General features: G+C 52.1%; 111 protein-coding genes, 8 tRNA genes and 13 pseudogenes (2 of these 132 cut by a window edge). 52 read left to right on the top strand and 80 right to left on the bottom strand.

The window, feature by feature from the left end; genetic code table 11:
- Nucleotides 1-1,040, bottom strand: partial view of an aspartate--tRNA ligase gene (aspS, locus tag ACLJRU_RS06385; protein WP_001258626.1) — the 5' portion only. 733 nt of this gene lie to the left of the window's left edge; only the first 1,040 of its 1,773 coding nucleotides appear in the window; the start codon lies at nucleotides 1,038-1,040; its stop codon lies beyond the left edge, outside the window.
- Between the two features lie 324 nt (nucleotides 1,041-1,364).
- Here aspS and ACLJRU_RS06380 point away from each other — a divergent pair.
- The 5 genes and pseudogenes from ACLJRU_RS06380 to cmoB all read left to right on the top strand — a co-directional run bounded on the left by ACLJRU_RS06380 (nucleotide 1,365) and on the right by cmoB (nucleotide 4,948).
- A pseudogene (locus ACLJRU_RS06380) lies at nucleotides 1,365-1,933 on the top strand (hydrolase).
- On the top strand, nucleotides 1,930-2,748 hold the full coding sequence (locus ACLJRU_RS06375; RefSeq protein ID WP_000639226.1) for a DUF72 domain-containing protein: 819 nt from the start codon (nucleotides 1,930-1,932) through the stop codon (nucleotides 2,746-2,748). The pseudogene ACLJRU_RS06380 and the gene ACLJRU_RS06375 overlap by 4 nt, the downstream one beginning before the upstream one ends.
- A gap of 52 nt (nucleotides 2,749-2,800) precedes the next feature.
- Nucleotides 2,801-3,196 carry an MAPEG family protein gene (locus ACLJRU_RS06370; protein WP_000252975.1) on the top strand — a complete coding sequence of 132 codons (396 nt, stop codon included), beginning with the start codon at nucleotides 2,801-2,803 and terminating at the stop codon, nucleotides 3,194-3,196.
- A 40-nt stretch (nucleotides 3,197-3,236) separates the two neighbouring features.
- Nucleotides 3,237-3,980 (top strand): carboxy-S-adenosyl-L-methionine synthase CmoA, encoded by a 744-nt coding sequence (cmoA, locus tag ACLJRU_RS06365; protein ID WP_000019615.1) that lies wholly within the window; start codon nucleotides 3,237-3,239, stop codon nucleotides 3,978-3,980.
- Complete coding sequence (gene cmoB, locus ACLJRU_RS06360; protein ID WP_000569034.1) at nucleotides 3,977-4,948, top strand: tRNA 5-methoxyuridine(34)/uridine 5-oxyacetic acid(34) synthase CmoB; 972 nt, start codon at nucleotides 3,977-3,979, stop codon at nucleotides 4,946-4,948. The genes cmoA and cmoB overlap by 4 nt, the downstream gene beginning before the upstream one ends.
- Nucleotides 4,949-5,183: 235 nt before the next feature.
- Here the strand turns inward: cmoB and cutC are convergent, their stop codons facing one another.
- Nucleotides 5,184-5,930, bottom strand: a complete 747-nt coding sequence (gene cutC / locus ACLJRU_RS06355; protein ID WP_001185768.1) for a copper homeostasis protein CutC — start codon at nucleotides 5,928-5,930, stop codon at nucleotides 5,184-5,186.
- 19 nt (nucleotides 5,931-5,949) lie between these two features.
- The gene (locus ACLJRU_RS06350) at nucleotides 5,950-6,519 is read right to left on the bottom strand and encodes a VOC family protein (protein ID WP_000024796.1); all 570 of its coding nucleotides are present in this window, start codon (nucleotides 6,517-6,519) and stop codon (nucleotides 5,950-5,952) included.
- A 236-nt stretch (nucleotides 6,520-6,755) separates the two neighbouring features.
- Here ACLJRU_RS06350 and argS point away from each other — a divergent pair, with 236 nt between their 5' ends.
- On the top strand, nucleotides 6,756-8,489 hold the full coding sequence (argS, locus tag ACLJRU_RS06345) for an arginine--tRNA ligase (RefSeq protein ID WP_023235018.1): 1,734 nt from the start codon (nucleotides 6,756-6,758) through the stop codon (nucleotides 8,487-8,489).
- A 188-nt stretch (nucleotides 8,490-8,677) separates the two neighbouring features.
- Complete coding sequence (gene mrdA / locus ACLJRU_RS06340) at nucleotides 8,678-10,549, top strand: penicillin-binding protein 2 (protein WP_001540255.1); 1,872 nt, start codon at nucleotides 8,678-8,680, stop codon at nucleotides 10,547-10,549.
- A gap of 101 nt (nucleotides 10,550-10,650) precedes the next feature.
- On the opposite strand, the gene ACLJRU_RS06335 is transcribed toward mrdA, so the two are convergent.
- The 15 genes from ACLJRU_RS06335 to flhD form a co-directional block, all read right to left on the bottom strand.
- Nucleotides 10,651-11,742, bottom strand: a complete 1,092-nt coding sequence (locus ACLJRU_RS06335) for a glycoside hydrolase family 105 protein (protein ID WP_000989902.1) — start codon at nucleotides 11,740-11,742, stop codon at nucleotides 10,651-10,653.
- Nucleotides 11,743-11,978: 236 nt separating this feature from the next.
- Complete coding sequence (flhe, locus tag ACLJRU_RS06330) at nucleotides 11,979-12,371, bottom strand: flagellar protein FlhE (protein ID WP_023235019.1); 393 nt, start codon at nucleotides 12,369-12,371, stop codon at nucleotides 11,979-11,981.
- A complete protein-coding gene (gene flhA, locus ACLJRU_RS06325; RefSeq protein ID WP_000002392.1) occupies nucleotides 12,371-14,449 on the bottom strand; it encodes a flagellar biosynthesis protein FlhA in 2,079 nt (692 codons plus the stop codon). Before flhA ends, flhe begins: the two co-directional genes overlap by 1 nt.
- Complete coding sequence (gene flhB / locus ACLJRU_RS06320) at nucleotides 14,442-15,593, bottom strand: flagellar biosynthesis protein FlhB (RefSeq protein WP_000797082.1); 1,152 nt, start codon at nucleotides 15,591-15,593, stop codon at nucleotides 14,442-14,444. The genes flhA and flhB overlap by 8 nt, the downstream gene beginning before the upstream one ends.
- Nucleotides 15,594-15,786: 193 nt before the next feature.
- Nucleotides 15,787-16,431 carry a protein phosphatase CheZ gene (gene cheZ / locus ACLJRU_RS06315; protein WP_000983585.1) on the bottom strand — a complete coding sequence of 215 codons (645 nt, stop codon included), beginning with the start codon at nucleotides 16,429-16,431 and terminating at the stop codon, nucleotides 15,787-15,789.
- Nucleotides 16,432-16,441: 10 nt separating this feature from the next.
- Nucleotides 16,442-16,831, bottom strand: a complete 390-nt coding sequence (gene cheY, locus ACLJRU_RS06310; protein ID WP_000763861.1) for a chemotaxis response regulator CheY — start codon at nucleotides 16,829-16,831, stop codon at nucleotides 16,442-16,444.
- 17 nt (nucleotides 16,832-16,848) lie between these two features.
- Complete coding sequence (cheB, locus tag ACLJRU_RS06305) at nucleotides 16,849-17,898, bottom strand: protein-glutamate methylesterase/protein glutamine deamidase (RefSeq protein WP_000036389.1); 1,050 nt, start codon at nucleotides 17,896-17,898, stop codon at nucleotides 16,849-16,851.
- A complete protein-coding gene (gene cheR, locus ACLJRU_RS06300; RefSeq protein WP_000204362.1) occupies nucleotides 17,895-18,761 on the bottom strand; it encodes a protein-glutamate O-methyltransferase CheR in 867 nt (288 codons plus the stop codon). The genes cheB and cheR overlap by 4 nt, the downstream gene beginning before the upstream one ends.
- A 153-nt stretch (nucleotides 18,762-18,914) precedes the next feature.
- Nucleotides 18,915-20,576, bottom strand: coding sequence for a methyl-accepting chemotaxis protein II (gene tar, locus ACLJRU_RS06295; protein ID WP_000483265.1), 1,662 nt, complete (start codon nucleotides 20,574-20,576; stop codon nucleotides 18,915-18,917).
- A 236-nt stretch (nucleotides 20,577-20,812) separates the two neighbouring features.
- A complete protein-coding gene (gene cheW / locus ACLJRU_RS06290; protein WP_000147295.1) occupies nucleotides 20,813-21,316 on the bottom strand; it encodes a chemotaxis protein CheW in 504 nt (167 codons plus the stop codon).
- Nucleotides 21,317-21,336: 20 nt separating this feature from the next.
- Nucleotides 21,337-23,352 (bottom strand): chemotaxis protein CheA, encoded by a 2,016-nt coding sequence (gene cheA / locus ACLJRU_RS06285; RefSeq protein ID WP_000061303.1) that lies wholly within the window; start codon nucleotides 23,350-23,352, stop codon nucleotides 21,337-21,339.
- Nucleotides 23,353-23,356: 4 nt separating this feature from the next.
- The gene (gene motB, locus ACLJRU_RS06280) at nucleotides 23,357-24,286 is read right to left on the bottom strand and encodes a flagellar motor protein MotB (protein ID WP_000795653.1); all 930 of its coding nucleotides are present in this window, start codon (nucleotides 24,284-24,286) and stop codon (nucleotides 23,357-23,359) included.
- Nucleotides 24,283-25,170, bottom strand: coding sequence for a flagellar motor stator protein MotA (motA, locus tag ACLJRU_RS06275; protein ID WP_000906312.1), 888 nt, complete (start codon nucleotides 25,168-25,170; stop codon nucleotides 24,283-24,285). The genes motB and motA overlap by 4 nt, the downstream gene beginning before the upstream one ends.
- Before the next feature lie 124 nt (nucleotides 25,171-25,294).
- The gene (gene flhC / locus ACLJRU_RS06270; protein ID WP_000605987.1) at nucleotides 25,295-25,879 is read right to left on the bottom strand and encodes a flagellar transcriptional regulator FlhC; all 585 of its coding nucleotides are present in this window, start codon (nucleotides 25,877-25,879) and stop codon (nucleotides 25,295-25,297) included.
- Nucleotides 25,876-26,217, bottom strand: a complete 342-nt coding sequence (flhD, locus tag ACLJRU_RS06265; RefSeq protein ID WP_001518146.1) for a flagellar transcriptional regulator FlhD — start codon at nucleotides 26,215-26,217, stop codon at nucleotides 25,876-25,878. The genes flhC and flhD overlap by 4 nt, the downstream gene beginning before the upstream one ends.
- A gap of 681 nt (nucleotides 26,218-26,898) precedes the next feature.
- Between flhD and ACLJRU_RS06260 the strand changes: the two genes are divergently transcribed.
- Together ACLJRU_RS06260 and uspC are read left to right on the top strand one after the other, a co-directional pair.
- The gene (locus tag ACLJRU_RS06260) at nucleotides 26,899-27,015 is read left to right on the top strand and encodes a hypothetical protein (protein ID WP_001540260.1); all 117 of its coding nucleotides are present in this window, start codon (nucleotides 26,899-26,901) and stop codon (nucleotides 27,013-27,015) included.
- A complete protein-coding gene (gene uspC / locus ACLJRU_RS06255; protein ID WP_000122606.1) occupies nucleotides 27,012-27,440 on the top strand; it encodes a universal stress protein UspC in 429 nt (142 codons plus the stop codon). Before ACLJRU_RS06260 ends, uspC begins: the two co-directional genes overlap by 4 nt.
- A gap of 17 nt (nucleotides 27,441-27,457) precedes the next feature.
- On the opposite strand, the gene otsA is transcribed toward uspC, so the two are convergent.
- The 4 genes and pseudogenes from otsA to ACLJRU_RS06235 form a co-directional block, all read right to left on the bottom strand.
- Nucleotides 27,458-28,879 (bottom strand): alpha,alpha-trehalose-phosphate synthase, encoded by a 1,422-nt coding sequence (otsA, locus tag ACLJRU_RS06250; protein ID WP_000089037.1) that lies wholly within the window; start codon nucleotides 28,877-28,879, stop codon nucleotides 27,458-27,460.
- Entirely contained in the window at nucleotides 28,854-29,657 is an 804-nt protein-coding gene (gene otsB, locus ACLJRU_RS06245) for a trehalose-phosphatase (protein WP_000840114.1), read from the bottom strand. The genes otsA and otsB overlap by 26 nt, the downstream gene beginning before the upstream one ends.
- Before the next feature lie 222 nt (nucleotides 29,658-29,879).
- Nucleotides 29,880-30,061 (bottom strand): annotated as a pseudogene (gene araH / locus ACLJRU_RS06240) (L-arabinose ABC transporter permease AraH); the annotation flags it as partial.
- Nucleotides 30,062-30,172: 111 nt separating this feature from the next.
- Entirely contained in the window at nucleotides 30,173-30,730 is a 558-nt protein-coding gene (locus ACLJRU_RS06235) for a DJ-1/PfpI family protein (protein ID WP_000754804.1), read from the bottom strand.
- 550 nt (nucleotides 30,731-31,280) lie between these two features.
- Between ACLJRU_RS06235 and ACLJRU_RS06230 the strand changes: the two genes are divergently transcribed.
- A complete protein-coding gene (locus tag ACLJRU_RS06230) occupies nucleotides 31,281-31,784 on the top strand; it encodes a non-heme ferritin-like protein (protein WP_000741707.1) in 504 nt (167 codons plus the stop codon).
- A gap of 178 nt (nucleotides 31,785-31,962) precedes the next feature.
- Here the strand turns inward: ACLJRU_RS06230 and ACLJRU_RS06225 are convergent, their stop codons facing one another.
- Nucleotides 31,963-32,601 (bottom strand): RpiB/LacA/LacB family sugar-phosphate isomerase, encoded by a 639-nt coding sequence (locus ACLJRU_RS06225; RefSeq protein ID WP_000684809.1) that lies wholly within the window; start codon nucleotides 32,599-32,601, stop codon nucleotides 31,963-31,965.
- 255 nt (nucleotides 32,602-32,856) lie between these two features.
- Between ACLJRU_RS06225 and ACLJRU_RS06220 the strand changes: the two genes are divergently transcribed.
- Nucleotides 32,857-33,192 carry a YecR-like lipofamily protein gene (locus ACLJRU_RS06220; RefSeq protein WP_000803229.1) on the top strand — a complete coding sequence of 112 codons (336 nt, stop codon included), beginning with the start codon at nucleotides 32,857-32,859 and terminating at the stop codon, nucleotides 33,190-33,192.
- 239 nt (nucleotides 33,193-33,431) lie between these two features.
- Nucleotides 33,432-33,929 carry a non-heme ferritin gene (gene ftnA, locus ACLJRU_RS06215; protein ID WP_000920619.1) on the top strand — a complete coding sequence of 166 codons (498 nt, stop codon included), beginning with the start codon at nucleotides 33,432-33,434 and terminating at the stop codon, nucleotides 33,927-33,929.
- Nucleotides 33,930-33,974: 45 nt separating this feature from the next.
- Here the strand turns inward: ftnA and ACLJRU_RS06210 are convergent, their stop codons facing one another.
- Nucleotides 33,975-34,214: a YecH family metal-binding protein gene (locus tag ACLJRU_RS06210; protein ID WP_000377238.1), complete on the bottom strand. Its 240-nt coding sequence runs from the start codon at nucleotides 34,212-34,214 to the stop codon at nucleotides 33,975-33,977.
- 226 nt (nucleotides 34,215-34,440) lie between these two features.
- Between ACLJRU_RS06210 and tyrP the strand changes: the two genes are divergently transcribed.
- Nucleotides 34,441-35,652 (top strand): tyrosine transporter TyrP, encoded by a 1,212-nt coding sequence (gene tyrP / locus ACLJRU_RS06205; protein ID WP_011264317.1) that lies wholly within the window; start codon nucleotides 34,441-34,443, stop codon nucleotides 35,650-35,652.
- 74 nt (nucleotides 35,653-35,726) lie between these two features.
- Here the strand turns inward: tyrP and ACLJRU_RS06200 are convergent, their stop codons facing one another.
- From ACLJRU_RS06200 to uvrY, 10 genes and pseudogenes are all read right to left on the bottom strand, one after another.
- Complete coding sequence (locus ACLJRU_RS06200; protein ID WP_000781521.1) at nucleotides 35,727-36,392, bottom strand: YecA family protein; 666 nt, start codon at nucleotides 36,390-36,392, stop codon at nucleotides 35,727-35,729.
- Between the two features lie 238 nt (nucleotides 36,393-36,630).
- Nucleotides 36,631-36,956, bottom strand: a pseudogene (locus ACLJRU_RS06195) (glucose-6-phosphate dehydrogenase).
- Nucleotides 36,957-37,168: 212 nt separating this feature from the next.
- Nucleotides 37,169-38,608 carry an SH3 domain-containing C40 family peptidase gene (locus ACLJRU_RS06190; protein WP_001540265.1) on the bottom strand — a complete coding sequence of 480 codons (1,440 nt, stop codon included), beginning with the start codon at nucleotides 38,606-38,608 and terminating at the stop codon, nucleotides 37,169-37,171.
- Between the two features lie 213 nt (nucleotides 38,609-38,821).
- Complete coding sequence (locus tag ACLJRU_RS06185; RefSeq protein WP_001540267.1) at nucleotides 38,822-39,154, bottom strand: hypothetical protein; 333 nt, start codon at nucleotides 39,152-39,154, stop codon at nucleotides 38,822-38,824.
- Between the two features lie 250 nt (nucleotides 39,155-39,404).
- Nucleotides 39,405-39,491, bottom strand: a tRNA-Leu gene (locus ACLJRU_RS06180).
- An 11-nt stretch (nucleotides 39,492-39,502) separates the two neighbouring features.
- Nucleotides 39,503-39,576, bottom strand: a tRNA-Cys gene (locus ACLJRU_RS06175).
- A gap of 52 nt (nucleotides 39,577-39,628) precedes the next feature.
- Nucleotides 39,629-39,704, bottom strand: a tRNA-Gly gene (locus ACLJRU_RS06170).
- A gap of 151 nt (nucleotides 39,705-39,855) precedes the next feature.
- Nucleotides 39,856-40,404 (bottom strand): CDP-diacylglycerol--glycerol-3-phosphate 3-phosphatidyltransferase, encoded by a 549-nt coding sequence (pgsA, locus tag ACLJRU_RS06165; protein ID WP_001160192.1) that lies wholly within the window; start codon nucleotides 40,402-40,404, stop codon nucleotides 39,856-39,858.
- Between the two features lie 56 nt (nucleotides 40,405-40,460).
- Nucleotides 40,461-42,293: an excinuclease ABC subunit UvrC gene (gene uvrC, locus ACLJRU_RS06160; RefSeq protein WP_023235022.1), complete on the bottom strand. Its 1,833-nt coding sequence runs from the start codon at nucleotides 42,291-42,293 to the stop codon at nucleotides 40,461-40,463.
- Nucleotides 42,290-42,946, bottom strand: coding sequence for a UvrY/SirA/GacA family response regulator transcription factor (gene uvrY / locus ACLJRU_RS06155; protein ID WP_000611323.1), 657 nt, complete (start codon nucleotides 42,944-42,946; stop codon nucleotides 42,290-42,292). The genes uvrC and uvrY overlap by 4 nt, the downstream gene beginning before the upstream one ends.
- Nucleotides 42,947-43,257: 311 nt before the next feature.
- Between uvrY and ACLJRU_RS06150 the strand changes: the two genes are divergently transcribed.
- Together ACLJRU_RS06150 and ACLJRU_RS06145 are read left to right on the top strand one after the other, a co-directional pair.
- Nucleotides 43,258-43,413, top strand: coding sequence for a hypothetical protein (locus ACLJRU_RS06150; protein WP_000546183.1), 156 nt, complete (start codon nucleotides 43,258-43,260; stop codon nucleotides 43,411-43,413).
- Nucleotides 43,410-43,634, top strand: coding sequence for a DUF2594 family protein (locus ACLJRU_RS06145; RefSeq protein ID WP_000106483.1), 225 nt, complete (start codon nucleotides 43,410-43,412; stop codon nucleotides 43,632-43,634). The genes ACLJRU_RS06150 and ACLJRU_RS06145 overlap by 4 nt, the downstream gene beginning before the upstream one ends.
- A 66-nt stretch (nucleotides 43,635-43,700) precedes the next feature.
- On the opposite strand, the gene sdiA is transcribed toward ACLJRU_RS06145, so the two are convergent.
- The 9 genes from sdiA to ACLJRU_RS06100 all read right to left on the bottom strand — a co-directional run bounded on the left by sdiA (nucleotide 43,701) and on the right by ACLJRU_RS06100 (nucleotide 52,496).
- Complete coding sequence (gene sdiA / locus ACLJRU_RS06140; RefSeq protein WP_001157164.1) at nucleotides 43,701-44,423, bottom strand: transcriptional regulator SdiA; 723 nt, start codon at nucleotides 44,421-44,423, stop codon at nucleotides 43,701-43,703.
- A 232-nt stretch (nucleotides 44,424-44,655) separates the two neighbouring features.
- Nucleotides 44,656-45,408, bottom strand: coding sequence for an L-cystine ABC transporter ATP-binding protein TcyN (gene tcyN / locus ACLJRU_RS06135; protein WP_001273033.1), 753 nt, complete (start codon nucleotides 45,406-45,408; stop codon nucleotides 44,656-44,658).
- The gene (tcyL, locus tag ACLJRU_RS06130) at nucleotides 45,405-46,073 is read right to left on the bottom strand and encodes a cystine ABC transporter permease (RefSeq protein ID WP_023235024.1); all 669 of its coding nucleotides are present in this window, start codon (nucleotides 46,071-46,073) and stop codon (nucleotides 45,405-45,407) included. The genes tcyN and tcyL overlap by 4 nt, the downstream gene beginning before the upstream one ends.
- A 20-nt stretch (nucleotides 46,074-46,093) precedes the next feature.
- Nucleotides 46,094-47,080 carry a D-cysteine desulfhydrase gene (gene dcyD, locus ACLJRU_RS06125; protein ID WP_001540272.1) on the bottom strand — a complete coding sequence of 329 codons (987 nt, stop codon included), beginning with the start codon at nucleotides 47,078-47,080 and terminating at the stop codon, nucleotides 46,094-46,096.
- Between the two features lie 153 nt (nucleotides 47,081-47,233).
- On the bottom strand, nucleotides 47,234-48,034 hold the full coding sequence (gene tcyJ, locus ACLJRU_RS06120; RefSeq protein WP_000761637.1) for a cystine ABC transporter substrate-binding protein: 801 nt from the start codon (nucleotides 48,032-48,034) through the stop codon (nucleotides 47,234-47,236).
- A gap of 146 nt (nucleotides 48,035-48,180) precedes the next feature.
- A complete protein-coding gene (gene fliZ, locus ACLJRU_RS06115; RefSeq protein WP_000218080.1) occupies nucleotides 48,181-48,732 on the bottom strand; it encodes a flagella biosynthesis regulatory protein FliZ in 552 nt (183 codons plus the stop codon).
- Nucleotides 48,733-48,790: 58 nt separating this feature from the next.
- Nucleotides 48,791-49,510 (bottom strand): RNA polymerase sigma factor FliA, encoded by a 720-nt coding sequence (locus ACLJRU_RS06110; protein ID WP_001087453.1) that lies wholly within the window; start codon nucleotides 49,508-49,510, stop codon nucleotides 48,791-48,793.
- Nucleotides 49,511-49,706: 196 nt separating this feature from the next.
- Nucleotides 49,707-50,912, bottom strand: a complete 1,206-nt coding sequence (gene fliB, locus ACLJRU_RS06105) for a flagellin lysine-N-methylase (RefSeq protein ID WP_001540275.1) — start codon at nucleotides 50,910-50,912, stop codon at nucleotides 49,707-49,709.
- Nucleotides 50,913-50,990: 78 nt separating this feature from the next.
- Nucleotides 50,991-52,496 (bottom strand): FliC/FljB family flagellin, encoded by a 1,506-nt coding sequence (locus ACLJRU_RS06100; RefSeq protein ID WP_023235025.1) that lies wholly within the window; start codon nucleotides 52,494-52,496, stop codon nucleotides 50,991-50,993.
- Between the two features lie 256 nt (nucleotides 52,497-52,752).
- Between ACLJRU_RS06100 and fliD the strand changes: the two genes are divergently transcribed.
- The 4 genes from fliD (at nucleotide 52,753) to amyA (ending at nucleotide 56,502) form a co-directional block, all read left to right on the top strand.
- Nucleotides 52,753-54,156 (top strand): flagellar filament capping protein FliD, encoded by a 1,404-nt coding sequence (gene fliD, locus ACLJRU_RS06095; RefSeq protein WP_001540276.1) that lies wholly within the window; start codon nucleotides 52,753-52,755, stop codon nucleotides 54,154-54,156.
- A 14-nt stretch (nucleotides 54,157-54,170) separates the two neighbouring features.
- Nucleotides 54,171-54,578, top strand: coding sequence for a flagellar export chaperone FliS (fliS, locus tag ACLJRU_RS06090; protein ID WP_000287764.1), 408 nt, complete (start codon nucleotides 54,171-54,173; stop codon nucleotides 54,576-54,578).
- Entirely contained in the window at nucleotides 54,578-54,946 is a 369-nt protein-coding gene (gene fliT, locus ACLJRU_RS06085; RefSeq protein WP_000204899.1) for a flagella biosynthesis regulatory protein FliT, read from the top strand. The genes fliS and fliT overlap by 1 nt, the downstream gene beginning before the upstream one ends.
- A gap of 71 nt (nucleotides 54,947-55,017) precedes the next feature.
- Nucleotides 55,018-56,502, top strand: a complete 1,485-nt coding sequence (amyA, locus tag ACLJRU_RS06080) for an alpha-amylase (RefSeq protein ID WP_001540277.1) — start codon at nucleotides 55,018-55,020, stop codon at nucleotides 56,500-56,502.
- Nucleotides 56,503-56,541: 39 nt separating this feature from the next.
- Here amyA and yedD read toward each other — a convergent pair whose 3' ends face one another.
- Nucleotides 56,542-56,955, bottom strand: a complete 414-nt coding sequence (gene yedD, locus ACLJRU_RS06075; RefSeq protein WP_000754694.1) for a lipoprotein YedD — start codon at nucleotides 56,953-56,955, stop codon at nucleotides 56,542-56,544.
- 185 nt (nucleotides 56,956-57,140) lie between these two features.
- Between yedD and yedE the strand changes: the two genes are divergently transcribed.
- The 3 genes from yedE to ACLJRU_RS06060 all read left to right on the top strand — a co-directional run bounded on the left by yedE (nucleotide 57,141) and on the right by ACLJRU_RS06060 (nucleotide 59,227).
- The gene (yedE, locus tag ACLJRU_RS06070) at nucleotides 57,141-58,346 is read left to right on the top strand and encodes a selenium metabolism membrane protein YedE/FdhT (protein ID WP_023235026.1); all 1,206 of its coding nucleotides are present in this window, start codon (nucleotides 57,141-57,143) and stop codon (nucleotides 58,344-58,346) included.
- Nucleotides 58,343-58,576 carry a sulfurtransferase-like selenium metabolism protein YedF gene (gene yedF, locus ACLJRU_RS06065; protein ID WP_000790504.1) on the top strand — a complete coding sequence of 78 codons (234 nt, stop codon included), beginning with the start codon at nucleotides 58,343-58,345 and terminating at the stop codon, nucleotides 58,574-58,576. Before yedE ends, yedF begins: the two co-directional genes overlap by 4 nt.
- Nucleotides 58,577-58,840: 264 nt before the next feature.
- Nucleotides 58,841-59,227: a hypothetical protein gene (locus ACLJRU_RS06060; protein WP_001629111.1), complete on the top strand. Its 387-nt coding sequence runs from the start codon at nucleotides 58,841-58,843 to the stop codon at nucleotides 59,225-59,227.
- Nucleotides 59,228-59,347: 120 nt separating this feature from the next.
- Here the strand turns inward: ACLJRU_RS06060 and fliE are convergent, their stop codons facing one another.
- On the bottom strand, nucleotides 59,348-59,662 hold the full coding sequence (fliE, locus tag ACLJRU_RS06055; RefSeq protein WP_000719042.1) for a flagellar hook-basal body complex protein FliE: 315 nt from the start codon (nucleotides 59,660-59,662) through the stop codon (nucleotides 59,348-59,350).
- A 216-nt stretch (nucleotides 59,663-59,878) separates the two neighbouring features.
- Here fliE and fliF point away from each other — a divergent pair, with 216 nt between their 5' ends.
- From fliF to rcsA, 14 genes are all read left to right on the top strand, one after another.
- Nucleotides 59,879-61,561, top strand: coding sequence for a flagellar basal-body MS-ring/collar protein FliF (gene fliF / locus ACLJRU_RS06050; protein ID WP_001540280.1), 1,683 nt, complete (start codon nucleotides 59,879-59,881; stop codon nucleotides 61,559-61,561).
- Entirely contained in the window at nucleotides 61,554-62,549 is a 996-nt protein-coding gene (fliG, locus tag ACLJRU_RS06045; RefSeq protein WP_000067735.1) for a flagellar motor switch protein FliG, read from the top strand. Before fliF ends, fliG begins: the two co-directional genes overlap by 8 nt.
- Entirely contained in the window at nucleotides 62,542-63,249 is a 708-nt protein-coding gene (gene fliH / locus ACLJRU_RS06040) for a flagellar assembly protein FliH (protein ID WP_000064163.1), read from the top strand. Before fliG ends, fliH begins: the two co-directional genes overlap by 8 nt.
- Entirely contained in the window at nucleotides 63,249-64,619 is a 1,371-nt protein-coding gene (gene fliI / locus ACLJRU_RS06035; RefSeq protein ID WP_038394006.1) for a flagellar protein export ATPase FliI, read from the top strand. The genes fliH and fliI overlap by 1 nt, the downstream gene beginning before the upstream one ends.
- A 21-nt stretch (nucleotides 64,620-64,640) precedes the next feature.
- Entirely contained in the window at nucleotides 64,641-65,084 is a 444-nt protein-coding gene (gene fliJ / locus ACLJRU_RS06030) for a flagellar export protein FliJ (protein ID WP_000046981.1), read from the top strand.
- Complete coding sequence (fliK, locus tag ACLJRU_RS06025; protein WP_000631674.1) at nucleotides 65,081-66,298, top strand: flagellar hook length control protein FliK; 1,218 nt, start codon at nucleotides 65,081-65,083, stop codon at nucleotides 66,296-66,298. Before fliJ ends, fliK begins: the two co-directional genes overlap by 4 nt.
- Nucleotides 66,299-66,402: 104 nt before the next feature.
- The gene (gene fliL / locus ACLJRU_RS06020) at nucleotides 66,403-66,870 is read left to right on the top strand and encodes a flagellar basal body-associated protein FliL (protein WP_000132169.1); all 468 of its coding nucleotides are present in this window, start codon (nucleotides 66,403-66,405) and stop codon (nucleotides 66,868-66,870) included.
- 4 nt (nucleotides 66,871-66,874) lie between these two features.
- Nucleotides 66,875-67,879: a flagellar motor switch protein FliM gene (gene fliM / locus ACLJRU_RS06015; protein ID WP_000502811.1), complete on the top strand. Its 1,005-nt coding sequence runs from the start codon at nucleotides 66,875-66,877 to the stop codon at nucleotides 67,877-67,879.
- Complete coding sequence (fliN, locus tag ACLJRU_RS06010; RefSeq protein WP_001282111.1) at nucleotides 67,876-68,289, top strand: flagellar motor switch protein FliN; 414 nt, start codon at nucleotides 67,876-67,878, stop codon at nucleotides 68,287-68,289. The genes fliM and fliN overlap by 4 nt, the downstream gene beginning before the upstream one ends.
- A complete protein-coding gene (gene fliO / locus ACLJRU_RS06005) occupies nucleotides 68,289-68,666 on the top strand; it encodes a flagellar biosynthetic protein FliO (RefSeq protein WP_000978278.1) in 378 nt (125 codons plus the stop codon). The genes fliN and fliO overlap by 1 nt, the downstream gene beginning before the upstream one ends.
- Nucleotides 68,666-69,403 carry a flagellar type III secretion system pore protein FliP gene (fliP, locus tag ACLJRU_RS06000; protein ID WP_001253411.1) on the top strand — a complete coding sequence of 246 codons (738 nt, stop codon included), beginning with the start codon at nucleotides 68,666-68,668 and terminating at the stop codon, nucleotides 69,401-69,403. The genes fliO and fliP overlap by 1 nt, the downstream gene beginning before the upstream one ends.
- Before the next feature lie 9 nt (nucleotides 69,404-69,412).
- Complete coding sequence (gene fliQ / locus ACLJRU_RS05995) at nucleotides 69,413-69,682, top strand: flagellar biosynthesis protein FliQ (RefSeq protein ID WP_000187355.1); 270 nt, start codon at nucleotides 69,413-69,415, stop codon at nucleotides 69,680-69,682.
- An 8-nt stretch (nucleotides 69,683-69,690) separates the two neighbouring features.
- Entirely contained in the window at nucleotides 69,691-70,485 is a 795-nt protein-coding gene (gene fliR / locus ACLJRU_RS05990) for a flagellar biosynthetic protein FliR (protein ID WP_000616953.1), read from the top strand.
- Between the two features lie 281 nt (nucleotides 70,486-70,766).
- Nucleotides 70,767-71,390 carry a transcriptional regulator RcsA gene (gene rcsA / locus ACLJRU_RS05985; protein WP_000103974.1) on the top strand — a complete coding sequence of 208 codons (624 nt, stop codon included), beginning with the start codon at nucleotides 70,767-70,769 and terminating at the stop codon, nucleotides 71,388-71,390.
- A 38-nt stretch (nucleotides 71,391-71,428) separates the two neighbouring features.
- On the opposite strand, the gene dsrB is transcribed toward rcsA, so the two are convergent.
- Nucleotides 71,429-71,623 (bottom strand): protein DsrB, encoded by a 195-nt coding sequence (gene dsrB / locus ACLJRU_RS05980; RefSeq protein WP_000867218.1) that lies wholly within the window; start codon nucleotides 71,621-71,623, stop codon nucleotides 71,429-71,431.
- A gap of 128 nt (nucleotides 71,624-71,751) precedes the next feature.
- Here dsrB and yodD point away from each other — a divergent pair, with 128 nt between their 5' ends.
- Complete coding sequence (gene yodD, locus ACLJRU_RS05975; RefSeq protein ID WP_000844798.1) at nucleotides 71,752-71,979, top strand: YodD family peroxide/acid resistance protein; 228 nt, start codon at nucleotides 71,752-71,754, stop codon at nucleotides 71,977-71,979.
- Between the two features lie 309 nt (nucleotides 71,980-72,288).
- Nucleotides 72,289-73,104, top strand: a pseudogene (locus tag ACLJRU_RS05970) (mannosyl-3-phosphoglycerate phosphatase-related protein).
- Here the strand turns inward: ACLJRU_RS05970 and dgcQ are convergent.
- The 3 genes and pseudogenes from dgcQ to ACLJRU_RS05955 form a co-directional block, all read right to left on the bottom strand.
- Nucleotides 73,083-74,795, bottom strand: coding sequence for a cellulose biosynthesis regulator diguanylate cyclase DgcQ (dgcQ, locus tag ACLJRU_RS05965; RefSeq protein ID WP_023235029.1), 1,713 nt, complete (start codon nucleotides 74,793-74,795; stop codon nucleotides 73,083-73,085). The pseudogene ACLJRU_RS05970 and the gene dgcQ sit on opposite strands and share 22 nt — an antisense overlap.
- A 164-nt stretch (nucleotides 74,796-74,959) precedes the next feature.
- Nucleotides 74,960-75,145 carry a YodC family protein gene (locus ACLJRU_RS05960; RefSeq protein WP_023235030.1) on the bottom strand — a complete coding sequence of 62 codons (186 nt, stop codon included), beginning with the start codon at nucleotides 75,143-75,145 and terminating at the stop codon, nucleotides 74,960-74,962.
- A 76-nt stretch (nucleotides 75,146-75,221) separates the two neighbouring features.
- Nucleotides 75,222-76,139: pseudogene (locus ACLJRU_RS05955) on the bottom strand (DUF808 domain-containing protein).
- A 169-nt stretch (nucleotides 76,140-76,308) separates the two neighbouring features.
- Here ACLJRU_RS05955 and yedA point away from each other — a divergent pair.
- Entirely contained in the window at nucleotides 76,309-77,229 is a 921-nt protein-coding gene (yedA, locus tag ACLJRU_RS05950) for a drug/metabolite exporter YedA (protein WP_001212264.1), read from the top strand.
- Here the strand turns inward: yedA and ACLJRU_RS05945 are convergent.
- From ACLJRU_RS05945 to drpB, 4 genes are all read right to left on the bottom strand, one after another.
- Nucleotides 77,218-77,688 carry a very short patch repair endonuclease gene (locus ACLJRU_RS05945; RefSeq protein ID WP_000785978.1) on the bottom strand — a complete coding sequence of 157 codons (471 nt, stop codon included), beginning with the start codon at nucleotides 77,686-77,688 and terminating at the stop codon, nucleotides 77,218-77,220. The two genes, yedA and ACLJRU_RS05945, sit on opposite strands and share 12 nt — an antisense overlap.
- Complete coding sequence (locus tag ACLJRU_RS05940) at nucleotides 77,669-79,099, bottom strand: DNA cytosine methyltransferase (protein WP_001157303.1); 1,431 nt, start codon at nucleotides 79,097-79,099, stop codon at nucleotides 77,669-77,671. Before ACLJRU_RS05940 ends, ACLJRU_RS05945 begins: the two co-directional genes overlap by 20 nt.
- A 73-nt stretch (nucleotides 79,100-79,172) precedes the next feature.
- On the bottom strand, nucleotides 79,173-79,868 hold the full coding sequence (locus ACLJRU_RS05935; RefSeq protein ID WP_001540289.1) for a phosphohydrolase: 696 nt from the start codon (nucleotides 79,866-79,868) through the stop codon (nucleotides 79,173-79,175).
- 79 nt (nucleotides 79,869-79,947) lie between these two features.
- Nucleotides 79,948-80,259, bottom strand: a complete 312-nt coding sequence (gene drpB, locus ACLJRU_RS05930) for a cell division protein DrpB (RefSeq protein ID WP_000107439.1) — start codon at nucleotides 80,257-80,259, stop codon at nucleotides 79,948-79,950.
- Between the two features lie 649 nt (nucleotides 80,260-80,908).
- On the opposite strand from drpB, the gene ompS1 reads away from it, so the two are divergent.
- Complete coding sequence (ompS1, locus tag ACLJRU_RS05925) at nucleotides 80,909-82,102, top strand: porin OmpS1 (RefSeq protein WP_001080661.1); 1,194 nt, start codon at nucleotides 80,909-80,911, stop codon at nucleotides 82,100-82,102.
- A 258-nt stretch (nucleotides 82,103-82,360) separates the two neighbouring features.
- Here ompS1 and ACLJRU_RS05920 read toward each other — a convergent pair whose 3' ends face one another.
- The 5 genes and pseudogenes from ACLJRU_RS05920 to ACLJRU_RS05900 form a co-directional block, all read right to left on the bottom strand.
- On the bottom strand, nucleotides 82,361-82,549 hold the full coding sequence (locus tag ACLJRU_RS05920; protein ID WP_024131163.1) for a hypothetical protein: 189 nt from the start codon (nucleotides 82,547-82,549) through the stop codon (nucleotides 82,361-82,363).
- A gap of 10 nt (nucleotides 82,550-82,559) precedes the next feature.
- A pseudogene (locus ACLJRU_RS05915) lies at nucleotides 82,560-82,771 on the bottom strand (cold shock domain-containing protein).
- 454 nt (nucleotides 82,772-83,225) lie between these two features.
- A complete protein-coding gene (locus ACLJRU_RS05910) occupies nucleotides 83,226-84,494 on the bottom strand; it encodes a Y-family DNA polymerase (protein ID WP_001540293.1) in 1,269 nt (422 codons plus the stop codon).
- Nucleotides 84,495-84,496: 2 nt separating this feature from the next.
- The gene (locus ACLJRU_RS05905) at nucleotides 84,497-84,916 is read right to left on the bottom strand and encodes a translesion error-prone DNA polymerase V autoproteolytic subunit (protein WP_000394197.1); all 420 of its coding nucleotides are present in this window, start codon (nucleotides 84,914-84,916) and stop codon (nucleotides 84,497-84,499) included.
- A gap of 570 nt (nucleotides 84,917-85,486) precedes the next feature.
- Nucleotides 85,487-85,576: transfer RNA gene (locus ACLJRU_RS05900), tRNA-Ser, on the bottom strand.
- Between the two features lie 88 nt (nucleotides 85,577-85,664).
- Between ACLJRU_RS05900 and mtfA the strand changes: the two are divergent.
- From mtfA to ACLJRU_RS05875, 5 genes and pseudogenes are all read left to right on the top strand, one after another.
- Nucleotides 85,665-86,462 (top strand): annotated as a pseudogene (mtfA, locus tag ACLJRU_RS05895) (DgsA anti-repressor MtfA).
- A gap of 100 nt (nucleotides 86,463-86,562) precedes the next feature.
- Nucleotides 86,563-86,638: transfer RNA gene (locus tag ACLJRU_RS05890), tRNA-Asn, on the top strand.
- A 167-nt stretch (nucleotides 86,639-86,805) separates the two neighbouring features.
- Nucleotides 86,806-87,111, top strand: a pseudogene (locus ACLJRU_RS05885) (Arm DNA-binding domain-containing protein); the annotation flags it as partial.
- Nucleotides 87,112-87,532: 421 nt separating this feature from the next.
- Nucleotides 87,533-87,608 (top strand) — tRNA-Asn (locus ACLJRU_RS05880).
- 164 nt (nucleotides 87,609-87,772) lie between these two features.
- A pseudogene (locus tag ACLJRU_RS05875) lies at nucleotides 87,773-88,246 on the top strand (peptidase).
- A gap of 97 nt (nucleotides 88,247-88,343) precedes the next feature.
- Here the strand turns inward: ACLJRU_RS05875 and ACLJRU_RS05870 are convergent.
- A complete protein-coding gene (locus ACLJRU_RS05870; RefSeq protein ID WP_001524547.1) occupies nucleotides 88,344-88,478 on the bottom strand; it encodes a hypothetical protein in 135 nt (44 codons plus the stop codon).
- A gap of 246 nt (nucleotides 88,479-88,724) precedes the next feature.
- Between ACLJRU_RS05870 and ACLJRU_RS05865 the strand changes: the two are divergent.
- The 4 genes and pseudogenes from ACLJRU_RS05865 to ACLJRU_RS05850 all read left to right on the top strand — a co-directional run.
- A pseudogene (locus ACLJRU_RS05865) lies at nucleotides 88,725-89,192 on the top strand (phage integrase N-terminal domain-containing protein); the annotation flags it as partial.
- 85 nt (nucleotides 89,193-89,277) lie between these two features.
- A pseudogene (locus ACLJRU_RS05860) lies at nucleotides 89,278-89,556 on the top strand (transposase); the annotation flags it as partial.
- Nucleotides 89,557-90,239: 683 nt separating this feature from the next.
- Nucleotides 90,240-91,934, top strand: a complete 1,695-nt coding sequence (locus tag ACLJRU_RS05855; protein WP_077916205.1) for an SEL1-like repeat protein — start codon at nucleotides 90,240-90,242, stop codon at nucleotides 91,932-91,934.
- Nucleotides 91,935-91,990: 56 nt separating this feature from the next.
- A complete protein-coding gene (locus tag ACLJRU_RS05850) occupies nucleotides 91,991-93,721 on the top strand; it encodes a hypothetical protein (protein WP_000669122.1) in 1,731 nt (576 codons plus the stop codon).
- Between the two features lie 57 nt (nucleotides 93,722-93,778).
- On the opposite strand, the pseudogene ACLJRU_RS05845 reads toward ACLJRU_RS05850, so the two are convergent.
- A pseudogene (locus ACLJRU_RS05845) lies at nucleotides 93,779-93,883 on the bottom strand (DUF520 family protein); the annotation flags it as partial.
- A 47-nt stretch (nucleotides 93,884-93,930) separates the two neighbouring features.
- Between ACLJRU_RS05845 and ACLJRU_RS05840 the strand changes: the two are divergent.
- Entirely contained in the window at nucleotides 93,931-94,104 is a 174-nt protein-coding gene (locus tag ACLJRU_RS05840; RefSeq protein ID WP_001540301.1) for a hypothetical protein, read from the top strand.
- A 521-nt stretch (nucleotides 94,105-94,625) separates the two neighbouring features.
- Here ACLJRU_RS05840 and ACLJRU_RS05835 read toward each other — a convergent pair.
- The gene (locus ACLJRU_RS05835) at nucleotides 94,626-96,080 is read right to left on the bottom strand and encodes an AMP nucleosidase (protein WP_000428191.1); all 1,455 of its coding nucleotides are present in this window, start codon (nucleotides 96,078-96,080) and stop codon (nucleotides 94,626-94,628) included.
- A 45-nt stretch (nucleotides 96,081-96,125) separates the two neighbouring features.
- Here ACLJRU_RS05835 and ACLJRU_RS05830 point away from each other — a divergent pair, with 45 nt between their 5' ends.
- Entirely contained in the window at nucleotides 96,126-96,287 is a 162-nt protein-coding gene (locus ACLJRU_RS05830) for a hypothetical protein (protein ID WP_023888257.1), read from the top strand.
- Here ACLJRU_RS05830 and ACLJRU_RS05825 read toward each other — a convergent pair.
- The 4 genes and pseudogenes from ACLJRU_RS05825 to ACLJRU_RS05810 all read right to left on the bottom strand — a co-directional run bounded on the left by ACLJRU_RS05825 (nucleotide 96,276) and on the right by ACLJRU_RS05810 (nucleotide 99,152).
- Nucleotides 96,276-96,602, bottom strand: coding sequence for a DUF1493 family protein (locus ACLJRU_RS05825; RefSeq protein WP_000228159.1), 327 nt, complete (start codon nucleotides 96,600-96,602; stop codon nucleotides 96,276-96,278). The two genes, ACLJRU_RS05830 and ACLJRU_RS05825, sit on opposite strands and share 12 nt — an antisense overlap.
- Nucleotides 96,596-97,059, bottom strand: a pseudogene (locus ACLJRU_RS05820) (STM2901 family protein). Before ACLJRU_RS05820 ends, ACLJRU_RS05825 begins: the two are co-directional and overlap by 7 nt.
- A 419-nt stretch (nucleotides 97,060-97,478) precedes the next feature.
- Nucleotides 97,479-97,554, bottom strand: a tRNA-Asn gene (locus tag ACLJRU_RS05815).
- A 140-nt stretch (nucleotides 97,555-97,694) separates the two neighbouring features.
- Complete coding sequence (locus ACLJRU_RS05810; RefSeq protein ID WP_023235034.1) at nucleotides 97,695-99,152, bottom strand: EmmdR/YeeO family multidrug/toxin efflux MATE transporter; 1,458 nt, start codon at nucleotides 99,150-99,152, stop codon at nucleotides 97,695-97,697.
- A gap of 159 nt (nucleotides 99,153-99,311) precedes the next feature.
- Between ACLJRU_RS05810 and ACLJRU_RS05805 the strand changes: the two genes are divergently transcribed.
- Nucleotides 99,312-99,387, top strand: a tRNA-Asn gene (locus tag ACLJRU_RS05805).
- Nucleotides 99,388-99,612: 225 nt separating this feature from the next.
- Here the strand turns inward: ACLJRU_RS05805 and ldtA are convergent.
- From ldtA to ACLJRU_RS05730, 15 genes are all read right to left on the bottom strand, one after another.
- Nucleotides 99,613-100,542: a L,D-transpeptidase gene (ldtA, locus tag ACLJRU_RS05800; protein ID WP_001540310.1), complete on the bottom strand. Its 930-nt coding sequence runs from the start codon at nucleotides 100,540-100,542 to the stop codon at nucleotides 99,613-99,615.
- A gap of 77 nt (nucleotides 100,543-100,619) precedes the next feature.
- On the bottom strand, nucleotides 100,620-101,690 hold the full coding sequence (cobT, locus tag ACLJRU_RS05795) for a nicotinate-nucleotide--dimethylbenzimidazole phosphoribosyltransferase (RefSeq protein ID WP_023235035.1): 1,071 nt from the start codon (nucleotides 101,688-101,690) through the stop codon (nucleotides 100,620-100,622).
- Between the two features lie 26 nt (nucleotides 101,691-101,716).
- Nucleotides 101,717-102,460: an adenosylcobinamide-GDP ribazoletransferase gene (gene cobS / locus ACLJRU_RS05790; protein WP_000040005.1), complete on the bottom strand. Its 744-nt coding sequence runs from the start codon at nucleotides 102,458-102,460 to the stop codon at nucleotides 101,717-101,719.
- Nucleotides 102,457-103,002 carry a bifunctional adenosylcobinamide kinase/adenosylcobinamide-phosphate guanylyltransferase gene (cobU, locus tag ACLJRU_RS05785; RefSeq protein WP_000973145.1) on the bottom strand — a complete coding sequence of 182 codons (546 nt, stop codon included), beginning with the start codon at nucleotides 103,000-103,002 and terminating at the stop codon, nucleotides 102,457-102,459. Before cobU ends, cobS begins: the two co-directional genes overlap by 4 nt.
- A complete protein-coding gene (locus ACLJRU_RS05780; RefSeq protein WP_023235036.1) occupies nucleotides 102,999-104,519 on the bottom strand; it encodes a cobyric acid synthase in 1,521 nt (506 codons plus the stop codon). The genes cobU and ACLJRU_RS05780 overlap by 4 nt, the downstream gene beginning before the upstream one ends.
- Entirely contained in the window at nucleotides 104,516-105,331 is an 816-nt protein-coding gene (locus ACLJRU_RS05775) for an energy-coupling factor ABC transporter ATP-binding protein (protein ID WP_000881538.1), read from the bottom strand. Before ACLJRU_RS05775 ends, ACLJRU_RS05780 begins: the two co-directional genes overlap by 4 nt.
- A gap of 8 nt (nucleotides 105,332-105,339) precedes the next feature.
- A complete protein-coding gene (locus ACLJRU_RS05770) occupies nucleotides 105,340-106,017 on the bottom strand; it encodes an energy-coupling factor ABC transporter transmembrane protein (protein WP_000147131.1) in 678 nt (225 codons plus the stop codon).
- Nucleotides 106,004-106,285 carry an energy-coupling factor ABC transporter substrate-binding protein gene (locus ACLJRU_RS05765; RefSeq protein ID WP_000753216.1) on the bottom strand — a complete coding sequence of 94 codons (282 nt, stop codon included), beginning with the start codon at nucleotides 106,283-106,285 and terminating at the stop codon, nucleotides 106,004-106,006. Before ACLJRU_RS05765 ends, ACLJRU_RS05770 begins: the two co-directional genes overlap by 14 nt.
- Before the next feature lies 1 nt (nucleotide 106,286).
- A complete protein-coding gene (cbiM, locus tag ACLJRU_RS05760; protein WP_000764336.1) occupies nucleotides 106,287-107,024 on the bottom strand; it encodes a cobalt ECF transporter S component CbiM in 738 nt (245 codons plus the stop codon).
- Nucleotides 107,021-107,734: a cobalt-factor II C(20)-methyltransferase gene (locus ACLJRU_RS05755; RefSeq protein ID WP_023235037.1), complete on the bottom strand. Its 714-nt coding sequence runs from the start codon at nucleotides 107,732-107,734 to the stop codon at nucleotides 107,021-107,023. Before ACLJRU_RS05755 ends, cbiM begins: the two co-directional genes overlap by 4 nt.
- Nucleotides 107,731-108,525 carry a sirohydrochlorin cobaltochelatase gene (gene cbiK / locus ACLJRU_RS05750; protein ID WP_023235038.1) on the bottom strand — a complete coding sequence of 265 codons (795 nt, stop codon included), beginning with the start codon at nucleotides 108,523-108,525 and terminating at the stop codon, nucleotides 107,731-107,733. The genes ACLJRU_RS05755 and cbiK overlap by 4 nt, the downstream gene beginning before the upstream one ends.
- Nucleotides 108,526-108,527: 2 nt before the next feature.
- Nucleotides 108,528-109,319: a cobalt-precorrin-6A reductase gene (locus ACLJRU_RS05745; RefSeq protein WP_023235039.1), complete on the bottom strand. Its 792-nt coding sequence runs from the start codon at nucleotides 109,317-109,319 to the stop codon at nucleotides 108,528-108,530.
- Nucleotides 109,316-110,041, bottom strand: coding sequence for a precorrin-3B C(17)-methyltransferase (locus tag ACLJRU_RS05740; RefSeq protein ID WP_000953637.1), 726 nt, complete (start codon nucleotides 110,039-110,041; stop codon nucleotides 109,316-109,318). The genes ACLJRU_RS05745 and ACLJRU_RS05740 overlap by 4 nt, the downstream gene beginning before the upstream one ends.
- Nucleotides 110,041-111,096, bottom strand: coding sequence for a cobalt-precorrin 5A hydrolase (gene cbiG / locus ACLJRU_RS05735; protein ID WP_001098927.1), 1,056 nt, complete (start codon nucleotides 111,094-111,096; stop codon nucleotides 110,041-110,043). The genes ACLJRU_RS05740 and cbiG overlap by 1 nt, the downstream gene beginning before the upstream one ends.
- Nucleotides 111,077-111,502 carry the 3' portion of a cobalt-precorrin-4 methyltransferase gene (locus ACLJRU_RS05730; protein ID WP_000004877.1) on the bottom strand. It continues 348 nt past the right edge of the window, so 426 of the gene's 774 nt are visible here — the last part of the coding sequence; the start codon falls outside the window, past its right edge; it ends in the stop codon at nucleotides 111,077-111,079. The genes cbiG and ACLJRU_RS05730 overlap by 20 nt, the downstream gene beginning before the upstream one ends.

Below are 111,502 nucleotides of genomic sequence, written 5' to 3'. Positions count from 1 at the left end.
TTCGCGCCGTAGATCTTAACAAAGTTACCGTAATCGTCGATCTGCTTACGGCTAAGCTGTGCGCCGCCAGGCACACGCAGCGCTGCCACGCGGCCTTTCGGATCGTTAGCCGGGCCCGCGAAGACCGCGAACTCTACCGATTTCAGCAGGTCAGCGACATCTACCAGTTCCATCGGGTTACGCAGGTCTGGCTTGTCGGAACCGTAGCGACGTTCCGCTTCGGCAAACGTCATGACCGGGAAATCCCCCAGATCCACGCCTTTCACTTCCAGCCACAAATGGCGCACCAGCGCTTCCATCACTTCGCGCACCTGTAGCGCGGTCATGAAGGAGGTCTCGACGTCGATCTGAGTAAACTCCGGCTGACGGTCAGCACGTAAGTCTTCATCACGGAAGCATTTGACTATCTGATAGTAACGGTCGAAACCGGACATCATCAGGAGCTGTTTGAACAGCTGCGGCGACTGCGGCAGAGCGTAGAATTTACCTTTGTGCACGCGCGAAGGCACCAGATAGTCGCGCGCGCCTTCCGGCGTGGCTTTGGTCAGCATCGGCGTTTCAATATCAAGGAAACCGTGATCGTCCATAAAACGACGCACCAGGCTGGTAATTTTGGCGCGAGTTTTCAGGCGCTGCGCCATTTCCGGACGACGCAAATCCAGATAGCGGTACTTGAGACGCGCCTCTTCGGTATTAACGTGGTTAGCGTCAAGCGGCAGTGAGTCTGCGCGGTTGATGATAGTGAGAGAGGACGCCAGCACTTCAATTTCGCCGGTCGCCATATCCGCATTGACGTTTTTCGCGTCACGCGCACGCACGGTGCCCGTAACCTGAATGCAGAACTCATTACGCAGTTCAGAGGCCAGCTTTAACGCGTCCGCACGATCCGGATCGAAGAACACCTGCACAATACCTTCGCGGTCGCGCATATCGATAAAGATCAGGCTGCCAAGATCACGACGACGGTTGACCCAACCACACAGAGTCACCTGCTGCCCCACGTGGGACAGACGTAGCTGTCCGCAATATTCTGTACGCATGAGATATCCCTTAACTTAGCCGCAGGCGGATTGTTGCCTGCCATGCAGGCGACGAAGTCGCAGCTTTAGCTGTATGTCACAACTGGATGAAAAAAGGCGGCTATTATACTGGAAATTCTGCCGCACGATAAGAGTCAATCCAGCATGGGAGCGATAACTTGCCCGTTTCATGCGGTATCGACACTTGGTTCATACTGACTGTACCCGGGTTTTTCACGCGGGTATTGCGTATGCTCACAAAAATTAACAATATTTGTCGCCGCTTTCCTCTTTAATCGCGCTTAAGGTGTAGTGAAATCCGCTATTTTTAGGAGAGTGATTATCATGCTGAAACTCAACGCGACCACAACCGCCCTGGTGGTTATTGATTTACAGGAAGGAATTCTTCCGTTTGCCGGCGGCCCGTATACGGCAAATGAGGTGGTCGCCCGCGCCGCGCGGCTGGCGGAAAAGTGTCGTGCCAACGGCTCGCCCGTGGTTATATGGTACGCGTTGGATGGTCTGATGATTATGCCGAAGCGTTAAAACAGCCGGTGGATGCCGCAACGCCTGCGCACGCGTTGCCGGAAAACTGGTGGACCTGGCCTACGGCATTGGGTAAAAAGGACAGCGATCTGGAAGTGACTAAACGCCAGTGGGGCGCGTTTTACGGCACCGACCTGGAATTACAACTTCGCCGCCGGGGTATCGACACCATCATATTGTGCGGAATCTCAACCAATATCGGCGTCGAATCCACAGCGCGTAACGCCTGGGAGTTAGGATTTAACCTTATTATTGCCGAAGATGCCTGTAGCGCCGCCAGCAGTGAGCAGCATCAGAGCAGTATGACGCATATTTTCCCGCGCATTGGCCGGGTACGCAGCGTAGAGGATATTTTAAACGCCTTATGATCTACATTGGCCTGCCGCAATGGTCGCACCCGAAATGGGCGCGGCTCGGCATCACCAGTCTGGAAGAGTATGCCCGCCACTTTAATTGCGTAGAGGGCAACACCACGCTTTACGCGCTGCCGAAAGCGGAAATTGTCGATCGCTGGTATGCGCAAACTACGGACGATTTCCGTTTTTGCTTTAAATTTCCCGCCACCATTTCTCACCAGGCCGCGCTGCGCCATTGCGACGATCTGGTACAGGCGTTTTTTACCCGCCTGGCGCCGCTGGAAACGCGTATTGGCCAATACTGGCTGCAGTTGCCCGCCGCCTTTGGACCGCGCGATCTCCCCGCCTTATGGCAGTTTCTTGATGCGCTCCCCGCCACGTTTACCTATGGCGTAGAAGTTCGTCATCCGTGTTTTTTTGACAAGGGTGAGGATGAACAGCGGCTCAATCGCGGGTTACACGCGCGCGGCGTAAACCGCGTGATCCTGGATAGTCGTCCGGTACATGCCGCCCATCCCCACAGCGAGGCCGTCCGCGACGCGCAGCGAAAAAAACCCAAAGTCCCGGTACATGCGGTCGTGACGGCCAGCCATCCGATGGTGCGTTTTATCGGTAGCGACAATATGGCGCAAAACCGTGAATTTTTCGCCGCCTGGTTGCAGAAACTCCCGCAGTGGCGGCAGACCACCACGCCTTTTCTGTTTTTACATACTCCGGATATCGCGCAGGCGCCGGAACTGGTGAATACACTTTGGCATGATTTACGCAGCGTCTTACCGGAAATCGGCACTGCTCCGTCCATTCCACAGCAATCTTCTCTTTTCTGAAAATGCCCCCTATCATAGACAGTGCCATCAGCCATTTTAAAAGGGAGTTTGTATGGTAAGCGCGCTGTATGCCGTTTTGGGTGCGTTATTATTAATGAAGTTCTCTTTTAATGTCGTTCGCTTGCGAATGCAGTACCGTGTCGCCTATGGCGACGGCGGTTTTAGCGAATTACAAAGCGCCATCCGTATTCATGGCAACGCGGTGGAATATATTCCTGTCGCGCTGGTGCTGCTGCTGTTTATGGAAATGAACGGCGCCGAAACGTGGATGGTGCATATCTGCGGCATCATTTTAATCGCCGGTCGGCTGATGCATTATTACGGTTTTCACCACCGCCTGTTCCGCTGGCGGCGGGCGGGGATGAGCGCTACCTGGTGCGCATTGTTGCTGATGGTGCTGGCAAACCTGTGGTATATGCCCTGGGAGTTGGTTTTCTCCCTGTATTAGCGCACAATATGCGCCTTTATTTTTCCCGGATGTATACGTTATGTCTCACCGCGACACGCTTTTTTCTGCGCCTATCGCCCGTCTCGGCGACTGGACTTTTGATGAACGAGTAGCCGAAGTTTTCCCCGACATGATTCAGCGTTCGGTACCAGGCTACTCCAACATCATCTCCATGATCGGCATGTTAGCTGAACGCTTTGTGCAGCCGAACACGCAGGTCTACGATCTGGGCTGCTCGCTGGGCGCCGCGACGCTGTCTGTTCGGCGTAATATCCGCCATGAGCATTGTCGCATTATCGCCGTCGATAACTCCCCGGCCATGATTGAACGCTGCCGCCGTCATATTGATGCGTATAAAGCGCCTACGCCGGTTGAAGTCGTTGAAGGCGATATCCGCGATATCACTATTGAAAACGCCTCGATGGTGGTGCTGAATTTTACCCTGCAATTCCTTGAACCTGCCGAACGCCAGGCATTGCTGGATAAGATTTACCAGGGGTTGAATCCCGGCGGCGCGCTGGTACTGTCGGAAAAATTTAGCTTTGAAGACGCGAAAGTGGGCGAGCTGTTATTCAACATGCACCACGATTTTAAACGCGCTAATGGGTACAGCGAACTGGAGATCAGCCAGAAGCGCAGTATGCTGGAAAACGTGATGCTCACCGACTCGGTGGAAACACATAAATCGCGCCTGCGTAAGGCGGGTTTCGAACACAGTGAACTGTGGTTCCAGTGCTTTAATTTCGGGTCGCTTGTCGCGTTAAAAGCCGGAGTTGCCGCATGATCGAGTTTGGTAACTTTTATCAGCTCATTGCTAAAAATCATCTCTCCCACTGGCTGGAAACATTGCCCGCGCAGATTGCCGCCTGGCAACGCGAGCAGCAGCATGGCTTGTTTAAACAGTGGTCGAACGCGGTAGAATTTTTACCGGAAATGACGCCCTGGCGGCTGGATTTACTGCACAGCGTCACGGCGGAAAGCGAAACGCCGCTCAGCGAAGGTCAGCTAAAGCGTATTGATACATTGCTGCGTAATCTGATGCCGTGGCGTAAAGGCCCGTTCTCGCTTTATGGCGTAGATATTGATACCGAATGGCGCTCCGACTGGAAGTGGGATCGCGTACTGCCGCATCTGTCAGATTTAACCGGCCGGACGATCCTTGATGTCGGCTGCGGCAGCGGCTATCACCTGTGGCGGATGATTGGCGCGGGCGCACATCTGGCGGTCGGCATCGATCCTACACAGCTTTTCCTCTGCCAGTTTGAGGCGGTGCGTAAACTGTTGGGTAACGATCAGCGCGCGCATCTGCTGCCGTTGGGCATTGAACAACTCCCGGCGCTGAAAGCATTTGATACCGTCTTCTCGATGGGGGTGCTTTATCACCGTCGCTCGCCGCTGGAACATCTGTGGCAGTTAAAAGATCAGTTGGTCAACGAGGGTGAACTGGTACTGGAAACGCTGGTCATCGACGGCGACGAAAATACCGTACTAGTGCCGGGTGACCGCTACGCGCAGATGCGTAACGTCTATTTTATTCCTTCCGCGCCGGCATTAAAAAAATGGCTGGAAAAATGCGGCTTTATTGATGTGCGTATCGCTGACGTTTGCGTCACCACCACCGAAGAGCAGCGTCGCACCGAGTGGATGGTTACCGAGTCGCTGGCCGATTTTCTTGACCCGAACGATCGCAGCAAGACGGTGGAAGGCTACCCCGCCCCGCAGCGCGCGGTGCTGATTGCGCGTAAACCGTGATGGATTGCCGAATGACCGTTACGTATAGCACCGTTTCTCCAAAATAGTTCAAGTTGCAGCAAGGCGGCAACGCAGCAAATCCCCGGGAACGTAGGTAGCTACGTGACCGGGGTGCGCGAGGCGGCCAACGCTGCTGCGGCTTGAAATATGAAGGAGAAAAAAAGGCCCCTGTTGAATTGGCAGGGGCCTGGTACGAGCAAGCATCATATTGGGCGACATGATGCAACGGTAAAAATCATTTGGCCTGATGGCGAACAATGATTCCTTTCATTTCAGCGACCGCCGCACCCTCTACCCTATAGCGAGAATACTCGTCCGCCTGTATATCGGCAGACATCGATAACCCCTGATTGCGATAGCGCATCGGCGAAGGCAGTAAGACTCCGGCGGAACTGTGTACTTCCCGTACTCCGGCATCGAGGAAATTCTGCAGGTTATTTGCACGAACCCCCGCACCAGCCATAATGATTGGAGCATCCCCCTGGGCAATAAGTTCCATAATTATTGATAAACCTTGCGCCGCATCGGCTTTTTGCCCGGAAGTCAGTACTCTTGCTACGCCTGCGTCAGCCAGATTCTTTAGCGCATTGAAGGGATTAGCGCACATATCGAAGGCGCGGTGGAATGTCACCGCCAGCGGTCCGGCCGCCGCCATTATTTTTTCCATTCGCGACATATCGACATCCCCATCAACGGTCAACACACCAGTAACCAGCCCGGGAAACCCCAACTCTCTGACGAGGCGGATATCTTCCAGCATGGCGGCAAATTCGCCGTCAGTGTAGTAAAAATCCCCGCCGCGAGGACGAATAATCGGATGTACGGGAATCGTAATATGCTCGCGTACGCTGCGTAAGACGCCGAAAGAAGGCGTAAGCCCCCCTTCTTTCGGCGCGGCGCACAGTTCGATACGATCCGCACCGTTTCGCTGCGCGGTGAGCGCGCATTCCATGCTGTAACAACAGATCTCAAGTAACGCCATATTCACTCCGCTCGGCAGGTTAATGGGCCGCCTGTTCGCTGGCGACAATCGCTTCAATCGACCATGGATGAAATTTTACCGTGACGCGGCCATCGGTCACAGCCAGCGTAGGGTTTGGCAAACGTTCATGCTCGCCCTGTGGCGAACTGGTTTTAACCACGATCCCCGGCTGACTAAGCCCCTCATCCGACAACAATGCGAGAGCCCTCGCGTTCAAGGTCTCCGGCTCGCCGGGCAGCACGATTTCAATATGCTCCCACCCTTCGTGTGGATAGCGTTTTTCTCCCGGCCACGGTAATTCAATAACAGAAAACCGCCAGTGTTCCACACATACCGGTTCATGCAGTTTAAACAGACAAATCGGCCTGCCGTTGATGATATTTTCCGACAGTAGCTCACCGCATTGTTCAAAACCGCGACGCCAACGCTCCGCCGTCGTATTCTGGTGACAGCGCAATGAAATGTGATCGGCCTCAAGGGCGCTAATCTGCAGACCAAGGCGAGTGGAAAGTTCTCTGAACGCCAGAGTGAATCGCGGTAAATCTGCGGAAATATCATGCAGTTCATCAATGTGTTGCCAGTTCGCCATATCAGGACGCTCTTCTTGCTGTGAAAACCGCTAATTTACGCTGTTGCGCCCCGGCAACCAACCTTTGATTTGATTGGGCGTTTATTGAATGCTTATGCAGATTATTGTTGCGTATATTTCAGGCGACGCGCCGCGCGCGCAATGCTGACGCCAACGGGCATTTGCAGTATACTCCCGCCCTAATTCTTAAACTGGCGCGGGCAATACAGCCCGCTTCATAAACGTAAGGTATTCCGGTGAATATTCAGGCTCTTCTCTCAGAAAAAGTTAGTCAGGCCATGATTGCTGCAGGCGCGCCTGCAGATTGCGAGCCCCAGGTTCGTCAGTCAGCCAAAGTTCAGTTCGGCGACTATCAGGCCAACGGCATGATGGCAGTTGCGAAAAAACTGGGTATGGCCCCCCGACAACTTGCAGAGCAGGTGCTGACTCATCTGGATCTCAGCGGCATCGCCAGCAAGGTTGAAATCGCCGGCCCTGGCTTTATCAATATTTTCCTCGAACCGGCTTTTCTCGCTGAACAGGTGCAACAGGCGCTGGCCTCCGATCGTCTGGGCGTTTCTCAGCCGACTCGTCAGACAATTGTCGTTGACTACTCCGCGCCCAACGTCGCGAAAGAGATGCACGTTGGTCATCTACGCTCCACGATTATCGGCGATGCGGCAGTACGCACGCTGGAGTTTCTGGGCCATCATGTTATTCGCGCTAACCACGTCGGCGACTGGGGTACCCAGTTCGGTATGCTTATCGCCTGGCTGGAAAAACAGCAGCAGGAAAACGCGGGCGACATGGCGCTGGCGGATCTCGAAGGATTTTACCGCGATGCGAAAAAGCATTATGACGAAGATGAAGCGTTTGCCGAGCGCGCGCGTAACTACGTCGTCAAATTACAGAGCGGTGATGCCTATTTCCGTGAGATGTGGCGTAAGCTGGTTGATATCACGATGACGCAAAACCAGATCACCTATGATCGCCTGAACGTCACTCTGACGCGTGACGATGTGATGGGCGAAAGTCTGTATAATCCGATGCTGCCGGGCATTGTCGCCGATCTGAAAGCCAAAGGCCTGGCGGTTGAAAGCGAAGGCGCAACGGTGGTTTTCCTTGATGAGTTTAAAAACAAGGGAGGCGATCCGATGGGCGTCATTATTCAGAAGAAAGATGGCGGTTATCTGTATACCACTACCGATATCGCCTGCGCCAAATACCGTTACGAAACGCTGCACGCCGACCGCGTGCTCTACTACATTGACTCCCGTCAGCACCAGCACCTGATGCAAGCCTGGACCATTGTGCGCAAAGCCGGTTATGTACCGGATTCCGTTCCGCTGGAACACCACATGTTCGGCATGATGTTGGGTAAAGACGGTAAACCGTTTAAAACTCGCGCGGGCGGTACGGTGAAACTGGCGGACCTGCTGGATGAGGCGCTGGAGCGCGCGCGTCGTCTGGTGGCGGAGAAGAACCCGGATATGCCGGCTGACGAGCTGGAAAAACTGGCTAACGCCGTCGGTATTGGCGCGGTGAAATACGCCGATCTGTCAAAAAACCGCACCACTGACTATATCTTCGACTGGGATAATATGTTGGCTTTCGAAGGCAATACCGCTCCTTATATGCAGTATGCCTATACGCGTGTGCTGTCTGTTTTCCGTAAAGCGGATATCGACGAGCAGGCGCTGGCGAGCGCGCCGGTTATCATTAGCGAAGATCGCGAAGCGCAGCTCGCCGCCCGTCTGCTGCAGTTTGAAGAAACCCTGACGGTGGTCGCGCGTGAAGGTACGCCGCACGTCATGTGCGCGTATCTGTATGACGTCGCCGGGCTGTTCTCCGGCTTCTACGAGCACTGCCCTATTCTCAGTGCCGAGAATGACGCGGTTCGCAATAGCCGCTTAAAACTGGCGCAACTGACGGCGAAGACGCTGAAACTGGGTCTGGATACGTTGGGTATCGAAACCGTAGAACGCATGTAAACGCGCCGTCGTTAATATCATCAGGCCTGACTCCGGGTAACGGACTCAGGCCTTTTTATTGCCACAGCGGTATATCTGTAACAAATCACAAGGAATGACACATTTCTATAGAGAGATGGAACATCTTTTACCTGTGCTGGCGCTGACCGCCCCGTATCATTAGGCAGCGGATTGTTCAGGTACAGGTAATGACTTTTAAAGACTTTGATGCGGAAGAGAAACTCTTCCTGAGACGTGTGATTGTGGCGTTTGGTGTAGTGGTTGTCTGCTTTGGTATCCTGATCTTCAACCTCTATAACTTGCAAATCCGTCAGCACCACTACTACACCACCCGTTCGAATGAGAACGATATCAAGATGCTACCCGTCGCGCCCACGCGCGGCATCATTTACGATCGCAACGGCATTCCGCTGGTGCGTAACGTAACCTGGTATGATATCGCGGTTACGCCCTATAAAATTGCCGATATGGATGCGCTGCTAAAACAGCTCCCCCCTATTGTTGATCTCTCCCCCGATGATATCGCCGACTTTCGCCATGCGCTAAAATCCAGTAGCCGCTATCGTCCGGTGGTGCTCAAAAACGCGCTAACGGATGTTGAAATCGCACGCTTTGCGGTCAATCAGTTTCATTTCAACGGCGTCACGATCAATAGCTATCAGGATCGGCAGTATCCTTACGGCGCGGAGCTGGCGCATGTTCTCGGTTACGTGTCAAAGATAAACGATAACGACCTTAAAGCGCTGGATAAAAAAGGGCTGGCAGAGAATTACGCGGCGGACCATAACATCGGTAAACAGGGGATTGAGCGTTACTACGAAAACGATCTTCATGGCAAAACCGGTTATCAGGAGGTCGAGGTGGATAATCACGGGCGTATTGTCCGCCTGCTGAAAGACGTTCCTCCCATCGCGGGTAAGAACATTCACCTGACGCTGGATCTCCATTTACAAGAGTACATTGAAAGTTTGCTGGCCGGGCAGCGTGCTGCCGTACTGGTTGAAGATCCGCACGATGGTTCAGTGCTGGCGATGGTATCTATGCCCAGCTACGATCCGAACCCCTTTGTAAAAGGCATTAGCTATCAGGATTACGGCAAACTGCTGCACGATAAAAATCTGCCGCTGATCAACCGCGTGACGCAAGGGCTTTATCCCCCGGCGTCAACGGTTAAACCCTATATGGCGATGTCCGCGCTGTTATGCGGGATTATTACGCCGCAAACCACCTTCTTTGGCGCGCCAACCTGGACGCTTCCCGGCACGCAGCGGCATTACCGGGACTGGAAAAAAACCGGACACGGTATGCTGGATGTCACTAAAGCGATTGAGGAATCTGCGGATACCTTTTTCTATCAGGTCGCTTATATGATGGGTATTGACCGTATCGACACGATGTTGTCTCAGTTCGGCTATGGCAAACCGACGGGTATCGACCTTAATGAAGAGTATGACGGGCTGCTTCCCAGCCGCGCATGGAAACAGCGGGTCCATAAAAAAGCCTGGTATCAGGGCGATACCATCTCTGTCGGCATCGGCCAGGGCTACTGGATTGCCACCCCCATCCAGATGGTAAAAGCGATGGTGGCGCTCATCAACAACGGTAAGGTGATTGCCCCTCACCTGTTACTCAATGAAGAGAGCGGCAAAACGGTGGTTCCGTATCGTCCTTCAGGAACACCGGCACAGATAGCCGATCCGGCGTCGCCATACTGGGGACTGGTGCGTCAGGCGATGTACGGCATGGCGAATGCACCCAACGGAACGGGCTATAAGTTCTTTCACACCGCGCCCTACGGCATTGCGGCCAAAAGCGGCACGTCGCAGGTGTTTAGCCTGAAAGAAAATCAGACCTACAATGCGAAAATGATCCCCATTCGCCTGCGCGATCATGTGTTTTATACCGCTTTTGCACCGTATAAAAACCCTAAGGTCGCCATTGCCTTGATTCTGGAAAACGGCGGAAGCGACGGCGTTACCGCCGCGCCCATCATGCGAAAAATCCTTGACCACCTGTTTGATCCACAGGCTGATACCACACAGTCGGGTCAGGCGCCATAGTCAAATAAGCAAAGCGCCATCAGACAAGGATACGACCGGAATATCCGCATACATCAGAAATAGTTACGCAGATATTCCGTCAAACACAGCATAGCCATCGCCTACCCGTAAGGCATAGAGGTCAACGGAATATGACGGTAAAAATCGAGATCGTGGCCCATGCCAGTGCCAAATGACGTTTGCAGCAGTTCGCCTTCCGGCGAGATATGTTTCACTATCCCCCGAATAGCTTTTTCCGCCACCTGCGCATAGTGCCGTTCGACATAGCGTTTGCGCACCGCTTTAAGAATACCGTAGGCAAAACCCGCCGTCGCCGACGCCTCAAGATAAGAGTGCGGATCGTCAAGCAGCGTATGCCACAAACCGCTTTCATCCTGACATTTCGCCAGCGCGGCGATCTGCGCATTCAGTACCTGGACCAGATAACGGCGCACGGCATTATTTTCTGGCAAGTCCAGCAGTTCAAGAAAATCCGGGATCACAATGGTCAGCCAGCTGTTGCCGCGCGCCCAGCGAGCGTTAGCGAAGTTATGATGACCGTCATAGCTCCAGCCGTGGAACCACAGCCCCGTCTCTTTATCCATCAAATTCTGCACGTGCAGCAGGAACTGATAGGTTGCCTCTTCCACATATTCCGGCCGGTTCAACAATTTACCGATTTTCGCCAGCGGCAGCACCGTCATCATTAGCGTGTCGTCCCACATCTGCTGATGATTTTCCTCCGCCAGCGTGATGTGCTGCATTCCGCCGTGATCGGTACGGGGCATTTCATTCATCGCCCATTCGGCCCACGTTTCCAGCCACGGTAAATACGCTGGATTACGCGTCTCTTCATAGCGATGCGCCAGCGTTAAAAACGGCGCCATCGTATTAACGTTTTTCGTCGTCGCGCCTTCCGCAAAACGATCGGCAAACCAGTCATCAATGATCTTACGCATCGTCTGGTCGCCGGTCTGTTGGTAATAGTGATACATTCCGTACAGGCCCACGCCGTGCGTCCACTCCCATCCAGCCCAGCCTTTAGTATCGATCACGCGTCCGTCGTCCAGTCGCAATAAAAATTCGCCTGTCTCATCTTTAATATTGACCAGGTTATGCGTCACCTTTTGCACCAGGGCTTTTAGTTCATCTCTGGCGATAAAATGCTCAGGCTGACGCAATAGCGGACTGTGTTTGACTGGATAAACCATCATTTGCTTAACCTCTGTGTAATGTCGAATTCAGTGCTGCGTGCAGTTTTACCGCCGACGCAGTCGATTCGCTACAGTAAAAGCTAAGCTGGGCGGAAACCTTTTTGTTTCTGCCATTGCCAGAGCGTAAATGGCAAAAACGCAAAGAGTCCGGCAACCTACCTCACCATTTTATAAAACAGCGTTTCCATTTATTCAAAAAGAGAGTCAGGTCTGCTACCTGGCAAAGAAAGGGGCTGTTAGCGGTAGTTCACAATCACCTGATTGCTCCGCACTTTTAACGCCGGGATAAGTCGGCCGCCGCCGGGGACTTCCCAGACAAAGCGGAGCGGCTCGACTGCGGGAACATGAGCAAAACCGTGGGTCGTGCCACTCTGACCATCAAGTTCTACGCAACGGGACTGGGAACATAACCGTACCCGTAAGCCCGCGGGAGTCGGGCCATTCAGTTCATAACGCCAGGCGACCAGCGTCATCACACCGGAAACCGGCTGACGCGCCGACAATGGCGAAGACGATGCGGAAACCCCCCGGTAATTTAAGGTTACACCCATACCGCTATCCTGCCACGCGCCTTCGCCTGCGGCCTGAACCGTCAGGGGAAAGAGCAACAACGCCAGCCAGTTACGCATTATTTTCCTCCAATGGTCGCCGTCATGCGGATATGACGGTTATCGGAAAGCTCAAGGTTCGACAACACCACCAGCTGCGGTAAACTGCGCCGCAAAAAGCGGGACAATAATGGACGTAGCGCATGGTTAACCAGTAATACCGGCGGCGCGCCAAGCATCTCCTGGCGAGAAAGCGCCTCTTGCGTCTGCGCCAGCAGGCGATCCGCCAACCCAGGCTCAAGTCCACCGCCGCCCTGCAATGCCTGAAGCAGCAAACGCTCCAGCGCGGTATCCAGGCCAATCACCTGCACTTCTTCATTACCGGGGAACCACTGTTGCGTAATCGCTCGTCCTAATGCCACGCGTACCACGGCGGTTAATTCATGCGGATCGCTTTGTAACGGCGCATGTTCCGCCAGCGTTTCCAGAATGGTGCGCATATCGCGAATCGGGACTTTTTCCGCCAGTAAGTTTTGCAGGACTTTGTGTAAAGTCGTGAGGGTCACGACGCCGGGGACCAGATCTTCCGTGAGTTTAGGCATCTCCTGAGAGACACGATCCAACAGTTGCTGCGCTTCCTGGCGGCCAAACAGTTCGGCGGAGAATTGGCCAATCAAGTGGTTAAGGTGCGTCGCCACAACGGTACTGGCTTCAACAACGGTAAAGCCCTGAATTTGCGCCTGCTCTTTCAGGGCGCTTTCAATCCAGATGGCATCAAGGCCAAAAGCTGGATCGACGGTTTTCTCGCCCGGTAGCGTTCCCGCCGCCGTGCCGGGGTTAATAGCCAGCCAACGTCCCGGATAGGCGTCCCCGCTGCCAATCTCTACCCCTTTCATCAAAATACGATAGCGCGCAGGCTGTAAATCCATATTGTCGCGAATATGGACCACCGGCGGCAGGAACCCCATATCCTGCGCGAATTTTTTACGAATGCTGCGAATACGTCCGAGCAATTCGCCATCCTGTTGAAAATCCACCATCGGGATCAGGCGGTAGCCCACTTCCATTCCCAGTGAATCCTCAAGCTGTACGTCATTCCAGGTGGCTTCGACCACCGAGTTATTTTCCGGCATTTTTACCGGCTGCGGCTCCTCTGGCGCTTTTTCTTCGCGCCCGCGCAGCCACCATGCCAGGCCGAGCAAAGCGGCGGTAAAGAGTAAAAATACCAGGTTAGGCATTCCTGGCACCATGCCAAGCAGCCCCAGCACCGCCGCCGCCAGCAGCATCACCCTTGGATTACTGAACAGTTGGCCAACCATCTGCTCGCCTACATCCTGATCGGTACTGACGCGGGTCACAATGACGCCCGCCGCCGTGGAGATAACCAGCGCCGGGATCTGGGCGACCAGGCCGTCGCCAATGGTCAGCAGGGTGTAGCTTTCCGCCGCGCTGCCCATGCTCATTCCGTGCTGCAATACGCCGACCAGCAGCCCGCCGACCACGTTAATGACCATGATGAGAATACCGGCGATGGCGTCGCCGCGTACAAATTTACTAGCCCCGTCCATCGAGCCGTAGAAGTCAGCTTCCTGAGTGACTTCCGAACGCCGTTTTTTGGCCTCGTCTTCACCAATCAGACCGGCATTAAGATCGGCGTCAATCGCCATTTGCTTACCGGGCATACCGTCCAGCACAAAGCGCGCGCCGACTTCGGCAATACGTCCGGCGCCTTTGGTGATGACCATGAAGTTGATAATGACGAGGATGATAAAAACCACAATCCCGATCGCGAAGTTACCGCCGACCAGGAAATGACCGAACGCCTCTACCACCTTTCCCGCCGCCGCCGCGCCGGTATGCCCTTCCATCAAAATAATGCGCGTTGAGGCGACGTTAAGCGCCAGACGCAGTAGCGTGGTAAACAGCAGGATGGTCGGAAACGCGGCAAAATCCAGAGTGCGCTGGGTAAACATCGCCACCAGCAGCACCATGATTGATAGCGCAATATTAAAGGTAAACAATAAGTCGAGGATAAAAGCAGGCAGCGGCAGCACCATCATCGACAAAATCAGCAGAATGAGGATCGGCCCGGCAAGAATTTGCCATTGCGTCGATTTCAGGTTGCTGGGCAGGCGCAGCATCGCGACCAGATTAGCCATCAGTATTCTTCTCGTTCATAAAATCCAGCGCTTCTGGCACCGGAAGGTTCTCAGGTTGTGGAGGACGTTGCCCGCCCGCAAGCCGCCAGCGTTTAAGCTGCCAGACCCAGGCCAACACTTCCGCAACGGCAGCATATAACTGCCCGGGAATTTGCTGACCGATTTCGGCGTGGCGATATAATGCCCGCGCCAGCGGCGGCGCTTCTAAAGTGGGAACCCGATGTTCAGCGCCGAGCTCGCGAATGCGCAGCGCTATTAATCCAGCCCCCTTCGCGACCACTTTCGGCGCGCTCATTTTGTTTTCGTCATACTGCAGCGCCACGGAATAGTGCGTCGGGTTAGTGACAATGACGTCCGCTTTCGGCACATCTTCCATCATGCGGCGCTGCGCGGCGGCGCGTTGCATCTGGCGAATTTTGCCCTTAACATGCGGATCGCCTTCGCTCTCTTTAAATTCGTCGCGAATGTCCTGCCGCGACATGCGTAATTTTTTCAGGTGGCTAAAGATCTGGAAAAACACGTCAAATCCCACCATCGGAATCACGCCCAGTACCACCAGTAACGCGCAGAGTCCAACCAGATCCAGCGCATTCCCCATTGCGACGATCGGCGACTCCGCCATCAGGCGCATCATTTGCGGCCAGTGATGCCAGAGATAAAAGCCGGTAACGCAGCCGACCAGCGTGGATTTCAACACCGCTTTTAGCAGTTCCGCGCCGGTCTGCGCCGAAAACATGCGCTTAATTCCCGGCAGCGGGTTTAATTTAGAAAATTTTGGCTGTAGCGACTTACCGCTAAAAATCAGGCCGCCAAGCATAACCGGCGAGATAAGCGCCACCAGCACCACGCCCGCGATGAGCGGTAGCAGTGCCATCATCGCCGCTTTAATCAGCAAAATTATCTGCCCCAGGATCAGGTTAGGATCGTTCACCATACGGTGATCGAAGTGCAGGCCTGCTGAGAGCATTCCCGCCAGCTGCCGCGCTAACGACTCGCCGCCGAACCAAATAATACAAACGCCCACCAGCAATATCAGCAGTGAGGTCAGTTCTCTGGAACGGGGGATCTGCCCTTCTTCCCGCGCTTTTTCAAGTCGGTGGGGTGTGGGGGCTTCTGTTTTGTCGTCGTCGCTCTCTTCTGCCACGCAGCAAACCCTGGATAGATTGATAAGCGAGAATGATGCCAGAACCGCTTTACGCCAATGGGCAGAGTAAGCGGTAAAAAAGGCGGGGTTTATGGCGTTAATAGAGATAGCCGGATACGATAAGAAAGTATCGTATCCGGCCGGGTTGACGGATTCGGACCCGATAAGCGCAGCGCCATCAGGTCAAAAAAGCTTAAAAGCCAAGACTGTCCAGCAGGTCGTCCACCTGATCCTGACTGGCAACGACGCCAGCTTTCGAGGTATCCACCTGCGGGCCGTTGAGCAAGCTTTCGTTCTCGCGTTTTGGTCGCGCGCTCTGTTCCGGGATGTTTTCCAGCAGCACCATTAACAACTGGCGTTCAATCTCCTGAATCACGTCCATCATGCGTTTGATCACCTGACCCGTCAGATCCTGGAAATCCTGCGCCATCATGATGTCCAGCAGTTGCGCGTTAGTAAAGCTGGTATGGCCCGGGACATCCCTGAGAAACTGGCGCGTATCCGTCACCAGTTCACGGGCGTCGGCAAGCTCGATCGGATTGTCAAACCACTCGTCCCAACGTTGGGTTAGCGCTTTCGCCTCTTTCTCCATCGCATCCTGATGCGGCTGCGAGGCTTCGACACTGTTTAGCGCGCGTTCCGCCGCCTGCGCCGTCATCTGGACGACGTAATCCAGACGGTCGCGCGCATCAGGGATCGCCTCCGCCGCTTCGGCAATCGCCTGGTCCAGCCCCAGTTCACGCAGGCTGTCGCGCAGCATTCGGGTCAGACTACCGATGCGCGCAATGATGTCTCCTGCTGAGCCTTCATCAGCAGGCTTGATAGATGGTTGCATCATCATCGCATCCTCACATGCCCAGTTTCTCAAAGATTTTGTTGAGCTTCTCTTCCAGAGTCGCTGCGGTGAACGGTTTTACGACATAACCGCTGGCGCCAGCCTGTGCGGCGGCGATAATATTCTCTTTTTTGGCTTCCGCCGTGACCATCAACACGGGTAACGCCGACATGGCGCTATCGGCGCGAATGGTTTTCAGCAGCTCCAGGCCATCCATATTCGGCATGTTCCAGTCGGAGATAATAAAACCAAAGCCGCCCGCCTGGAGCTTGTTCAGTGCATCGACGCCGTCTTCGGCCTCTTCCACATTGTTAAATCCAAGCTCTTTTAAGAGGTTGCGCACGATACGACGCATGGTCGAAAAGTCATCCACAACCAAAAATTTAAGCTCTTTATCCGCCATAAAATACTACTCCTGGTTCAAATACGTATCGCCTGTCCGGCACTGATTTTCGCCAGCATCTGCTGGCTTACCTGGCTAAGATCGACCACTTCGCTTACGCCACCCATATTGATGGCCTCGCGCGGCATGCCGAACACCACACAACTTGCTTCGTTTTGCGCAATGGTCCAGGCGCCAGCCTGGTACATCGCTAACATTCCAGCGGCGCCATCGTTGCCCATCCCCGTAAGAATGACGCCTACGGCGTTGCGCCCCGCGTGTTTCGCCACCGAATGAAACAGCACATCCACGGAAGGCCGATGCCGGTTTACCGGCGGGCCATCATGAATTTTGATTTGATAATTCGCCCCGCTACGCGCCAGCTCCATATGCTTGTCGCCGGGCGCAATGTAGGCATGACCTGGCAATACGCGTTCGCCGTCCTCCGCCTCCTTCACGCTGATTTGACAGAGTTTATTCAGACGCTCGGCAAACGAGCGGGTAAAGCCAGGCGGCATATGCTGCGTAATAATCACTGCCGGACTGGAAAGCGGCAGCGGTTGCAGCACATGTCGGATAGCTTCAGTACCGCCCGTTGAAGCGCCGATAGCAATCAGTTTTTCCGAACTGAGCAGCGGACCGGCTTTTAAGGTTGCCGGGGCCGCCATCGGTTTATGTGCGGCGATGCGGGCCCGCGCGGCGGTACGCACTTTTTCGGCGATCATCTCGCTATACGCCAGCATACCTTCACGAATGCCAAGCTGCGGTTTGGTGACAAAATCGATGGCCCCCAACTCCAGCGCCCGTAGCGTCACTTCAGAACCTTTCCCGGTCAGCGAAGAGACCATCACCACCGGCATCGGTCGCAGGCGCATCAGTTTTTCCAGAAAATCGAGGCCGTCCATACGCGGCATCTCAACGTCCAGGGTCAATACGTCCGGATTAAATTTTTTGATGAGATCCCTGGCGACCAACGGGTCCGGCGCAGTCGCCACCATCTCCATATCGCTATGGCTATTAATAATTTCAGTCATGATTTGGCGCATTAGCGCGGAATCATCAACTGACAATACCCTGATTTTACTCATGCTTTATCCTTACTTAGCGCATACACCGTCTGTCCGCGCAGGCTAAACTCGCGCACGAGGTTGCTAAAGTTTTCTGAGTGACCGGCAAACAACAGTCCGTCAGGTTTAAGGAGTGGAACAAAACGGCGCAGAATGTCCTCCTGAGTCGTTTTATCAAAATAGATCATGACGTTACGGCAAAAAATCGCGTCAAAGGGACCGGGTACGTTGTACTGCTTTTCCAATAAATTAACGGAGGAAAATTCAACATAATTGGCCAGTTCCTGACGCACGCGCACCAGTCCTTCATGCGGCCCCGTACCGCGCATGAAGTAACGTTGTAGCTGCTGCGGCGATAACGTTTTCAGTTCGCTGAGGCGATAAATACCGCTTCTCGCTTTTTCCAGCACTTCAGTATCAATATCGCTGGCGAATACTTTCCAGCGACCGGGGGCCATCCCTAACGCATCCGCCAGCGTAATGGCGATACTGTAAGGTTCTTCTCCTGTCGATGCCGCCGCACTCCAGACGCGGTACTCGCCGTGGCGGCGACGCGCATGTTCCGCAAGGATGGGAAAATGGTGCGCCTCGCGAAAAAAAGCGGTCAGGTTGGTAGTCAGAGCGTTGATAAAAGCCTGCCACTCAGCGCTGTTTTGATTAGCCTCCAGCATACTGAGATAACGGCCAAAATCATCCAGTCCCAGGGCACGCAGCCGACGGACCAGGCGGTTATAAACCATATCCCGCTTATGGTCGGCCAGCACGATCCCTGCACGCTGGTAGATTAATTGACATATCCGACGAAAATGCGCGTCGGACAGCGCGAGGCGCTGTGTCATCTGTAACAATACTGACGTTTGCCCGGAGGGCAGAGATGATGTCATAGCGCCTTCTTAATCACATTCAAAGTACAACGGGCGCGCCCTGCGGCAGCGCCATGCTTCCCGTATTACACATTTTTTGCTTTTATCTATGCGAACCAGACGAAATGTATCGGCGGGTTCGCAAATTAATCGAGAACCGACAGCGCACGTCGATCAGAAGGTTTCCCAGTTCGCATCATCCCCGGCGGCTAAGGGCCGCGGCGTATTGCCGGACTGAGCATCCACAGATAAACGCATCTCAGGTTTATTTACCGCCAGCGGTCGCGATGCCAGGCGGAAAGCCGATACCGCCTGGGTCAGACGGCTGGCCTGCTCTTCCAGCGCGGCAGCGGCCGCTGCGGATTCCTGAACCAGCGAGGCGTTCTGTTGCGTTACGCGATCCATTTCGGAAACGGCCAAAGCGACCTGATCGATACCCCGGCTTTGCTCATCCGAGGCGGAGGCGATTTCGCCCATGATATCCGTGACGCGCGTAACGGCATTGACGATGTCAGTCATGGTTTCCCCGGCGCTTTCCACCAGCACTGAACCGGTATCGACACGCGAGACGGAATCTTCAATCAACGCTTTTATTTCTTTCGCCGCCTGGGCACTGCGGCTGGCCAGATTACGCACCTCGCCTGCCACGACCGCAAAACCGCGTCCCTGCTCTCCCGCGCGCGCTGCTTCTACCGCCGCGTTCAGCGCCAGAATGTTAGTCTGGAAGGCAATACCGTCGATAACGCTGATAATGTCAGCGATTTTTTTCGAACTGTCGGCAATTTCGTGCATGGTGTTTACCACGCCGTCGACCACTTTGCCGCCATGACGCGCGGTCTCGGAGGCGCTTTGCGCCAGTTGCGAAGCCTGGCGGGCATTATCGGCGTTTTGCTTCACGGTGGCCGTCAGTTGTTCCATGCTGGCCGCCGTCTCCTCCAGAGCGGAGGCCTGCTGTTCGGTACGGGAAGAGAGGTCGGTATTACCGGCGGCAATTTCACTGGTGCCGGAATAAATCGCATCCGAACCTTCACGAACCTGCGTCACGGTGTCAATCAGCGAGCGTTGCATATGTTCAACCGTTCCCGCCAGTTCGCCAATTTCATTACGTCCTGAGACGGTGAGCGTTTTCGTCAGATCGCCGCTGGCAATTTCACGGATATGAGTAATCACTCGCGCTAATGGGTTAAGCAGGGCATGACGAATGCCGAACCAAACCACCATCAAAATCAGCACCAGCACGACCGCAAGACCCCCCAGTTGCCATTGCGCAAAACGGTAGTCATGAGCACTTTGATCAAATGTCTGGCGGTACAGGTTTTCGCTCACCCGGGCGTAATTGCCCAGCGCCTCGCCCAACGCGTTTTGCATTCCCTGGGTTGGCTGGGCGAAGTAGGCATCCATATTGCCATTGTCCAGAAACTGAATAAGTTCGGCTAATGCGGCCTGATAGCGCTGATATTTTTCATCGACGTTCGCGCTGGCCTCCGCCATCGCTGGCAATGGCGTCATGTTTTTGAAATTGGCGTAGTGCGCCGCCGCCTGTGCGAGGGTCGTTTTTGCATTCTGGAGTAAATCCGTTTTGGCGCTGCTCTGCTGGTTAGAAGCGTCCATCATCATGCGTGCGGCGGAGCGGCTCAGGTTAATGCGCGTTTGCAGCATTAAGTCCCATGTCGACGTGAGTTCGCTTTGTTGCTGACGTAATTCGTTAGAAATAACAAAACCTTGCTGGTTATGCTGTAATGAAGAAAACAGCAAACCACCGGAAACAAGCTGTAGCAGTGCGAAAACCCCCAGCACCATCATCAGCATTGTGACAACGCGGATACGGTTAAACATAAGGCACCTTCCTGATAACGAGTTATCAACGTTATCGGCACCTGCGGTGATAACTTTACTTTTGCAAAAAGGAAATACGTTGTTCCGGAAGACGATATTGACAATAACAGTGTCGCAGCGGCGATGTCGGCGCAAAATGCAGGGGCTGGGCGCGGGCGGTGAAGAGGCACTCTCACCGTTGGTGGAAGCATAACGGTGAATATTGCCGAATGGCGCGACGCCATCCGGCAACGTTATTACGCGACGTGTGATGCTGCGATATCCAGCAGCGCCATCTCTTCGCTGTTAAGCAGTTTTTCGATATTCACCAGAATCAGCATACGCTCGCCGAGCGCGCCCAATCCCGTCAAATATTCTGTTGACAAGGTCACGGCAAATTCTGGCGCCGGACGGATCTGTTCCGCCGTTAACGACAGTACGTCAGACACGCCGTCTACCACTATCCCGACGACACGTTGCCCCAGATTCAGTACGATCACTACCGTATTGTCATCATACTCAACGTCGCCTTCGCAGAATTTCACGCGCAGATCGACAATGGGGACAATCACGCCGCGCAGGTTAGTCACCCCTTTTATAAAGGCCGGTGTATTGGCGATGCGCGTCACCTGGTCATAGCCACGGATCTCCTGCACTTTCAGGATATCGATGCCGTACTCTTCATTTCCCAGTGTAAACACCAGGAATTCCTGACCTGACGGCTCGCCGGCCAGTTTGCTTACATTACTCATACCGGTCATATTATTCCCTTCTCACTCAATCAGGCGGCTGTGATCGCCATACGTTGTTCGCGGTTTAAACCCTGCAATGCGGAAACATCAACAATCAGCGCGACGCTGCCGTCGCCCAGGATCGTCGCGGCGGAAATCCCCGGTACCTTGCGATAATTGCTTTCCAGATTTTTGACCACCACCTGGTGCTGACCGATGAGCTGATCGACCAGCAGCGCGTAACGGCGTCCCGCGCTTTGCAGGATCACAACAATGCCCTGCGTGGCTTCGGTTTTCGCCCCGTCCACGTCAAACACTTTCCACAATTCGACCAGCGGCAAATACTCGCCGCGAACTTCCAGAACCCGTTCGCCGCCCGCCAGCGGATGAAGATCCTCTTCACGCGGTTGCAGCGACTCCATCACCGCATTTAACGGCAGGATAAAAACTTCCCCCGCCACGCGAACCGACATCCCATCAAGGATGGCCAGTGTCAGCGGCAGCAGAATACGAATCGTGGTGCCGGAGCCTTGTTTTGACTGGATCTCAACGTGACCGCCCATCTCCTGAATGTTACGTTTCACCACATCCATGCCAACGCCGCGACCGGAGACATCCGTGACCTGTTCCGCAGTTGAGAATCCCGGCGCGAAGATCAACATGCCTACTTCATCGTCGGTCATGTTTTCATTCACCGCCATCCCCTGCGACATGGCCTTCGCCAGGATACGCTCACGGTTAAGCCCCGCGCCGTCATCGGTCACTTCAATACAAATATTCCCGCCCTGATGTTCTGCGGAAAGAATCAGGTTGCCGACAGCATTTTTCCCCGCCTCAAGGCGTTTTTCCGGCATTTCAATCCCGTGGTCGAGACTGTTGCGCACCAGGTGCGTCAGCGGGTCGATAATGCGTTCGATCAGGCTTTTATCAAGTTCAGTGGAGCTCCCCACCAGCGTCAGCTCTACCTGCTTGCCCAGTTTGCCCGCTAAATCGCGTACCAGACGCGGGAAACGGCTGAAGACATATTCCATAGGCATCATGCGAATCGACATCACCGACTCTTGTAAGTCGCGGGCGTTACGTTGTAACTGACCCATACTGGTAATGAGATCGCCGTGGTTTACCGGGTCCAGCTCATTAGAACGCTGGGCCAACATTGACTGGGTAATCACTAACTCGCCGACCAGGTTTATGAGCTGATCCACTTTCTCTACCGCCACGCGAATGCTGGTGGACTCGCGTTCACGCGCAGGTTTTTCACGCCCCGCATGATGTTCATGGGCCGTGCTTTTGGCGGCTGGCGCAACGACTGCCGGAGGCGCTACCGGCGCTACCTCGGTTTTCTCTTGCGCTTTTTCAACCGGCGCGGCGACCACTTTTTCAAAAGCGATCTGATCGGCCTCGATGACAAAACAGAGCACCGCGACAATGTCATCTTCCGCGACGCTGCCATCCAGAGTTGCCGACAGTGAATCCGCCCCCTTAACGACATCCGTCAGAGTAGCCAGATTGCCCAACTCTTCTTCAAGCAGATCGACCTCATTGGCTTTCAACCGTGAAAGTACAATGCGCAGTTTACTCTCGTCACGAGGCGATTCGGTTTCGGCTACGCTCTCTTCCTGGATCGCCGCGCTTAGTGCCGCGGTTTCTACGACCGCCGGCGTGGTTTCGCCTTTCGCCTCCAGCGCCAACTGGCGTAGCGCATTGCAGATATATTCGAAGCTTGCGGCATCCGGCTCTTCGGAGTTTTTATAGGCGTCGAGCTGTTCCTGCATAATATCTTTCGTTTCCAAAAACAGGTTGATAATGTCGGTATTGAGCTGCATTTCACCGCGTCGGGCTTCATCCAGCAGGTTTTCCATTAAATGTGTGGTTTCCTGCAGAATAGTGAAGCCGAATGTGCCCGCGCCGCCTTTAATGGAGTGCGCCGCGCGAAAAATGGCGTTCAGTTGTTCAGCGTCCGGGGATTCCGGCACCAAATCCAGCAGATGCTGCTCCATATCAGCCAACAGCTCGTCAGCTTCATCAAAAAATGTCTGATAAAAATCGCTAATATCCATGCTCACGCTATCACCTCGGTTCCGCTTTTGGCGATGTGGGTACGCTTGCCGGCGGGGCTGCCGCAGGCTGTTGTAATACACTTACCGGCTCATTCTGGCTTTCAGCGTTTTCATGCAAAATGGCCTGTTCCGCCTGTTTGTTTAACACCAGCAGGCTTATACGGCGGTTGATGGCGTCATCAGGACCGCGATCGCTCAGCCGCATCGTGGCGGCCATGCCAACCACCCGTAATACTTTTCCGTTATCCAGCCCGCCAGCGACCAGTTCGCGACGAGAGGCATTGGCGCGATCGGCGGATAACTCCCAGTTGCTATAGCCTTTTTCGCCGTTCGCGTAGGGAAAGTCATCGGTATGGCCGGCCAGGCTAATGCGATTAGGTATACCGTTTAACACTGGCGCAATCGCACGCAGGATATCGCGCATATACGGCTCAACTTCGGCGCTGCCGGTTTTAAACATCGGGCGGTTCTGGCTGTCGATAATCTGGATGCGCAACCCCTCCTGAACTAAATCAATTTTCAGATGCGGACGTAACGCGCGCAGTTTGGGATCGGATTCGATCAGTTGATCCAGATCGCCGCGCAGTTTGTTTAAGCGACTCTGCTCCATCCGTTTTTTCAGCTCGTCGATATTCGGCTGCTTTTCCACTTCACCCTGCTGTTGGGTGTAATCATCGCCGCCGCCTGGTATCGGGCTCTCGCTATTGGCAATCCGATTCCCCCCCGTTACCGCGGTGGCCAACGGCGTACGAAAATATTCGGCAATCTGAATTAATTCTTTAGGGCTGGAGATGGAAATCAGCCACATCACCAGAAAAAAAGCCATCATCGCCGTCATAAAATCGGCGTAGGCAATTTTCCAGGAACCGTGCGCCCCGCCGCCGTGCGGTTTGTGCCTGCGGCGTTTTACGACGACAATGGGATGAGCCTGATTTTTCATGCTTCCTCAGTCGTCTGCTGCTGGTTTGGGTTTCTCACTGCGCGAACGTGTTCTTCCAACTCAATAAACGATGGACGCTCACTGGAATAAAGCGTTTTACGACCAAATTCCACGGCAATCGGCGGCGCATAGCCGTTCAGATTAGACAGCAGTGTAATTTTTACGCACTGCATCATCTTGGTAGTTTCGGCGCTCTTCTGGCGCAAAACGGTCGCTAACGGTGAAATGAATCCATAAGCCAGTAAAATACCGAGGAACGTACCTACCATGGCATGGGCAATCAGCGCCCCCAACTCCGCTGCCGGACGATCGGCTGAAGCCAGAGCGTGAACCACCCCCATTACCGCCGCGACGATACCAAAGGCAGGCAGCGAATCCCCCACCATCGCCAGACTGTTGGCCGGGACTTCCGCCTCGCTTTCATGGGTTTCAATCTCTTCATCCATCAACGCTTCAATTTCGAACGTATTCATGTTGCCGCTGATGATCAGGCGCAGATAATCGACAATAAAATCAAGCATTACCGCATCGGCCAGAATACGCGGATAACTGGCGAAGATTTCACTCTCTTTCGGATTTTCAATATCGCGTTCAAGGGAGAACATCCCCTGCTGGCGTGATTTGGCCATCAGGCGATAGAGCAACGCCAGCAAATCCATGTACATAGATTTTGTGTATTTCGAACGACGAAATAACAACGGGATCGCTTTCATCGTGCCTTTGATGGCCTTCCCGTTGTTGCCGACAATGAACGCCCCTATCCCCGCGCCGCCAATGATGACCAGTTCAGCAGGTTGATAGAGTGCCCCAAGGTGTCCGCCGGTCATGACATAACCGCCGAAAACTGTACCGATAACCACCAGGTAACCTAATAAGATAAGCACGACATCATCCTTCCGCTGTTGACTATGACAGGATGCGCAGTCGGGCGATTAATGCGAAGGCAAGGCAAAAAAAAGCAGCGGTAATGACTTACCGCTGCTGGAGTGTTTGTCCACACCGTTTCGGTTAAACAGCCTGTTCGATCTGTTCATCCAGCAGTTGTGGAATAATATCGGCAGCATCTCGGGAAAGTTTACGTCTTTTTACTGCGCGGGATGGCGGCTGGCATAAACTACACGCAAAGCTGCCTACGGGCTGATGCGCATGGGTAATAAAGTTCCCACCGCAGCAGTTACAGCTCGACAATTCAAGCAACCCACTTTCAACAAAACGCACCAGCGTCCATGCGCGAGTCAGCGCCAACAACGGCCCTTCAGGCGGTTGCGGACACTGCTCAAGGTAAAGCCGATAAGCTTTAATCACCGCATCCACACCGCTGCATAAACCGGTCTTCAGTAAAAATTGCCAGGCGTTGCAGAACATGGAGGCATGAATATTTTGCTCCCAGGTCATAAACCAGTCTGTCGAAAATGGCAGCATCCCTTTAGGCGGCGGGCTACCGCGTAATTCTTTGTACAGCCTGATGAGGCGACCACGGCTGAGCTGTGTTTCGCTTTCCAGCATTTGTAGACGAGCGCCAAGATTAATCAACTCCATCGCCAACTGGATATCGCGAGCTTCCTGAACAATGCTTTTTTCACTCATTATCATGCCCTTTTCTTACGCGCCGTATCGTCCACTTCATTGAGCAGACGCGTTGAAAGCATGATACCTGTGTGAATCTGCTGTAAATCATCGACGCGCGAATCCTGAGTCAAACGGGTGATCGTCTGATGATCGTCAAACCGGAAATGACAAACTAACTGGTTCGTCTCCGCCAGTTTGACCATCTGCGGCAGGGTCAACGCGCCCAGTGTGTTTGCCATCTCTTCGTTGATACCGAGGCGGAACATCGCAGATGCTTTGTCCTGGACGATCAAACGCTGTGCAAGGAGTAAATATGACAAATTGATGTCATAAATGTGTTTTAGCAACTCGGATGTATGCATTGTTCCCATCCAGAATAACCAACTTTATTTTTGTGCGACGTAGCCGCACCCCGTGATGTCGCCGGGAAGGCCCGGTAAAAGAAGCAAAAAGGTCAAATGCATAGCAGCGCTCAGACATTGTGGACATTGTGACGTATAACGCAGCTTCCCACTGAGATTCGCCTTACACGTTTACATCAATTTTTACAAATGCCTAAGATTTTTCCTAATCGACGCAACTCTACTCGTCAGCTTCGTGACATACAACGGAGCGGGACGGCGATTTTAGAAAATATGTGATGCAGATCACATATTTTAACAGGATACTTACGATAAAACCATCAGCATGGCTTTTACTTTGTTTAATTAATAACCTAATGTTCACTTTTTCTAGTCCACACTGCTGAATAGGGGTACGTCAACACCAAATTCTTTTTTGTTTCTCTCTGTTAAAATAACGCCAGGATAATAGATAACAGGCTATTATTTCTATTTTAGAAACGATTTTATTTTACCTTTAGTAAACAGTGGCTTAAATATTAAACGTTATTAATTAATCTCGTCACAGCATACGCCCTCCTCTGTTAAAAATAAGCTCATTTGATTTAACTTTTAGCTTTCCTTGTTCACCCGTTTAAATAAAGCATCCTAGTGGTGTGTAAAAAGTGTCTTATGCCACGATTCTTTACATAAGAATAATTAATGATTAATTATGATGTCCTTCACATTAATGTGGCATTACCGCATTGCAGAAATGCGATAAACAGAGTAAAGCTAAAGCACAATCTCATATTCTTGCAATCAAGGAGCGAGTTATGAGCTACACCCATATTCTTGTCGCCGTTGCCGTCACCCCGGAAAGTCACCAGCTACTGGCTAAAGCGGTCTCTATCGCCCGCCCTGTTCAGGCGAAAGTAAGCCTGATTACTCTCGCTTCCGATCCTGAACTGTATAACCAGTTCGCCGCGCCCATGATGGAGGATTTACGCGCGGTTATGCATGAGGAAACCGAGAATTTTCTTAAGATGCTGGGGGAAAAGGCGGATTATCCGATTGAACAAACTTTCATCGCATCAGGTGAGTTAAGCCAGCATATTTTGGCTGTGTGCCGCAAACACCATGTTGATCTGGTCATTTGCGGCAACCATAACCACAGTTTCTTTTCGCGCGCGTCCTGCTCGGCAAAAAGTGTCGTCAGCGCCAGCCAGGTAGATGTGTTGCTGGTACCGTTAGCGGGCGACTAGTCGCCGCTCGCGATATTTCAGGCCAGCTTAGGGAACGTCGCCACGTTGTTCTGCTGCTGACGCTCAGGGCTACGCGGCGTGACCTCCTTTAGGTCATGAATAAAACGCTCCTGCCAGCGGTTAATGTCATTTTTAACGATCACGTCCAGCATTTCCGCATGACGCGAAATACGCTCGGCAAGGGGCATCGTTAACGCGCGATTGAGCGCCGCCGCCACGTCATCCCGATCGTAAGGATTGACGATTAACGCCGACGTCAGTTCATTCGCCGCGCCGGCAAACTGTGACAGTACCAGTACGCCAGGATTAGCGGGGTCCTGCGCGGCGACAAATTCTTTCGCCACCAGGTTCATCCCGTCACGCAACGGGGTGACGAGCCCGACGTCTGAATAACGGAATATCTTCATTAACAGTTTACGGTCGAAATGTTGATTCAGATAATAGAGCGGCGTCCAGCCCAATTGTCCATATTTCCCATTAATCCGGCCTGCTTCCGTCTCAAGCTGGTGGCGAATATCCTGATATGCCTGTACTTCGCCGCGTGACGTAGGCGCAATTTGGGTATAACGAATTTTTCCCCGATGCTGCGGATAGTTTTCCAGTAGCGCTTCATACGCCAGAAAACGTTCCGGCAGCCCTTTCGAATAATCCAGCCGCTCAACGGAAAAAATATTCTTCACATTTTTCAGTTCCGCCTTGAGCTGCGCCAGTTTTGGCGGCAACGGCCCGGCAGCCTGCAGAGCAATCTCATCGGGCTCAATACCGATAGGATACACTTCTGTCTGGAAGTCTTTACCCCACGCGATATGCTGCTTGCCACTGCGAGTCGTGACTCGCGTTTGACTCAAAAGGCTATCCAGAAAAGCCAGGCGATCATTTTCGGTCTGGAACCCTAGCAGATCAAAGTCACACAACTGCTCCAGCAGTTCATCATGCGGCGGTAAAGCGTTAAAAATCTCCGGGGTCGGGAATGGAATATGCAGGAAAAAACCAATTCGGTTGTTCACGCCGCGTTTACGCAGCTCGCTGGCAAACGGTAACAGGTGGTAGTCATGCACCCAAATGATGTCGTTCTCTTTAATGAGGGGCAATAACTTATCCGCTAATAACGCATTCACCCGCATATAGCCTTCCCATGCAGGACGCTGAAACTGTACCAGGTCCAGACGATAGTGGAACGCAGGCCAGAGAACCGCATTGGAAAATTGACAGTAATAATCTTCGTAATCTTGTTCACTCAGGTTAAACGATGCCCAGGTAATATTACCTTTTGTCACCTTTTTTAATGGCTCATCCTCGTTACCTGTCTCGCCACTCCAGCCGAACCACAACCCGCCAGCCGCTTTTAGCGCGCCAAGCACGCCAACGGCGAGGCCGCCGGCGCCGCCTTTATTATCCGGGGGAGCAATTCGATTAGATACTACGACTAAACGACTCATAGCCATCTCTCCTGTTATTCATTACTTGTTGTTCTTGTTGTGGATAATTGATTTGTTCCAGCCAGCGCCAGACATCGGGTACGCTTTCCAGCCGCCATGCCGCCTGGGTTGCCCCGACGCCCACTTTTACGGAAATTCCGCCAGCGTGATTCACCACGCCAAAGCCAGCCTCATCGGTCAAATCGTCGCCCACAAAAACGGGAATCCGTCCCGCAAAGGGCGCCTCCTGCATAAAGGCGGCAATCGCTTCGCCTTTATTGGTTCCCTTAGGTTTGATTTCCACAACACATTTACCAGGCTGCAACGCCAGTTGCGGCCAGTGCTGCGTAACGTGTTGCGCAAGTGCCAACAGCGCCGCTTCATGTTCCGGAGCCTGACGGTAGTGCAGCGCAAACGCCATCCCCTTCGTCTCCAGCTCCGTTCCGGGCAGCGCTACAAGCGTCGAACGTAATAACGCCTCCACCTCACGGACTACCGCTTCAGGAAGGCGCACGATATGGGTTTTACCATTGATGTCACGACGCTCTGCTCCGTGAACGCCAGCGAGCGGAAAGCGAAAAGGCTTCGCCAAAGCATCCAGCTCAGTCATTGAACGCCCTGAAATCAATGCCAGTGCCCCTGCGTTGTGCGCCGCGAGACGGTCTAACAACTGAAGGATTTTATGCGGTACCACTACCTGATCGGGATGAGGCTTTATCTCTGCCAATGTGCCATCAAGGTCAAAAAAATACGCATAGTTCGCAGTGAGTTCGGGGGATACGGTTAACGGTTCTGCCACCCTGGTCTCCTCCTTATCATCATATTGAGACTCACAAACGGTCTCATTAGTCATGTAAGTATAGACAGTGTGACGCTGCTCGCCATTTAGAAAGACCATCGCCAGCCGGGGTAGCGGCTGGCGATGACGTGAAGCTATACTGTTTAGTTGAGTGTTAATTCATCAAATCGTACGCTTCGCTTTTTGCTTATAATGGTCGAAGATAACTGCTGCCAGAAGGATTCAGCCGCGAACCACGTACTGTGCAAAAGGTGAAATGTTGAGCAGGTTCATCGCGTTCTCCACCGTTCCTGATATCAGTACGCTCGCCACCACATATGAGACTTTTCCGAGGCCGCCTCTCAGGAATCCCCCCCTAAGACACACGCAGAAATAACGATTAACTCATAACCCAGGGAAGTCATTAGCCACCATGACATAACCCAGAGCGAATTCATCAGCCAAAAGGCAGGAAAGCCAGCACATTAATCCATAACATCAGCCAGCTAATCCTTACGGCCCTGGGTGAATAATGATTACCAGGGATAATAGATATGTTCAGCCTGTTCGCGAACCGGCGCATCGTCTCCCAGCAGTCTGGCGGAAAGGGTTAGCGCGAAATCAAAGACATGACCCAAGCCTTTGCCGCTAATTAAATTACCATCTTCAACCACGGGCGCATCCACATAGACACCTTCCGGAACCGCTTTCCACAGGTCGCCGGAACAGACATAACGACGCCCCTTCAGCAATCCGTGAGCACCCAGCACCCTTGCCGCCGCGGAACAGATAGGACAAATTAATTTGCCTGCCGCATCATGACGCGCAACGAAAGCGATCACCGCCGGATTAGCCGCCAGATTAGCGCTCCCCTGCGGACCGCCCGGCAGCACTACCGCATCGAAAAGCGCCTGCTGGCGTTCACTCAGCGTGCTGTCCGCAACCATAGGAATATCATGGTAACTCACCACCGCCCGTGATTCAGCACACGCCAGCGTTTCGACGTCGATATGCAAACGTCGCAGAATATCAAGAGTAACAATGGCCTCTACTTCTTCAAATCCTGGCGCCAGCAGCACCGCGACCTTTTTCATTGACTGCTCCTTGTTAACGAGTCACCCATCAAAACTGCGCTTAACCGAATAACGTGCTCGTATGATTAATGACATTAAAAATGATCTACCGCAAAATCGGCTAGTTTATAAAAACAGGCATATTTGCTCTCAACCGTTTATGCGTGTGATATCCAGACTGACTAATGTTTATTTTATTGAAATTACCATACTTGAAAGGCTTACCTCATGATCTGAAACAATGTTTCATAAATCAGAAAACCATATAATATCATTTAACTTTCAAATGGTTGTAACTGATCCGCACTCAAAATCATTACACCTAAAAAAATCACACCGCTGAAAATGTAAAAAAAGATAAACAATTGCATTTAAGGATTTTCTTATTTTCATTGACGCGCTATTCTCATTACCGATCGATAAACAGGAAATGAGATCGCATAAGGGACTGGCGGAACGGAGTTCTTCTGCTAAGAGTATTTATTGTGCATAGAGGTAAGAATGTGACAACGATCCGTTGCATTCTCGTCTGTCATGCACATCAACACTTTCTGGAAATAAGGATATTGTTATGGCAGCTGTAGGAATGGTTCAAAAGCTCAACACGCCAATGAACCTTGAGTTTTACGCATCAAATCTTTACCTCCATCTAAGCGAATGGTGTTCTGAACACAGTTTAACAGGCACCGCCACCTTTCTTCGTACCCAGGCGCAAGGCAACGTGACGCAAATGATGCGCATGTTTAATTTTATGAAAAACGCCGGCGCCACCCCTATCGTTAAAGCCATTGACGTTCCGGGTGAAGAGCTCTGCTCTCTGGAAGAATTGTTCCAGAAAACCCTGGAGGATTATCAGCAACGCGCCAGCACGCTGTCGCGTCTGGCAGATGAAGCGAAAGCGCTGAATGATGCCTCAACGCTCGATTTTCTCCATACCCTGGAAAAAGAGCAGCAGCAGGATGGCGTACTTTTACAAACTATTCTCGAAGAAGTTCGCAGCGCTAAACGAGCAGGGTTATGCCTGGCGCAAACCGATCAGCATCTCCTTAACGTCGTGACCTATCAGCATCACTGATAGCGGCTCCCCGAGCGACAATATTGAGACGTTATTAGCCGGATAGCAACGCGAAGCAGCTTATCCGGCCTACACCGTTTCTGGTCTGTTTGCCAGAGGTGGCGCCTGTCGCTGCTGGCGTATAATCGGCACATCATGCCAGCCGACAGGCGCGAAACGTCTCTGTCTTGTCCAGGCATTACCCCAGCATTTCACGTACAAACGCTTCTATTTCTTTATTCTGGCCGTTTTCAAACAAACATTGCTGGAAACGCGGCCCTGAAACCGCCGTTTTAACCAGTTCAGGATCGATAGCCCGTAGTGTATCCAGATAATTCTCTTTGACGACCGCGGCCTTAACCTGGTTCAAAATGCCCGCATTGCGTACCTGCGGCGCTTTGCGCTCAGGCGGATACCCCTCGCCTTTACGCCCGGTAAACGTTTTTTCAAAGATGAAACGCACGTTCAGCTCAGCGCCCCAGCCAAAGCCTTTCGCAAATGGCAGGGACAACGCATTGCCGTTGTTGATCTGCGCAAACAGAAAAGCATCTGCCGGATCGATGCAATAGCCACAAATGACACCTGGATGAATATTTAACGACATCAGCGCGCCCTGCCCGGTGCCACAGCCAGTAACCACAAAATCAACCGCGTTTGCATTAAGCAAAATACTCGCCATGATGCCTAAATGAATGTACGTCAGGTGATGGTCATTTTCGTCGCACATGCCGACGTTAAAAACGGGAAATCCCTTTTCATTGGCGACGGCGCTAAGTTCGTTATAAATGATGGCATTTTTGCTGGCCTGGCTATTTTCCATCATCAGTGCAATTTTCATCGTGTTCCTCCTGAATGCAGACGGTCGCGTCTGCGTAAATCATGACGTTTTGCCCACACTACACACTTAAGAACACCAATTCAAATTTAATGAAACTAAGTTTCATTAAGTGAAGAGACGCTCACACATTTTCTGTTCCCGCTGTAAACCTCCTACCGTTACCTTTAATCAAGGCGAATCCGTAAGTTATTCCAGCCATTGACGGTGCAAGACACGAGGTAGCATGGTCTGATACCGAATTGTCGGAGCGATTTTATGAAGCCTCTTATTTTTACTCTTTCACTGCTAGCCCTGACGGGATGCACCATTACTCGACAAGCGCAGGTCAGCGAAGCCAGCCCGATAAGCGGCATCGTGCGCCTGACGTATAACCAGCCGCTATTTTTTACTTCACGGACAGATGACTATGTATCTCACGGGACCGCAACACGCGAATGCCAGCAGATGGGCTATGCCGATGCCGTTTCGTTTGGTCAGCCGGTAGGAACCTGTAGCATTTATGCGGGCTCGTTGTGTCTGAACACCCGATTTACCCTCTCCTGGCAGTGCCGGGGCGTTGCCGTCCCGCAAATTATGCCGCTTTATTATTAAGGCGGCTGGCTTAACGCCGACACCATGTACAATGGAGGAGAGTGCAGGGTCGCTATTGCCAGCATGAAGATGCTGGCTTTCCTTTATTTTTATACCCTATACACTGGCGTTAATGCGTTTTATTCCCATTCGTATTTTTAATAATTAAATTTAATATTTTACCTTTTGCAAATAATAAAATAACAAATTATAGTGGCGCCACATTACTGTATATCTTTTGCTATTTGTGGAGCGGAACCATGCTGAAAACAGAAATGATCGACAAACTGAATGAGCAAATGAATCTGGAGTTGTACTCCTCCCTGCTCTATCAACAAATGAGCGCGTGGTGTAGCTATCATAGTTTTGAAGGCGCAGCCGCATTTCTTCGTCGCCATGCGCAAGAAGAGATGACGCATATGCAGCGCCTGTTTGACTACCTTACCGATACCGGAAGCCTGCCGCGCATTAATACCGTTTCTTCGCCCTTCGCTGAGTACACCTCACTGGATGAACTGTTCCGCGCGACCTATGAGCATGAGCAGCTTATTACGCAAAAAATTAATGAACTGGCTCATGCCGCAATGACCAGCCAGGATTATCCGACATTTAATTTCTTGCAGTGGTATGTGGCAGAACAGCATGAAGAAGAAAAACTGTTCAAATCTATTATTGATAAATTAACGCTGGCGGGAAAAAGCGGCGAAGGGCTTTATTTCATTGATAAAGAACTCTCCACCCTGGATACGCAAAATTAATCCAACACGTCCTTACACGGTGAGACGAGCTCTCACCGTGGCGTATTAATGGCGGCAGATTTTACTCTCATGCGTTGAAAAACCGTCCTCCACGGCAATAAACTTTCCTTTCGCCGCCAGAAACGCGACCAGTTCCGCCGCCGTCATATCTGACGCTGAACAGGTGTGAAATCGTGCCCGCTCGCCAAAGCGCGCTTTTATTGCCGCCTCCAGCGAGGTATGCGTGTACTGCTCGCCAGACTCAATCATCATGTTGAGCACTTCGTGACCGTGAATGGAATCCATAACCCCTCCTGAATAAAACTCGTAGCCTAATGTGTCCGTGTGCGAGCGACTTTGCGCTAGCGCAGGTTTGCGGCGGTTGTCCGCGCCTCCTCCCATATTCGCTTTTACGCCCGGAACTGTAAATTTTACAGCACACCTATTGTAACGACCATTTGACGAAAATAGCGTAATGCCTTACCCTGCGCCGCGGATATCACCGTTCTTTGTTACCGGGGTGGTAGAAAGCGTGAAAAACAGAACTCTGGGCAGTATTTTTATCGTGGCAGGCACCACTATCGGCGCCGGGATGCTGGCAATGCCGCTGGCAGCGGCTGGCGTTGGTTTCAGCGTCACGCTGGGATTGTTGATTGGCCTGTGGGCGCTGATGTGTTATACCGCGCTATTATTACTGGAGGTATATCAACACGTTCCGGCGGATACCGGGCTGGGCTCGTTGGCAAAACGCTATCTTGGACATTACGGACAGTGGCTTACGGGATTCAGTATGATGTTCTTAATGTATGCGCTCACTGCCGCCTACATTTCCGGAGCCGGAGAATTACTGGCATCCAGTATTAATAACTGGCTTGGCGCCACGCTCTCGCCCGCTGCCGGGGTGCTGCTGTTCACCTTTGTTGCCGGTGGGGTGGTGTGTGTGGGCACCTCGCTGGTCGACCTTTTTAACCGCTTCCTGTTTAGCGCGAAGATCATTTTTCTGGTCATCATGCTTGCGTTGCTCACGCCACATATTCATAAAGTAAATCTTCTTACGCTTCCTTTACAGCAGGGGCTGGCGTTATCCGCCATACCGGTCATTTTCACCTCGTTTGGTTTTCACGGAAGCGTGCCGAGTATTGTGAGTTATATGAACGGCAATATTCGCCGGCTGCGTTGGGTCTTTATGACGGGTAGCGCCATTCCGTTAGTGGCCTATATTTTTTGGCAGCTCGCCACGCTGGGAAGTATCGACTCGCCGACATTCAGAGGGCTACTGGCCAGCCATGCCGGGTTAAATGGCCTGCTGCAGGCACTCAGAGAAGTGGTCGCTTCGCCACATGTCGAACTGGCGGTTCACCTGTTCGCCGATCTGGCGTTGGCGACCTCTTTTCTGGGCGTAGCGCTAGGATTATTTGATTACCTGGCCGATCTATTCCAGCGCCGCAGTACGGTGTCCGGACGTCTGCAAACCGGGCTGATTACCTTTCTGCCGCCGCTGGCGTTTGCACTTTTCTACCCACGTGGATTTGTGATGGCATTAGGCTATGCCGGCGTAGCGCTGGCAGTGCTGGCACTGCTCATCCCTGCTATGCTGGTCTGGCAGTGCCGTAAACAGAGCCCTCAGGCGGGATATCGTGTGGCAGGCGGCACGCCAGCGCTGGCGCTGGTGTTTATCTGCGGCATTGTCGTGATTGGCGTCCAGTTTTCGATCGCACTGGGGTTTCTGCCCGATCCAGGTTAATGCCAGGCAAAGATTACCGGGCCCGGACGCCGTCCAGGCTCGATAATCGTCACGCTATGGCCGTTTACGAGCCATTAATGCAGGCAGCACTGCTTAAATTTTTTGCCGCTCCCGCATGGACAAGGATCGTTACGCCCAACTTTCACCTCTGCTTTTATCGGCATCTGTAGCGGCGTCGTGTGCGGATGCGCCATCCACCAGGCATGCAGCTCAAGCGCCGCGATACGGATAGCGTCAACGCTTTTATCGAACGCTTCCGGGCTCATTTTATCCAACAGCGCAAAGTTTTCTTCAGTGCCGTGTAAGGCAATCGCTTCCAGCGCCGGTTTTAGCGTATCCGGCAAGTCAGACCAGTCGGACAGCGACACTCCGCGCATGTAACCAAAGCACCATTCTTCAACAATCGTTAATTCATGGCCATCAACTTCTCGCAGGCCAAACAGCGGCTCGAACTGTTCTGGATAGTCTTCAAGCCGGGCGGCTGTGTCCGCCATGTGCTGGAACACCAGATCCATAAATCGCGTCATTTCTTTTTCAGATGTCCAGCGCGGTACGTACGCGGGTCCCCCCCATATCGCGACCAGCCACTGTTCCGGCTCGATGGGACGCGGAGAACTTAGTACCGCAGTAATCAGACCGTCCAGCTCCGCGACATCCAAAATGGCCTGATCGGTATTGTATTTCGTCAGCACATCATCCAGCCATTCCAGCTCGTTCTCGTTTAATGGTTCCATTTTCATAACGCTTTTCCTCAGTGATGACTTCCGCCTGTAGGCCTCTTACATTGCAGCGGATAAAAATAATTTTTTTGCAGGCAGTTTGGATGGCAACCATCAGGGGCCAGATTAACACGAAATGAGGAGGATTCCGGAAGTTAACGCACAAAAGGAGGATCAGGGCGCAGATTTTCCGCCAGGAAGCGCTCGCCCCACACAAAAGCGAGAGATAGGTTTCTCGCTATATTATACTCATGCTAACTTATACCACCGCCGCGGACAGATAAAACCGCCCTCTCAAATAGAGCTTATTTTCAGTAAAAAAGTGTTTAATGAGTTCGTCTACCGCTTCTCTGTCAGCAGAAAAGGTTATTTCCATAAACAGCGTATCGTACCCTATTTTGATATTTTTTTCTTACAGTAAACACGGATCTCATCCTGCACACTCAGCAACGGCAGGCTAAATGTGTATAGCGGTTGCGGTTCTTTTTTCGCCGCTTTCTCAAAAACTTTAGTGACCAGATCCACAAGATCGCGCTCTGACTGGGCACCGTTATTAAAATGCAATAAATTACGTCTTTTTACCACCCAGCCTCCAGCCAGATACCGCCAACAATAACTCTCACTTCAATGTGTGAGGCACATAATCACATCCAGAATCAGCTCCAGATAGTATTTCAAATAAACAGCCCGCACTATAGCGCATACTTTTTTCAGACACAGTTTACAGGGATACTCTCTTTATATCCACGCGCACGGTTGCCTTAATCATGTCTTCCGCGATAACACAGTTTGTCAACCTATTCTATATAACCAAGCTTAAACAGAACCTTACCAGCCAGCGATATCAGCTCAGGATTTTCAGGATAAAAACGCAGTAACGGCAAAAATACCGCCTCACCGATAATGCTCCGGCTATTAGCATGGTTTGGGCGCAATCCCCAGATATTCTGATAAGTCATCGGCACGACCTGCCCATTCATGGTTGTGTTACCGATATACAGCATAATATGCCCTGGAATATAGACCAGCGTAGTAAACGGTTTTCCGTATCTGGTGAGATAATCGATCCGCATTTGGGGATTTTTATGACTAAGATCGACCACCCGTCCAGCAGACTCTACCTGCGCGGATGAATGTCTGGGCAGGAATATGCCAAACGGCATTAACAGGCTGCGGACTTCGGCTGAACAATCATTATAAAAGTTAAAATTTCCCCAACCGTAGGGGGCGCCGTGCATTGCTTTCATTAGCACTGCGATATTTTCCGGCGTCATTTTCCACGGCATAGCCGTAAACTCGTTACCGCTTAGCCAGACCCAATGGATAAATGCACGACCATTGCTGTCGCGAACTGGCGCCGCAATCAGGAACTGGCCCGCCCGTTGATGTCGGAACGGTAAAATAGTGCCCGGTCGCCCGGTGAAATAATAGACGCCTGCGGCATGGACAGAAACCGGCGCGTTGATAAATGCCCCCAGTTGCTTGTGAGCGAGCAAAACCCACTGTGTTATAAATTTCTGATCCGTACTGGCAATATCTTCACTATGAACCCAGCCAGTTACCGCTGGTGAAACGACATATTGCCAGCGTTGGTCTTTGCTCTTCGTCAGCGTATAGACCGGCGTACCGGGACGCAGCGAAGACATTTGTAAATTATCAAACGGATACCCCTCGCCCGCCTGACGGGGATCGTTAAAGAGCGGGTCGTCCGTTGGCAGCGCTCTGACTAAACTTTCCCTGACCATAATGCCTCGCCGGGAGGCATGATAGATATTGTCAATCTGCGTATCCGTATTCCCTCTAACCTCCTCTTTCCAGCGAGAGGTATAAAGTCTGAAGTTTTCCCCCCAATAAGCACTGCCGTCGCTAAGAAACTGCTTAATACTGGCATCCCGGGCCTGTGCTGCGTTTTTTTTCAGCAATGCGGTAATATAAAAATCATTCCACGGTGAGTGCGCTTCACTGTCCATTCCGAAATAATGAGATTTTAGTGCGTTAAAGTAGCGTTGTTGGGTAGCACTATCAATAACCGGAATAGTGTAATCAGCCGAGTCCGGAGGTATCCATTTATCAACCGACTGTGAATAATCCGCTAACGGAAAGCGTGTTTTTGTCGGGTCAATATAGCTCCCTGTGAGAATTTCATCTTTGGCTGTTGATCGGTTGGTCGTCTGGTGGCAAGCGGTGAGGCACAATGGTATCAATAAAACGGCCCAGGTTTTCTTTTGCATCATCATCTCCGTAAAGCGGGGAAAGCATAATATAGAGACTGACCAAAACCGCCATTCACGAAAACCCGAAATTATCTGTAGTTGACCTGTTATTAAGACAATATTGCAAAACGTGATTAAAGCATGATGCGGATCACATTACCTTATGATGAATATTAGTTCGCTATCTACCTTTAATTAAATTGTGCAGAAAATACCCCTGAACAGTTATATACTCGTTTAATTTGCATAAATACTCCACTGACCCGCCCCTGTTTTTTTCAGACAATACATACTGTAGCGCGTCAGTTCTACTTTTTTTATATACTCTGCAAAGTCGTTTTCATCGACGTAGCCAATAAAATTACGCGCATCATATGTTGAAGAGGAAGGCTCTCCTGGAAGAGAGTAGGTTACGATTGCACTCTCAGGCTCATACAAAATAAAAAAAAGTAAAAAAGCGCAACCTACAATCCCAATATTAATGAAGCTAATAAATAATTTTGCATTATCGGTATATTTCACTGGCAGACCTACTCTCTTTAATAAAGCAGGCATAAAACATATCAGCATTTTTTATAGAGATTAATGGATTTTATCGGCTGATTTACCCGATGTTTAGTATTTACCAGCCATAAGTTCTTGCGGGTCGGTAGCACATAACTGCTGTACTGGCAGAAATGCCGCTACCGGTGTTTTTTTACTGTGTATCGCGCTGGAAAGTTCACGCTCGCGGTCGGCATACAAATTGAAGGCACAAAAAAACCACCCGTAGGTGGTTTCACGACACTGCTTATTGCTTTGATTATTCTTGTCTTTCCCATGGTACCCGGAGCGGGACTTGAACCCGCACAGCGCGAACGCCGAGGGATTTTAAATCCCTTGTGTCTACCGATTCCACCATCCGGGCTCGGGAAAAATTGGAGGCGCGTTCCGGAGTCGAACCGGACTAGACGGATTTGCAATCCGCTACATAACCGCTTTGTTAACGCGCCAAATTTTTTTTGCTTTTCAGCCAGCATCCGCTTTACGCCAATGCTTTTAAACTGGAGCGGGAAACGAGACTCGAACTCGCGACCCCGACCTTGGCAAGGTCGTGCTCTACCAACTGAGCTATTCCCGCAGTATCAAGCAACTTTGTTAATCACTTGATTTTGTTATCGTCTGGCAATCAGTGCTGCCGTTCGATGCGTTGCATTCTACTTACCTGACGCACTGAGTCAACGATATTTTTCGTCACTCACGATCGTTTGCTGAAATTTGCGGCGAAACGATCACTGATCAAGCAAATCTCCACGTGCAGCGCTCAAATATTGCAACATGGACCACAATGTTAGCACCGCTGCGACAAAGAAAAGCGCGATCCCGGCATACTCTACCCAGATATTCGGACGCCACAAGAGCCACGCCAGCGCCACCATCTGCGCGGTAGTTTTGACTTTACCGATCCAGGAGACCGCTACACTACTGCGTTTGCCCAGCTCCGCCATCCATTCACGCAGAGCAGAGATAATAATTTCGCGGGCTATCATCGTCGCCGCAGGTAACGTCACCCACCAGCTATGATAATGCTCGGTGACCAGCACCATGGCGATCGCCACCAGCACCTTGTCGGCGACGGGGTCGAGGAAAGCGCCGAAACGCGTACTCTGGTTCCAGCGTCGCGCCAGAAAGCCGTCAAACCAGTCGGTAATAGCGGCAATACAGAAAATCAGCGCGCTGACCATCGGCGCCCAGGCGAACGGCAAATAAAACACCACGACAAAGAATGGAATCAGGATGACGCGAAACAGCGTGAGCAACGTAGGGATATTAAATTGCATAGTGACGGGTAACTATCTGTTGTCAGTGAAATTACCCCTATGTTGCTACAGTGGCCTCAATGTTTCAACGACCAGAAGATCTTTTCTGCCAGACCTTGCGAAATACCCGGCACTTTTGCAATTTCTTCTACGCTGGCGTTACGTAGTCCTTGCAAACCGCCCATATATTTCAGCAGCATCTGGCGACGTTTAGGCCCAACGCCTTCAATAGTTTCCAGCGTACTGGTATTTTTAACCTTCGCGCGTTTTTTACGGTGCCCGCCGATCGCGTGATCGTGCGACTCATCGCGAATATGCTGAATAACATGCAGCGCCGGCGAGTCCGGCGGCAGGCTAAACCCCTCGCCTTCCGGTTCAAAAAAGAGTGTTTCCAGACCGGCCTTTCTGTCCGCGCCTTTGGCGACGCCAAGCAGCAAAGGACGATGCTTATCCCAGGGGACATCCAGCTCAGCGAAAACGGCTTTCGCCTGGGCGAGCTGCCCTTTTCCGCCGTCGATCAGAATAACATCCGGAATCTTACTTTCTTCTATGGCCTTGCCATAACGCCGACGTAGCACCTGATTCATCGCCGCGTAGTCATCACCCGGCGTGATGCCCGCGATATTATAACGACGATACTCGGCGCGTAACGGCCCGTTAGCGTCAAATACCACACAGGATGCGACCGTTTGCTCCCCCATGGTATGGCTGATGTCAAAACATTCCATCCGCTTGATCGCAGGAAGTTTTAATACCGCCGCCAGCGCGGTCAAACGCTGCGTGATGGTGGACTGCTGCGAAAGTTTAGTGATTAAGGCCGTTGCCGCGTTGGTCCGCGCCAGCTTGAGATAACGGGCGCGATCGCCACGCGGTTTTGTCTGGACATGAATACGCCGTCCGGCAAGTTCCGACAACGAGTCGGCCAGCAGCGTTTTATCACTCAGATTAAAATCGAGCAGTATCTCGCCCGGTAGCGTGCGCATCTGGCTACTCTGCAGGTAAAACTGCCCGACAAAGGTTTCCACCACTTCGCCCAGTTCCGTACCGCCAGGCACTTTTGGAAAATAGCTGCGGCTGCCCAGCACCTTACCCTGGCGAATAAACAACACATGCACACAGGCCATACCCGCATCAAAAGCCACACCGATCACGTCGAGATCGTCGCCCGCATTGGAGACAAACTGTCTCTCCGTGACCCGGCGTACCGCCTGGATCTGATCGCGAATACGCGCCGCCTCTTCAAATGCCAGATCCTGGCTGGCCTTTTCCATCCGGGCAATCAGCTGTGTTAAGACCTGGTCGTCCTTGCCGGACAAAAACAACCGGACATACTCCACCTGTTGCGCATACTCCTCCTCGCTGACCAGTCCTGCAACGCAGGGGCCTAAGCAGCGGCCAATCTGGTATTGCAGGCAAGGACGCGAGCGGTTGCGATACACGCTGTTTTCGCACTGGCGGATAGGGAAAATTTTCTGTAACAGCGCCAGCGTTTCCCGCACGGCATAGCCATTAGGAAATGGGCCGAAGTACTCGCCTTTCGCATGTTTAGCGCCACGGTGCATCGCCAGACGCGGATGGGTATCGCCGCTCAGAAAAATAAAAGGATAGGATTTATCATCACGCAACAACACGTTGTAACGCGGTTGATACAACTTGATGTAATTATGCTCAAGCAGCAGCGCTTCCGTTTCGGTATGTGTTACCGTGACATCAATGTGTTGAATTTGCGCAACTAGCGCTTCGGTTTTACGCGAAGCCAGGTTGCTGCGAAAGTAGCTGGAAAGACGCTTTTTCAGGTCTTTTGCTTTACCGACATAAATAACCGTACCGCCGGCGTCATACATACGATAGACACCGGGTTGGCTGGTAACGGTTTTCAGGAACGCCTTTGCGTCAAATATTTCACTCACTGGCTTGTTAACGTCTCCGCATTACACAGGCCATGGCGGATTGCCAGGTGAGTCAGCTCAACATCACCATGAATGTTTAATTTACTGAACATACGATAGCGATAGCTGTTCACCGTTTTAGGACTGAGATTCAGCTGTTCTGAAATCTCATTGACCTTCTGACCCTTGGTGATCATCAGCATAATCTGCAACTCGCGTTCAGACAAACTGGCGAACGGCGTTTCCGTTTTTGCAGGCTCGATCTGACTGAGCGCCATCTGCTGAGCGATATCGGAGGCGATATAACGTTGTCCGGAATACACCGAACGAATAGCGCTCACCACCTCCTGAGGCGCAGCGCCTTTGCTGAGATAGCCAGCTGCGCCAGCCTGCATCACTTTGGCGGGCAACGGGTTCTCCGTATGGACGGTCAGCATGATCACTTTGATATCCGCTGTCGATCGGGCAATTTTACGCGTCGCCTCAAGGCCGCCAATACCGGGCATGTTCATATCCATCAGCACGACGTCAACGGCGTTAGTACGGCACCATTTTACCGCATCCTCTCCGCAGCACGCTTCACCGACAACTTTAATGCCCTTTATATCTTCAAGAATGCGTCGTATCCCTGCGCGCACCAGTTCGTGGTCATCAACAAGAAGAACGTTGATCAAAGGAATATCTCCAGAATAGGGATAACGCTACTGATAGTTAATCGTCCTTATATTAGCTGGTTTTATCTCAACTTTGAAACGTAAAAAAACACCGGGTATTCGATTTTGCTCTCGTTTTTGGAAATTATGTTGTACGTCATGTGGCAACTGCCAACGTTGTAGCCCCTTCTGGCGGCGCTGTCCCGGGCTGATATTTCATAATGGTGACAAAAATTTCACGTTCCGCTGTCTAAACACTAATTAGAGAATCAACTTTGTAACAATAATTAACGAGTGAAATACGCGTAATAAACAAAGAATGAAGAAAATATATGCATCACGCGGCAACGTTTATTTTGTGGGTAAACCTTCCTCTTTTTGATCAAAAAACAACCACTGCTATTTTTAGCGTAGCTTATGGTATACTCCGCCGCCTTAACATCTGCTATCGCACATTTTCACTGAAACATAACGAGGAAAATAAATGAGTACGCCTGATTTTTCCACCGCTGAGAATAATCAAGAACTGGCTACTGAAGTCAACTGCCTGAAAGCCATGTTAACGCTGATGCTGCAGGCGATGGGCCAGGCCGATGCAGGGCGCGTGATTCTTAAAATGGAAAAACAGATCGCGCAGATGGATGATGAAGCACAAGCGGCGGTATTTTCCAGTACGGTTAAGCAAATTAAACAAGCTTACCGCCAGTAGTAAAAAACCGGCTGTTAGCATCGCTTTCAGCCGGTTTCGCGTCTGGCGCGAAGCATCGTCAGCACGTCATATCAGACCTGTCGCCGCAGCGTAGCAGGCAATCTGTGTTTTATTTGGCGCATTGAATTTCTTCTGCATATTTTTCTGATGGAAGTTAACGGTATTTTCAGAAATCGACAGAATAATGGCGATCTCTGATGAGGTCTTCCCTTCCGCCGTCCACTTCAGAATCTCTTTCTCACGTTTACTGAAACGCATCTCAGGCGCCATCACCATGTCGTCTTCAAATCTTGTCAGCGCCGAAAGACTCTCCCGCGCCAGCAGTTGCAACCTCAGCTCCACTTCATCGTAGGTAAACGAGGAGCAGCGTAAACTGCTACGGGAGACAGATAAAAAGCCCAGCGCCCGGTTCGGCAACATCACACACTGGGTTACGCCTCTGCGTAATCCGAAACGCTGGGCGGCATCCCACATCGCCTGCGCTTCATGAAATAGCACGTCATCCCAATGTAAATGACCCTGCCTGAAATTTTCCGGCTTTAATACCGGATCGATCGCAAAATAGTTTTCGGACTGATAATGCGTTACCCACGCCGGAGGATAAGTGGTACGAAGCGATATTTTAGGCCGGGTAAAGGGAACGGGATGACGAACACACAGGGCATAATAATCAAATTCCAGCCGCTGTGTCTGATATTGCAATTCAGTATAAAAATCCTCTGCTGCCGCCATCTCCTGAAAGCGTAACAACATTGCGCGTCGCCAGGTGAAGAAATCATTTTCCTGCATATTTTATGGTCACGCCTTTGATATTGATAATCATTATTATGAATAGCTTAAATTAACACATAAATAGTGTTTATATATAAGAAATATCGGACGAAACGTAGAATACTTGAGCGGCATTACACTTTTTTGGCTTCCGCCTGAGAGCAAGGTTAATAATCTGGCAGAATGACTTCATAATTATTCATTGCGCTCGCCCAAGGCGCGGCTAATTCGGGCGAGCGTTGAAAAGGTATTATTTCACTAAAAATTTCTCAAGGAACTGGCGGGTACGCGGATGCTGAGGATCGGCGAACAAGGTTTTCGCCGGCCCCTGCTCGACGATTTGCCCCTGATCCATAAATATTGCCCGGTCAGCCACGTCACGCGCAAAGCCCATTTCGTGAGTAACGATCACCATCGTGCGCTTTTCCTGCGCCAGCTGGCGAATCGTATTAAGCACCTCGCCGACTAATTCAGGATCAAGCGCCGACGTCGGCTCATCAAACAGAATCACTTCCGGGCGCATCGCCAGCGCGCGCGCAATCGCCACGCGCTGCTGTTGCCCGCCCGACAGGCGGCGCGGATAACGGGTCTCTTTACCGGCCAACCCGACTTTGGCTAACAGTTCCCGCGCCAGCGCCGTCGCCTCGGCTTTCGGCTCTCCCTTTACAATCACCGGACCTTCAATGATATTTTCCAGCACGGTACGATGCGGGAACAGGTTAAAACTCTGAAAGACAAAGCCGACATGCTGACGTAGCTGGCGAATCAACCCTTTTTGCTGGCTGAATGGGCGCGCGGTATCGATGATAATATCGCCCACTTTAATGGTGCCCGCTTCCGGTTGTTCCAGCAGGTTAATGCAGCGTAATAACGTTGTCTTCCCTGAGCCGCTCGGGCCGATAATGGCGACGACTTCTCCGGGCTTCACCTCAAGGTCGATACCGTGCAGCACCGTTTGACCATGAAATTTTTTGACCAGGTTGGTGACTTCGATCGCACTCATTTTGGCTCTCTCTCCTGGCGGTTAAGCTGGTTTTCAAAATAGTTTTGCAGTGCCGATAAGACGGTCGCCATTACCCAGTAGATTAACGACGCGGCCAGATACATGGTAAACACCTCCAGCGTTCGCGAGGTAATTAACTGCGCCTGGCGGAACAACTCCAGCACCTGAATCGTCGCGGCGAGCGACGTATCTTTCACCAGGCTGATAAAGCTGTTGCTCAACGGAGGAAGCGCGACGCGAGCCGCCTGCGGCAAAATAGCGCGACGTAGCGTTTGCCACGGCGTCATGCCAATGCTCGCCGCCGCTTCCCATTGTCCCTTGTCGATAGCCGAGATCGCCGCGCGCAGCGTCTCGGACGTGTAAGCCGCGGTATTGAGCGATAAACCAATCATCGCCGCCGGGATAGGGTCCAGCTCAATACCAAATTGCGGCAGGCCGTAATAGATCATAAATAACTGGGCGATAAGCGGCGTACCGCGAAAAATCGAGATATAAAAGCGCGCCAGCCAGCGAACCGGCCATAGCGGAGACATCCGCATCAGCGCCAGCACAAATCCCAGCAGCAGACCAAAAAACATACCGCCAATACTCAGTTGCAGGGTAAAGACGGCGCCTTTAAGCAAATACGGCAGCGATTCAATAACCAGTTGGATACTTTCTTGCATTCGCGTTGATTACCTGGAGGTTATACATGAGGATGGTAGGCAAACAGCGCAGGCGCCCCACCGGTGTGAATAAAGAGAATCGGCCCGTCATCGTTAAAGCGTTTCTGGCTGATGCCGTCTATCAGACCCGCCATCGCTTTGCCGGTATATACCGGATCCAGCAACACCCCCTCCAGGCTCGCCAGCAGTTTCACCGCCTCCATCCCCGCGTCATTTGGCACGCCGTAACCCGGGGCAAAATAGTCATCCCATAAATGAATATCCGCCGTCGCCGTCAGCGCCAGCTGACCGGCAATAGCCTGCTGCAAGGAAATCACTCTGGGTTTCTGCTCGGCGACAGAACGTGAAACAGTCACGCCAATCAGTTCGACATCCGGCATCAGATGTTCCAGCCCGACAGCTAACCCGGCGTGCGTTCCGGCGCTGCCGGAGGCCACCACCACCGAAGAGAGCCCGACGACCTCTGCACACTGCTGGGCGATTTCCAGGGCGCTCTCTACGTATCCCATTGCGCCCAGCGCGCTGGAGCCGCCGACCGGGATCACATAGGGCCTGAACCCTTGCGCTTCAATGCGCGTCGCCAGCGTTTGCAGCTGCGCATCCGGATCGGTCAGCGCATCGCACATCTCAATTTGTGTATTAAATAAATCCAGTAACAGGCGATTACCATTCGTCAGGTAATTTTCCGCAGTGGTACCGATTGGATTTTCCAGCAAGGCGACGCAATGCAGCCCCAATTTGGCCGCGACTGCCGCCGTCTGACGGACATGGTTCGACTGAATCGCCCCTGCGGTTATCAGCGTATCCGCCCCTTCTCGCAGCGCGTCGGCCACCAGAAACTCCAGCTTACGCAGTTTATTGCCGCCCATTGCAATGGGCGTAACGTCATCGCGCTTAATGTAAATCTCACGGCCAAGATAATCAGACAATCGCGGCAGGTATTCGAGCGGGGTCGGCGCGCCAATAAGCTCCAGGCGAGGAAAGCGCGTTAAGTGATGTAGTGGCATTGAGCCTCCGGTAACGTTGTGGTGTGTTCTTTTTATTATGCACGTTGATCTAACGGAAATAAAAAAGGCGCCGATTCACGCGCCTCCGTTTGCTGACATAGTATGAGGTTGATATTGCCCGGCGGCGCACTGCCTGCCGGGCAACGTAGAGCATTATTGGGTCACGTCAGCGCCAAACCATTTTTCAGAGAGCGCTTTTAAGGTGCCATCTTTTTGCATTTCCGCAATGGCATTATCTACCGCTTTCAGCAAGTCTTCGTTGCCTTTACGTAACGCAACGCCGGACTCCTGACGCGAAAACGCATCACCGGTGACGGCCAGCGTACCTTTGGTTTTTTTCACCAGATCCAGCGCCGCCAGACGATCGACTAAAATCGCGTCAATACGGCCTACGCGCAGATCCTGGTATTTTGTAGGATCATCGTCATAGGTACGGATATCCACGCCCTGCACATGTTGACGTAGCCACTCTTCATAGTTAGTCCCCAGCCCAACGCCGACTTTTTTGCCCTGCAGATCGGCCGCCGTTTTGATCGTGCCTTCATTGCCTTTTTTCACCAGCGCCTGAACGCCGGAGACAGTATAAGGCGTAGAGAAATCATATTTTTTCTTGCGGACGTCTGAAATCGTGACCTGGTTTATCACCACATCAATGCGTTTAGAGTCCAGTGACGCCAGCATTCCGTCCCATTTGGTCGGCTTCAACGACGCTTTAACGCCCAGATGTTTTGCCAACGCCTCGGCGAAATCGACTTCAAAACCGGTTAATTTGCCGTCTTCGCCCTGAAAGCTAAACGGCGGATAGGTACCTTCCAGCCCTACCAGCAGCGTGCCGCGTTCTTTAACTTTGTTCAGCAAACCCTCATCGGCAAAGCTCTTCGCGCTCATTCCCGCCACCAGCGCTACAGCCATTACTCCCATCAGTGCCTGACGTCCCAGCAGTGCTAATTTCATAGTAACCCCGAATATTGCCGTTAATGACCATAGACTGTGTCCCGCCATGGCGCATCGTCACGTCTCGCGAACCTTTGGGGGACTCAGCCTAATGTAGAAGGTTTGCCACGTTTCACCAACACGACTCTGCTACATCTTATGCTTTTTTAATATATATCAGAACTGGCGGTAAAGGGGGATTTCTGTCTGGGCGCAATCTGCTGATGCGCTTTATATTGCTGGTATTTACGCAGTGCGATACGGTAATTATTGGTGCTGGTTTCCGGCAACCATGGCGCCAGGCTTTCATCGAGAAAACCGTCCTGAAGCAGATCGTGGGAAATGTTTTGCTCGCTGAGGTAATTGCCAAGACGCCGTAAACGCACGACATATTCCCGCACCGTGCCATGGCTCATCTCGGTTTGTTCAAACAAATACTGCTTGAAACCGATAATATCGAAAAAATCACTCTGCTTTTTGCAGTGCAAATCGCCGCAAAAGCGACACAGCGCCACCCACTCCTTCTGCTCCCGCTGCCAGGCAGCGTCGTCAAGTAGCATATCCAGCTGTGAAATAGCGATTTTATTAACGATCTTGCCACGGCGAACCAGCGTAATGCGGTCGAGCAGTTTGTGACAATGCGCGCAATGCGTCTGGCTGTGTTTAAAGTCTTTAAGATAGCGGCTCAAGGGCCGCCTTTTAGGTTGCTGCACCGTCATGAGAACTCCTGGTAGTCTATACGTTGTGCGGCACTTTTCGGGTGCGACCATGCGCGACCTATAACTTACCCAGTTTGGTGCGTAATCGTTTGATGGCCTGACTATGCAACTGGCTGACCCGCGATTCGCCAACTTCCAGTACCGCGCCAATCTCTTTGAGGTTGAGCTCTTCCTGGTAATACAGCGTTAACACCAGTTGCTCGCGTTCCGGCAGCGATTCAATCGCGTCCATTACCCGCTGTCGCAGGTCGCCCTCCAGCAGTTGATGTAACGGGTTTTCCTGTTGATGTTCTTCAGTCACCAGTTCGATGCTATCGCCATGCTCTTCCCGCCACTCATCGTAAGAGAAAAGTTGGCTGTTGTTGGTATCGAGCAACATCTGACGATACTCCGCAACAGGGATGCCAAGACGTTCCGCCACTTCGGTTTCCGTCGCATTACGCCCCAGTTCCTGCTCCAGTTGTCCCATCGCCTGCGCCACTTCGCGGGCATTACGCCGGACGCTACGCGGCACCCAATCGCGGCTGCGTAATTCATCCAGCATCGCCCCACGAATACGCTGCACTGCGTAAGTGGTAAATGCCGTTCCTTGCAAAGCGTCATATCGGTCGACCGCATTTAATAACCCGATGCCGCCCGCTTGTAGCAGATCGTCCAGTTCCACGCTCGCCGGCAATCGCACCTGCAGGCGCAATGCTTCGTGACGCACCAGCGGTACATAACGCTGCCACAGCGAGTGTTTATCCATTACACCTTCAGCGGTATACAGTGAATTCACGATAAACAGCCCTGCGTTAAATGAGTTATCGGCATGATTATCCGTTTCTACAGAGGGTTCTATCGAAGGAATAAGGCTATAAAAGAAGGGTTATTTCACTTATGTAACCTGTAGCGCCTTTTTAGCGGCTCAAAGAGCAGAATAAAATCAGCCAGATAGGATAAACGGGATGCGCAAAAGCCCCCCCCGAACAAAACTATGTCAGAAGATGAATCATCGACAGATCGTCGCCAGTACGCACCGTTTCTATATGGCGATGAAAATTCTTCGCCACCTCGCTGTTATGCTGGCTGCGGGAGTGAAAGCTATACACAATATTGGTAACGTCATCCCACTCAAGCCGCCCGCGCTCATGCACGCTGGCTGCCGTTAATAGCTTAATAAAGGCATATTCCGCCACGATAATATACAGCGCGCGTAACGGGTCGACATTCGGCTGGTTGGGGAAATTATTTTCCCAAATTTTATAGAGAATCAAATTTCTGAAGGCCCAGTTCTTCTGCTGCTCATCCGCCTGTAAACAGCGCGCTAATGAGGACTCAATATCGCTAACCTTCTGCTCCATTGAAACGCCCTCTTCCGCCGTCAGCACCCGCAGAAGACACTGGATGTAGTGATCGAGGATAACACTGCCACGATTAAGCGGGAGCGAGCGGAAATAGTCCTGCATCTGCAATACCAGCGAGGTTTTTACCTTGCTATCCGGCGCGATATTCATTAACTCCTGCGCCAGCACGCCGGTCTGCAACTGTTCAAGTAACGCGGCATACACCTGTTCCAGTTCGCCCAGCGCGGCATCATCAATTTTGGCAAATTTCTGTGCATACATGACGAATTTAATCAACGCATAGAGCGCGGCTTCCGTACTGCTGTTGGCATGGTTGATCAGACTCAGGCAAAACAGATTGAGTAACTTTTGCTGCGCTGGGAATAACGGCGCAGTATTGAATGTCTGCTGAATGATTGTTTTTTCGCTGAGTGCCATTGCGTCAGGATCGTTTAAAATGCGGGACGTCACCTCCGGGCAGGCAAGACTCAGAGAGTTACGCACCTCATTTTTATAGGTATGATGCGCCCGCGGGAAAGAGGAACAGGTATGACTTAATGCCTTTGCGCCTAACGTTTTTTGCACCCGGCACAGACGGTCCTCATCCAGATAAGGGCAATTCCCCAGCGCCGAAGGCAGCTTAATTTCCCCCCAGTGGCTGTTGTTCTTTTTCAGCAGGATAATATGGTCTTGCGCGATGGTACGAATCGCCGTGTCTTTACTGGCGAGATACTTTTTGACCGTCGTCTTATCCAGCGTGATTTTCCAGCCCTTACAACAGTGATCGCGGCAGGCCGAGCCAGAACAGGAAAAGTGGGTGACAAAGGCAGGTTCAGTGACGGTGATTTCTTTCATTACACAGGCTCCGGAATTAAAAAAGGCAGCTTTCGCTGCCTTGATTGTGTACCACGTGTCGGTGAATCAATCGCCGGATTAACGCAGTAAAGAGAGGACGTTTTGCGGAACCTGGTTCGCCTGCGCCAGAACGGAGGTACCGGCCTGCTGCAGAATCTGCGCGCGAGACATGTTGGAAACTTCGGTCGCGTAGTCGGAATCTTCGATACGGCTACGGGCAGAAGACAGGTTATTTACGGTATTGCCCAGGTTGGTGATAGCGGAGTTGAAACGGTTCTGAACCGCACCCAGGTCAGAACGCAGCGCATCCACCTGCGCCAAAGCAGCATCAATTTTCTGCAGCGGGTTTTCAGTGGTTGTAGCAGCCGCTTCCGCCAGCTCTGGCTGTGCTTTGAAGTTGTGCCCAGCGGCTTTGCTGGCATTGTAGGTTTTACCGTCGATAGTAACAACTTCGGTTTTACCGTCTGCGCCACCTAATTTATTCGCAGCAGTTTTTTCGGTACCAGTGGTAGCGTCAACGTAGCTAGTAACTTTCAAGCTAGCTGCGCCAGATTTATCAACAGATGCTGCATAATAACCACCGGAGGTCTTAAATGCGAACCCACCATCAATAACTTTGCCATTATTATCTGTATAAGACATTTTCACTAAAGTAGCTGTATCAGCTTCTGCATCTGCAACTCCTGCAGCTTTTAATGCAGCTTTCGCATTTGTTGCTGCTATTTCAGTATCATTCTGTTGAACTTTTGAAACTGCTTTTGCATCAGTTGGTAAGTCAACCACTGTTGGTCTAGTCGCAAAAGTAACTGCTCCTGTATCTGCGGCAACAGTGACTTCATAGGTTCCATTTTTATCTGTATCTGCGGCATCATCGTATCCACTGACAGTCGCGTAATACTTGCCATCTTTAAAGCTAATATCTGCTTTTATACCAGCACCACCACTGGTTGCTGCACCAATTTTTGCAGTAATAGCTGTTTTATCAGGAACAGCAATATTCTGTTTCGAGTCGGAATAGGAAGCAGCTACAGCAGTATCGCTCACATCATATTTTTTCTGCACATTCAGCGTATCTAGGCCCAGGGTCTGAGAGTTGATCTGCTTCAGATCGATATCGATAGTTTCACCGTCGTTGGCACCAACCTGGATGGTCAGAGTGTTGTCCTGCGCCAGGACTTTCACGCCGTTGAACTGAGTCTGACCGGATACACGGTCGATTTCGTTCAGACGCTGGGTGATTTCAGCCTGGATGGAGTCGAGGTCAGACTGGGAGTTGGTGCTGTTAGCAGACTGAACCGCCAGTTCACGCACACGCTGCAGGTTGTTGTTGATTTCGTTCAGCGCGCCTTCAGTGGTCTGCGCAATAGAAATACCGTCGTTAGCGTTACGGGAAGCCTGAGTCAGACCTTTGATGTTCGCGGTGAAACGGTTAGCAATCGCCTGACCTGCCGCATCGTCTTTCGCGCTGTTGATACGCAGACCGGAAGACAGACGCTCGATAGCGGTACCCAGAGCAGACTGGGATTTGTTCAGGTTATTCTGGGTCAACAGCGACAGGCTGTTTGTATTAATGACTTGTGCCATGATCTTTTCCTTATCAATTACAACTTGATGTTATTGGGCTGTTGCCCACGGTTTCTCACCGTAACCCTTGTATCGGCACCTGAATTTCGAACTTTAGAAAATTTTTCACTTCCCCCGATCTTTTTCTTAGGCGGCGAAATAGCCGCTTTATGCATCATTATTCCGCGCATTATTTTTGCAAAATTATCATTAAACTTTGCCTCCAGATTGCCGATAACGCGCTTAACTACTGTTTGCAATCAAAAAGGAAGAAGGCATGGCTTCAATTTCATCATTAGGTGTGGGATCAAACTTACCATTAGACCAGTTGTTGACAGACCTGACAAAGAACGAAAAAGGACGCTTAACGCCAATTACCAAACAGCAGAGCGCGAATTCGGCAAAGCTAACCGCCTATGGCACATTGAAAAGCGCATTAGAAAAATTCCAGACGGCAAATACCGCGTTAAATAAAGCGGATTTATTTAAGTCTACCGTGGCGTCCAGCACGACAGAGGACCTCAAAGTCAGTACTACCGCTGGCGCTGCCGCAGGGACTTATAAGATTAACGTAACCCAGCTTGCCGCCGCACAATCGCTGGCGACAAAAACCACCTTCGCGACCACCAAAGAGCAGTTGGGCGATACGTCGGTCACGTCCCGGACAATTAAAATTGAACAGCCGGGACGTAAAGAGCCGCTGGAAATTAAGCTGGATAAAGGCGACACCTCCATGGAGGCGATCCGTAACGCCATCAATGACGCCGACAGCGGTATCGCCGCCAGTATCGTTAAGGTCAAAGAGAACGAATTCCAGTTGGTGCTTACCGCCAATAGCGGTACCGACAATACGATGAAGATCACGGTGGAAGGCGATACAAAACTTAACGATCTACTCGCTTATGACAGCACCACCAATACCGGCAATATGCAAGAGCTGGTGAAAGCAGAAAACGCGAAGCTGAACGTAAACGGCATCGACATTGAGCGTCAGAGCAATACCGTAACCGACGCCCCTCAGGGAATTACGCTCACCCTGACGAAGAAAGTGACCGACGCGACCGTGACGGTAACGAAAGATGATACCAAGGCGAAAGAGGCGATTAAATCCTGGGTGGATGCCTATAACTCGCTGGTGGATACCTTTAGCTCGTTAACCAAATATACCGCCGTTGAGCCGGGCGAAGAAGCCAGCGATAAAAACGGCGCGCTGTTAGGCGATAGTGTGGTTCGTACTATCCAGACCGGGATTCGGGCACAATTTGCCAATAGCGGCAGTAATTCTGCGTTCAAAACAATGGCGGAAATTGGCATCACTCAGGATGGGACTTCCGGCAAACTGAAGATTGATGATGATAAGCTGACCAAAGTACTGAAAGATAACACAGCCGCAGCGCGTGAGCTGCTGGTGGGCGATGGTAAAGAAACGGGGATCACCACCAAAATTGCCACCGAAGTGAAAAGTTATCTGGCGGATGACGGCATTATTGATAATGCGCAGGACAACGTTAACGCCACGCTGAAAAGCCTGACGAAACAGTACCTGTCCGTTAGCAACAGCATCGATGAAACCGTTGCCCGTTACAAGGCCCAGTTTACCCAACTGGATACCATGATGAGTAAGCTGAATAACACCAGTAGTTATTTGACCCAGCAATTTACAGCTATGAACAAGTCCTGATAACAGAGGTCACCATGTACACCGCGAGCGGTATCAAAGCTTATGCGCAAGTCAGCGTGGAAAGCGCCGTGATGAGCGCCAGCCCGCATCAGTTGATTGAAATGTTGTTTGATGGCGCGAATAGCGCTCTGGTGCGCGCTCGCCTGTTTTTAGAACAAGGCGATGTTGTCGCGAAAGGTGAAGCGTTAAGCAAAGCCATCAATATTATCGATAACGGGCTGAAAGCCGGTCTCGATCAGGAAAAAGGCGGTGAGATTGCGACGAATCTTTCCGAGCTATACGACTATATGATTCGCCGTTTACTGCAGGCTAATTTGCGTAACGACGCTCAGGCCATCGAAGAAGTGGAAGGGTTACTCAGCAATATTGCAGAAGCCTGGAAACAGATTTCACCGAAAGCATCTTTCCAGGAGTCTCGTTAATGACCTCAACCGTGGAGTTTATCAACCGTTGGCAGCGTATTGCGCTGCTCAGTCAATCGCTGCTTGAACTTGCGCAGCGAGGTGAATGGGATCTCTTATTGCAACAAGAGGTCTCCTATCTGCAAAGTATTGAAACGGTGATGGAAAAGCAAACTCCACCGGGCATTACGCGAAGTATTCAGGATATGGTCGCCGGATACATCAAACAAACGCTGGATAATGAGCAGCTCCTGAAAGGGCTGCTGCAACAGCGACTGGATGAACTGAGTAGTTTGATCGGACAATCCACCCGCCAAAAATCACTCAACAACGCTTATGGGCGTCTTTCCGGTATGTTACTCGTGCCAGATGCGCCTGGCGCCTCATAATATTTTCCCGTCTCGTATGAAAATTCTTCCATACTCCAGAGGTCGGCTAAACGACTTCTGGAGCACGGAAGATGAAAAACCCCACGTTATTGCAGTACTTCCACTGGTATTATCCCGACGGCGGTAAACTCTGGTCTGAGCTGGCGGAACGTGCTGATGGGCTGAATGATATCGGTATCAATATGGTCTGGCTACCGCCCGCCTGTAAAGGCGCCTCCGGCGGCTATTCCGTAGGCTATGATACCTACGACTTGTTTGACCTCGGCGAATTTGACCAAAAAGGAACTATCGCGACAAAGTACGGCGATAAACGCCAGTTACTGGCGGCGATAGACGCGCTCAAAAAAAATAATATTGCGGTGCTGCTCGACGTCGTCGTGAACCACAAAATGGGCGCAGACGAAAAAGAACGTATTCGCGTTCAGCGCGTGAATCAGGATGACCGCACGCAAATCGATGACAACATCATTGAATGCGAAGGCTGGACGCGCTACACCTTCCCTGCCCGCGCGGGCCAGTATTCCAACTTTATTTGGGACTATCACTGTTTCAGCGGCATTGATCACATCGAGAATCCCGACGAAGACGGCATTTTTAAGATCGTCAATGACTATACCGGCGATGGCTGGAACGATCAGGTTGATGATGAGATGGGTAATTTCGACTATCTGATGGGTGAAAATATCGATTTTCGCAATCACGCGGTTACGGAAGAGATTAAATATTGGGCTCGTTGGGTCATGGAACAAACCCACTGTGACGGCTTTCGCCTGGACGCGGTAAAACATATACCCGCCTGGTTTTATAAAGAATGGATTGAGCATGTACAGGCGGTTGCACCAAAACCGCTGTTTATTGTCGCAGAATACTGGTCGCATGAAGTGGATAAACTGCAAACGTACATCGAACAGGTCGACGGGAAAACCATGCTGTTCGACGCGCCGTTGCAGATGAAATTTCACGAGGCCTCGCGCCAGGACGCGGAGTATGACATGCGCCACATATTCACCGGCACTCTGGTAGAAGCCGACCCTTTTCATGCGGTGACGCTGGTCGCTAACCACGATACACAACCGTTACAGGCGCTGGAAGCGCCGGTAGAACCCTGGTTCAAACCATTGGCCTATGCGCTGATCCTGCTTCGTGAAAACGGCGTACCGTCAGTGTTTTATCCCGATTTATACGGCGCCAGCTATGAAGATAGCGGCGAAAATGGCGAGACCTGTCGGGTCGACATGCCGGTGATTAACCAACTGGATCGGCTGATCCTCGCTCGTCAGCGTTTTGCGCACGGTATACAAACACTCTTTTTCGATCATCCTAACTGTATCGCCTTTAGTCGCAGCGGTACTGAAGAGAATCCAGGCTGTGTGGTTGTACTTTCCAATGGCGACGACGGTGAAAAAACCCTCCTGCTCGGCGACAATTACGCTAACAAGACCTGGCGTGATTTTCTGGGAAACCGCAGTGAGCATGTTGTAACTAATGATCAAGGCGAAGCGACGTTCTTCTGCAACGCAGGCAGCGTCAGCGTGTGGGTCATTGAGGACGTGTGATGAGCGTTCCCGGCGGCAGAGCGCTGCCGGGAAGCGAAATTACGGCAGCGGCGTCGGCAGCGGCGTTTTTTCTAACGCGGCGGCGCACTCCGGCGTCGGACGAGCGACCCGTTGCAGCGTCATGCCATCATATTCCAGGGTATTCCCGTCGCGCTCAATCTCATAGAGCTCACGCTTAACCGTAACATTGGTTAAGTCATCGGAGAGCATGGTCAGCTTGCCCGGCAGAGCAATAACGCGCTGCCACTGGCGGCAGTCCAGCGTATCGCCTTCTTTAGTCACCACCAGGCTGGCGATAGCTTCAGGGCTCACCAGCTTACGTTGCGGGCCTTTTGACTGCCAGTACCCTTCCAGACCGGCCGGCGCGGGCGTTTTCACCACATCATTATAGTTTTCCACCTCGGCGCATCCGGCCAGAACCAGCAATGCGCCAACGATCGCTACTTTTTTCATCATTCATCCTGCATCAGAAGAAAGAGGAATTGTGGCATTAAAGCCCTGACGCCGCCAGCCTTTCCAGGCGCTGGCCGCAATTTGATCCAGTCGGTATTACCGCTTATTAGGTGTAGGCAAATTCTGTGATAGGTGTAGTATGCGCACTTCTTGTTTCACACCTTCTGAGTTCAGAGGCTAAACACATGTCATGGCAACACTTCAAGCAAACCTGGTTAATTAAATTCTGGGCGCCGGCCCCTGCGGTGATCGCAGCCGGTATTCTCTCTACCTATTATTTTGGCATCACCGGCACGTTCTGGGCCGTGACGGGCGAATTTACCCGCTGGGGCGGGCAAATTTTGCAGCTTTTTGGCGTTCATGCCGAACAGTGGGGCTACTACAAGCTGATTCATCTGGAAGGTACGCCGCTGACGCGTATCGACGGCATGATGATCCTCGGCATGTTCGGCGGCTGTTTCGCCGCGGCGCTGTGGGCCAACAACGTAAAACTGCGTATGCCGCGCAGCCGAATCCGTATCGTACAGGCGGTGGTCGGAGGCATGATCGCTGGCTTCGGCGCGCGTCTGGCGATGGGGTGTAACCTGGCCGCCTTTTTTACCGGAATCCCGCAGTTCTCCCTACATGCGTGGTTCTTTGCGCTGGCGACCGCTATCGGCTCCTGGTTCGGCGCCCGCTTTACGTTGCTGCCGATATTTCGCATACCGGTGAAAATGCAAAAGGTCTCCGCGGCTTCGCCACTGACGCAGAAACCGGATCAGGCAAGACGGCGTTTCAGGCTCGGTATGCTGGTCTTTATCGGCATGATTGGCTGGGCGTTATTAACGGCAATGCATCAGCCGAAACTGGGGCTGGCGATGCTGTTCGGCGTCGGTTTTGGGCTGCTGATCGAGCGCGCGCAAATCTGCTTTACTTCGGCCTTTCGCGACCTGTGGATCTCCGGACGCGCCCATATGGCGAAAGCGATTATTTTCGGCATGGCGGTCAGCGCCATTGGTATTTTCAGCTACGTGCAGTTGGGCGTTGCACCTAAAATTATGTGGGCTGGCCCGAATGCGGTCATTGGCGGACTGCTGTTCGGTTTTGGCATCGTGCTGGCGGGCGGCTGCGAAACCGGCTGGATGTACCGCGCCGTAGAAGGCCAGGTGCATTATTGGTGGGTGGGCTTCGGCAATGTCATCGGTTCAACCATCCTGGCTTACTACTGGGATGATTTCGCACCCGCGCTGGCGACCAGTTGGGATAAAGTTAACCTGCTGAATACCTTTGGTCCGCTGGGCGGTCTGCTGGTCACCTATCTGTTGTTATTTACCGCGCTGATGTTAATCATCGGCTGGGAAAAACGTTTTTTCCGCCGTGCGGGGCTGACGCCTGCTAAGGAATCTGTATGAAAAATATCGTCCCTGATTACCGTCTGGATATGGTTGGCGAACCTTGCCCGTACCCGGCGGTCGCCACTCTGGAAGCGATGCCGCAGCTAAAAAAAGGTGAGATCCTGGAAGTGGTGAGCGACTGTCCGCAGTCCATTAATAATATTCCACTGGATGCGCGCAATCACGGTTATACGGTGCTGGATATCCAACAGGATGGCCCGACAATTCGTTATCTGATTCAAAAATAAGCGCATACTCCCGCTGTACGTTACGGCGGGAGACCTTTTACGGCATAACCGGCAAAAATCTAAAACGCATAAAAGAAATCAGACAAGGTCGTCTTGTGCGCCGTGGCATAAATCTATTATATAACGTATACCGTTTTAATTTTGTTTGAGCCGATGAAAAACCCATGACTATTTTAAGCAAAACATAAAATAATTATTATTTTCCCTCTACGTCATAAAAGACTATCAGGTATTTATATTTTTACTCACTGACATTATCAGGTGATGATTTATTTATGCACAGCAGAAGCCAAAAAAATGATAAAAATTATTTTCATCTCCATTATTGGAGTCGTCTGTCTTGCCGCTGCCCGTTACTCACCCGTCACAGTGGTCAATGCACATCCGAGCGCCATTGCCCGCTGTCTCGCTGATAATCTGTCCCCGTATGGGTATATACTGGATCTCCATGAAACAGATATTCCAGGTATTAGTAAAGAATTTACCGTGTATTATCGCAACGGCGCATATATTGCAGGAACATTCTGGATTGCAAACTCAATGACAATAGCCTCAGAGCGAATAGTAGGAATGAATGGCGTCAGTAAACAGGCGTACCCTATTTTTAATAAGTCCCTGCAACAATGTGCAACCCGCTTATCAATAAAATGAGCGCGCCTCGCAAAAAACAAGCCCACATAATCACGCACTGGTTGCATGGGCGTCGCGTCCCCCGCCACTGACTTAGGTAAGCGCCCGGGAGTTCGCTGCGGATGTGTTGTCAGCCCTGGCTTAAACCTGCATGGACATGACTTCCTGATACGCGGCGACCAGCTTATTGCGCACCTGAATCCCCATTTGCATAGAGACGGACGCTTTTTGCATATCAGCCATCACGTCATTAAGCGCAATGCCCGGCTCACCCAGAGTGAATTTTTCCGCCTGAACGCGCGCCGCCGTTTGTCTGTCGCTAATACGATCCAGCGCAGCATGTAGCTGGCCGGCAAAACTCACCGTCGACTGCGAGTGTGTTTCTTGCCCGCTTGCGGCCATCGCCGTCGCCTGTAACTGGCTAATAACCCCTTCAATCCCCTGTATTGCTGCCATGTTATTCCCCTGGATGATTTTTTACGCAGCAGAGATTACCAGTTTGTCAATAAGATAAAGGCGTTAAATAACGATAAAAAACCTCGGTTTTTAGCGCATAGAAAAATTCGAAACCACAAATAATGAGACCGTCAATTTTTCGAGTTTGCTGACCCGGGAGTGAGTCTTGTTCCACTTTGCAAAAAACGCCGTCCACGATCAGTCACGAGGTGCGAGATGAGTGCGACTGCATCGACTGCAACCCAACCTAAACCTCTCGAGTGGCTTAATCGCCTACGCGCGAATCCCCGAATTCCGTTAATTGTGGCGGGTTCCGCTGCCGTGGCGATCGTCGTTGCGATGGTGCTGTGGGCCAAAACGCCCGATTACCGCACGCTATTTAGCAACCTTTCCGATCAGGACGGCGGCGCGATCGTCGCGCAGTTGACCCAGATGAATATCCCCTATCGCTTTGCCAATGGCAGCGGCGCGATTGAAGTGCCCGCCGACAAAGTGCATGAACTGCGTCTGCGTCTGGCGCAGCAGGGGCTGCCTAAAGGCGGCGCGGTAGGCTTTGAACTGCTTGATCAGGAAAAATTCGGTATCAGCCAGTTCAGCGAGCAGGTGAATTATCAGCGCGCGCTGGAAGGTGAACTGGCCCGGACGATCGAGACGCTGGGGCCGGTAAAAAGCGCCCGCGTTCACCTGGCGATGCCAAAGCCGTCGCTATTTGTGCGGGAACAAAAATCCCCTTCCGCCTCCGTCACCGTCACACTGGAACCGGGACGGGCGCTGGATGAAGGACAAATTAGCGCCGTGGTACATCTGGTTTCCAGCGCTGTCGCCGGTTTGCCGCTAGGAAACGTCACTCTGGTCGATCAATCCGGTCATCTGCTCACGCAATCCAATACCAGCGGTCGCGACCTTAATGACGCGCAATTAAAATTTGCTAATGATGTGGAAAGCCGCATCCAACGCCGTATCGAAGCCATTCTGTCGCCTATCGTCGGGAACGGTAATGTTCACGCTCAGGTAACCGCCCAGTTGGATTTTGCCAATAAAGAACAGACGGAAGAGCACTACAGCCCGAACGGCGATGCGTCGAAGGCCACCCTGCGTTCACGTCAGTTGAATATTAGCGAACAGGTAGGCGCGGGCTATCCCGGCGGCGTGCCTGGCGCGCTGTCGAACCAACCAGCGCCGCCTAACGAGGCGCCGATCGCCACGCCGCCGACCAATCAACAAAACGCGCAGAATACGCCACAAACCAGCACCAGTACCAACAGTAACAGTGCTGGCCCGCGCAATACGCAGCGTAATGAAACCAGTAACTACGAAGTGGACCGCACCATTCGTCACACCAAAATGAATGTGGGCGATATTGAGCGTCTCTCCGTGGCCGTCGTGGTGAATTACAAAACGCTGGCGGATGGCAAACCGCTGCCATTGACCGCCGATCAGATGAAACAGATCGAGGATTTAACCCGTGAAGCGATGGGTTTTTCTGATAAACGCGGCGATACGCTAAACGTGGTGAATTCACCGTTTAGCGCAGTGGATAACACCGGCGGCGAACTGCCCTTCTGGCAACAGCAGTCCTTTATCGATCAGTTGCTCGCGGCAGGTCGCTGGTTACTGGTGCTGGTGGTGGCCTGGATTCTGTGGCGCAAAGCGGTACGTCCGCAGTTGACGCGCCGCGTTGAAGAAGCGAAAGCGGCGCAGGAACAGGCACAGGTTCGCCAGGAAACCGAAGAAGCCGTGGAAGTACGCCTTAGTAAAGACGAGCAGCTCCAGCAACGCCGGGCTAACCAGCGTCTGGGCGCCGAGGTGATGAGCCAGCGTATTCGCGAAATGTCAGACAACGATCCGCGCGTGGTGGCGCTGGTCATTCGCCAGTGGATGAGTAACGATCATGAGTAATCTTAGCGGTACCGATAAAAGCGTCATTTTGTTGATGACCATTGGCGAAGACCGGGCGGCAGAGGTGTTTAAACACCTCTCCACCCGCGAAGTACAAGCGTTAAGTACGGCGATGGCTAACGTGCGTCAGATCTCCAACAAACAACTGACGGACGTACTATCAGAGTTTGAGCAAGAAGCGGAGCAGTTCGCCGCGCTGAATATTAACGCCAACGAATACCTGCGCTCCGTACTGGTTAAAGCGCTGGGCGAAGAACGCGCCTCCAGCCTGCTGGAAGATATTCTGGAAACGCGCGATACCACCAGCGGTATCGAAACGCTCAACTTTATGGAACCGCAGAGCGCCGCCGACCTGATTCGCGACGAACACCCGCAGATTATCGCCACCATTCTGGTCCACCTTAAACGCAGTCAGGCCGCCGATATTCTGGCGCTGTTTGACGAACGACTGCGTCATGATGTGATGCTGCGTATCGCGACATTTGGTGGCGTACAGCCGGCGGCGCTGGCGGAATTGACCGAAGTGCTGAATGGCCTGCTCGACGGTCAGAACCTGAAACGCAGTAAAATGGGCGGCGTAAGAACCGCGGCGGAAATTATCAACCTGATGAAAACGCAGCAGGAAGAAGCGGTTATTACCGCTGTGCGCGAATTCGACGGCGAACTGGCGCAGAAAATCATCGACGAGATGTTCCTGTTCGAAAATCTGGTGGATGTGGACGATCGCAGTATCCAGCGTCTGTTGCAGGAAGTGGATTCCGAATCGCTGCTGATCGCTCTGAAAGGCGCCGAACCGCCATTACGCGAGAAGTTCCTGCGCAATATGTCCCAGCGCGCCGCCGATATCCTGCGCGACGACCTTGCCAACCGTGGCCCGGTTCGTCTGTCTCAGGTGGAAAACGAGCAGAAAGCGATTCTGCTTATTGTGCGTCGTCTGGCGGAAACCGGCGAAATGGTGATTGGCAGCGGCGAGGATACCTATGTCTAATGAATTGCCGTGGCAAGTCTGGACCCCCGACGATCTCGCCCCGCCGCCAGAAACGTTTGTGCCGGTTGAGGCTGATAACGTGACCTTGACAGAAGATACGCCGGAGCCCGAACTCACTGCCGAACAGCAGCTGGAGCAGGAGCTGGCGCAGCTAAAAATACAGGCCCATGAACAAGGTTATAACGCCGGGCTGGCGGAGGGACGGCAAAAAGGACACGCGCAGGGATACCAGGAAGGGTTAGCGCAGGGGCTGGAGCAAGGACAAGCCCAGGCGCAGACGCAGCAGGCGCCGATTCATGCCCGTATGCAGCAGTTAGTGAGCGAGTTTCAGAACACGCTTGACGCGCTCGATAGCGTTATCGCCTCACGGCTGATGCAAATGGCCCTGGAGGCCGCACGTCAGGTCATCGGCCAAACGCCGGCGGTGGACAACTCAGCGCTGATTAAACAGATCCAACAACTGTTGCAGCAAGAGCCGCTCTTTAGCGGCAAGCCGCAGTTGCGCGTGCATCCGGACGACTTACAGCGGGTGGAAGAGATGCTGGGCGCCACGCTCAGTCTTCACGGATGGCGGTTGCGCGGCGATCCAACGTTGCATCACGGCGGGTGTAAAGTCTCTGCCGATGAGGGCGATCTGGACGCCAGCGTCGCCACTCGCTGGCAAGAGTTGTGTCGCCTGGCGGCGCCGGGAGTGCTCTGATGACCACGCGCCTGACCCGCTGGCTTACCGCGCTCGACAACTTTGAAGCAAAAATGGCGTTATTGCCGGCGGTGCGCCGTTATGGACGTTTAACCCGCGCCACTGGCCTGGTACTGGAGGCCACCGGTCTCCAGCTTCCGCTGGGCGCCACCTGCATTATTGAGCGCCAGGACGGCCCTGAAACCAAAGAGGTGGAATCGGAAGTCGTCGGTTTTAATGGCCAGCGTCTGTTTCTAATGCCGCTGGAAGAGGTCGAAGGCATTCTGCCCGGTGCCCGCGTTTACGCCCGTAACGGGCATGGCGACGGTCTGCAAAGCGGCAAACAGTTACCGCTCGGCCCGGCCCTGCTTGGTCGGGTGCTGGATGGCGGCGGTAAACCGCTCGACGGACTGCCTGCGCCGGATACGCTGGAAACCGGCGCGTTAATCACGCCGCCGTTTAACCCGCTACAGCGAACGCCAATCGAACATGTGTTGGATACCGGCGTACGCGCTATCAACGCGTTGTTAACCGTAGGGCGCGGTCAGCGTATGGGACTCTTTGCCGGTTCCGGCGTCGGTAAATCGGTTCTGCTTGGCATGATGGCGCGCTACACACGGGCGGACGTGATTATCGTGGGACTTATCGGCGAACGTGGCCGCGAAGTTAAAGATTTTATCGAAAATATTCTCGGCCCCGACGGCCGCGAGCGTTCGGTGGTGATCGCCGCCCCGGCGGATGTTTCGCCACTGCTGCGAATGCAGGGCGCCGCCTATGCCACCCGCATCGCCGAAGACTTTCGCGATCGCGGACAGCATGTGTTGCTGATTATGGATTCGCTGACGCGCTATGCGATGGCACAGCGTGAAATTGCGCTGGCAATCGGCGAACCGCCAGCCACCAAAGGTTATCCGCCCTCGGTGTTCGCAAAGCTGCCGGCGCTGGTCGAACGTGCCGGTAATGGCATCCACGGCGGCGGCTCTATCACCGCGTTTTATACCGTGTTGACCGAGGGGGACGACCAACAAGATCCCATTGCCGACTCGGCACGCGCAATCCTCGACGGGCACATTGTCTTGTCCCGCCGTCTGGCGGAGGCCGGGCACTATCCGGCCATTGATATAGAGGCGTCAATCAGCCGGGCGATGACCGCGCTCATTACCGAGCAGCACTATGCGCGGGTACGGCTATTTAAACAGTTGCTTTCCAGTTTCCAGCGTAACCGCGATCTGGTCAGCGTCGGCGCTTATGCCAAAGGTAGCGATCCAATGCTTGATAAAGCCATTACCTTATGGCCGCAACTGGAAGCGTTTTTACAGCAAGGCATTTTTGAACGGGCCGACTGGGAGGACTCTCTGCAGGCGCTCGATTTAATTTTCCCGACGGTGTGATAAAGCAGGAGGGCGACGATCATGGCACAACATGGCGCTCTGGAAACACTCAAAGATCTGGCCGAAAAAGAGGTAGATGACGCGGCGCGTTTACTGGGCGAAATGCGTCGCGGCTGCCAACAGGCGGAAGAACAGCTCAAAATGCTGATCGATTATCAGAATGAGTATCGCAGTAATTTGAACACCGATATGGGCAACGGCATCGCCAGTAATCGCTGGATCAACTATCAGCAGTTTATTCAGACACTGGAAAAGGCGATAGAGCAGCATCGCCTCCAGCTTACGCAGTGGACGCAAAAAGTCGACCTGGCGCTGAAGAGCTGGCGTGAGAAAAAGCAGCGACTTCAGGCCTGGCAAACCTTACAGGACCGACAAACCGCGGCAGCGCTGTTAGCTGAAAACCGCATGGATCAGAAAAAGATGGATGAATTTGCTCAGCGTGCAGCAATGAGGAAACCCGAATGATCACCCTGCCCCAACTGATCACCACCGATACCGACATGACCGCGGGTCTGACGTCAGGAAAAACCACCGGTTCAGCCGAGGACTTTCTGGCGCTCCTGGCGGGCGCGTTAGGCGCAGACGGCGCACAGGGCAAAGACGCCCGCATCACGCTGGCCGATTTACAGGCGGCAGGCGGCAAGTTATCGAAAGAGCTACTGACCCAACATGGCGAGCCGGGCCAGGCGGTGAAGCTTGCCGACCTGCTGGCGCAAAAAGCGAATGCGACGGATGAAACGCTTACCGATCTGACACAAGCGCAGCATCTACTGTCTACGCTAACGCCATCGTTGAAAACCAGCGCTCTGGCCGCACTGAGTAAGACGGCGCAGCATGATGAGAAAACGCCCGCGCTGAGCGATGAGGATCTTGCCAGTCTGAGCGCCTTATTCGCCATGCTGCCCGGACAACCTGTCGCGACGCCTGTCGCCGGAGAGACGCCGGCTGAAAATCACATCGCCTTGCCGTCACTGTTGCGCGGCGACATGCCATCGGCGCCGCAGGAAGAGACACATACGCTCTCTTTTAGCGAGCATGAAAAAGGGAAAACCGAGGCGTCGCTTGCGCGCGCCAGCGACGATCGCGCCACGGGGCCATCACTGACGCCGCTGGTGGTCGCTGCCGCCGCGACCAGCGCGAAAGTGGAGGTGGATAGCCCGTCCGCGCCAGTAACGCATGGCGCGGCAATGCCGACGCTCAGCAGCGCCACGGCGCAACCGCTACCTGTCGCCTCAGCCCCGGAACTCAGCGCGCCGTTAGGCAGCCATGAATGGCAGCAAACGTTCAGTCAGCAGGTCATGTTATTTACGCGTCAGGGACAGCAAAGCGCGCAGCTTCGATTGCATCCGGAAGAGTTAGGTCAGGTGCATATTTCGCTCAAGCTGGATGACAATCAGGCGCAGCTCCAGATGGTATCGCCGCACAGCCATGTCCGCGCCGCGCTGGAAGCCGCCCTGCCCATGTTGCGCACCCAGTTGGCGGAAAGCGGCATTCAGTTGGGACAAAGCAGTATCAGTAGCGAAAGCTTTGCCGGACAGCAGCAGTCTTCGTCGCAACAACAGTCTTCCCGCGCCCAACACACGGACGCGTTTGGCGCTGAAGATGACATAGCGTTAGCGGCGCCGGCCTCGCTTCAGGCCGCCGCGCGCGGCAATGGCGCAGTGGATATCTTCGCCTAACGCCAGAGGTAGCATGATTATCCGCGTCTTTTCCACGCTTTGTCGTGGACAGGACACGGGATAATCAGCCAATAAGCAGTACCGAAACAGGAAGCCCGTATCAGATGACTGACTCCGCGATTAACAAAAAGAGCAAACGCTCGATTTGGATACCTTTGCTGGTGTTGATTACCCTCGCCGCCTGCGCGACCGCCGGTTATAGCTACTGGCGTATGCAGCAGCAACCGACCACGAACGCTAAAGCGGAACCGGCTCCACCGCCCGCGCCGGTATTTTTTGCGCTGGATACGTTTACCGTCAATCTGGGCGATGCGGATCGCGTGTTGTATATCGGCGTGACCCTGCGTCTGAAAGACGAAGCGACGCGCGCGCGATTAAATGAATATCTGCCGGAAGTGCGCAGCCGTCTGCTGTTGTTGTTTTCCCGTCAGAATGCCGCCGAGCTCTCAACAGAAGCTGGCAAACAAAAACTGATTGCCGCCATTAAAGAGACGCTGGCCGCGCCGCTCGTTGCCGGACAACCAAAACAGGTCGTCACTGACGTGCTTTATACAGCTTTTATTCTGCGGTAACGATATGGGCGATAGTATTCTTTCTCAGGCTGAAATCGATGCGCTGTTGAACGGCGACAGCGACACCAAAGACGAACCCACTCCCGGTATCGCAAGCGATAGCGATATTCGCCCTTACGATCCCAATACCCAGCGTCGCGTCGTGCGTGAACGCTTGCAGGCGCTGGAGATTATTAACGAGCGTTTCGCACGCCAGTTCCGGATGGGATTATTTAACCTGCTGCGCCGCAGCCCGGATATTACCGTGGGCGCCATACGTATTCAGCCGTATCACGAATTTGCGCGTAACCTGCCGGTACCGACCAACCTGAACCTGATCCACCTGAAGCCGCTACGCGGCACCGGGCTGGTGGTGTTCTCGCCGAGTCTGGTGTTTATTGCCGTCGATAACCTGTTCGGCGGCGACGGCCGCTTTCCGACCAAAGTCGAGGGCCGCGAGTTTACCCATACGGAACAGCGTGTCATCAACCGTATGCTGAAACTGGCGCTGGAAGGCTATAGCGACGCATGGAAAGCCATTAATCCGCTGGAAGTGGAGTATGTGCGTTCCGAAATGCAGGTGAAATTTACCAATATCACTACCTCACCGAACGATATCGTCGTCAATACGCCGTTTCATGTGGAGATCGGCAATCTGACCGGTGAATTTAACATCTGTCTGCCATTTAGCATGATCGAGCCGCTGCGTGAGCTGTTGGTGAATCCGCCGCTGGAAAACTCGCGCCATGAAGATCAGAACTGGCGTGATAACCTGGTACGCCAGGTTCAGCACTCTGAACTGGAGCTGGTGGCCAATTTTGCCGATATTCCGTTACGTCTTTCCCAGATTTTGAAGCTGAAACCCGGCGATGTACTGCCGATTGAAAAACCCGACCGCATTATTGCTCATGTGGACGGCGTTCCGGTACTCACCAGCCAATATGGCACCGTAAACGGACAGTATGCGCTACGCGTAGAACATTTGATCAACCCAATTTTGAATTCGCTGAATGAGGAACAGCCCAAATGAGTGACATGAATAATCCGTCCGATGAGAATACTGGCGCATTGGATGATCTGTGGGCTGACGCGTTAAACGAGCAAAAAGCGACCACCAATAAAAGCGCCGCCGACGCGGTTTTCCAACAGCTTGGCGGCGGCGATGTCAGCGGTGCTATGCAGGATATCGATCTGATTATGGATATCCCGGTCAAACTGACCGTAGAGCTGGGCCGCACGCGAATGACCATTAAAGAACTGCTGCGTCTGACGCAGGGGTCGGTCGTCGCGCTGGACGGGCTGGCGGGCGAGCCGCTGGATATCCTGATTAATGGCTACCTGATTGCCCAAGGTGAAGTGGTCGTCGTGGCGGATAAATACGGCGTACGTATCACCGATATTATTACGCCATCCGAGCGTATGCGTCGTTTGAGTCGTTAATGATGAAAACAGAAGCCACGGTTTCTCAGCCCACCGCGCCAGCCGGTTCGCCGCTCATGCAGGTGAGCGGCGCATTAATTGGCATTATTGCGCTCATTCTGGCGGCGGCCTGGGTGATTAAGCGTATGGGATTCGCGCCAAAAGGAAATAGCGTCCGGGGACTGAAGGTGTCAGCCAGCGCCTCGCTTGGCCCGCGCGAACGCGTGGTGATTGTCGAGGTCGAAAATGGGCGCCTGGTACTGGGCGTGACCGCCTCGCAGATCAACCTGCTGCACACCCTGCCGCCCGCGGAGAATGACACGGAAGCACCCGTTGCCCCACCGGCGGATTTCCAGAACATGATGAAGAGCTTACTCAAGCGTTCCGGGAGATCCTGATGCGCCGTTTGTTATTCCTTTCTCTGGCGGGTCTGTGGCTTTTTAGTCCCGCCGCCGCTGCGCAACTGCCGGGGCTTATCAGCCAACCATTAGCGGGCGGAGGCCAAAGCTGGTCATTATCCGTCCAGACGCTGGTTTTCATCACCTCGCTGACGTTTCTGCCGGCGATTTTACTGATGATGACGAGCTTCACGCGTATCATCATTGTTTTTGGCCTGTTGCGTAACGCGCTGGGCACGCCCTCGGCACCGCCAAATCAGGTGTTACTCGGGCTGGCGTTGTTTTTGACCTTTTTTATTATGTCGCCCGTCATTGACAAGATTTACGTGGATGCTTACCAGCCGTTTAGCGAGCAGAAAATTTCTATGCAGGAAGCGCTGGATAAAGGCGCGCAACCGTTACGCGCGTTCATGCTGCGCCAAACCCGCGAAGCCGATCTGGCGCTGTTTGCCCGTCTGGCCAATAGCGGTCCGTTACAGGGACCGGAAGCAGTACCGATGCGTATCCTCCTGCCCGCTTATGTCACCAGCGAATTAAAGACGGCGTTTCAGATCGGTTTTACGATTTTCATCCCTTTTTTGATTATCGACCTGGTGATCGCCAGCGTATTGATGGCGTTGGGGATGATGATGGTGCCGCCAGCGACAATCGCCCTACCGTTTAAGCTGATGCTGTTTGTGCTGGTCGATGGTTGGCAATTGCTTGTGGGGTCGCTGGCCCAAAGCTTTTACAGTTAGAGGCGCAAAATGACTCCTGAATCCGTCATGATGATGGGCACCGAGGCGATGAAAGTCGCTCTCGCCCTGGCTGCGCCGCTGTTACTCGTCGCGCTGATTACCGGCCTCATTATCAGCATCTTGCAGGCCGCGACTCAGATTAATGAAATGACGCTGTCGTTTATCCCTAAAATCGTCGCGGTATTCATCGCAATTATCGTTGCCGGCCCGTGGATGCTCAACCTGCTGCTGGATTACGTGCGCACTCTGTTCAGCAATTTACCTTATATCATCGGATAAACAGAACGATGATCCAGGTTACAAGCGAGCAATGGCTATACTGGCTGCATCTCTATTTCTGGCCTTTGCTGCGCGTACTGGCGCTGATTTCAACGGCGCCCATTCTCAGCGAGCGCGCTATTCCCAAGCGGGTAAAACTGGGGTTGGGAATAATGATTACCCTTGTTATCGCGCCGTCGCTACCGGCAAACGATACGCCGCTTTTTTCTATTGCCGCCTTATGGCTGGCGATGCAACAAATTCTGATCGGTATTGCGCTGGGATTTACCATGCAATTCGCCTTTGCGGCGGTGCGTACCGCAGGTGAGTTTATCGGTCTGCAAATGGGGCTTTCCTTTGCCACCTTCGTCGACCCGGGCAGCCACCTGAATATGCCGGTTCTGGCGCGTATTATGGATATGCTCGCCATGCTACTGTTTCTCACCTTTAATGGCCATTTGTGGCTTATTTCGCTGCTGGTCGATACCTTCCACACCCTGCCCATCGGTAGTAACCCGGTGAACAGTAATGCATTTATGGCGCTCGCCAGGGCCGGAGGGCTCATTTTCTTAAACGGACTGATGCTGGCATTGCCGGTCATTACCCTCCTGCTTACGCTCAACCTGGCGCTGGGGCTATTAAACCGCATGGCGCCGCAGCTCTCGATATTTGTTATCGGTTTCCCGCTTACCCTCACCGTCGGCATTATGCTGATGGCCGCGCTAATGCCATTAATTGCGCCGTTTTGCGAACATTTATTCAGCGAAATTTTCAATTTGCTTGCTGATATTGTTAGCGAGATGCCGATAAATAATAACCCATAATTTTTATCCTGTTTTACTAAGGTTTATCCGAAAATAAATTTTAAAAAACATTCACCAAGATATATCCACTGCCCCTTATTTGTTTTTACTTCACTCACATAACGCAACATTCACTTTACTTTAAGATGATTCCTGGCAAATTATATGTAACTTTACGGGATAGTAAGTTCGCCTGAAAAACCGCGTAAGCGTTGTCTAAGGTGACTATTCGTGTTCCGTCTGATTATGGTGAGTTATTCAGGTAAGGGGAATTATCGTTACGCATTGAGTGAGGGTATGCCATGTCAACGATTATTATGGATTTGTGCAGTTACACCCGGCTAGGGTTAAGCGGGTATCTGGTCAGCAGAGGGGTGAAAAAAAGGGAAATCAACGACATCGAAACCGTTGACGAACTCGCTATCGCTTGTGGCGCGCATCAGCCTTCGGTGGTGTTTATTAATGAGGACTGTTTCATTCATACGCCTTCAGACAGTCAACAAATAAAGCAAATCATTAATCAACATCCTGACACGTTATTTATTGTTTTTATGGCAATTGCTAATGTGCATTTTGATGAATATTTATTAGTAAGAAAAAACTTATTGATTAGCTCGAAATCGATTAAACCTGACTCGCTGGATACCCTTCTTGGCGATATTCTGAAAAAAGAGTCGGGTATTTCAGGAACCATAAATTTACCAACATTATCGTTAAGTCGAACTGAATCCAGCATGTTGCGAATGTGGATGGAAGGTCAGGGAACCATTCAGATTTCTGACAGAATGAATATTAAAGCAAAAACAGTATCCTCCCATAAGGGGAATATAAAAAGAAAGATAAAAACGCATAATAAACAAGTGATCTATCACGTAGTACGGCTGACAGATAACGTCACTAACGGCATTTTTGTTAACATGCGCTGAGACATCCGGACTGGCAATGTACCTCCAGTCCGGCTCAATTAGTCCTGCTCCGCCTTCTCGACAAAAATACCATCCTGGTGACCTGACTCATTGAAGAACCAGATGCCGAGCGGGTAATCCTCCAGCGAAACCAGGTACATTGTGCCTTCACTAAATTCTTCCACTGCCAGTACCACGCCCGGTCGGCGGGGACCGCCGTCCGTTTTAACGGTTACCCGATCATTCACCTTCATCATTTTCCTCCTGTCGCTTTGTGCCAGTGTAGAACAATTTTCTGCGTCTGACAGCGCCTTGCCGGCGTGTTTGCTGGTTTTCTCAACGGTCTATACTTAGGCTGTCAGGAACCCGTGAGGTGGTGAAGATGAAAACGGCAAAAGAGTACAGTGATACGGCCAAGCGCGAAGTGAGCGTCGATGTAGATGCGCTACTGGCGGCCATCAATGAAATCAGCGAAAGCGAGGTTCACCGTAGCCAGGAAGATCCTGAGCGGGTGAGCGTAGACGGACGGGAATATCATACATGGCATGAATTAGCTGAAGCATTCGAGCTGGATATTCATGATTTTAGTGTAACAGAAGTAAACCGTTAAAAATGGCCGAAAAAAATCCCGGCCCTACGGATCGGGATCAAACTTGCTTATGCAAGAAGCACTTGAAAATTCGTTACACCAGGAAATCTGATGTGAGATTTACCTTATCTGCAATTTTTTTGCATGACAAGTAAATATTTTTTACATGAATGATTAAGCACGCTAATAGTTCGGTAGCAAAAGTGTGACAACGCATGTGCTGCCTGGAAGCGACGGGATCGGTTCCAGTTAGCGTTCGACTTCTTTCGGGTGTGCTTTAGGACTTTTCCTGGAAATAAGCCCGCCGTTGCAACGGAAAATGAGGAAAAAATGCTCTCAATCCATGACCCCTTGCTGATTTTTACCGATCTGGACGGCACATTGCTGAACAGCCACACTTTTGAGTAGCAGCACGCGGCCCCCTGGCTTACACGCCTGCATGAAAGCGGCGTGCCCGTGATCCTCTGTAGCAGTAAAACCGCGGCTGAAATGCTCCAGCTCCAGACGACGTTAAATCTACAGGGACTGCCGCTGATTGCGGAAAACGGCGCAGTGATCCAACTGGACGTTCATTGGGAAGACCATCCCAACTATCCCCGTCTGATAGCCGGTATTTCTCACAACGAAATCCGCCTCGTCCTGCATAAGTTGCGTGAAAAGGAACAGTTTAAGTTCACCACGTTTGATGACGTTGACGATCAGGTGATAAGCGAATGGACGGGCCTAAACCGGGCACAGTCTGCCCTAACCCGTCTGCATGAAGCGTCGGTGTCGCTGATCTGGCGCGATAGCGATGAACGCATGGCGCAGTTTGTCGCCCGTTTAAATGACCTGGGACTGCAATTTGTCCATGGCGCCCGTTTCTGGCATGTGCTGGACGCCTCCGCCGGTAAAGATCAGGCTGCCAACTGGCTGATTGAAGCATATCGTCGGCAGTGGCGCGCGCGTCCTCTGACGTTGGGACTGGGAGACGGCCCCAATGATGCGCCCTTACTGGATGTAATGGATTATGCGGTTGTCGTTAAAGGGCTAAACCGGGAGGGCGTACATTTGCGTAACGACGATCCTCAGCGCGTCTACCGTAGCCAGAACGAAGGGCCGGATGGCTGGCGCGAAGGAATGGACTATTTCTTTTCCCGCTCCTGAGTCGCGTCGCTGGCGCAAATACGGTTACGTCCGGACTGTTTGGCGTAATAAAGCCGTTTGTCGGCCAGCGACTGCAACTGCTCAAAATCATAGTCGCCGTATTCCTCCGCGCTACTGATCCCCATTGACGCGCTGATACGAAGCGTCGTGCTTTTCGTCACCAGAATCTCTTTGTCATTAATGCGCTGGCGTATGCGTTCGGCAATCTGCAGCGCCTGCGCTTTCGTCGCGCCGGGCAGCACGATACAAAACTCTTCGCCCCCTACCCGTCCGGCGATGTCGTGCGCTCGAATGGTGCTACCAATGAGCCCAGCGGCATGGGACAACACGCGATCGCCTGCCTGATGGCCAAAGCGATCGTTAACGCTTTTAAAATAATCTAAATCCAGCTGTATCACAGAAAATGGCTGGCGGGCTTCCCGGTAGCGCTTTGCCAGCCTGGACGCTTTTTCAAACAGCGCGCCACGGTTATATAGCCGGGTCAGCGGATCGTGCCATGCCTGCCATTGCAGCGAATTTTGCAGAACAAACATATTTTTGACCATATGTCGAATAACGCCCCAGGAGATCAACAGCATCGCCGTAAAAAGCACCCATAACAGCGTCAGCGCGATACTAATACTGCCAAAATTCCCTTGTATGCCTTCACGTAATGTATGCACGCGCAGCAGGACGCCATCAAAATGATCCAGCCGCTCCCAGCTTACATAATGCGTTCCTAAACGCAGCCCGCCCAGGGTATCTTTTTCTATTTCACGCGCCAGTAAGGCGCGCTCACGGTCATTTAACGTATTCGCGGTTTGTTGTTCCGGCGCGGAGTCCGTCAACAAACGGAGATGGTTATCGTATAGCTGATATTCCCCTTCAATATCCTTTTCGGCTGCATCGCGCAGGAACCGCTGTAGTGACGCGACGGGAATATCCATTGCCAGTACGCCATACCAGTAATTATCGTGATCCAGCGGTAGACTGGCTGTCACTTTTTTCTGCTCGTCAGCAACATAGGGCTGTGCGGAGGTAAACCACCGCACGCCGCGCTGTGGGTTACGCCGTTGGCTTTGCTCGATAAACCAGGGCTGGGTCACGTACTGATAGTAACGGGAGACAATATCGCTACCGTACGCCGTAGGGAGAGTTGAGAGGTAAAACCCTGAGCAAAAAACATACATCGTCTCCAGCGTCAGCATGGCGGATGAGCGCGCCAGACGCGCCAGATACCCTAACTCCAGCGTGGCGGTTAATTCATTTGCCAGGTCACGACTCTCCCGCGAAAGAAGCGTCGTCCGGGCGACAAATTGATCGGAAACGCCATATAACGGCAATGTCCGCCGCTTATCCAACTCCAGTTGCCAGAAATGTCTGACGCGTCGTTGCTCAAACTGCGTCACCGCGCTTTGCAATGCGGAAAAAGCCAGCGGCGCCACCAGTGCTTCATGCATACCGTTGCGTAAAAAGATCAACCTGTCCATGTTGAATTGCAGTTGGCGGTCAAGGACATTCGCGACGCTCCCCAGATGATTGCGCTGACTGGCGACATACGCGTCTTTCAGTATCATCACTTCCCGCCAGGTAAGTAGCGTCGAGAACAGCATCACGATCAGAAAACAGGTGTTGACGACATGACCGGGACCAAAACGCCGCGCCAGCTTTTTAAACCAGCCTTGATTGTCTAACAGTGTTTCGTGCGGCACCCTGGTAACTCCTGGTTATTGATACAACGCCCCCTGATGGCTTACGGTAGCCAGACATCATCAAGGGATACCACTCAATCCTGGCATAACCAGGTAGCAGCATGTCGCAGCGCGACGACTCTTTTTCTCCACAGCAAAACGCCCGGCATTAACCGGGCGTTTTGTCATCGGGCTTCGTCCCGCCCGCGCCTTTCCTTGCCTAGCACGAGCTCATTCTCATGGAATGCCTCCCGTTTTACGCCAAAACCATCATACCAGCGACACTCTACCATTCCGCTGGAATAACCGGTGACGATCATCCGGGGCCCACCCTCTTTCACGGTAACTTCCTCACTGACAGAAAAGACCATACCTGCCTCCTGTATCAGATGAAACGTTTTCACCTTAGACGAGAATGGGCAATTTTGCATAATTCATTGTAGAAAATCAGTGCGAAACACCGCGAATTTTCGCCACACCTTTCACCAGCGCCACCACAATAGCGCCGATAATAAAGCCGAGCACCAGATTCAGCCCCGCAGGGATCGTATGCGCCATGAAAGCCCCCTGCTGCTGCGCAAAATGTTCAATGGCATGGTGTAGCGGCGCAATACCGTGTACGACAATTCCGCCGCCGACCAGAAACATCGCCAACGTACCGACAATGGATAATGCTTTCATTAACCAGGGCGCGATAATCAGTAATCCTTTACCGACGCCCTGCGCCAGCACGCTACGCTTTTCCGCCAGCCAGTACCCCATATCATCCAGTTTGACAATAATACCCACCAGGCCATACACGCCAATGGTCACAACCAACGCAATCCCCGCCAGCACCAACACCTGATTAAGCAGCGGCGCCTGCGCGACAATCCCCAGGGTAATGGCCACAATTTCAGCGGACAGAATGAAATCGGTACGGACCGCCCCTTTTACTTTATCTTTTTCAAAGGCCAAAGGATCTTGTGCAGCCAGCGCCTCAAGACGTTTTTGCCGCTCCGCCGGGTCTTCTTTGTGTTTTCGCGCCTCAAAGGTATGCAGGACTTTTTCTACCCCTTCAAAGCAGAGAAACGCGCCGCCTAACATTAATAAAGGCGTGATGGCCCACGGGATAAATGCGCTTATCAGCAGCGCCAACGGCACCAGAATAACCTTGTTGATTAATGATCCTTTCGCCACGCTCCATACCACTGGCAGCTCGCGATTAGCGCGAACGCCGGTCACCTGCTATGCATTGAGCGACAGGTCGTCCCCCAGTACGCCCGCGGTTTTTTTCGCGGCCAATTTGCCCATTACCGAAATATCATCCAGCAGCGTGGCGATATCGTCGAGTAATGTCAGTAAGCTACTTCCTGCCAAAATGATTTCCTCGGTCTTTTCTTCTAAGACGTTAAGTATGTAGCAAAACGCGCAATGCCGAAACCGGTGGCGCGGGTCAACGCCTTTTTATTCCAAAAGGACAATTATAATGCTCGCCAGCATAATAATTTTGACGTTTACTATATCCACACTTTTTATTTCACCGTGAGTGATTATGCGTTTCCGGCAGTTATTACCTCTTTTTGGCGCGCTTTTTGCCTTGTACATCATTTGGGGGTCTACCTATTTTGTTATCCGCATAGGCGTTGAAAGCTGGCCGCCGCTGATGATGGCAGGCGTACGTTTTCTCTCGGCGGGGATGTTGCTCATGGCGTTTTTGCTGCTGCGCGGCGAAAAACTTCCGCCGCTGCGCCAGACCATCAACGCCGCGCTGATTGGTCTACTGCTGCTGGCGGTGGGTAACGGTCTGGTGACGGTGGCGGAGCATCAAAACGTGCCATCGGGCATTGCTGCCGTCGTGGTCGCCACTGTCCCGCTATTTACGCTGTGCTTTAGCTACTTTTTTGGCATTAAAACGCGCAAATTAGAATGGGTGGGGATTGCCATTGGACTTGCCGGGATTATTCTGCTGAACAGCGGCGGCAATTTAAGCGGCAATCCGTGGGGCGCGATTTTGATCCTGATAGGTTCGATGAGCTGGGCATTTGGTTCCGTTTACGGCTCGCGCATCGCCCTTCCTGTGGGCATGATGGCGGGCGCGATTGAAATGCTGGCGGCGGGCGTGGTATTGCTTTGCGCGGCGTTTCTTTCCGGCGAAAAGCTCGCCACGCTGCCTGGTTTATCGGGGTTTATGGCCGTCGGCTACCTGGCGTTGTTCGGTTCTATTATCGCCATTAATGCCTATATGTACCTGATTCGCAACGTCAGTCCGGCGCTGGCGACCAGCTACGCCTATGTGAATCCGGTTGTCGCCGTGTTGCTTGGCACTGGCCTGGGCGGCGAGAGGTTATCGCCCGTTGAATGGGCCGCGCTGGGTGTGATTGTGTTTGCCGTAGTGCTGGTGACTCTGGGTAAGTACCTGTTTCCTGTCAAGGCGGTGGTCACGCCGTGTAAAACGGAAGATTCACGCCAGTAGATGAATCCCCTGGGTGTCGATCTGCGCGCTGGCGCCGCCGCCGCAGATCCACTCTTCCAAGCGCTCCGCCAACGCCGCGTCGCTCAATTTCGCTCGCCCGCGCAAGGCGCACTCCCAGACGATCAGTACCCGCCAGCCAAGCGCTTGTAAACGCTGAATATCGCGCTCATCGCGCTCAACGTTCTTACCGATTTTTTCCAGCCAGAAAGCCGTTCGCGTGGCCGGCACTTTGAACAGATAACAGTGGTGATGATGCCAAAAGCAGCCGTGAGTAAAAATCACACAATCATAGTCATTCACCACAAAGTCCGGCTTGCCCGGTAATGTCGCGTCCTGAGTATGAAACGTAATCCCCTGCGCGCTTAGCAGGCCGGCAAGACGTTTTTCAATAGCCGTATCGCGGGTCGCTATCGCGCGCATATTTTTACTGCGCGTGGCTTTATCGTGAACGTCCGCCATCTACCGTCTCTTTCTGACGCAGCGTCACCGCCTGGTGAATTTTGGGTTCCAGCAGCTTTGCTACCGCAGCAAATACCGGCACCACCACGGAGTTGCCAAACTGGCGATAGGCCTGCGTATCCGAGACAGGTATCCTGAACTGGTACGTTTGCGGCGCCTCAAATCCCATTAAACGCGCGCACTCTCTCGGCGTGAGTCGGCGGGGACGATGTTGTTGGTTGCCAGCATCGTCGAAATTCACTTCGCCTTTCGCCATATCCCAACCACGATCGATCAGAATTTCGGCGCCATCTTTGTAGTAGCGAGCAGATAACGTGCGCGCCACACTTTCCGGATTGTCAGGATAAACCATGCCATAGCCAAAACCGTTTCCCCGCGCCTGGTGCTTTTTCGCGTAGCGATATAAATATTTCCACAGCACCGGCGTCAGGATATATTTGGCTTCGACGACGGGCTCCAGCAGTTCTGCCAGCGTCGGACGGCGCGGTGGATAACAACGGGCGATATTGCGTAACGTAAAATCGGTTTTCAGGTTTAAATCGCGACGGAATCCCACCAACACAATACGTTCCCGATGCTGAGGAAGAAAGTGCTGCCCGTCGATAATTTTCGGATCGTCCGGGCCATTGTCAGCGGCATCCGCCACGTCATATCCCAGTTCATCGAGCGTTTGCATAATAATGCGGAAGGTGTTGCCCTGGTCGTGACTTTTAAGGTTTTTCACGTTTTCCAGCACAAACAGCGCGGGGCGGCGGGCGTCGATAATTCTTACGACATCAAAAAATAACGTCCCCTGAGTCTCGCAGGCAAAGCCGTGGGCGCGGCCCAGCGCATTTTTCTTAGAAACGCCCGCCAGAGAAAATGGCTGACAGGGAAAGCCCGCCAACAGGACATCATGTTGCGGAATATGCTGGCGAATGTGTTCCGCCGCCTCATCATCGCTGACCCCTTCCCGGTGGCTCAATGTGATATCGCGGATATCTTCATTAAAGCGATGTTGCAGCGGATCGCAAAAATAGTTCGCTTTATATGTCCGTACCGCGTGCTTATTCCATTCGCTGGTAAACACGCACTGTCCGCCTATCGCTTCAAATCCGCGGCGAATGCCGCCGATGCCCGCGAAGAGATCAATAAAACGAAAGGCGTAATGCGGATGATGCGCTGGCGGCGTCGGCAACCCTGTTTTAAGACAGGTGAGTTCATTGTCGCTCAAGCGATGCCATGCCGCGTTCATCATTACGCGCTTGAAGATGGCCGGGCTCCAGTGCTGTTCGCCCAGGCCGTTAAGGTGCGCCACCAGCGTTTTAACATCGTAGATTTCCAGCAATTGACTCAGCATCGCCTGGATCTCGCTTCCGGCGTCGTCGGCGATGAGGTTCCGGGCGTGTGTTACTGAAATATTTTCCTGCATACATTTAACCGGCCAAAAATAATTGCCGACAGACTAACATAAAATGACGCGGTTTACGTTTCAGCGGCAGGGGTTACTGATGCGTAGCAAACATCTGGATGACCGCCTCATCCCGTGTTTCATAGTCGCCTTTCAGCTCAGCGCTCAGTTTCGCCATGTACGACACCAGAAAATCCGCATTACGCTGCGCCAGGTACTTGGCCCGTTCAGTCTGTATCGTCAGCGGCAGTTTCAGCAGTTTGGTTTGAAAATGGTCGAGCGCGAATTGCTTATCGTTAAGAGGCCGTCTGTCGGCAAAGGGATCGTCGGCATCAAACAGCGCGACGCCCAGCGCGCCGGAAACCGCGAAGACCCGCGCCAGACCAATGGCGCCCAACGCCTCCAGCCTGTCTGCATCCTGTACGATTTTTGCCTCTGGCGTGGTGGGCACAATTTTTGCGCTGAAGCTATGCGCTTCGATAGCATGACAAATGCCCGCCAGTTTTTCTGCCGGAAAGTCAGGAAAATCCCGCAGAAAAATACGCCGGGTTTCTGCCGCCGCCAGAATGGAAGAACGATGCCGCTGCGGATGATTTTTCGCCAGGCTGACGATGTCATGGAAATAACATGCCGATAGCACCACCAGCCAGTCGACAGGACTGTTTTCCCCCAGCGTTTGCGCGGTTGCCCAAACACGACGAAAATGGAAGATGTCATGGGCGGCATCCTGTTCCTGGTGGTGGTGACGTAGCCAGTCTTCAAACTGCGATTGCCAGTATCCTGAGTCCATACGCCCTCTCTTTATAGCAGACCATTTTTATTACATGCCTGAGCACAGGGTTCGCTATCCTGACATATCCGCCACCACTTTACATCCCTGCGTGCTTGCGCGTTTCTGGCTGAGTGTCGGCGGGATACCCCCTGTTTTTGCGAGGCCGGGTGTACCAGGCAATACTCCCCAGAATAAGCCAGACGACGCCCAGCGAAAGCGCGTTAAGCCATTTTTCCGTTGTGCTGCCAGGAGTGCTGATTGGGCCGAGAACCGGCTCGGTTTGTATGGCGGACATCAGCCACACGCAACGCGCCATCGCCCAGATGAAGTAGCCGCAAAAGGTATAAAAAACCCATAACGCTAATTTGCCGCCCATGCTACGGGTGGCGTTGTCCTCCCTGGTACTCAAACTTTACTCCGCTTTTGTGATGTAAGTCATATGACATTAATTACATTATAATGTGACATTAATCACATTTCGACCATAAAATACCTTATCCACCTGTTCTGGTTATTCATTCCACAAATAGTTTATTCTCAGATAATGTTACGCCTGGCGCTGAACCTGCTGTTAAATAAGGGAATGGTGATTGAATCGCACTCTAATGCAGAATAACCCATAACCAGAACAACTTATTTTTACGCACCGCGATAGCGTTTTATTTTTTTAGCATTAAGTGTCAGAATGATTCGGTTATTAGCCTTTTATCATTTATTTTATCATTACCCACATTACCGGCATTTATGCCGGTTTTTTTTATTCTTTTTCATAATCAAAGCATCAAATACATATAAAAAACAAATTATATTCACGCCAACAACCATCAAATAAAAACACATAACCAATTGATAAAAAATGATAATTATAGAATATATATTCTTAATTACTTATATAGCATGTATTATAAAAAACCAAACAGAAACAAATTGAAATATTTTAAATATATTTGTTACATGTTATTTTTTAAATTCCATGAACTTCATAGAATAGTATCAATTTGTAGTTTTGTTGAAGTGGCTACATATTCATATAAATTATTATCATAAGGGAATACATAATGAACAGAAAAGTTCTGGCACTGCTTGTCCCGGCGTTATTAGTGGCAGGCGCAGCAAATGCGGCTGAAATTTATAATAAAAATGGCAACAAACTCGACCTGTACGGCAAAGTTGATGGTCTGCGTTACTTCTCTGACAATGCAGGCGACGATGGCGACCAGTCCTACGCCCGTATTGGCTTTAAAGGCGAAACGCAGATCAACGATATGCTGACCGGCTATGGTCAGTGGGAATACAACATTAAGGTGAACACCACCGAAGGCGAAGGTGCAAACTCCTGGACTCGTCTGGGCTTTGCCGGTCTGAAATTCGGCGAGTACGGCTCTTTCGATTATGGCCGTAACTATGGTGTTATCTACGACATTGAAGCCTGGACCGATGCGCTGCCGGAATTCGGCGGTGATACTTATACCCAGACCGATGTCTATATGCTGGGCAGAACCAACGGCGTTGCCACCTACCGTAATACCGACTTCTTCGGTCTGGTGGAAGGCCTGAACTTCGCGTTGCAGTACCAGGGTAATAACGAAGATCCTGGCGCAGGCGAAGGAACAGCCAACGGCAGCGATGCAAATAGTGGTTCTCGCAAACTGGCCCGTGAAAACGGCGACGGTTTCGGTATGTCTGCCTCCTACGACTTTGACTTCGGGTTAAGCCTGGGTGCGGCCTACTCTTCCTCTGACCGTACGGACAATCAGGTTGCTCGTGGTTATGGCGACGGCATGAATGAGCGCAACAACTATGCCGGCGGTGAAACTGCCGAAGCCTGGACCGTAGGTGCCAAATATGACGCCTACAATGTTTACCTGGCGGCGATGTACGCTGAAACCCGCAACATGACCTATTATGGCGGCGGCAATGGCGAAGGTAATGGCGGTATTGCTAACAAAACCCAGAACTTTGAAGTGGTTGCGCAGTACCAGTTCGATTTCGGTCTGCGTCCATCCATCGCCTACTTGCAGTCTAAGGGCAAAGATTTAGGCGGTCAGGAAGTCCATCGTGGCAACTGGCATTACACCGACAAAGATCTGGTTAAATATGTTGACGTCGGTATGACTTACTACTTCAACAAAAATATGTCCACCTACGTTGATTATAAAATCAACCTGCTGGACGAAGATGATGACTTCTACGCAAGCAACGGTATTGCAACCGATGATATCGTAGGTGTTGGTCTGGTCTACCAGTTCTAAGACGCTTTATGTTATTCAAGCCCGTGCTTAGCGCGGGCTTGTTATTATAGGGCAAGAATTAAATAACGGATAAGGGCACAAAGACAGGTTGACCTGGTTTCATCGGATAGATGAAGACAACATCACTTTTTTCAGGCGCTGTCTGCAAGAGAAATAACACCTTTGGGGAAAGGTAAGCCACTATAGATGATGGATATCAGCGTCTATAGATGATAATCATCCGGGCATAAAAAAGCTCCTGTACGGAGCTAATATGAATTATTTTCTAAAATCTAGCGGAACCTGCCCTGAGCGAATGTATAATCCAACATTATCAAAAGTGATCATGGTTGACTTACAAAAAATACATTTCGCGCCAAACGGGTTTTGCTCAGTAACATCGAATGTCGATGTTCTGTATTGTGAACCATGGCAACATGGACACCGGAAGTGAATTTTATTAGTAATATCAGTTGCCTTAAAGCGCCACAACGTTGACCGCTGATGGACCTTTTGGCCCTGCTCTACTGAAAACTCCACTTCCTGATTTTCATTCAGAGTGCGGAATTCATTACTTTGAATGGCGGAAAAATGCACAAACACATCTTTGCTGCCATCTTTAGGCGTAATGAAACCAAAGCCCTTTTCAGGGTTAAACCATTTTACTAAACCAGTGATTTTCGTCGTCATAATATTGTTACCTTTTGAATGAGCCCTTGGGCAAAATGGCCTGAAGAAAATTATCAGAGAGAAAAAAACCTAAAGGAGATCTCAAGAGGAACAAATGATGAGAAATATTACAATCACTACTTCAGATAAGTTTGTATCAAACCGCACAACCATTAACGCATGGTTAACTGCACATAGCAAGCTTTAGTTTTGTTAAAAAAATATTAATTGTTTTTTAGCATTATCACGCTGATTGCCATACTCTTTTTATCCATGCCCGTCGCTACGGCTGAAACCTGGCGTAAATAAGTGACGTCTCACAACGCCTACCTGGCAATAAATGCGCCACATTTCCTGATGTCGTAAACCAGGATACATGCGCCTCATCGTGAGAGGTTCCTGTGATTTTGTGTGACCAAAACCAGTTAGAGAACGGGGATGATTTGGCAACTATCTCAGGCATTGATCGCACAAGTTACTTAACACGCAGTAGATCAGAGTATCTTGTGGTGTACCGAGGCGAAAGCATTTCTCGCTTCATAGCCCACTGTTGCGACATCCCCTGCCCGGCGAAGTACAGCGTCCCCTTCCCGTCTTTTGCGTTAAGATGGTCCAGTACTTCCATCAACTTCGCACTACCGGCGCGCGGCGCGTTATCGTCGAAAAGGTTGAGTTGCGCTACGCCCTGACTGAAGAAGTCACCCAGCATCACCCCCGCTTTCTGGTAGCGATGGCCGTCGCGCCAGATTTTATCCAGGCATTTCACAGCCGCATTGATAATGTCGCGTGAATCCTGCGTGGGGGTGAGAAGCGTCACTGCGGCGCTGTTACCGTAGTAGGGCTCGTTCAGGGCAAAGGGGGATGTTTTGACGAATGTTGAGATGAAACGGCAGTACTGGTGCTCGCCGCGGAGTTTTTCTGCCGCGCGCGCAGCGTAGCTGTAAACAGCCTGGCGCATTTCCTCATAGTCTGTGACCCGCTCGCCGAAAGAGCGGCTACAAACGATTTCCTGCTTTGCCGGCGCAAACTCTTCAAGCTCCAGACATGGCTCTCCGCAAAGCTCTCTCACGGTACGCTCCAGCACGACATTGAAGTGTTTCCTGATGATCCAGGTACTTTGTTCAGAGAGATCGAGAGCAGTCTTGATGCCCAGGGCATTTAGCTTCTTACTGATGCGCCTGCCGACACCCCAGACATCCTCTACGGGTATCAGGGCCAGCAGCCGACGCTGGCGATCGATGTTCGACAAGTCAACCACCCCGTCGGTCTGGCGCTGCCACTTTTTCGCAGCATGGTTAGCCAGCTTGGCAAGGGTTTTCGTCTGGGCAATGCCTACACCGACAGTCAGGTGCGTGCGCTTCAGGACCGTCGCTCTTATCTCGCGCCCGAAATCTGTCAGATCCAGGCAGTTTCGTACCCCCGTCAGATCACAAAAAGCCTCATCAATGCTGTAAATTTCTACCCGCGGCACCATCTCCTCGAGTGTGGTCATTACCCGGTTCGACATATCAGCGTAAAGCTCGTAATTACTGCTGAAGCAAACAACGCCGGATCGCCGGAAGCGTTCTTTCTGTTTGAAGTATGGCTCACCTGGTGCGATACCGAGCTGTTTCGCCTCGGCGCTACACGCGATAACGCAGCCATCATTGTTTGATAACACCACCACTGGTCGGCCACATAAATCAGGACGAAAGACCGTTTCGCAGGAGGCGTAAAAGCTATTAACATCGCAGAGCGCGAACATAATCAACTGACCGCTTTAATGATAAAGGTCACCACCCCGAATATGTCGAGCGTGTCTTCACTGCCGACAGGTATAGGTCGATAGGCGCCGTTCATGGGGATTAACTGCACTGTCGGGCGCAACTGCAACCGTTTTACGGTGAACTCTCCTTCAATTGCCGCAATTACAATGTCACCGTGGTCAGCGTTCCGTGAGCTATCCACCACCAGCAGATCACCGTCGCTGATGCCTGCTTCAATCATTGAATCACCCGTGGCTTTGACAAAATATGTTGAGCTGGGATGAGAAACGAGCAACTCATTAAGATCGATACGCTGCTCAATGTAGTCCGCTGCGGGGCTGGGGAATCCACACGGCACTAAGTAACTGAAAAATGGGAGAGGAATAATTTCGCGCAACTCTGTAGGTCTGAAAAATTCCATAATCCATACCTCGAATACTGTTTTTATATACAGTAGTATTATTTAAACATGCGCGCAAGATACTGGAGTCGCTGCGGCTGTTGAAATCTTCGTCGCTTCGTTTGTAAGTTTCTCTCTCAGTTCAAATTATGCGTTTTGTAAATTTTCCGGTTGTATTGTCATGTGTGCATATTTAAGCCAGTCTGGAGGCCACATTTTCTGTACAGCGTCGACAGCCCCGCAGCGTAAGTTATCGCCACGCGCCAGCGCGTTTCCCTGACAACAATTAATCTTTCGCCCTGCGCCCATGTCTACAGGGGAACATGTCGGGCAACAGGCCGGGTGCGACGATTACCGAGGACGACGGCGTTAAGTCGCCGCGAGTGACATCACTGTGAATCCCGATGGGGTACAGCGAAAGCCCGGGGCTGAAAACTAGGAGTTGACTTATGATCGAAAATAACACCATCCCTGGCCCCCTCTTCTGGCAGAAAAAGCATAAGATGGCGATACGTTTTTCACGTACTATTCTAAGTGTATTCTAAGTGTGAGACTGATCGCTGAAAGAAGATGAGCTAAGTGTTTGAATTGTGGCGGAGAGAGGGGGATTTGAACCCCCGGTAGAGTTGCCCCTACTCCGGTTTTCGAGACCGGTCCGTTCAGCCGCTCCGGCATCTCTCCGTATATTGCAATGATGCCAGGTAATTTGGCATTTTAACAGACCCTATTCGGGTAATTTTGTTCAAGTGACGAGTTTACGAGCAAAACGATGATTAAGTGGCCCTGGAAAGCACAAGAAATAACCCAGAACGAAGACTGGCCGTGGGATAATGCGCTGGCTATACCTCTTCTGGTAAACCTCACCGCGCAAGAACAGGCTCGGCTTATTGCGCTAGCCGAACGTTTTTTGCAGCAGAAAAGACTGGTAGCGCTACAGGGATTTGAGCTCGACTCGTTAAAAAGTGCACGTATTGCGTTAATTTTTTGCTTACCGATCCTGGAGCTCGGTATTGAGTGGCTTGATGGTTTTCATGAAGTGCTCATTTATCCCGCGCCCTTTGTGGTAGATGATGAATGGGAAGATGACATAGGTCTGGTGCACAGCCAGCGTGTCGTACAGTCGGGGCAAAGCTGGCAACAAGGGCCCATCATTCTGAACTGGCTGGATATCCAGGACTCGTTCGATGCTTCGGGTTTCAATCTCATTATTCATGAAGTCGCGCACAAACTGGATATGCGTAATGGCGATCGCGCCAGCGGCATCCCTTTCATCCCGTTGCGCGATGTGGCTGGCTGGGAACACGATCTCCACGCGGCAATGAATAATATTCAGGATGAAATCGATCTTGTTGGCGAAAGCGCTGCCAGTATAGATGCCTATGCCGCCACCGACCCTGCAGAATGTTTTGCCGTGTTGTCAGAGTATTTTTTCAGCGCGCCAGAACTGTTTGCTCCACGTTTCCCGGCACTATGGCAGCGTTTTTGCCAGTTCTATCGCTAGGATCCTTCTCAGCGCTTACGGGTAAGCGCTGCCGAAGGCGACTACGGCGAGGAATCCGAACATTAATTCCTCACTTTGTGGGTTAATTAACCAATTGAATTGGCGCGTTAATTTTACTGTTGACACGTTATAGCCGGCCCAGTATTATGCGCCTCGTTGAAACAATTCCTCTGTAGTTCAGTCGGTAGAACGGCGGACTGTTAATCCGTATGTCACTGGTTCGAGTCCAGTCAGAGGAGCCAAATTTAGGGAAGCAGACGTTCACTGACGTCTGCTTTCTGCATTTATATCAACTGATTAACCCCTTCTTCAGGTTCACTCTCGTTTACTAAAAACCACTCGAAGCTATACCCTTTTGCTGGTAAAGCTGGTTCGATTTGCGTTTTACCAGCACGCGGAGGGAACCGTCATGTCACTGACTGATACTAAAGTAAAAAATGCCAGACCAGCGGAAAAGGCCGTCAAGCTCGCTGACGGGTTTGGCCTCTATCGATTCAAAATACTGGCAGTCAGGCTATCGCTTTAATGGCAAACAGAAGGTGTTTTCTATTGGGGTTTACCCTGCGGTTTCTCTTGCTGATGCCAGACAACGCCGTGACGAGGTCAAAAGGCTGCTGGATCAGGGGATTGACCCGAACGCAAAAAACAGGCTGATGAAAAAATCCTTCAGGAAAAGCGCGATAAAACCCGCTCGTTCCGTGTCGTCGCCAAAAGCTGATGCACCATAATTCTGCCTATGATATTGACGGAAATCTTTTCGCCTGCACCAGAAATTTATCTGCCATTTCCGCTACCGGCGTCAGACTGCCTGTATCAACCATTTTCACAAAATATTTCACGTCTAAAGTTCGTTCTACTCCCTGCCCTTAATCTCTACGGCGTTATGTCTCAGAATTATTTGCCAAGTGCCTGCCAGTTTTTCACGTTTCATCAGACGCTGGTACACAGCCATTGCGGTAAGGTCACAGCATTTGACTTGTGCAATTACAGACAAAGTTGCGCCATGCCGGAGCAAAGTAGGAATTAGATCAAAACTTCAACGCTTTGTTGTTTTTGTCAGCAAACAAACGCGCAACCTTATTTCCCCCTTTGACAAGCCGATCGCACATCGTTACTATGCGCCCCGTTCACACGATTCCTCTGTAGTTCAGTCGGTAGAACGGCGGACTGTTAATCCGTATGTCACTGGTTCGAGTCCAGTCAGAGGAGCCAGATTTTAGTTTCGGGATATCCTGGTGAGTCCGGAGACGTTTAAAAAACAATAAATTATCTTTACCCGGTTGACCTGAGAAGGTTTACCGGGTTTTTTGACATCCATAGTTTTTAGGGGCTTAATCGGGGCCTCACGGTTCGTTGAGTAAATGGAGCCCCCTCCTATGGCATTAACCGATACCGCTGGCGGCACGCAGACCGATCCGGGTACAGGAAAACCGTCAGAAAATCCACCCGCCGCTCCCAATAAGCCCACTCCACCGAAAGAAGAAACGCCGCCCGGCGCGCCGGAGAAATACGCGTTCACCGCCCCTGAAGGTCAAGAACTCGATACCAGCGCGCTGGCGCAGTTCGAACCAGTGGCGCGTGAACTGAACCTGACGCAGGAGCAGGCGCAGAAGCTGGTGGACGTCTATCCGAAAGTGCTGGCGGGAGTGCAACAATAGCAAGCGGAGTCATGGCAGAAGCAAACAGAAGACTGGGCTGCGGCAGTTAAAGCCGATAAAGACATTGGCGGTGACAAGCTGGCGTCTAATCTTGGCGCAGCTCAGCGGGCTATCGACACGTTCGGTACCAAAGAACTGAAAGAGTATCTCGATGGTACCTGCGCCAGATCTCTGGTCAATGCTGCACCGTGACGGAAGCGATTCCACCCGGCACCTGTTACCACATCAGCGCCTTTTACTTTACGGGCTGCGGCCTGCAAAGACGTCCGGCTTTGCTGCCGCGTGACCGTCAATCTGCGCCAGAATCCGCGATCTTTCGCGCCCGGCACTCAACCGGTGCGTCACTTTCGTCGCGCAAAGCGACAAAGTGACGCACAACCACTACACCGCGCCATGCCCCTGTTTTCGGGGTTCCGGCGTTCATTCCCGAATCTGACACGCCTTTTTGGGGCCGCTGTCAGCAAGAAAGAAGAGAAAAAGATCGATACCGAGGGGGGGGGGGGCTGATGCCCCGGAGAATTTCTGCTCACGCAGGCAGCCTGTACCGCGTACAGTCTGAAACTCCCTATACCTCAACAAACTGCCACTCCGGCGTAAAGGTATCGTTCTGGCGCAGCCAAAGAGCATACGCCGGAGACTGTTTGTGTTCTCAAAATCACAGGAGAAGTGTATGGGCAAGTTAGGTGGTGAAATGAAGGCACTGGCAAAGCACTGTGGCGGTAGCCATAAAACGGTGAACGATTGCATTCATATCGTGCAGCGTTTCGATCACCACTTACGGGCTTTGAACGTCCATATCCAGCGGGTTGCGCAGATTAAGGTGCGCCACATTGAAAGCTATATTCATGAAAGGTTGGCGCAGGGGATCGGCAAACGCACGCTGCAAAATGAAATGGCCTCGCTGCGCGCTGTTCTGCAACAGGCCGGGCGTAAACAGGTGGCAGCGCATGAATGGCTGACTAATAAATCGCTGGGTCTGGCTGGTGCATCGCGCAGCGGGACGCGACAGGCGATCACGCCGGAACATTATCATCATGTGCTGGAGACGGCCCGCATGAAAGATCCGGGACTGGCAGCGGCGCTGGAACTGGCGAGGCTGATGGGCTTACGTTCACAGGAAGCGGTGCAGAGAGTGCAATGGATCTGGGGCATGGGGACGGGCGTGGGCGGTATGTGGCGCAGGTGTATGGGCAAATTTGACAGCTGGCTAAGAGCGAGCAGCGGATGGAGCAGGTTACCACCGTTCACAGTTAGTGAAAGACTGGGCGGAGGTGGTAAATATCAGGCTGCATTACCTTCCCCCTTACAGTCCAAACCTGAATCCGATAGAACGAATGTGGAAATTAATGAACGAACATGCCCGGAATAATCGCTACTTCAGCAGTACGCGAGAGTTCAGGGACGCAATATCTGTCTTTTTTAACCAGACGCTGCCGGATATAGCGGACTCACTTACATCCCGAATTAAAGATCACTTTCAGGTGCTCACTCCCGCATCTTGAGGTTTATTGGGTATATAATCGTTAATAATCATCAGCGCGTTATTATCAAATTAAAAACAACGCGCTCGTAATACTTAAATTATTCTTACTGGTAACTGAAGAAAACTCTCTCCTGCCAGAATATGCTCCTCGCATCCTTTACATTAACTCTTTGTTTCTATAGCATGAAATAAGTTTCAGGGAGTTATTATTCATACAAGGAGAACATCTTGAAGAAAATATTCATAACAATTATAGTTTCATTATATTGCGCGAATATATGTGCAAAACAATCCCCCAGTACAGAATCCAAACCCGTTAATTTCATCGCCCAAATTGAAAATATCGATTTTAATAAAACCGCCATTAGCAGTGACCTGAAACTTTTACTCGCCGACCGTTATTATTTTAAAGATAAAACACCCTGTAATACTAATACCCTTTCTGCGCGCGCAGAATCAATGGGACTGACGACAGAAGAATATATTAATAAAATACGCAGTTTAAGACCGGCTATTCTCGATGACCGTTATTTTTACCTGACGGTCGATCAGTGCGATGCTGGCGGCACGCCCATGCTGACTGGAATCGAGCTATGTACCGAAGCGCTGTGCGGTGCCGAATACATGAAAAGATCGTCTGACTTGTGGCTGGATGATGAACTGCAACCGATGGTTAAACGTCAGGCAACAACAGTAGTCCATATGCCCCTCCCCTATGACAAAGAGAAAAAATTATGGAAAGTCACCGGCTTGTATCTGGAATCCTCAGAAGAAACAGGGGAGGTGATGCAAAGTAAACAGATAGCCTTTGAAGGCTATACCAACGAAGAAAACTTCGCTAACCGACAACGTGTTTCTGTATTTAAATCTTTCTATGAAAGCGGCAATCTCAAAAGTATTTATCATTATAATGCGCAAAATAAGCGTGACGGAAAAGCTGAAACTTACTTTGATGAAAAAGACAAAATAGCGGAAACGCTGACGTTTAAAGATGGTCAACCCGAAGGGGAATACATCGTATACCATGAAAACGGAGCCGTTGAAAGTAAACGTTACTTTGCCCAAGGTAAAATTAAAGATGGCGAATGCCCACATTTTTATGATAACGGCGTTTTAAAACAAAAACACAGCTATTTAAATCAGAAACTGGAAGGCCCGGCATTTGAATATTTCCCTGATGGGAAAATAAAGGGGAAATATTCATACAGTAAAGGCACCATTGTCGGCACCAGTACGGAATATTATTCTACCGGTAAAATTCGTGGTGTTTACCACAGAAATAACCAAGGTGAAAACGACGGAACGTTCGAACAATACAGTGAAGAGGGCAAACTCCTTTCTAAAGCGACCTATAAAAATGGCAAACAGCTTTCTGCTCAGAGCTGGTATGAAAATGGGCATCCCAAAGAAGAATCCTCTTTTGATAGTGAAGGCCGTAAACATGGTGCGGTCAAAGAATGGTTCAGCAACGGAAAGCCTGCCTCATCCAAAATGTATAAACATGATGTGTTAGACGGGGATTTCGAAAAGTGGTACGAAAATGGTCACCGCGAATCAGTCTATCCCTATAAAAACGGTATGCTAAATGGGGACGCTAAGCACTGGAATGAACAGGGCAAACTCACCTATACCACCGAATATAAAGACGATAAAAAGCAGGGAGCCGATCGCCGCTGGAGCGAACGTACCGGTAAACTTGTTGAAGAGGTTATGTTTGCTAATGATGAAAGAAACGGCCTGAAAAGAGAGTTTAACGATCGTACGGGTAAGGTCTTAAGTGCGCTGCCCTATGTCGATGGCGACAAGGAAGGTACAGAAGAAGCCTATGATGAAGACGGCATAAAATACATCCGTTGTTACCACAACGATGAAGAGCTTTCAGAGCTATATGCGCCGACTGACGTCACCAATAAGGCAAAGCAGGGTGACAGCACTGCGCAATATCATTTAGGTAAGTACGAGTTTGAATGCACAAACTACGATGCGGCGATGAAATGGTTAACTCAGTCCGCAGAGCAAAATCATCCCGGCGCGCTTCTCTTTTTGGCCTATGCGTACAACGACGGTGATGGCGTAGCGCAAGACAGCAAAAAATATCTCTCCTATTTATTCAAAGCGGCAGAGCTTGGCGAAAGTGATGCGCAGTTAGAAGTGGGATATTTAAATCTTATCGGCGAAGGAATGCCGAAAAACCTGCCGGAAGCCTATAAGTGGATTAAAAAATCCGCTGACCAGGGAAATGCTCAGGCGCACTATAACCTTGGACTCATGTACAGGAATGGTGATGGCGTTGAGAAAGACCTCAACAAAGCCAAACTTCATCTTACAGCGGCGGTAAAAGGCGGCGTCAAACCTGAACTGGCAGCCTTAAAGGAATTAACGCCTCAAACTAAGTAAATATGACTTTGCTGTAAAGAGGCTATTCAAACGGAACTGAAAGGATACACGTTGCTATGAAATTTAAATTCGCCACATTACTCACAGCCGCCACGGTTTTTTACTCTTATCAGAGCGTTGCACAAAGTCAGCAATCGCCTGATGTCTGGTCAGTTGTCGAACAGAAACTGCAAAATGCCGTCCCTTTAAATGAAAACACCACTTTTAAATCGCAGGCAGCCTGGTTTGAATTACACAGGGAACTGTTTATGTACGGCCCGATGAGCCGTGCGGATGCATTACTGAAAAAGCTGGACACACAATCGAATGATGCGAAGTTTTCGCTAAACCATGAGGCCTCGTGGATCGCTGAAAATAATAGCCCGGATGCCGCGATGGTTTTCCTGTCCAAAATTGGTCTCGATAAACCGTCGAGCATTACCGCCTACGAGAGCTACGTTGATGGCTGGGTTAATCGCAAACAGCCTGAAAAAGCCTTAGCCCTTCTTAGCAAAAATGCCGACGCGAGGAATTTTTATTTAGCCACGGTTTTAAAATCCTGGCACTCAGATCCTGATAAAACCGCCGCTATTTATAATGAAAATTACGCTGATAAAATTGTTGTTCCTTATACTCAACTAAAAATGCTGCTTATTATTGCGAAGCAGTACCATGCCAAGGGCGACACCGCAAAGGCGTTGGTTTACGCAGATAGCGCGCTGAAAATGTTTGATACGGCTATTGCTCAACAACCGAGTGCTGAAGCCTACCGTTATCAGGAGTATCTCGACCTGATGGAGATCTATTACGCCACGGGGAATAAAGAGAAGGCGATGGCGTTGTCTGCGAGATTGCGCAAAGCAACCGGCAATAAAGGAAGCTATTTCCAGTATTCATTACCGGGATTGCTCTCTTTTTATAAGAAAAACGAGCTGACACAGAATTATCAGGAGACGCTTTCAACCTATGTGACGCAGGTCGATAAAATATTCAATTTTGCCCCTTCGCCGCGCATTGAAATGGAGCTGATTGATTTATTAAGCAAGCTTGATGATGTTGCGCTGATGAATAAGCGTATCGATTTGCTGATGAGCGCGCCGGAATATACCTGCTACGACGACAGGTATTGCTACGAGTACAAAATCAAAGCGCTGAAGAATCTCTTTCAGCATAAGCAGAATGCTGTGGCGGAAAAGCATATCGCAACCCTCTCCGCCGAGGCGCAAACCCTGACGTTCGCCGAATGGGAAGATGCAACAAATGAAATGGGTGAAGTACTCAAAGAAATTGGTCATCCTGAGGCAGCGCAAAAATTAGCCGTCAGCGCCGAGGCGATTTACCTCAGCCAAGCAAAAGCCTGGCCTGATGAAGATATGTCGCGTTCCTTTCAAAGACTTGCGGAGCTTTACAGCTATGGCAACGACACGGTGAATGCCAAACGGGTGTTACACCAGCACGTTCCCTCTCTCGAAGAGGAGGCGATGATCGACCACTACATGAATGCAAAACAGTGGAGTCAGGCAAGGGAATTGATGATTAACGCAGATAGGGTCGATAATAAAAACCTGATGCTGTTACGCCAGATTTGTTCTGAAAACACGCCCGAGTGTCAGGAACATATTACCTTTACGCTGAAAAAATTAACCACGCAGGCGTCGATTACCCGCCAGGACGACACCGGTAATCAGCAGCTTTATCAGATTGGGAATATTTTTCACAGATTGGGTATCATACCGGGAGCGGAACAGCAGGCGCTGATTCAGGCGTTGTATAACAAGGCCGCAGAGACTAAAAAAGCCACGCCTTAATCGATTTACCCGCCCGGCCACCTTTCTCACATGCGGGAAGGCGGCGGGCGGGAAAAATCAATCGCGGAAGTTTTTGAACTGGAACGGCTGGCCCAGATTGCCGCCGCGCATCAGCACCATCGCTGCCTGCAGATCGTCGCGGGATTTACCGGTCACACGCACTAACGTAAATTCGAATCCAAACCCACAGAGATTACCGCAAGATATTAATGTTGACCCAACACCGCCTGCCGGAAGACCCGCGCTGGAACGCCCTGCACGAGGACTTCAGCTTTGACGACGACGACAACCAGCTGGGCATGAACATGCCGCCCGAAGGTGGCGAGCATCAGGCGAAAGTCAAAGGCGACCGCCTGCTGCTACAGGGCAGACCACCACTATGAGTACGACGAGTTCGGCAATCCCATCGCTGACCGCTGGGGCAAGGCGCAGTGCCGGGAGCACCGATTTGAATGGAACGGCGAGCACCGGCTGGTGCGCTTTACCGACGTGCGCCACTATGATGATGAAGGCTTTCCGCGCCACTCGTGGCGCTATGAGTTCGATAATGGCGTGACCACCCTATATCCCTGTCCGACGCGAAAATCCTCAGTATCAAGCCTTCTGATAATCCCTTTAAGCTGATCGATTCTCACGGTCGGTATCTGCTTGTTAATCCGGGCTTGTGGGGCCAGGCGCTCAAGGAGCGTGAAGTGCGGCGCAATGTTTTCGCCTTCCGGCGCGTTTCCTGACGTAGACGCGATTATCGGCGACAGGTCTCCGGCGATGGTGATGAAGCCGCGGCACAATAAGGCCTTAACGGGATATAGAACCGCCTCCCGCTAAGGCTTCATTCAGCCACTTTCCATATCACATAAATACGCCTCTTCCGCTCCTGTCCAGCAGCAGGCGACAGCTCATTTCGTTAGCGAAACGGTGGCTCATTAAACGTGCGTAATTTACGTGAGTGCAAACGATCACCTTCTGCGCGTAGTAAATCAATAGCACGAATACCAATTTGCAAATGTTCTGAAATAGCCCCCTCATAAAACCGGTTTGCCTGCCCGGGCAGTTTAATTTCACCGTGTAAAGGTTTGTCAGAAACACAAAGCAGCGTGCCGTAAGGCACGCGGAAGCGATAGCCCTGGGCTGCAATCGTCGCGCTCTCCATATCAATCGCGACCGCGCGGCTAAGGTTGAATCGCAGCGCCGATGCGGAATAACGAAGCTCCCAGTTACGATCATCCGTGGTGACGACCGTTCCCGTGCGCAGTCGCTGTTTCACCTCTTCACCGGGCATTCCGCTAACCGCTTTGGTAGCGTCGTACAGCGCACGCTGTACTTCCGCAATGCTTGGAATAGGAATATCAGGCGGCAGAACGGCATCCAGCACATGATCATCGCGTAAGTAGGCATGGGCCAGCACATAATCACCAATCGCCTGACTTTCTCGTAACCCTCCACAGTGCCCAATCATAAGCCAGACGTCAGGCCGCAACACGGCCAAATGGTCGCAAATCGTTTTAGCATTTGAAGGGCCGACACCGATATTTACCAGCGTAATCCCCTGCCCATCTGCCGTTACCAGGTGCCAGGCGGGCATCTGATGCTTCTTCCAGGCCAGATCGGAAATAGCCTCTTCCGGCGCTTCCGTTTCTGCCGTGATCCAAATTCCGCCGGCACAGGAAAGCGCGATATAGGGACTGTCAGGATCAAGAATTTGGCTGCATCCCCAGCGCACAAACTCATCGACATAGCGGGTGTAGTTGGTAAACAAAACGAAGGGCTGAAAATGTTCAACCGGCGTACCGGTATAGTGCCGTAACCGGGCCAACGAGAAGTCAACACGACGCGCGTCGAAGTGCGATAGCGGATAGAATTCGCCGGGGTGGAACAGACCATCTGCCGTCTCATCGCCAATCTGCGCCAGTTCTGTGGTAGGAAAATGGCGCGTTAGCCCGGCGCTCATAGAACGATCCAGCGTCAGAGCCGAGCCATCGATCACATAAGGATACGGGATCTCATGGTGCGAGGCCTCTACCGCAATATGCGCGCCATAATCATGGTAAACGAGGTTAAGCTGTTCCAGAAGATAAGCGCGAAATAGCGCAGGCCGCGTAACGGTAGTGGTATAACAGCCGGGATGAGTAAAGCGTCCAAAAGCGCGTGTTTTAGGCGGGTTCGGTGTCGCGCCATCCCAGCTTACAGACAGCGAAGGATAAACAAACAGTCCGTTAAGCCTGGCGTGGGGATCGGGCAGCGTACCGTTATCAACATAGTCAGCGATGGCTTCACGGAGCGCGTTAACCGACTGCTCGTATAGCTCCTCCAGGCGATCCAGCGCCTGCTCGGGCGTTAGGTTTGTGCCTTTATTTTCCATATTATTCTCCTTAGCGTTCACAGGTGAGGCACGTCATTCGATAGTATGACAGCAAAGGAGGAAACTAAAGGGGTTAGCGTAAGGGTGGCGGCAGTAAACATGAACCCTTTAAAAAGAAAAGAGAACTATCTTAGCGCCACCATCATCGCTCAAAAAGAAGGGTACTGGTACAGCCATTTGTTAAGTTCATTACAATTAGTCATATAACCATTTCCCGGCTTTTGCTGACTCGATCAGCATGCTGATAGTGAAATCTGGGACGGGTACAGGCTCCGTTTTCTTGAACGGATGCCATGAAAAAGGGTGATTAGGAAAATAGGTTTCTATTCTGAAGTTACCTCGCTCGACATTGAGTTTCTCGAAGAATTTATTCATGAGATCTTCGGCTTCAAGTTCATCAATGCTCAGATCAGTATCAAGGTCAATCTCTGGTGTTAATTCCACTTGCTTAATGTTGAAAAGATATGTGCCAGCATAAGGCCGTACAAGCTCGTAAACTTGCTGTTCAATATTGTCTACCATAACTTATCATTGCCCCGAGCAATGGTATTGTAGTCGCGTATAGTGCGATATGTTATTTGTGACACATCTGCGGCAAGGATAATTTCCCCGATCAAAGGAATGAAACGTCCAACAAACGGCGCAATGTTACGAACCATAACACGTCTGGCTGTCCACGGGGTGTAACCGCCTAACCATGTCGGAAGGGATATTCCAAAGGGAAATTTTGACTTTTTAAACACTGCACGTGCAGTCCTGGACGCGTATGATGTGCCTTTAGTCGCTCCAGCGGGTTTCGCCCTTGTCCAAAGATTATTACGACCTGATGCCAAAGCAACAACAGCCCCGAAATCTGCAACACCAATCCCAAACTGGCTTGCGGTATTCTCACAAAAAATCATAACAGAAGTTCGGCAGCAGTCAGATTGGATTTTCCTGCATAGAAGTATGTTCCATTTAGTTCTTCTACTGTATCCATTAGAAACTCTATAGTTACTATTTTGGTTTACTTATTGTACATCCTTGTTTCGAATGAAAGAAATCAATCTTTTGGGAAAGAACGGATCAAGATCACTGGAAATATCTGAAATCAGATGAAAGAGGCAGTCGCGATTCCCACCAGGGGCATCACCTGGCAAGCTTGTGTGATCGCTCCGTTTGAACCGAACACATCTATATGTCAGCATACTGATACGGGTTTGATCTTGCGGATAGCGGTATCGGTTAATGCCATAGGTGGGGGCTCCATTTTCTCAGCGAACCGCGAGGCCCCGATTAAGCCCCTAAAAACTATGGATGTCAAAAAACCCGGTAAACCTTCTCAGGTCAACCGGGTAAAGATAATTTATTGTTTTTTAAACGTCTCCGGACTCACCAGGATATCCCGAAACTAAAATCTGGCTCCTCTGACTGGACTCGAACCAGTGACATACGGATTAACAGTCCGCCGTTCTACCGACTGAACTACAGAGGAATCGTGTGAACGGGGCGAATATTAACGAGGTGCCCCCGGCTTGTCAAAGCCTGTTTTCACAAAAAAAGTTCGTTTGCTGCTTTATTCCACACTTCGGTTAAAATTCACCGTTTCCTGATGATTTTCACAGCAAAAAGCGCTTACTCCCTCTTTACGCGCGGGTATCTCCACAGCCAGCGCCCGCTTATCAGACGCCAGTAAAACAGTGCGCCACGCACGGCCCTGTCAAGAAACATCCCCAGCCAAACCCCTACAACCCCCATACCCAGCACAATACCAAGCGTATACCCTGCTACAACGCGACAGCCCCACATCCCCAGCATCGATACCCACATCGCAAATCGCACATCGCGCGCGCCTTTAAAACCCGACGGCAACACCCACGCGGCCGCCCAAATTGGCATAAAGGCAGCATTAAGCCAGAGCAGAACTTTTACTACCTCTTTTACGTCCTGCTCCTGGGTATAAAATGAGGCAAACGGACCCGCAAACGGCGCCGTCCCCCAGGCAATTGCCGTAAGTACGATAGTCGACATCCAGAATACATGGCGCAGTTGACGCTCTGCCTGACCAATTTGCCCGGTACCAAGACGCTTACCGGTGATAATAGTCGACGCCGAACCAAGAGCGTTACCCGGCAGGTTGATAAGCGCCGCCACGGAAAAGGCAATAAAGTTACCCGCAATAACGTTAGTGCCCATTCCGGCGACAAACATTTGCGTCAGTAGCTTGCCACCGTTGAACAGCACTGATTCAATGCTCGCCGGAATACCGATACCCATCACTTCCCAGATAATGCCGAAATTCAGCGGCTTCAGATAGCTTTTCAGCGGAATGCGCAGCGCCGGATTAAAACCAATCATCAGCACCCAAATAATCGCTACCGCGCCGATGTAGCGCGAAATGGTTAATCCCAGCCCCGCGCCGGCAAAACCCAGCCCTTGCCAGGAGAAAGCCCCGTAAATCAGGATGCTGCTGATGATAATATTGAGAATGTTCATCCCGCCGTTAATCATCAACGGGATTTTCGTATTCCCTGCCCCACGCAGCGCGCCGCTACCGATTAGCGCAATTGCCGCAGCCGGATAACTCAGCACCGTCAGTTCAAGGTACGTTAACGCCAGCCCCTTTACTTCTGACGTCGCCTCGCCTGCGACAATATTAATAATTTCACTGCCGAAATAATGAATGACCACTGCCAGCACAACGGCAAATAGCGTCATAATCACCAGCGACTGGCGCGCCGCCGCCCTTGCGCGTCGCCTGTCGCGCTTGCCGAGGCTAAAGGCGACCACCACCGTAGTACCAAGATCGATAGCCGCAAAAAAAGCCATAATTACCATATTAAAACTGTCGGCAAGCCCCACGCCCGCCATTGCTTCCTTGCCCAGCCAACTGACGAGAAAAGTACTGAGCACGCCCATTAGCAAAACACAGGTATTTTCCAGAAAAATAGGGATAGCAAGTGGGGTGATTTCACGCCAGAACAACACTTTGTAGCTCTTGCGTTTGGCATACCAGGGCGTACGGACGACAGCCTGGCGTAAGGCAGTGGAGACGTTCAAAATGGACCTTAAAGAAGAGAGTTGAAACCACATTTCAATAATGAGCGAGAAATCGTAAGGCTGCAAAGCTTTTTGCAGAAAAAATGTCTGCAAATGCAACAAAGTGATGAGATAACCCGCAATCGAATCTGTAAGAGGTTAAATGGAGTTTGACAAAAATTTTTCCGCCGCTAATATACGACCCCACACGATTCCTCTGTAGTTCAGTCGGTAGAACGGCGGACTGTTAATCCGTATGTCACTGGTTCGAGTCCAGTCAGAGGAGCCAGATTTTAGTTTCGGGACATCCTGGTGAGTCCGGAGACGTTTAAAAAACAAGAACTTATCTTTACCCGGTTGACCTGATAAGGTTTGCCGGGTTTTTTGACGCCCATAGTTTTTGGGGACTTAATCGGAGGGCTAGCGGTTCGTTGAGAAAATGAAGCCCCTGCCATGACACTCACTACTAATACAGATACTCCAGCCCATGAAAACCAGCAATGCGACAGGATATTTAAAGGCCAGGCCTGCCCGCGCTAATGTTGACCGGCATTCCGGAACGGCGCTCCAGCACCTCATTAACCCGCGAAGTATCAACGTCATCCCCTTTGATAAACGTGCGCAGCACTGGCGTAACGGGCAATGGAACTTTTTTGTCTGACTCAAATTCAGCACGGTTGCGAGAAAGCGGTTCGTGTACCTCCAGCCAACGACTGCCATCCGGCTCTACCGAAAATTTAACGGGCCTGTCGATAATCTGAACGCGGGCTCCTACAGGAACATGGTCGAATAAATATTTAATATCGTCATTGCGTAAACGGATACAGCCCTGACTGACGCGAAGGCCAATGCCAAAGTTAGTGTTAGTGCCATGGATGGCATATAACCTGCCGATATATATTGCGTATAGCCCCATAGGGTTATCCGGCCCCGCAGGCACCATCGCGGGCAGCGTTTTTCCCTCTTTAGCATATTCCCGACGCGTATTAGCCGTTGGCACCCAAACCGGGCCATCTTGTTTGCGTTCAACCGCAGTTACCCAGTTGCGCGGCGTTTCACGGCCAGCCTGACCAATACCAATAGGTAGCACCTCAACCGTATTCGTGCCTGCGGGATAATAATAAAGGCGCATCTCGGCGACGTTTACCACAATACCTTCACGAACGGTGTCAGGCAGAATCAACTGCTGCGGCACCACCAGTGTGGAACCAGACTGAGGTAAAAACACATCCACGCCGGGATTCGCTTCAAGCATATTACTCAGCCCCTGACCGTAGCGGGCGGCAAATGACTCTAAGGGCTGAGTATTGTTCTGCGGTACGGCGATTGTGACAGGCTGTCCTACCAGACGACTGCCTTCGGGCGGCAACGGATAGCTTATAGCCAGCGAGAAATGGCTTACCAACAAGACGAAAAACGGAAAAAAAGGTGTGATACGACGCATTATATCCCTTCCTTTGTCGCGGCAGGTGTGCGTTAAGTATAGCTTTTTTCTCACATGGCTGGTGTTGTGCGCCCGGGTTATGTTGCGTTTGCGTTCCCCTCCGACAGGACAATATTACTGGCCGCTAACTCCCCCATATTGTGGAACATGGCGCACGCGGCTTCCACGATCGGCATCGCCAGCGCCGCGCCGCTTCCTTCACCTAACCGCATCGCCATATGCAAATAGGGTTCCATAGACAAATGCGCGAGCGCGATGCGAGCGCCCTTTTCCGCCGAAAAGTGCGACGGGATCAGATAAGGTCTCACCGCAGGCGCAATCTGACAGGCCGCCAGCGCTGCCGAGTAGGAAAGAAAACCATCCAGCAATACGGGTAAGCCACACCTTGCCGCGCCAAGCATCACGCCGGTCATCCCGACCAGATCAAAACCACCCACCTTCGACAACACATCAATGCCATCGCGCGGATTGGGCTGATTAATCGCAATCGCCCGCCGCACGACGTCCACTTTATTATCGATGCGGGAAGGCGGAAGATTCGCGCCAATCCCCACCACCTCTTTTGCATCACTTCCTGTAAAAACGCTGACCATCGCGGCGGCTGGCGTAGTGTTCGCCATTCCCAGCTCCCCTACGCCAAATAAGGTCACGCCGCGTTGCGCCAGGTCGCAGGTGTAGCGGGAAACCTCCAGCAAAAGCGCCTCAGCTTGCGAGCGACTCATCGCCGGGCCAACGGCAATATTTCCGCAGCCGCGCGCGACGCGCATATTAACTACGCCAGGAATAGGTTCGGCATCAATACCGACATCAATGACATGCACCTTCGCACCGGCCTGAGCGGCAAGCACGCATACGCCGGTTGTTCCCTGCGTCATATTCGCCGCCTGAATCGCCGTCACGATTTTGGGCGAAACCGCTACGCCTTCATCCCAGACGCCATGGTCGGCGCACATCACCAGCACCGCCTTTTCACCTACCTGCGGCGTACCGTTAAGACCCGGCATTCCTGCGAGCTGAACGGCTAAGGTTTCCAGTCTGCCCAGGCTGCCCGGCGGTTTGAGCAGGCCGTCAATATGTTGCTGCGCACGCGCCATCGCCTCGGCGTCCGGCGCAGGAATGTCACGGAGTAAAGCGTGTAGTGTCTGCATAAGATGTCTCGTCCGTAATAATCGGCTCATAACAGAGCCAGCAGAAAGATCAGTTCGCCAAGTTCGATCGCCGCGCCCAGCGTATCGCCGGTTTGACCGCCAAGCGTACGTTTAAGCAACTGGCCAAGGATGAAAATCGCCGCGCATGTGACCACCATTGCGGCCAACCCTTGCATACCAGGCAGTAATACCGTGGCGACGATTACCGCCAATCCCAGAGTAATGCAGGTTTGCCGTCCGCTGACTTTACCGATAAATACATTGCCAAGACCCTCTTCACGGGCGTAGCGATGACGGTACATCAATAAAACGGCGCTGCCGCGTCCGGCCGCACAGGCCGCCGCCAACGCCGCCAACATTGGCGTTCCACGTAACGCCAGTTCGCTGACCACCAGAATTTTTGTCAGGAGCACAAAAATAAGCGCCAGCCCGCCATGGGTTCCCAGACGACTATCGCGCATAATCTCCAGCATTCGCTCACGGCGGCGCGCGGAAAAAATGCCATCGCAGGTATCGGCCAGCCCATCCAGGTGAAAACCACCGGTCAGCAGCGCCAGCGCCAGAATACAGAACAATGCCGCTAGCGGAATACCGCACCAGGATTGCAGGAGGATGAAAATCAGGCCGCTTACGCCCCCCAGAATCAACCCGATAAAGGGAAACATCACGATCCCACGCGAATACTGCTCGAAATCCAGTCCCTGCGACCAGCGTGACGGCACGGGCAAGCGGCTAATAAAAGCGAGCATGGCCCAAAACAGCTTACTCATTTAATTTTGACTCCAATACCTGAGACTACCAGCCAGACCTCATCCGCCGCTGCCGCCAGTCGTTGGTTGACCCGACCGGCAATATCACGAAAATGGCGCGCCAGACGGTTTTCCGGGACGATCCCCATTCCCACCTCATTTGTCACCAGTACCACTTTCGCCGGGCAGCGCTGGCAGGCTGCAATTAAAATCTGAATTTCATCGTCAATGGCGCGCTCCATCGCCGCGTAATCCCACTGTTCGGGATCGTTCTCGCCTCCCAGCGCAAACAGCAGATTCGTCACCATGGTGGTAATACATTCCAGCAAAATCGCGTCGTCAGGGGCAAGATCCGCGGTAATCAACGTATCAAGATGCCGCCAGCATTCTGCGGTCCGCCAGTGTGCCGGCCTGCCATCTTTATGATGCTGAATTCTCGCCGCCATCTCGTCATCAAGAATCTGCGAGGTGGCGATATACAGTACCTGCGGCGCATCGCCAATTAAGGCTTCAGCATGACGGCTTTTACCACTACGCGCCCCGCCCGTCACCAGAATCATCATACCGGCTCCTGATGCTGTTGCATGATGGTATAAATTTTATCAATATCAATATGTTGCCGCATCGCTTCCGCCAGCAGATCAAATTGCCGCGCTTTATGCTCCGCATAACAAAAAGTCGTTTCCCACGGCGCAAGCCCTTTTCGTGCCCGTAACCCATTGACCACCGCACGGGTAAACGCATCGCTGTCAAACAGGCCGTGAAGGTAAGTGCCAAACGCCAGTCCGTCGGCGGTGACCGCGCCATCCGCCACAGAGCATCCATTTTTCTGTAACGTCATGGCCGTACAGCATCCTTCCTGCAGCACCGTTTCCCCCATGTGGATTTCATAACCGCGTACCGGTAGCCCCGCCGCGGCAGCCAGCCAGCTGGGCAGCTCGCCTGACATTGTCGCGTTAACCTGCGTCGTGATTTTATCCTGTGCAAAGCGAGTGATCGTATTAAGCAGCCCCAGGCCCGGCTGCGTACCCAGCCCCGACTCCACCTCATCCACAATAGTGTCGCCCAGCATCTGGTAGCCACCGCAAATTCCCATCACCGGCACGCCCTGCCGATGTGTCTGCAATACCGCATCCGCCATCCCGCTTTCGCGCAGCCAGGCGAGGTCGCTCAGCGTATTCTTACTGCCCGGCAGGATCACCAGATCAGCGTCAGTCAACGCTTCCGGGCGGCGAATATAGCGTATGCGCACATCCGGCTGCGCCGCCAGAGCGTTAAAATCCGTAAAGTTAGAAATATGTGGCAGTTGCACAATGGCAATAGTGATATCACGGGGGGCGTTACCGCGATATTTATCGTTTTGCAGCGCGACGCCATCTTCATCTTCCAGATCCACATCCAGCCACGGCATCACTCCCAGGACCGGGACGCCGGTAAGCGATTCGATTTGTTCGATACCGGAATAGAGTAGCGCCACGTCGCCGCGGAATTTGTTGATAATGACGCCCTTTACTCTGTCACGCTCCTGTTTATGCAGCAGCGCCAGCGTGCCATAAATAGCGGCGAATACGCCGCCCCGGTCGATATCCGCCACCAGAATAACCGGACACTGGGCCATTTCCGCCATTCCCATATTGACGATATCGCGATCGCGCAGATTGATTTCCGCCGGGCTTCCGGCGCCTTCCAGCACAATAACGTCATATTCCTGCGCCAGGCTGTTATAGACCGCAAGGATTTGCTCACGCAAACGCGGTTTATAGTCATGGTAACTCACCGCATCCATATTGGTCGCCACTTTCCCCATCAGCACGACCTGCGCCTGGCGATCGCTGGTCGGTTTGAGCAGCACCGGGTTCATACGCACATCTGGCATGATCCCCGCGGCTTCCGCCTGAAAAATCTGCGCCCGCCCCATCTCTTTACCATCCGACGTAATACCAGAATTAAGCGCCATATTTTGCGATTTAAACGGCGCGGTACGCAGACCATCCTGATAAAAAATGCGGCATAAACCCGCCGCTAGCACACTTTTGCCGACGTCGGATGCCGTCCCCTGCAACATAACTGCCTGCGTCATGACGCCTCCCTGAATACGCACTTTTGCATTCGATGAAAAAACTCCGTTTCTGTTTTACACAGCGGCAGTCCCAGTTGAGTATGAAGTTTGACCAGCCAGGGCTGGGTTAGCCCCGCTTGTTCCATCGCTTCCGTACACGCGAAAACCTCGCCAGGCGCGCCATGCGTCAGGATCTGGCCCCGGCGTAATACGTATACGGCATCGCTAATTTCATAAATAAGATCGATATCATGGCTGGAGATAATGACATGATTGCCCTGCGCCACAATCCGCCTGATGATAGCAATCATCTGAGTGCGCCCTGCGGGATCGAGACCAGCAGTGGGTTCATCCAGCAATAGATAGCGCGCCTGTAGCACCAGCGCTCCGGCGATAGCCACACGTTTTTTTTGCCCATGACTCAAACACTGAATGGGCTGATGGCGAAAATGTTGGGCGTCAACCAGCGTTAGCGCCTCGTCGACGCGGCGCGTGATTTCCGCTTCCGGCACACCCAAATTACGTAAACTAAACGCAATGTCGCTATCGATATCAGTATAAAAAATCTGCTGTTCAGGGTCCTGAAAAACCGTCGCAACTTGCTGGCGCAGCGCCAGTAGTCCGCGCTTGCTGTAATCCAGCGGTTTTCCCTGCCACAACACGGCCCCTTTTTGCGGACGCAACAGGCCGCTCAGGTTCATAAAAAGCGTAGACTTCCCACAACCGTTGGCGCCCACCAAACCGGTAACGGGCGAAAGCGAAAAATCCAGATTTAACCCTTTAAGTACCGGCTCATCCTGATAACGAAACCACAGGTCTGAAGTGGCAAGCATAATAGTCCTTACAGGTGAAAATCACCCTGATACAGTTTGATATCCAGCGTGGTGGTCATTTGCTGATAACGCATTAACACCCGCGTAAACAGGAGTCCAGTCAGCATTGCCAGAGATCGATAGCCGTTCGACAGGCTGCAATAACCAAAACGCAGCGTTTGCGCACGACGGATTGCCACCGCCTCATCCAGAAGAATAAAGAGAAAGCGCCACGTTAACAGGATTTGCTCGGTAAGCAGGCGTGGAATATGCGCGCGCTTAAGCAAGCTAATTAACTGCGGAAACGGTAGGTTCATCACCAGCCACAACGTCGCGGACAGCGCCGTCAGGCTACGCCAGAACGTGTCATTCGCCGTAACCACGCCCGCACGGGTAATCCCGATCCAGTACGGCCCGACAGATATGCCAGCCAGCAGCATTTGCGGCTCGCGGCTGATGCTGAAGATAATCGTTATCACGCCGACCAACAAAAATCCAAAAGGTATCGCCATCCATCGACACCAGCGCCAGAGGGATATGCGCAATAGCCAACAGCTCAATCCGGCAATGATCAGCAGCTCAATGCCCTGCCCTACAGGCGGCAGAACAAACGCCAGTATCATCATCGCCAGCCACAGCAAAAACTTGCGCTGCGGCGCAACGTGTGCCCAGCGGCTTTGATAGCTGAGTCGATCAAGCCCGGTCATCACGGCGTTGTTTACCTTTGCAATACCCCAGGATATAAAAAATCACCGCCGCGCCAAGAGAGCCTTGAAGGGTAAACAGCAGGCTTTCAATTTCACCGCTGGCAGGTTCATATAACGGCTGAAACCAGGGTTTATACTGCGGCGCAAGAGCCTGAATCTGGCTTTCCGCTTCGCCGTCTGAACCGCCATATTCACCGCCATGGTTAATAAAAAACGGCAGAATCACCAACGCCACCACCATCGCTAACAACATCAACGTTTTTTTCATTTTAATGTCCTTGTACGGTAATCACTTGCCGTTTGGTTAACTGGTCATAAATCATGACGGTTAATAAACCTTCAGCAATAGCGACAGGAATCTGTGTGAGGCAGAAAATCCCCATAAACTTCACAACAGACCCTGTCGCTCCGGCATGGGGATCGGGAAACGCAACGCCAAGCTGGACTGAAGTCACAAAATAGGTCGCCAAATCCGCCAGCATCGCGCACAGAAAAACAGCGACATCGCGGCGCAGTCCGGCACGGCAGGCCATTTTCCACACCAGATAACCGACAACCGGGCCAATCACCGCCATCGACATTCCATTTGCGCCAAGCGTCGTCAGGCCGCCGTGCGCCAGCAATAGCGCCTGAAACAACAGCACAACCGCGCCGAGAATCGCCACCACCCCGGGCCCGAACAAGATAACCGCCAGACCAACGCCGGTCGGATGTGAACAACTCCCCGTTACCGACGGAATTTTGAGCGCGGACAGGACAAAAATAAACGCGCCGCACAGCGCCAGCAGTACCTTCTGATGATTATCCTCCTGCACAATACGCCGTAAGCGCACCAGTCCATACCACAAGCAGGGTAAAAACAGTAACCACCAGGCCAGCGCCCACACTGGCGGTAAAAAGCCCTCCATGATATGCATCGCAAACGCCTGTTGCGGGACAACCATCAGCAATAGCGCTGCAGCCAGTCCACTGAAAGACAACTGTCGAAGCTGCTGTTCAAGTTTCATTCTGCATACTCCCACTGTTTATTGACCAGAATGGTCGAAAAATAGGGCAACGGTCGATCATCGTTGACCTCGTGGAGATGGCGCCAGCACTGCTCGCCGGGCAGCGTGGCCTCGGACATCATTAAGGCGCATTCCAGCAGGCCAGTCTGCGCCAGCAACGCTTTAATACGAACGAACCGGCCATACACTTTCATCAGCACCAGGCTATCATGCTGTTGTAGCGCCTGGGCTATTTCCGCTTCCGGCGCGGTACAAGAAATAACCGCCAGCGATTGCTGTTCTATGGCGAGCGGCATTTTCGCGCGGGCGGCTATCGCGGCGAAGGACGTGACGCCGGGGACAATCTCCAGCCACTCCGGGCAGCCGATACGCTGGAGTAAAAAAATCCAGGTACTGAATAGCATCGCATCGCCCAGGGTAATAAAACCGACCTGTTTACCCGCTTTCACCTCTGCGGTAAGCGCGGCGGCAACCTCGTTCCAGACCGCTTCTTTCTCGGCGCCGTCAGCGCTCATAGGGAAATGGCAACAACGTACTTCCGTCTGCTCGCCGAGATAGTCGCGCACAATCGACAGCGCCAGACTATCGCCCCCCTTACGACCGGCGGGCGCATACAGAATGTCCAGCGAGCCAAGAATCCGCGCTGCGCGGACGGTTATCAGGTCGGGCGCGCCTGGCCCGGTGCTTAATGCGTATAATTTACCGTTCATGCCGCCTCCTCTACCGCCATGTTCAGCGCCTGGTGCAAATGCGCGACAAACATCGCCCGGATAGCCGGGTTTTCTCCCAGCCCGCTCAGCCACGGCGTCGCCGGAATGCCCGCCGCGTTAAAGCGCATTTTCCATGAGTCGCCGTCGTCTGAAGCCATATCATTAATGGCGTGATCGCCCGCCACCAGCATTAATGGCATCAAATGTACGCCGGTGACGCCTTCGTCACGCAGGCTGTCGATCAGGATGTCGACCTCCGGGTAGCTTTCTACGGCGCCGACGCGCGCCGGAAAGCGCTGCGCGGTCATCATATGATCGAGACAGGCATAAGCTGCGAATGCGTGATGGCTGGCGCCGTGGCCCATAAAAACGACTTTCTCCGTTTGTCTGAGCGATGGCATCTGTTGTCGCAACGCCTGCATTAGCTGCACATAATCGTTATGGCTGCTCAGCAGCGGCACGCCCAGCGTCAGGCGAGTAAATAACGGACGCAAGAGTTGTACTTCACGGACAATTTTTTCATATTCGTCGCCGTTAATAATGTGCAACGACTGAATCGCCACGTCCTGATATCCCTGTGCGGCAAGCTCTTGCAAAGCCTGTAATGGCGTATCGATGTCGATACCGTCACGCTGGCGAAGCTTGCGAATGATCATTCCGGAAGTGAAGGCGCGAAACAGGTCGCGATCGGGACAGGACGCCGCCAGATCACGTTCGCACGCCACAATGTTTTTTTCACAGGTGTCGTGATAGCTGGTGCCAAAACTGACTACCAGAAGCGCTTTTTTCATTTTTACTCCTTAGCTGCGGCCAGCCAGCGCGATAAACGCTGCGCAAAGGCGGCCTGGCTTTCCAGTAACTCATCACCCGTCACAAGCGGCGTCGGGCGCGCAATAACGATGCAGGGAATGCCCGCATCCAGACAGGGCTGAACTTTTTCCTGATATCCCCCCTCCGCGCCGGACGCTTTGGTAATGACTACGTCGGCCCGGCACTGGAGGTAAAACGCGGCGTTAAAATCAGCGCTGAACGGCCCACACAGTGCGAAAATTTCTCCAACGCCGAACCCCAGTTCGCTGCAGCGTTGAATCACCTCCGCCACGGGCAGTACGCGCGCCAGCAACGTTTTTTCCGCCAGCCCGGCACGCCAGGCGGCCAGATCTTTACTGCCGGTCGTCAGTAACACGCGCGGACCAAAACGCCTCGCTATCTCGCAGGCATCGGCAATACTGCGCGCCGTATAGAGAAGCGGATGCGTCAGATTGCTAAGCTGCTCCGGACGCTGATAACGACTTAACAACACGCCCGCCGTTTCACAGGCGCGAAGGAGGTTATGGCTGACCATTTCTGCATAAAGATGCGACGCATCTATTACCCAGCGAGTACGGTTTTCTTTTAGCCAGGCAACCATCTGCCCGTACTCCAGACGACCACAGCGCACCTGTCCTTTAATGTCGCCAGCCAGCGCTTTTCCGGCTGGCGTCGCCACGGATAAGGTGTACGCGACGTTCGCTGCATCCAGTTGTCGGCATAACGCGCGCGCATCGCTGGTGCCGCCCACCACCAGCACTTCCCCCTCATTCACAGCGTGTAACCTCGCGGCGTTATCATCAGCCCATCCTGAACATAGGTCGTTTTATTACCAACGATGACCAGACTGGTCATATCTACCGGTTCAAAATCCATATCGCCGAGCGTAGTCAGCCATTTTTCCTCTTTTTTACGTCCGGCGGATTTCACCACGCCAACCGGCGTCTGCGCGCTTTTACTGGCGGCAAGCAGGTCAAACGCGCGCGCCAGATGCCCTTCGCGCCCGCGGCTGCGCGGGTTGTAAAAACAGATAACAAAGTCTGCCTCTCCGGCGGCAACGATGCGTTTTTCAATAACCGGCCACGGGGTCAGCAGGTCGCTGAGGCTGATATGGCAGAAGTCATGCATCAGCGGCGCGCCCAATAAAGAGGCGGCGGCGATGCTGGCGGTCATGCCAGGAATGAGCCGCACCTCGACGTCCAGTTTTTGCTTGCCGACCAGTTCCAGCACCAGACCCGCCATGCCGTAAATACCGGCGTCGCCGCTGCTGATGAGCGCGACGTTATGCCCGGCCTGCGCCAGTTCAATAGCCGCCTGGCAGCGTTCAATTTCCTTACACATGCCGGTCTTGATCACCTGTTTGTCGCCAGTGAATGCTTTAACCAGATGGGTATAGGTTTTGTAACCCACGACGATTTCCGCCGCCTGAAGCGCCTCAATCGCCTCCATCGTCATCATTGCCTGCGAACCGGGGCCAATACCAATTACGCTCAACATCAGTGTGCAACTCCTAAAGTAATAGTGACGCCCTGTTCTCGCAGGGTCTCGCCTAACAATTGTCCCTGGCTTAATAACCACGCTGCCGGGCCGGATACGCTGCCAACGCCCACCGTTTTTCTGACGAAGCCAGAACCGGGAAAATGGTGTTCGAATTCACGCAACGCTTCGGCGGTAAAGGTTTTAAAAGGCACGCGGCAGCAGGAGGCGAGCTGAATAAGCCCCGGCTCCCCTTTTTTGAGCGTGACGCTGCCAATCGCTTTTAACGCCAGCGGATCGAGTTTCTGCGCTTCAAGCTGACGCGCCAGTAATGTCGCTAACAGGGGAAATGGCGTATCGCGGCGACAGCCAATTCCCGCCACCACACGCTGGGGCACCAGTTTCCAGTGCAGTACGGGAAGCTCAGGGAGGTCATTACGCAAAGAGACGCAGATAAGCGCATCCAGTTCAGGCAATCTCTGCAAATCATCAACAGGGATAAAACCACGAATATCGCACTGGCCGATCTCTTCCGTTAGTTCGGCATCCCACCATAACCCCACCCGTTGATGACTGACCAACATCTGGTTAACGGTTTTTACCGCCGTGCGAAGATCGGACATGCGGGCGTTAAGCTGGAAAGCTAAGGTGTCCAACGCGGACATCTCATTGACATCCGTTGCCGTGGTAATCACCGGATCGGCGCCTAACATTCCTGCCAGGTAGCGCGTCAAGGCATTGGCCCCGCCCGCATGACCGGAAAGCAGGCTAATGACATGCTGACCACGTTCATCAATGACGACCACCGCCGGATCGCTGAACTTGTCGTTCACTAACGGCGCCAGGACACGAACGGCAATGCCGGTCGCGCCGATAAAAATAAGCGCGGTATAAGTGGTAAAAGCCTGCCGGGCGGTATTAGCGAATCCGCCATCGAAGGGAATAAATCCCTCTTCCCGCAGTTTTTCACTGGTAAAGCAGGTTAACGGCAGCATCGCGGAGAGTCTCTTTGCCAGCGCCACGCCGCCGGGCGTCAGGCAAAACAACGCAATGGATTCAGGCTTTACGGTATTCATGGCTAAAGTCCGCTGCATAAAGTCTTGAGTAGTGATACTCCTTACCCAGAAAATTCCCGACCAGAATCAGCGCCGTCTTACGGATGCCAGCATCACGTACTTTGTCGCTAATATCCGCTAACGTGCCGCGAACGGTCTGGCTTTCCGGCCAGGTAGCCTTATAGATGACCGCGACAGGCGTAGCTGCCGGATAACCGCCGGCAATGAGACGTTCCGCCACTCGGTGAATACGCTGAACGGAGAGATAAATCGCCATCGACGTCTGGTGACTGGCGAACGCCTCCAGTTGTTCGCGCGCCGGTACTGGCGTGCGCCCTTCCAGACGGGTAATAATGAGACTCTGCGATACCTCCGGTACGGTATACTCCACACCCAGCTCCGCAGCAGCGCCGAGAAACGCGCTGAC

Source organism: Salmonella sp. SAL00653, from assembly GCF_046552515.1.
GTDB lineage: Bacteria > Pseudomonadota > Gammaproteobacteria > Enterobacterales > Enterobacteriaceae > Salmonella > Salmonella enterica.
Note: the sequence above shows the minus strand (reverse complement) of the source record. Positions and strands in the feature narration are given on the sequence as shown.

What these genes read in the sequence shown, in the direction of transcription:
- ACLJRU_RS05755 (WP_023235037.1), bottom strand. Translation starts at nt 107,734, where the DNA reads ATGAACGGTAAATTATACGCATTAAGCACCGGGCCAGGCGCGCCCGAC.
- ACLJRU_RS05830 (WP_023888257.1), top strand. Translation starts at nt 96,126, where the DNA reads ATGACAGCAAAGGAGGAAACTAAAGGGGTTAGCGTAAGGGTGGCGGCA.
- dcyD (WP_001540272.1), bottom strand. Translation starts at nt 47,080, where the DNA reads ATGCCACTACATCACTTAACGCGCTTTCCTCGCCTGGAGCTTATTGGC.
- ACLJRU_RS06190 (WP_001540265.1), bottom strand. Translation starts at nt 38,608, where the DNA reads ATGATGATGCAAAAGAAAACCTGGGCCGTTTTATTGATACCATTGTGC.
- ACLJRU_RS05905 (WP_000394197.1), bottom strand. Translation starts at nt 84,916, where the DNA reads ATGGAATTTTTCAGACCTACAGAGTTGCGCGAAATTATTCCTCTCCCA.
- ACLJRU_RS06210 (WP_000377238.1), bottom strand. Translation starts at nt 34,214, where the DNA reads ATGGATTCCATTCACGGTCACGAAGTGCTCAACATGATGATTGAGTCT.
- fliF (WP_001540280.1), top strand. Translation starts at nt 59,879, where the DNA reads ATGAGTGCGACTGCATCGACTGCAACCCAACCTAAACCTCTCGAGTGG.
- ACLJRU_RS05840 (WP_001540301.1), top strand. Translation starts at nt 93,931, where the DNA reads ATGTTGACCCAACACCGCCTGCCGGAAGACCCGCGCTGGAACGCCCTG.
- flhe (WP_023235019.1), bottom strand. Translation starts at nt 12,371, where the DNA reads ATGCGTAACTGGCTGGCGTTGTTGCTCTTTCCCCTGACGGTTCAGGCC.
- ACLJRU_RS05960 (WP_023235030.1), bottom strand. Translation starts at nt 75,145, where the DNA reads ATGGTCTTTTCTGTCAGTGAGGAAGTTACCGTGAAAGAGGGTGGGCCC.
- ACLJRU_RS05740 (WP_000953637.1), bottom strand. Translation starts at nt 110,041, where the DNA reads ATGTTGAGCGTAATTGGTATTGGCCCCGGTTCGCAGGCAATGATGACG.
- ACLJRU_RS05825 (WP_000228159.1), bottom strand. Translation starts at nt 96,602, where the DNA reads ATGGTAGACAATATTGAACAGCAAGTTTACGAGCTTGTACGGCCTTAT.
- yedF (WP_000790504.1), top strand. Translation starts at nt 58,343, where the DNA reads ATGAAAAATATCGTCCCTGATTACCGTCTGGATATGGTTGGCGAACCT.
- ACLJRU_RS05945 (WP_000785978.1), bottom strand. Translation starts at nt 77,688, where the DNA reads ATGGCGGACGTTCACGATAAAGCCACGCGCAGTAAAAATATGCGCGCG.
- fliP (WP_001253411.1), top strand. Translation starts at nt 68,666, where the DNA reads ATGCGCCGTTTGTTATTCCTTTCTCTGGCGGGTCTGTGGCTTTTTAGT.
- tcyL (WP_023235024.1), bottom strand. Translation starts at nt 46,073, where the DNA reads ATGCAAGAAAGTATCCAACTGGTTATTGAATCGCTGCCGTATTTGCTT.
- ACLJRU_RS05765 (WP_000753216.1), bottom strand. Translation starts at nt 106,285, where the DNA reads ATGAAAAAAACGTTGATGTTGTTAGCGATGGTGGTGGCGTTGGTGATT.
- ACLJRU_RS05850 (WP_000669122.1), top strand. Translation starts at nt 91,991, where the DNA reads ATGAAATTTAAATTCGCCACATTACTCACAGCCGCCACGGTTTTTTAC.
- cbiM (WP_000764336.1), bottom strand. Translation starts at nt 107,024, where the DNA reads ATGAAACTTGAACAGCAGCTTCGACAGTTGTCTTTCAGTGGACTGGCT.
- ompS1 (WP_001080661.1), top strand. Translation starts at nt 80,909, where the DNA reads ATGAACAGAAAAGTTCTGGCACTGCTTGTCCCGGCGTTATTAGTGGCA.
- otsA (WP_000089037.1), bottom strand. Translation starts at nt 28,879, where the DNA reads ATGAGTCGTTTAGTCGTAGTATCTAATCGAATTGCTCCCCCGGATAAT.
- cmoB (WP_000569034.1), top strand. Translation starts at nt 3,977, where the DNA reads ATGATCGAGTTTGGTAACTTTTATCAGCTCATTGCTAAAAATCATCTC.
- amyA (WP_001540277.1), top strand. Translation starts at nt 55,018, where the DNA reads ATGAAAAACCCCACGTTATTGCAGTACTTCCACTGGTATTATCCCGAC.
- ACLJRU_RS05910 (WP_001540293.1), bottom strand. Translation starts at nt 84,494, where the DNA reads ATGTTCGCGCTCTGCGATGTTAATAGCTTTTACGCCTCCTGCGAAACG.
- ACLJRU_RS06185 (WP_001540267.1), bottom strand. Translation starts at nt 39,154, where the DNA reads ATGCTGATATGTTTTATGCCTGCTTTATTAAAGAGAGTAGGTCTGCCA.
- dsrB (WP_000867218.1), bottom strand. Translation starts at nt 71,623, where the DNA reads ATGAAGGTGAATGATCGGGTAACCGTTAAAACGGACGGCGGTCCCCGC.
- fliI (WP_038394006.1), top strand. Translation starts at nt 63,249, where the DNA reads ATGACCACGCGCCTGACCCGCTGGCTTACCGCGCTCGACAACTTTGAA.
- ACLJRU_RS06150 (WP_000546183.1), top strand. Translation starts at nt 43,258, where the DNA reads ATGCATCACGCGGCAACGTTTATTTTGTGGGTAAACCTTCCTCTTTTT.
- ACLJRU_RS06200 (WP_000781521.1), bottom strand. Translation starts at nt 36,392, where the DNA reads ATGAAAATGGAACCATTAAACGAGAACGAGCTGGAATGGCTGGATGAT.
- yedA (WP_001212264.1), top strand. Translation starts at nt 76,309, where the DNA reads ATGCGTTTCCGGCAGTTATTACCTCTTTTTGGCGCGCTTTTTGCCTTG.
- fliE (WP_000719042.1), bottom strand. Translation starts at nt 59,662, where the DNA reads ATGGCAGCAATACAGGGGATTGAAGGGGTTATTAGCCAGTTACAGGCG.
- ACLJRU_RS06225 (WP_000684809.1), bottom strand. Translation starts at nt 32,601, where the DNA reads ATGAAAATTGCACTGATGATGGAAAATAGCCAGGCCAGCAAAAATGCC.
- fliG (WP_000067735.1), top strand. Translation starts at nt 61,554, where the DNA reads ATGAGTAATCTTAGCGGTACCGATAAAAGCGTCATTTTGTTGATGACC.
- ACLJRU_RS05870 (WP_001524547.1), bottom strand. Translation starts at nt 88,478, where the DNA reads ATGAACGCCGGAACCCCGAAAACAGGGGCATGGCGCGGTGTAGTGGTT.
- cbiG (WP_001098927.1), bottom strand. Translation starts at nt 111,096, where the DNA reads ATGAATACCGTAAAGCCTGAATCCATTGCGTTGTTTTGCCTGACGCCC.
- fliB (WP_001540275.1), bottom strand. Translation starts at nt 50,912, where the DNA reads ATGAAAGAAATCACCGTCACTGAACCTGCCTTTGTCACCCACTTTTCC.
- cheY (WP_000763861.1), bottom strand. Translation starts at nt 16,831, where the DNA reads ATGGCGGATAAAGAGCTTAAATTTTTGGTTGTGGATGACTTTTCGACC.
- ACLJRU_RS06220 (WP_000803229.1), top strand. Translation starts at nt 32,857, where the DNA reads ATGAAGCCTCTTATTTTTACTCTTTCACTGCTAGCCCTGACGGGATGC.
- ACLJRU_RS06335 (WP_000989902.1), bottom strand. Translation starts at nt 11,742, where the DNA reads ATGATGGTTTATCCAGTCAAACACAGTCCGCTATTGCGTCAGCCTGAG.
- fliM (WP_000502811.1), top strand. Translation starts at nt 66,875, where the DNA reads ATGGGCGATAGTATTCTTTCTCAGGCTGAAATCGATGCGCTGTTGAAC.
- cheW (WP_000147295.1), bottom strand. Translation starts at nt 21,316, where the DNA reads ATGACCGGTATGAGTAATGTAAGCAAACTGGCCGGCGAGCCGTCAGGT.
- sdiA (WP_001157164.1), bottom strand. Translation starts at nt 44,423, where the DNA reads ATGCAGGAAAATGATTTCTTCACCTGGCGACGCGCAATGTTGTTACGC.
- fliZ (WP_000218080.1), bottom strand. Translation starts at nt 48,732, where the DNA reads ATGACGGTGCAGCAACCTAAAAGGCGGCCCTTGAGCCGCTATCTTAAA.
- tcyN (WP_001273033.1), bottom strand. Translation starts at nt 45,408, where the DNA reads ATGAGTGCGATCGAAGTCACCAACCTGGTCAAAAAATTTCATGGTCAA.
- motB (WP_000795653.1), bottom strand. Translation starts at nt 24,286, where the DNA reads ATGAAAAATCAGGCTCATCCCATTGTCGTCGTAAAACGCCGCAGGCAC.
- ACLJRU_RS05935 (WP_001540289.1), bottom strand. Translation starts at nt 79,868, where the DNA reads ATGGACTCAGGATACTGGCAATCGCAGTTTGAAGACTGGCTACGTCAC.
- ACLJRU_RS06230 (WP_000741707.1), top strand. Translation starts at nt 31,281, where the DNA reads ATGGCAGCTGTAGGAATGGTTCAAAAGCTCAACACGCCAATGAACCTT.
- ACLJRU_RS05835 (WP_000428191.1), bottom strand. Translation starts at nt 96,080, where the DNA reads ATGGAAAATAAAGGCACAAACCTAACGCCCGAGCAGGCGCTGGATCGC.
- fliR (WP_000616953.1), top strand. Translation starts at nt 69,691, where the DNA reads ATGATCCAGGTTACAAGCGAGCAATGGCTATACTGGCTGCATCTCTAT.
- yedE (WP_023235026.1), top strand. Translation starts at nt 57,141, where the DNA reads ATGTCATGGCAACACTTCAAGCAAACCTGGTTAATTAAATTCTGGGCG.
- ACLJRU_RS05775 (WP_000881538.1), bottom strand. Translation starts at nt 105,331, where the DNA reads ATGCTTGCCACTTCAGACCTGTGGTTTCGTTATCAGGATGAGCCGGTA.
- cobS (WP_000040005.1), bottom strand. Translation starts at nt 102,460, where the DNA reads ATGAGTAAGCTGTTTTGGGCCATGCTCGCTTTTATTAGCCGCTTGCCC.
- fliQ (WP_000187355.1), top strand. Translation starts at nt 69,413, where the DNA reads ATGACTCCTGAATCCGTCATGATGATGGGCACCGAGGCGATGAAAGTC.
- yodD (WP_000844798.1), top strand. Translation starts at nt 71,752, where the DNA reads ATGAAAACGGCAAAAGAGTACAGTGATACGGCCAAGCGCGAAGTGAGC.
- fliS (WP_000287764.1), top strand. Translation starts at nt 54,171, where the DNA reads ATGTACACCGCGAGCGGTATCAAAGCTTATGCGCAAGTCAGCGTGGAA.
- ldtA (WP_001540310.1), bottom strand. Translation starts at nt 100,542, where the DNA reads ATGCGTCGTATCACACCTTTTTTTCCGTTTTTCGTCTTGTTGGTAAGC.
- ACLJRU_RS05780 (WP_023235036.1), bottom strand. Translation starts at nt 104,519, where the DNA reads ATGACGCAGGCAGTTATGTTGCAGGGGACGGCATCCGACGTCGGCAAA.
- fliK (WP_000631674.1), top strand. Translation starts at nt 65,081, where the DNA reads ATGATCACCCTGCCCCAACTGATCACCACCGATACCGACATGACCGCG.
- ftnA (WP_000920619.1), top strand. Translation starts at nt 33,432, where the DNA reads ATGCTGAAAACAGAAATGATCGACAAACTGAATGAGCAAATGAATCTG.
- cobU (WP_000973145.1), bottom strand. Translation starts at nt 103,002, where the DNA reads ATGATGATTCTGGTGACGGGCGGGGCGCGTAGTGGTAAAAGCCGTCAT.
- cutC (WP_001185768.1), bottom strand. Translation starts at nt 5,930, where the DNA reads ATGGCGTTACTTGAGATCTGTTGTTACAGCATGGAATGCGCGCTCACC.
- fliN (WP_001282111.1), top strand. Translation starts at nt 67,876, where the DNA reads ATGAGTGACATGAATAATCCGTCCGATGAGAATACTGGCGCATTGGAT.
- flhD (WP_001518146.1), bottom strand. Translation starts at nt 26,217, where the DNA reads ATGCATACATCCGAGTTGCTAAAACACATTTATGACATCAATTTGTCA.
- yedD (WP_000754694.1), bottom strand. Translation starts at nt 56,955, where the DNA reads ATGAAAAAAGTAGCGATCGTTGGCGCATTGCTGGTTCTGGCCGGATGC.
- fliD (WP_001540276.1), top strand. Translation starts at nt 52,753, where the DNA reads ATGGCTTCAATTTCATCATTAGGTGTGGGATCAAACTTACCATTAGAC.
- cheR (WP_000204362.1), bottom strand. Translation starts at nt 18,761, where the DNA reads ATGACATCATCTCTGCCCTCCGGGCAAACGTCAGTATTGTTACAGATG.
- cbiK (WP_023235038.1), bottom strand. Translation starts at nt 108,525, where the DNA reads ATGAAAAAAGCGCTTCTGGTAGTCAGTTTTGGCACCAGCTATCACGAC.
- ACLJRU_RS05810 (WP_023235034.1), bottom strand. Translation starts at nt 99,152, where the DNA reads ATGTGGTTTCAACTCTCTTCTTTAAGGTCCATTTTGAACGTCTCCACT.
- ACLJRU_RS05855 (WP_077916205.1), top strand. Translation starts at nt 90,240, where the DNA reads ATGCCCCTCCCCTATGACAAAGAGAAAAAATTATGGAAAGTCACCGGC.
- tcyJ (WP_000761637.1), bottom strand. Translation starts at nt 48,034, where the DNA reads ATGAAATTAGCACTGCTGGGACGTCAGGCACTGATGGGAGTAATGGCT.
- tar (WP_000483265.1), bottom strand. Translation starts at nt 20,576, where the DNA reads ATGTTTAACCGTATCCGCGTTGTCACAATGCTGATGATGGTGCTGGGG.
- fliJ (WP_000046981.1), top strand. Translation starts at nt 64,641, where the DNA reads ATGGCACAACATGGCGCTCTGGAAACACTCAAAGATCTGGCCGAAAAA.
- cmoA (WP_000019615.1), top strand. Translation starts at nt 3,237, where the DNA reads ATGTCTCACCGCGACACGCTTTTTTCTGCGCCTATCGCCCGTCTCGGC.
- ACLJRU_RS06350 (WP_000024796.1), bottom strand. Translation starts at nt 6,519, where the DNA reads ATGGCGAACTGGCAACACATTGATGAACTGCATGATATTTCCGCAGAT.
- rcsA (WP_000103974.1), top strand. Translation starts at nt 70,767, where the DNA reads ATGTCAACGATTATTATGGATTTGTGCAGTTACACCCGGCTAGGGTTA.
- ACLJRU_RS06100 (WP_023235025.1), bottom strand. Translation starts at nt 52,496, where the DNA reads ATGGCACAAGTCATTAATACAAACAGCCTGTCGCTGTTGACCCAGAAT.
- cobT (WP_023235035.1), bottom strand. Translation starts at nt 101,690, where the DNA reads ATGCAGACACTACACGCTTTACTCCGTGACATTCCTGCGCCGGACGCC.
- uspC (WP_000122606.1), top strand. Translation starts at nt 27,012, where the DNA reads ATGAGCTACACCCATATTCTTGTCGCCGTTGCCGTCACCCCGGAAAGT.
- pgsA (WP_001160192.1), bottom strand. Translation starts at nt 40,404, where the DNA reads ATGCAATTTAATATCCCTACGTTGCTCACGCTGTTTCGCGTCATCCTG.
- ACLJRU_RS06145 (WP_000106483.1), top strand. Translation starts at nt 43,410, where the DNA reads ATGAGTACGCCTGATTTTTCCACCGCTGAGAATAATCAAGAACTGGCT.
- ACLJRU_RS06260 (WP_001540260.1), top strand. Translation starts at nt 26,899, where the DNA reads ATGATTAATTATGATGTCCTTCACATTAATGTGGCATTACCGCATTGC.
- ACLJRU_RS06370 (WP_000252975.1), top strand. Translation starts at nt 2,801, where the DNA reads ATGGTAAGCGCGCTGTATGCCGTTTTGGGTGCGTTATTATTAATGAAG.
- fliO (WP_000978278.1), top strand. Translation starts at nt 68,289, where the DNA reads ATGATGAAAACAGAAGCCACGGTTTCTCAGCCCACCGCGCCAGCCGGT.
- fliT (WP_000204899.1), top strand. Translation starts at nt 54,578, where the DNA reads ATGACCTCAACCGTGGAGTTTATCAACCGTTGGCAGCGTATTGCGCTG.
- ACLJRU_RS06060 (WP_001629111.1), top strand. Translation starts at nt 58,841, where the DNA reads ATGATTTATTTATGCACAGCAGAAGCCAAAAAAATGATAAAAATTATT.
- cheZ (WP_000983585.1), bottom strand. Translation starts at nt 16,431, where the DNA reads ATGATGCAACCATCTATCAAGCCTGCTGATGAAGGCTCAGCAGGAGAC.
- flhC (WP_000605987.1), bottom strand. Translation starts at nt 25,879, where the DNA reads ATGATAATGAGTGAAAAAAGCATTGTTCAGGAAGCTCGCGATATCCAG.
- ACLJRU_RS05940 (WP_001157303.1), bottom strand. Translation starts at nt 79,099, where the DNA reads ATGCAGGAAAATATTTCAGTAACACACGCCCGGAACCTCATCGCCGAC.
- fliL (WP_000132169.1), top strand. Translation starts at nt 66,403, where the DNA reads ATGACTGACTCCGCGATTAACAAAAAGAGCAAACGCTCGATTTGGATA.
- fliH (WP_000064163.1), top strand. Translation starts at nt 62,542, where the DNA reads ATGTCTAATGAATTGCCGTGGCAAGTCTGGACCCCCGACGATCTCGCC.
- flhA (WP_000002392.1), bottom strand. Translation starts at nt 14,449, where the DNA reads ATGGCTAATCTGGTCGCGATGCTGCGCCTGCCCAGCAACCTGAAATCG.
- ACLJRU_RS06235 (WP_000754804.1), bottom strand. Translation starts at nt 30,730, where the DNA reads ATGAAAAAGGTCGCGGTGCTGCTGGCGCCAGGATTTGAAGAAGTAGAG.
- ACLJRU_RS05770 (WP_000147131.1), bottom strand. Translation starts at nt 106,017, where the DNA reads ATGACCGGGCTTGATCGACTCAGCTATCAAAGCCGCTGGGCACACGTT.
- ACLJRU_RS06375 (WP_000639226.1), top strand. Translation starts at nt 1,930, where the DNA reads ATGATCTACATTGGCCTGCCGCAATGGTCGCACCCGAAATGGGCGCGG.
- cheB (WP_000036389.1), bottom strand. Translation starts at nt 17,898, where the DNA reads ATGAGTAAAATCAGGGTATTGTCAGTTGATGATTCCGCGCTAATGCGC.
- mrdA (WP_001540255.1), top strand. Translation starts at nt 8,678, where the DNA reads ATGACTTTTAAAGACTTTGATGCGGAAGAGAAACTCTTCCTGAGACGT.